Consider the following 115,343-nt stretch of genomic DNA (forward strand, 5'->3'; position numbering starts at 1 on the left):
CGTCGAGGCCGCCAGCGTCTTCGCCGAGCAGGCCAGGAAGGCCGGCCTCGTCGTCGAACCGAGGATCGGCGACAAGGACACCTACTGGAGGGACATCCTCGGCTCGGGCGTGCTGGCCTCGTACCGCTCCGGCGCCATGCCCATCGAGACGCACATCTCCCAGCGGCTGCTCACCCACTCCACCACCAACGCCACCAGGTGGGCCCGGCCCGACTTCGACGCCCACTACGCCAGGGCCGTCTCCAGCGCCGACGAGCAGACCAGACGGCAGGCGTACGGCGACATGCAGCGCATGCTGCACGCCGAGGGCGGCTTCCTGATCTGGGGCTTCGCCGACTTCCTCGTCGCCACCAGCCCACGCGTCGGCGGCGTCTCGGCCGACGCCCCCGCCAACACCCTCGACTGGGCCCGCTTCGACAAGGTCTGGCTCGGATGAGCCTGCCCCGCTACGCCGCCCGGCGGCTGCTGCTCGGCGTCGGGCAGGTCGTCGGCGTCGCCACCGTCGTCTTCGTGCTCACCGAGGCGCTGCCCGGTGACGCCGCCGTGGTGATCGCCGGTGACCAGCCCGATCCGGCCCGCATCGCCCTGATCCGCGCGCACCTGCACCTGGACCAGCCGGCCTGGCAGCGCTATCTCGACTGGCTGACCGGCCTCCTGCGGGGCGACCTCGGCGTCTCGCTGGTCTCCCAGCGGCCGGTCGCCGAGCGGCTCGCCGACAGCGCCGGCGCCACCGTGCTGCTGGCGGCCCTCACCCTGACGGTGCTGGTGCCGCTGGCCGTGGGCGTCGGCATGCTGGCCGCCCGGCGCGAAGGGGGCCGGCTCGACCGGGCGCTGTCCGCCGGGTCCGTCGCCCTGTACGCCATGCCGGAGTTCGCCCTGGCGATCCTCCTCGTCGCCGGGTTCGGCGTACAGCTCGGCTGGTTGCCGCCCACGGCGTTCGGCGCCGACCTGTCCGCGCGGCCGGCCGTCCTCGTCCTGCCCCTGCTCGTCCTGCTGGCCCGGCCCGTCTGCACGATCAGCCGGCTCACCCGGGCCGGCATGGTGGACGCGCTGCGCGCCGAGCATGTCGGGCACGCCCGGCGGCTCGGCATCACCGGCGGCCGACTCTGGCTGCGCCACGCGCTGCCCCACGCCCTGGCCCCGGTGGCCCAGCAGCTCGCCCGCACCACCGACTGGCTGCTCGGCGGAGTCATCGTCGTCGAGGCGGTGTTCGTCATACCCGGTCTCGGCACCGCCCTCGTCGACGCCGTCTCCACCCGGGACGTCCCCACGGTCCAGGCGCTGTGCGTACTCGTCGCCGTCACCGCCGTGGCCGTGAACCTGACCGCCGACCTGGTGGCGTTCCGGCTCGCGCCGCGTACCGGAGCCGTCCGGTGAGGCCCCCGCTGCGTACGCTCGTCGCGGGCCTGCTGCTCGCCGTGCCGCTCGGCCTCGCCGTGCTCGGCCCCGCCCTGGCCGGCGACGCCGCTCCCCGCGGTCTGCCGTTCGCCCCCGAGGGGCCCCTCGGCACCGACTTCGTCGGCCGGGACGTCCTGCACCAGGTGCTGCTCGGCGGCCGGTCCGTGGTCCTGGTGGCCGTCGCCGCCACCCTGCTGGCCTACCTCGTCGGGGTCCCCGTCGGCCTGCTCGCCGCGACGACCCGCCGCCGGTGGGTCGACGAGATCCTCATGCGCCCGCTGGACCTGGTCCTCGCCGTGCCGTCCCTGCTGCTGCTGATCCTGGTGGCCGCCGTCGCACGGCCCGGGCCGGCCACCCTCGTCGGCGTCGTGGCGCTCGTCGCCCTTCCCGAGGTCGCCCGGGTCACCCGGGCCGCCGCCCTGCCGCTCGCCCACGGGCCGGCGATGGAGGCGATGCGCCTGCACCGGGAGACGTGGTGGCGCCGGGCCGGCGGGTACGTGGGGCGCGGCGTCCGGCGGGTCCTGCTCGCCGACGCCGGGGTCCGGTTCGTCGGCGCGGTCTACCTGGTCGCCACGGCCAGCTTCCTCGGCGTCGGTGTCGCCCCCGACGCCGCGGACTGGGCCGTGATGGTCGACCGCAACCGCACCGGACTGTTCCTGCAACCGTGGGCCGTCGTCGTACCGGCCGCGCTGGTCGTCGCCCTGGCGGTGGGCGTCAACCTGGTCGCCGACCAGGTGCTGGCCGCCCGCGCCGATCCGGCCCCGCCGCCCGGGGACGCGGAGCCGCCCGCCCTGGGCGCCCGCCCGCCCCGCCGGGACCGCCGCTCCGGCCCGCAGGCTCCCGGAGCGGATCGGCGACTGCCGCCCGGCGGGCCGCTCCTGCGGGTACGGCGACTGACCGCCGCGGCCGGGCAGCGGCGGCTCGTCGACGGGGTGTCCTTCGACCTCGCCGCCGGGGAGATCCTCGCCGTCGTCGGCGCGTCGGGCAGCGGCAAGACCACCACCGGCCGGGCGCTGCTCGGCGAGACCACGCCGGGCGTCCGCCTCACCGGCGGGATCGCGCTGGCGGGCTCGGCCGTCGCCGCCGGCGCGCCGCCCCCGGCCGGCACCGTCGGGTACGTCCCCCAGCAGCCCGCCGTGGCGCTCCATCCCCTCCGCCGCGTCGGCGCCGTGCTCGGCGAGATCGCCCGGCGCCACCCGCCCGGCCGGACCCGCCGCGCCCGTCGACAGGCGGTGGCCGACGTGCTCGACCGGATGGCCCTGCCCACCGACCACCGGTTCCTGCGGCGCTTCCCCCACCAACTCTCCGGCGGGCAGCAACAGCGGCTGGTCATCGCCCACGCCCTGCTCTCGCGGGCGGTCCTCCTCGTCGCCGACGAACCCACCACCGGGCAGGACGCGCTCACCCGCCGCGACGTCGCGCGCGAACTGACGGCGCTCGCCCGCCACGGCATGGCGGTGGTCCTGCTGAGTCACGACCTGCCTCTCGTCCGCGCCGTCGCGGACCGCGTCCTGGTGCTGCGCCACGGAACCGCCGTCGCGCAGGGCCCGACGGCCGAGGTCCTGACGGCGCGGGACCACCACGACCGGCAGGAGGAGGCACCCGTCCCGCCGACCCGGGGCCCGGCCACCGGTCGGGAGGCCCCACCGCTGCTCGCCGTCACCGGCCTCGTGGCCACCCACCGCCACGGGGGTCTCCGGCGCACCGTCGTCCGCGGCGTCGGCGCGACGGCCGCCGCCGGGGAGTGCCTCGCCGTGGTCGGCCGGTCCGGCAGCGGCAAGACGACGCTGGCACGCTGCGTCGCCGGGCTGCACCCGCCGACCGGCGGCCGGGTCGCGCTCGCCGGCCGACGCCTCGACCCGCACCTCGACCGGCGGGACCGGCGCGACCTCGCGGCCGTCCAGTACGTGTTCCAGGACGCCCGGGCGAGCTTCGACGCGTACCGCCCGGTCCTCGACCAGGTCGCCCGCGCCGCCCGGCGCCTGCGGGACGCCACCGACGCCGAGGCCCGGCGCACCGCCCTGCGCCTGCTCGACCAGGTGGGCCTCGCCGAACACACCGTCGCCGGCACGCCCGACCGGCTCTCCGGCGGGGAGTTGCACCGCGCGGCACTGGCCCGCGCCCTCGCCGGCGAACCCCGCGTGCTGATCTGCGACGAGATCACCGCCGGCCTGGACGGCGACGCCCGGGAGCGCATCCTCGCGCTGCTGGACGACCTGCGCCGACGCCGCGACCTGGCGCTGGTCGTGATCAGTCACGACCGCGACGTCGTGGCCCGCCTCGCCGACCGGATCGTCGTGCTCGACGGCGGACGCGTCGTCGAGCAGGGACCCGCCGACGCCCTGCTCGGCGCGGCCCGACACCCGCTGACCCGCGCGCTGCTCCCCGCCGCCGCGGAGCGTCGGCAACAGGACGACGAGGAGTGGCGGGCGGATCCGGCGGCGACACGATGAGGGAAGAGACCATGCGGCAGTACCGACACGGCGTGGGCGCGTACGAGGTGCGGATGGCCGACGGCCGGCACCTCGACGGGGCCCGCAGCGTCATGCTCGACACGTTCTACCGGGAGTTCGGCCACGGCTACCGTCCCGACTGGCACCACGACGTCATCGACCTGGCCGGCACCTACCTGACGCCGCAACCGCACGCCCTGTTCGTCGCGACCCGGGGGGACGAGGTCGTCGGCACCACCGCCGTCCGCGCCGCGGCGCCGAAGAGCCCACCGCACCCGCGCTCCCTCGCGGAGCGCTTCCCCGAGGAGTCCACCGCGCAGCTCTTCCGGGTCTACGTCCGGCCCGAGCACCGCCGCCGGGGGCTCGCCCGCGCCCTCGTCGGTCTCGCCGTCGACTTCGTCGGCCGGCAACCCCGCTACCGGGAGCTGTACCTGCACACCGACACCCGGGTCGACGGTGCCGAACGGTTCTGGCGGGCGGTGGCCGAGCCGGTGCACGACGCGCGTGACGGCCGGGCCGACACCCACCAGACCGTCCACTTCCGGATCCCGCTGGCCGGCCGCCGACCGCGGGCGTAAGAATCCTTCCAGTCATCCATTGACTTCGATGATTTACGCCACAACAATCACCTCCTATATCGATGAACGTCGCTGTTGATCGGATCTGGAGGGGAGGTACCCGTGGTTGCTCTGAGAGGCGAGGTGTCGTGGTTCTGCTGCGGCAACGCCTGGGGTCCCTGCGGCTCGGCCGGTGGTGGTGCCTGCGGCACCTGTTCGTCCGGCAACTACCAGCACGCCTGGCCGAACACCTCGGACGCGTGCCTGGCCATCACCCGCCCGCACGTCTGCGGGATCAGCGGGATGAGCCGCCGCGGCTGCGGCTTCCGGCACTACACCACCAACCTCTGCAACGGTGCCCGGGTCGGCACCGCCATCGCCGACTGCGGCCCGCAGACCGACCTCTTCTGCGGCGAGCGCACCTGCTGCGGCTCGGCCTGCGGCAGCAACCGGATCATCGACCTGACGCCCGCGGCGTACAGCGCGATCGCCAGTCTCTCCACCGGGCTGCGGCCCTGCTCGGTCGACAGCGTCTGAACGGGAGGACCCCATGGACCAGACCCTGAGGCGCCGCCGGCTGCTCGCCACCGCCGCGCTCGGCGGCGTGGTCGGCGCCACCGGGCTCGGCTCGCTCGCCCCCGAGGCGGCGTTCGCCGCCGACGCCGCGACCGTCGAACCCGGCACGCCGGACCCGAACTTCGCCGAGGGCCGGATCAGCACGATCTCCGGCAACATGCTGCTGGTCACCGGCTCGGACACCGTGCTCCACTCGATCCGGATCACCGACGGCACGAGCATCTGGAAGCTGCACCCGACCACGTTCGACCGGGTCGCCGTCGGCGACGGGCTCTACGCCCGCGGCGTCCGCCTGCCCGACGGCACGCTCGCCGCGGACGCCGTATGGGTCAACATCGTCAACCTGCACGGGCACATCGCGGCGGTCGGCCGCAACGTGCTGCACCTCGACCACAAGGGCCGTCGGATCGTCGCGCACGTCGTGCCGGACCGCTCCGCCGCCGTCTACAACGGCACCCCGGCCGTCAGCGACATGTCACTGCTGCGGGTCGGCCGGCACGTTCAGGTGCTCGGCGCCTGGCACCCGGACACCAACGAGATCGACATCGCCACCGTCTACGCCGCCGCCTGACGGCGCGGCCTCCGGGCGCTACGCAGCCGCGGACCGCCCGGAGGCCGCCCGCCGGACCACCCGATGGAGACCACATGTTCGACATGATCGCGGCGCTGCAACCGCTGGTCGTCGGCGCGGTGCTGATCTGGTCCGCCCGCGTGAAGCTCTTCAGCCGGCACGCCGCCGCGGCGGCCGGCCGGTCGGCGCTCGTCCGCCTGCTCGGGCAGCACCGGGCGCTGCCCGCGTACCGGCTGCTCGGCGGTGTCGAGCTGGCCCTCGGCGCGCTGCTCGTGCTGCCGCCCGCGCTGCCCCTGGAGGCGGTCGGCGCGGCCGCCCTGACCGCCGGGTTCCTCGCCTACCTAACGTACGCCCGGCGCGCCGCCCCCACCTCCTCCTGCGGGTGCCTGAGCGCCCGGCCGACCCCGGTCTCCGGCCGTGGCCTGGCCCGGGCCGGGCTGCTGCTCGCGGCGGCCGGGCTGGCGGGGTTGGCCGACGGCGGCTGGGCGGGCGCACTCACCGGGCGGCCGGTGGCCGGCGGCGCCGTGCTGGTCGCCGAACTGGCCGCGGTGGTGGCGCTCTCGCCGGAGCTGGACGCGGCCTGGCTGCTGCCGCTGCGCCGGCTGCGCGCCCGGCTGACCCATCCGCTGCGCGGCGGCACCGGCGTGCCGCTGCTGGCCACCGTGCAGCAGCTCCAGCTCAGCGACGCCTACCGGCGGGTGGCCCCGCTGCTCCGCTCCGACGTGCGGGAACACTGGGACGACGGCGACTGGCGCTTCGTCGGGCACGCCGCGCGCTACCGGGGCCGCCCGGCGACCGCGGTGTTCGCCGTGCCGCTGGCCGACCGGGAGCCCGACGCCGTGCGGGTCGCCGTGGTCGACGACGCCACCGGGCACACCCTGCTCAGCCTGGCCGCCGCGCCGCCGCCCGCCGGCCCTCGGCTCTCCGTCGCGCCGGTCTGACGCCTCCCCACGTCACCCTCCGGCGACCGGCGTCAGGGCTGGAAGCGGTACCCGCCGGGGCTTCAGTCGGCGGTCAGCCAGGCGCGGATCTCGTCGCCGTGCTCGTCGAGGCAGGGCGGCGGCAGGTCGTACCGGGGCGGCGTGGCGGAGAAGCCGATCGGGTTGCGGACGCCCGGCACCCCGCCGACGGTGACCACCGGGTCGAGCCCGAGGTCCCGGGCCAGGGCGACGCCGCCGTCGACCGTGTTGATCGGGGCGCACGGTACGCCCGCCGCACGCAGGTCCCGGAACCACTCGTCGCGGGTGCGCCGGACCAGCCGCTCGACCAGCATCGGGCGCAGGACGTCCCGGTTCGCGGTCCGGTCGGGGTTGTGCCGGAACCGGGGGTCGTCGGGCAGCCCGGGCAGGCCGAGCACCTCGCACAGCTTCCGGAACTGGCCGTCGTTGCCGGCGATGACGACGAGGTCGCCGTCGGCGGCCGGCAACGGCTCGTACGGGAACAGGCTCGGGTGGGCGTTGCCCATCCGGAGCGGCGCGGCGCCGGCGGCGACGTGGCCGCTGGCGTGGTTGACCAGGCCGGACAGCGCCGAGGAGAGCAGGTTCACCTCGACGTGCTGGCCGACGCCGGTATGGGCGCGGTGGTGCAGGGCGGCGAGGATGCCGAGGGCCGCGTGCAGACCCGCCATCACGTCGAACACGGCGACACCGGCCTTGTACGGCGGGCCGTCCGGCTCGCCGGTGAGGCTCATCAGGCCCGACGCGGCCTGGACCACGAGGTCGTAGCCGGGCAGGTCCGCGCCCGCGCCGGTGCCGAAGCCACTGATCGAGGCGTAGACGATCCGTTCGTTGTCGGCGGCGACGCCGTCGTAGTCGAGGCCGAAGCGCTTCAGCCCGCCGGGGCGGAAGTTCTGGATCATGACGTCGGCCCGCCGGACGAGTCGCCGGGCGACGTCGAGGTCGTCGGGGTCGGCGAGGTCGAGGACCACCGAGCGCTTGTTGCGGTTGACGCCGAGGTAGTAGGTGGACGTCCCCTCCCGGACCGGCGGCATCCAGGCGCGGGTGTCGTCCCCGCCCGGGCCCTCCACCTTGACCACCTCGGCGCCGAGATCGGCGAGCAGCATGGTCGCGTACGGCCCGGCCAGGATCCGCGAGAAGTCCGCGACGAGGATGCCGCTCAACGGCCCGGCCTGCTGCTCCGCCATCGCCCCTCCCCTTACCCGCTGCCGCCGCGGGCGCGCGCCGTCGGGTGCGGGCGGTTCGCCGTCCGCACCCGACGGAACCCGATGGAAGGACAACGATGGCACAGCCGGCGCGCCGGGCATCGCCCGCCCCGAGGGACCCCACGCCGGACGGGCCGGCGCCGCCTCACCGGACGTGCTGGCACTCCGGCAGGCTGTCCAGGTTGTTCGGCGACGCGTCGTCGGCGACGGTACGCAGGTAGGGCCGGCCGCGCTTGGGCCGGACCACCCGGATGGCCGTACGTTCCGTGCCGGGCTCCTGCACGAAGAACGCGAACCGGCCGCTGCCCATCAGCTCGATCGCCTCCGGCACCGGGATGAGGAAGTGACTGCCGTCGCCGTTGTGCCCGCCAAGGGCGACGGTCGTGCCACCCGAGGTGCGCACGCAGCTCACCTGCACCGGCACGGCCGTGTCGTGGTACTCGGTGTCGGCGACCAGCGCCACCTGCAACCAGCCCTCGCTGGCCGTCGACGGCTCGTTCGGCAGCAACGCGTCCGGGGTGCTCGGCACCACCACGTCCGTCCGCCACGTGCCCGGCTCGGCGCGCCGGTGCCAGTGCCACGAGCCGCGTACGTCCTGCGGCAGCGGCAGGCGGGTCGTCTCCAGGTCGTGCAGGACCGGGCCGTGGCGCAGGGCGGGCGACAGCCGGGACAGTGCCGAGGACGTCCACTCCCGCAGCAGCCCCACCGACTTCTGCGGCACCAGCCCCGCGGTGACGTGCACGTCGGAGCCGGGCACCATCAGCAGGGTCAGCGGCACCGGCACCCCGGGGTTGACCGTGAACACCCCGGAGGTGTCCACGTACGGGGAGGTGATCGGGTCCGCGCCCGGCAGCGCTGCCGCCCCGCCGGCGTCGGGCAGCCCCGGCGCGAGCAGCGCCACCGCCGGGTCCACGATGTGCAGCCGGTCCATGTCGTCACCGACGCAGTACGCCAGCAGCCCGTCCTGCGCCCGTGACAGCGTGCCCAGCCGCACCGGGACGCCGGTGCGCGCGTTCTCCGGGGGCTGCCGCGGATCCTCCACCTCCACCTTCAGGTACGCCCGCACCACCGCGACCGGCCGGCCGAGCAGCAGCGCCAGGTGCTCGTCGCCGGCCCGGCCGGTCACGTCCACCGTCCACCGGGTGGTGTCCAGCACCCGCAGCAGCGACTCCAGCGCGCTCTGCGCGCCGCCGGCCGGATGGCCGCCCGCCCGGGCGGTGGCCAGCGCGTGGTCGGCGGCCAGCATGCGGTCGGCGAAGCGGGCCAGCAGCGGGTTCGGCAGGAACCGGCTCGGCGGCGCGCCCAGGGACGCCGGGCGGCCCGGGTCCTCCTCCCACGCGGTCACCGTCTCCGGGTCGGGGCGCAGCCGCCCGTAGCCGTTGCCCTTGTCGTCGAAGAACTCCAGCGTGCGGTCCACCGACGACGGCACCAGGTAGCCGCACACCGGGCTGACGCCCGCGTCCGCGTCGCGCGGCGCGCCGAGCGCGTCGGCGAAGCGCAGCAGGACCCGGGCCGGGGCGGTGAAGCGCGGCCGCAGGGCGGCCAGGTCCGGGTGGCCCGGCACGGCGAGCGTCACCCCGTGCGTCACCGGCGCGGGCGTCGCCACGTCCGGGCCGAGCACCTCCAGGAACCGGCCGTAGCCGTCGACCAGGCGGGCCCGGTCCAGCCGCAGGAACCCGGCCCGCAGGGCCACGAAGTCCGCGGCGCGCGGAGTCTGTGGCGGCTGCGCGGCGTCGGTGGCGTTCGGGGCGTCCACCACCAGGCCGGTGGCGTCGCGACGCAGCTGCTCGGCGATCCCGACGAGTTCGCCGGAGAGCAGGTCGCGTTCGGCGTCCCGCGGGTCGACCGTGCCGTCGAGCAGCGCCGCCGCCGACGCCGACAACATCACCCGCCCGCGCAGCGTACGGCCCGTCTCCGGCGCCGGCTCGGTCACGACGGCCGGCAGGTCGTGGTCGACCTCGCCCAGCGGCCAGTCGTGCGCGCCGCGCGGCGTCGGCAGGTAGGTGGCCGACCACTCCAGCAGCAACGGGTTCCACGGCCGGCTCGGCGGGGTCACCCCGACCGGGCTGGGCAACTGGCCGTCGACCACGGTGCCCGCCGGCGGTCGCGTCGGGTCCCCCACGCCCGGGTCGAACGTCGCCCACCACGCCGCCCGCGCGGCGGCCACCGGCGACGGCCGGGTGTCGGTGGCCAGCGCCAGGTCGGGGGCGGATCCCGGGTCGATGCTGGCCAGCTCGACGAGCAGGTCCGTGGCCACCGCCGGCACGCCGTACTGCGGCAGCAGCCCGGCCAGCGGGGTCGGCGGCAGCACCGCCGCGCCCGGACCGGCGTCGCCGCCGGCCACGCCGAAGCCGCGTACGGTCTGCCCGTCCACCCGGCACAGCAGGTTGCCCAGCTCGGAGTAGCGGCCGTCGGCGCCGTGCTTCGGGCTGCGTCCGCCACCGGCCACCACCAGCGCCGGCTCCAACGCGTGCCAGACCCGCGGCCGGGTCCGTTCCACCTGCACGAACGACCCGCCGCCGGCGGCACCGCCGGAGCCGGCCGCCGGCTGCCAGATGTACTCGTTGCCCGCCGCCGCCGGGGCCGAGCCGAACCGGCTCTGGTGCAGCGAGGCGTCCAGCCGGGCGGGACCGTCGGCGCCGGTCACGTCGGACAGCGCGCCCTGCAGCAGCGCCTCGACCATCCGGGCCGCGTCGGCGGGGTCGTCCGGTTCGGCGGCGAGCGCCGCGAGGGCCTCGGCGAGGGTCTCCCCCAGCGCCACCGCCACCGCGTCCGACGCGGGACGGTAGTCGGTCTCCCGACCGAGCAGCCCGCCGCCGCCGGGCCAGTTCGGCTGCGGCCAGCCGATGGACACCGCCGCCGCGTGGTAGACCGACCGGTCCGGCACCGGCTGGTCGTCGCGGCGCGGCGGGTAGACCTCCCAGCCGAGGTCCTCCATCCGCTCGGTGTACGCCGTCTCCCCGGCCACGTGCAGCGGGTCGCGAACGGGGTCGGTGTACCAGCCGAGCACCAGGTACGCCACCGGCCCGGTCACCCCGGTCAGCTCGTCGTGCAGGGCGAACCGGTGGGTCACGTTGTCGTAGTAGCCGGCCCAGCCGAGGTCGCCGTGGCCGAGCGCGGTCAGCGGGGACCTCGGCGCGGCGCCGGGGGCCGGCAGGGTCGGGCTGGTCAAGGCCCGGTCCACCCGGACGGGTTCGATCGCGCCCGCGTACGGCAGCAGCCACGCCTCCACCGCCCGGGGACCGGGCGTCGCCGGGCCAGAGATCCGCACGACCAGCCACCGGTCGGGCACCGGCGGAAACGTGGTCGCACCGGTGTCGTCGGCGACGCCGCGGGTCAGCCCGTCGGGCAGCCCCCAGTGCAGGTGCGCGCCGGGCGGCCGGGCGGTCTGCCGTGCGCTGAACGGTTCGGGCAGCACGTCCTGCTGCACCCGGCCGCTGGCCGGCGGAGTGGGCCGGGTCAGCGCCGTACGCGCCCAGTCGGAGGCGGCGCCGGGCTCCCGCACGACCAGGACGTCGAGCGCGACCGGGACGAGGACAGTTGTCACGACGAGGGGCTCCCTCTGTTCGGCGGGCCTGACTGCGGTCGGGCCCCGCGGTGGATCAGGCCGGCGGGGTGGAGGCGCCGAACCGCTGCCGCGACGGTGCCTGGAGCAGGGACAGCGCCACGGCGGCGCCGCCGCGCGGCCGGGGCAGGGGGCGGGCCTGGTCGAGGTTGCGGGCCAGGCCGGCGACGTCGACGACGCCGGGCACCGGGCCGGGGCGCATCGGCACCGGGACGCTGCCCAGGTCCGGTCCCGCGCCGTCGCGGATCGGCGCCCGCCAGCCCGCCCCGTCGGCTTCCAGGCCGAACTGCACGCTCTGCGGCGGTTCCTCCAGCCACACCAGGCGGGGGGCGCCGCGGAACAAGGCCACCAGCACCGACGGCGACAGCCGCTCCAGGCGCAGCAGCTCCACCACCAGGTCGGGTCGGGTGCGGGCCAGCTCGTCCGGGTCGACGCCCGGCCGCACCACGGCGGGGTCGTCGCTGGTCCAGGCGCGTACCTCCATGCCGGGCCAGCCGCTGACCAGGGACGAGCGGAGCAGGAACCCGGTGACCGGGACCGGCCCGGCCGCGGCGGTGAGCTCCCCCGCGGCCCGGGCCTCGGCGAGCAGGTCGGCGGCGACCGGAATCGACATGCGGGTGCGCTGCACCTCCCGCACCAGCGGCAGCTGCTCGGTCACCGCGGCGGTGACCCGCGGCAGCAGCGTTCGGGTGCCGGCGCGTTCCCGGCTGCCGTCGCCGCCGACGGCCAGCGCCCCCGCCCGCAGCCGCTCCAGCCAGCCGTCATCCAGGCGGAAGAACCGGATGGACTCGGGCGGCAGCAGGCGCGCGTCGGGCACGAGGTAGCGGAACGGCAGGTCGTGCAGCAGGCTCCAGCGGGCCAGCAGGTGCTCGACGTACGGGGGCAGCGGCGGCGCGTCGGCGGTCGCCGCCGCGACCGGCTCGGCGACGGCACGCGCGGCGGCGGCGGCCAGGGTGCGGGCCCGCGGCGCGGGCTGCCCGGTGGTGTCGGCGGGCGGGCCGACCAGCGCGCCGAGCCGTTCGGCGAGCAGCCGGCCGCCGGCGGACAGGTGGGTCGTCACGACGGTTCTCCTTCCGGGCGCAACTGGCGCGGGATGACGCTGGAGCCACCCGGGTGCGCCTGCCACAGGTCGGCGCGGGCGGTGCGGGACAGCAGCCGCTGCGCGAACGTCTCACCGAGGGCGGCGAGAGGGTCGGCGCCGTCGACGGCCACCGCGGCGGCACGCCGCAGGTCGGTGCCCTCGGCGGCCACCGTGGCGGTGCGGCGCACGGCGGTGCCGGAGGCGGCGTACGAGCGGGCGCTGTCCTCGCGGAGACCCGCCGCGCTGCCGGCTCGTGCCGCGTCGTCGGCGGCGCGGTGCCAGGCCACCACCTCGCGGATGAACCGGCCGTCGGCGGCGGCGAGGAGCCGGCCCAGCTCGAACGCGGCGTCGCCGGTCACGTCGCCCGGCCCCGCGGGCAGCGGGTCGGGTGCCGCACCGAGCAGCGGCGGGCGGTAGCCCATGGTGGCCGGCGTGCCGTCGCGGCGGGTGGCGGCCAGCGCGAGCGCCCCGTCGGCGTCCACCAGCGGGGGCTGCCCGGCCGGCGGGGCGCCGAACGCGCCGAGGTCGAGGTGCCCGGCGACGTGCTCGAAGGTGCCGCCGGCGGTGCTGGTCACGAACGGCCAGGACGCCAGCACGAGCAACGTGGGCACGCTGGTCAGGTTGGTCGCCCAGACGTCGTCGCGGGCCTCCAGCGACACCAGGCAGGCCGTGTACGGCGTGGGCGTAACCCCGCCCAGCGGCAGCCGGTTGGCGGTGACCACGGCGAACCAGCCGTCGTCGTCGCTGCCGGCCAGCGCGGTGTCCGCGACGTTGACCTGACGGACATGGGTGAGCAGCCTGACGTCGGTGCGGCTGGGCAGCAGCGACCGGAACGTGGTCAGGTCCTTGGCCCGCAGCCCGACGACGGCCCGGTTGCCGTCGACCGGCTCGATGCCGTTGAGGCGGGTGAACACCGCCTCGCCGACGACGGAGCGCAGCGTCCCGGTGGTCAGGGTCGCCTCGTCGGACCGGACGACCAGCAGCGCCAGCCAGGGCGTGCCGTCGCCGAGCCGTCGCTCCCACGGCAGGGCGCGTCGGCCCAGCACCACGTGCGGCAGACGGTCGCCGAACGCGCCCACCGCGTCGCGGGGCGGGTGCTGCCCGGCGACCTCGGTGGCGTCGAGGGCGAGCCGGGGCGCGCCGACCTGCACGTGGGTGGCGTGCTCGGGTGGCGAGGTCTTCGGGGTGCCCCGGTCCGTCACCTCCAGCCTGCTGGTGAACCGGTAGATGCCGGCGGTGAGCGACGGCGTCACCGTGTCGTGCAGCCGGATCGATCCCGGCGCGACGGGGGTCTCCGTCATCACGCCTCCGTTTCGTCGTCGTCGAAGGCGACGAACGCCGCCGCTGGTGCCGGGGCCGCCGGCTCGGTCGCCGGGGCCGCCCCGGCGACCGCGGTACGCGCCGCCGACCGGGCGGCGACACCCGGGCGGCCGGGCACCGTCGCGGGTCTGGTGACCCGGGCCAGTTCCCGCCGGGCGGCGGTGCAGTCGGTGTCGACGGCGTGGTCCGGGGTGCCGATCACGCCGGCGACCCGCCAGCCGTCCCCGGCCACGACCTGCACCGAGATCGCCTCGGCGCCGCGCTCCGCGTCGACCGTCAGGAGGATGCGGTGCGGCTGGTCGTCGTCGGGGGCGTCCTCCCGGCTGCTGACCCGCACCCCGTCGAGTTCGACGCGGACGTCGGCGAGGCTGGCGGTGGCGGACACCGGTTCCAGGGACACCACGACCGCGCGGGTCGTGGCGGGCAGGTTGGTGACCAGACCGTCGACGGCGGCGGAGAGCAGCGCCGCGGGCACCGGCACGTGCTCGCCGGCCTGGCGGTAGCGGGCCGGCGGATGCCACGGGTGCGGCAGCAGGACGGTGGCGCCCGGCGCGACGAGCACGCCGTCGGTGACCGGGACCAGCGGCGTGTCGGCGGCCCAGCCGGCGGCGGCGCCGGCCGCCGGGGTCACCACCGCGCGGGCGGCGTCGGCGGGCACCCGGGTGCCCGCCCGGGCCGGGCCGTCGCTGAGCGGCGCGCCGGTGCCGGTGAAGGTGACCAGCCGCAGCGGCGCGGACCCCTCGTCGAGGCGCAGCCGCAGCCCACCGGCGCCCGTGGTGTCCCAGACCTGGGTGCCGCCCACCGGCAGGGCCGCGCCGCTGTCCCCCTCCGCGCGGGCCCGGGCGACGGCGCGGAGCTCCGCCCGCCCCGCGCCCCGGTGCTGGTCGGTGGAGACGGTCGCGCGCAGCCTCGGCCCGGCCGGCGCCGCCACGGCCCGGCGGGCCGCGGTCACGGCGGTCTCGGACGAGTCGGCGGTACGTCGCAGGCGCAGCACCGACGGCGCCGGCGCGACGGCGTCGGGGACCGACAGCGGCAGGTGGCGCTGTGTCTCCTCCTCGATCATCGTGGCCAGGGCCACGTCCGGCAGCACGCCGGTCGCCTCGGAGACGGTGATCGGGGCGGCCAGGCCCACCGACGACAGGGCCCGGAGCATGGTGGGAGTGGCGCCACCCTTCGCCGTGCCCGCGAGGGCGCTGTCCCACAGGCCGGCCGGGAATCCGGCGGTGGCGGTGGAGGGCCGCAGCGTCTGGATCTGCGCGGCGGGCACCGCGACCCAGTTGGCGCCGACGCGCTGTTCGACCGCGACGACCATGGTCGCGCGGGTCCTGCCCATGTTCCATCCGGCGGGGACGACGTCGACCTCCCGCCCGTCGGTGCGGTCGTCGGCGCGGCCGCTGCCGGTCAGCCGCCATCCGTACAGCGGCATCAGCGACTCCACCCGGACCGCGAACTCGGGCGCCACGGACCACGGGCGCTCCAGGGTGCCATCGGGGCGGCTGCCGATCGCCGGCGGCAGGGTGCCGGCGGTGACGGTGCCGCTGGTCGCCGGGCGGGCCGCGTCGCCGCCGCCGAGGTACTTGACGGTCACCTGGTTCCAGTCGAGGTACGGCTGCTGCTGCGCCCTGCCGAACTTGACGGTGACCGAGGCGATGGCCAGGTCGACCGTGACGGTGCCGTGCAGCGGCGGGCCCTGGATGCGTACCCGGGCGCCGAGGGAGACGCTGACGTTGATCCGTGCGCAGGCGAAGAAGCACACCTTGATCGTGAAACGGGCGCCGACGCTGACGCTGGCGGTGATGTCGTAGGTCAGCGGGTCCCACCGCAGGTACACGTCGAGGGCGGCGACGAACCAGACCCGCACCGGTGAGCGGTCGTAGGAGGCCTCCAGGCGACCGCCGAGCATCACCGCCGACGGGGTGAGGGTGAAGTACGCCTCGCCCTTGACCACCACGCCGCCGCCGACGGACCAGTGGAACCCGACCCGGGGCACGTCCGGGTAGTGCGCCGGCTTGTTGAACCGGGGGTGGTAGCCGCCGATGGAGAGCAGCACCTCCGGCCGGTCGAACCACACCACGAAGGCGAACCCGCCGGTGACCTGGCAGTCGCGGCTGAGCAGCCACGAGTTGCGGGTCAGCGCCGCCCGGACGGAGAGCACCTTGTCCACCGTGCTGTACCGGGCGGCCAGGGCCAACTCCAGGTTGACCACCGCGGCCTGCGCGTCGGGCAGCGCCATCCGCATGAGGCCGAGCAGGCCGACCTCCAGTCCCCGGTCGGCGGAGACGTAGGCCAGGGCGGTGGTGTGCAGCAGTTGGAAGGTGGAGAACTTCACCCCGGCGGCGAGCCAGAACGCGCCCCGGGCCGGCGGGATGTCCCTGGACATCCGCGCCAGTGCGCCCATCGGGCCGCCGGAGCCCCCGAAGCCGCCCTCGTCGAGGGCCTTCACCAGGGGGAAGGCGGGCACGCCCTGCGGGTCGCGGGGCACCATCAGCCGGCGGTTGTAGCCGGCACCGCCGGCGAGGCCCAGGACGTACAGGTAGGGCGGGCCGCCGAGCGGGAACCCGACGGACAGGAACACAAACAGCGAGGTGTACTCGCCGAGGTCGTCGCGGGGTCGGGCGTACGAGCCGACCGCGGTCAGGCCGCGCCCGGCCAGGTCGACCGAGAGCATGCCGTCGTACTGCACGCCGTTGGCGCCGGTGACCTTGACCAGCCCGCCCGCGACCGACACCCCGGGCGAGCTGAACGACACCGACAGGCCGGCCAGGTCCACCTCCCAGGCGCTGAGGTCGGTGGGGTTGCGCAGCGGCACCAGCAGCGACAGGTCGTCGACGTCGAGGGTGAGCCCGGCGACGGCGACCCCGCCGTCGACGGACACCCCGACCTTGCCCGGCCCGGAGGTGGCCGCCTTGTACAGCAGCGCCAGCTCCGCGATGTGCAGCGGACCGTAGCTCCGGTTGATCTCGAACCGGGCCTCGGCCTTCCCGCCGAACAGCACCAGCCACCGGCCGCCGCCGCGGGCGACCAGCACGTCCAGGGGCGGATTCGCCGGGGCGGCGTCGCCGCCGCCGCCGGTCTGCAGCAGCGACGCCGCGACCGGGTTGGACCCGCCCCCGCCGGGGGCCATCGGGAACCCCAGCCCGTCGAGCATGACGGCCCCGTCGACCACGGTCGGCCGGTCCAGCGCCGCCGGGCCGGTCAGCGCCAGGTCGGCGCGGACGTGGGCGCCGACCGCGCCGAGGCGGAATCCGCCGGTCTCGACCAGTGCCCTGCCGGACGCGGCGGCGGCCACCCGGATGCCCAGCCCGCCCAGCCGCAGCACCGGCCGCAGCTGCGGCGCGGCGGGGGTGGTGAGGTCGAGCAGCAGCAGGCCGACGCCCCGGCCGGCCTGCCCCCATCCGGCGTCGACGGTGTCGGGCAGCCCGAAGCGCAGTTGCACGGCGGTGTCGCCGGCGGGCAGGGCCAGTTCGCCGCGCAGCACGAGGCCGTAGCGGGCGCCGTCGGTGACCACGGACAGGGTCAGCCCGCCCGGCACCGGCACGGGCACCCCGGTGACGGCGTCGAGGGCTCCGCGCAGCAGCCCGACCGGGGTGGGCAGGGCGGGAGCCATCCGCACCCCGTCCGGGGAGTCCACGGCCACGCCGGCGCTCGTGAGGATCTGCGCGGCGGTGCGGCCGCCGGACCACAGGGGCCGGCGCAGCCACGGCTCGGCCGCGCGCAGGGCGAGGGTTCCGGCCATCGGCACGACCAGCCGCTGGGCGAGCTGCGCCAGCTCGGCCGCCCCGGGCAGCTGCACCACCGGGGCGAGCTGGACGCCCAGCTCGCCGGTGCCGGCGTCGTCGCTGCCGAGCAGGCCGAGCCGCACGGCCAATCCCGCCGCCGTGGCCTGTGCCGACAGCCGGGCGCGCAGGGTCACCCCGAGCCCCGTGTCGACGTACGCGTGGGCGGCCAGCGACGCGGTCACGGCGGAGTCGGCGTAGCCGACGGCGATGTCGGCGGTGACCGCGCCGGCGGTGAGGCCCTGCACGGCCAGCCCGAGTTCCGGTCGCTCGGCAGCCAGGTCGGTACGCAGTTCGACGGTGCCGTCGAGCACCGCGACCCGGACCACCACCTCTCCCGGAGTGGCCGGCGGCGGCACCTGGGCGTCACCCAGGACGCGGCGCAGCAGGGCCACGACGGCGGGCGCGGCGACCGTGCCGGCGCTGGCGAGGGCCCCGGTGGAGAGGTCCCGCGCGAGGTCGGCGAGCGCGCCGGTGCGGGCGGCGAACCCGTGCGGCGCCGACTTCGGGTCGTAGACGCCGAGCGCCGTGGCGACGTCGAGCACGTCGTCGAGGGCGGCGGGGTGCGGGTCGCGGGCGCCGATGCCCTCGACGAGCCGGTCGAGGAGCTCCGGCAGCAGTCTCGCCCCGGCGGCCTCCACCAGCGTGTCCAGGCCGCTCACCGCCGGCAGCAGGGTGACCGTGGCGTCCAGCGCGGCCGGGGTGACGGCCACGGACAGGCCCGAGGCATCGGCGCCCAGCCGCAGGTCGAGCGCGCCCCAGTCGCCGGGCAGCGGCAGGTGCAGGGTCAGCTCGCCGCCCGGCCGCACCTGCCGGGCGGCGTCGACGTCCAGCCGCAGCGCGAGGTCCAGGGTGGCCGTGCCGGCGTCGTCGGTCCACAGCACGATCGGGTCGGTGGCGCCGACCAGCAGCCGCAGCGCCCGGTCCTCGGCGGTGCCGACGTCGAGCAGGTCGACGGTGACGCCGCCGGGCAGGGTGAGGGCGTGCGCGGGGTCGGCGGCCAGGCCCAGCGGGGCCGCGGCCAGGCGCAGCAGGCCGGCCAGCGGCGCGGCCTGCGGCGGCGCGCCGGGCGTACCGGCGAAGGTGCGCTGCAGCCAGGCGGCCGGCTCGGTCAGCAGCCCGTCGAGGGAGGCCACCCGCAGGTCCTCGCCGGTCAGCTGTTCGAGCAGGACGCCGAGCGCGCCGCCGACGAGCAGCCGGGGCAGCAGCGACGCGAGGCGGGCGGGCAGGTCCGGGCCGGCCGGCGACAGCCCGACCGGCCCGGGCAGCCACGGCGCGGCCAGCGACATCGCGCCGGCGGCCCGGGTGAGGGTGACGCCGCCGACCGCGAGCGCGGCCTGCACGCGCGGGGTGGGGTCGGCCAGCGCCACGGTCGAGGAGCCGGTGAGGGTGACGCCGTGGCCGAGCCGCAGCCCGGTGCCGGTGGTGCGGGCGGTGAGCCGCCACGGCCGGGCCTCCAGCACCAGCTCGACCGGCAGTCCGGCGAGGCGGCGCCGCCAGGAACCGCCGCCGGCGGCGGTGTCCCGGACCAGGCCGAGGAGCCCGGCGGCCCGGTCGACCAGCGCGGGCAGCCGGGGCGCCAGCCAACCGGTGGCGTCGGTGCGCAGCGCGGCGACCGCGTCGGCGAGCACGGCGGCCGGCCGGCCGGGCGCGGCGCGGTGGATGACGCCGAGGGCGGCGAGTTCGTTCAGCAGCCGGGCCAGCCGGCCGTTGGCGGCGGCCACCCGGTCGAGTTCCTGCACCAGGGCGTCGAGCAGCTCCGGCGACCGGGGGTCGGCCAGGTCGACGGCGGCGGCCGACTCGCCGCGCAGGGCGGCGTCGTGCAGCACCACGTGGATGTCGGTGACGGGGCCGGCGGTGCCGGCGCGCACGGTGGCGCGGACGGTGAGGGCGCGGACCCGGGCAGGCCTCGGGGCGCCGGTGCCGGGCCCGCCGAGCAGCCACCCGCCGGGGCGGGCGACGCGGACGCGCACCTGCGCCGACGAGAGGTCGGCCGGCGCCGCCGGGTCCAACGCCACCGAGCCGAGCCCGAGGCGTACGTCGACGTCGACGTCGGGGTCGCCGGCCGCCGGGGCGCCCAGGTCGAGGGCGAGCCGCAGGGCGGCGACCGCGTGGGTGGGCGGTGCGGCCGGTCCGGCCTCCTCGACGGTGTGCGTGGTCAGCGCGGCGACGAGCGCCGCCCGCAGGTCACCCGGTCCCCCACTGCCGTCGACGTCGCCGAGGCTGCCGTGCAGCGCGAGCGCGGGCACACCGCGCAGGTCGACGGGTGTGCCGAGCCAGCGGGCGAACGCGGCGGCGGGTAGCGGGCGGGGGCGGGCCTGCGCGCCGGGCTCCCCGGCGGCGTACCCGTCGAGCAGGCGGCGCTGGAGGCGCAGGGCGGCGTCGAGCAGTGGCGCGGCCGGCAGGCCGGTCGGGGCCAGCACGCCGGCCAGCCGCACCCCCTCGGCCACCGCCGGGGCGTCCAGCGGCAGCAGGGCGCCGTCGAACGCGGTGCCGACGGTGATCAGGCCGAGCACCTGCGCGGGGACGGCCGCGGCGAGTTGCCGGGCGACCAGGCCGAGGTAGGAGTGTCCGACCAGGATCGTGCGTACGCCGGGACGCACCGTCCGCACCGCGTCCTGCACGTGCCGCAGCGCGGCGAGCGCGGCGGCGGCGGGGAGGGTGCCGTCGTCGGCGAGGTCCACCACGTACCAGTGGGCGGCGGGCAGCGTGCCGAGGTCGACCAGGTCGGGTGGGGTGCCGGGGACCCGCAGGTCCACGGTGGCGACCTGGTCGGGCGCGACGTCGCCGAGCAGGTCGGCCCAGGGTCGTGACCCGGCCAGCGGCGGCGCGAGCAGCAGCACCGCCCAGTCGTCGCCAGCGGCGGCCGTGCGGGCGGCGATCTCGTCGCGGAGCTGGGCGACCGCCGCCGGCGCGGTGGTGAGGGTGTCGTGGGTGGCGGCGACCGGGGTGCCGGCCCGCCAGCCGGTCTCGGCCGGCAGGGCGGTGCCGGCGGGGACCAGCCCGTCGCCATCGGTAAGCACGCCGGCCAGCGCCCCGAGCGCCGCCGCGGCGTGGGTGGCGTCGACGCCGTCGAGCACGCCGGCGACCTCCGGCAGGTACGCCCCGGCGGCCTCGGCCGCCGCGAGCACGTCGGCGCCGGTGACCGGGATCGGGTCGGCCTCCTCCGAAGCGTCGTCGGTGTCGGCGCCGGCGAACCGGTCGACCAGCGGCGCGATCGCCCACTTCGCGGGCGGGCCCTGCGGCTCCAGCCAGGCGAGGACCTCCACCGCGTCGTCGCCGGCGCGGTGGACCGGCACCCGCCAGGGCGCCGCCTCGGTGCCGCCGCCGGAGACGGGCAGGTCGACCTGTGGCAGGTCCTGGCCGGGCAGGGCGGGCAGCCGGTCGGTCAGCGCGGCCTGCAGCAACCGCAGCAGCGCCACCAGGTACGGCGTCCCGTCGTCGGTGCGGGCGTCCTCGTCGCGGGCCAGGTCGGCGAGCCACCGGCGCAGCGCGGCGGCGGGGTCGGCCAGCAGCGACGACAGGTCGGTCGGGTCCGGGGGCAGCAGCGGCGGCATCCCCGCGAGCGGGCCGGTGGTGCCTGGCCCGGCGATGCCGACCAGCGCCAGCAGGTCGCGGGCGGTGGGGCCGGCCCACGACTCGGCGACCCGGGCGAGCAGGCCGCGGGCGGCGCCCCACAGTGCGGCGGGGTCGACGCCGAGGCCGAGGTCGGGCAGGGCGGGGTCGATCGGGCCGGCGGGCGGCAGGGTGAGGTCGCCCAGCAGGTGGGGCACGCCGTCGACGGTGACGGCGAGGTCGTCGACGGTCGCGGTGACCGCCACCGGCGACCCGAGCGACCAGGCGACGTCGAGGCGGACGCCGTCGGTGGAGACGCGTACCGGCGCGCCGATGGCCAGGGCCGGCGGGTCGAAGACGGCGGTGGCGGTGACCCCGCCGAGCCAGGCCGGACCGGTCGCCCCGTCGAGCGGGATCGAGGCCAGCGCCGCGCGGACGTCCACCCGCCAGGGCAGGGTCGCGTCGAGGTGGGCGCCGCCGCGCAGGGCGAGTCCGAGCTCGACGACGGGCGCGGCGGCGGTGCCGGAGTCCCACAGGACGAGGTCCAGCGCCACGGGGGCGCCCGGCGCGGCGGCGAGCGCGTCCACCGGGACCCGCCACGGGTCGGCCGGGGTGCCGGCGCCGGTCACCACCGGTGTGGCGGTGCCCGCGAGCCGGGCGACGTCGCGCAGCACGCCGGGCCAGCCGTCGGGTGCCTGGCGCAGCTGCCGGTAGTAGGCGGCCAGCGCGCGGGTCGGCGCGGTGGTGAGCAGTCCGAGGTCGACCCCGGGGGTGGTGCCCAGCCCGAGCAGGCGCCGCAGCGCGGCGACCGGGCCGGCGGCGGGGCCGAGCCCGGTCTCGATGGCCTCCTCCAGCAGCGACTGCGCGGCGGAGGTCAGCGACCGGGCGTCGGTCAGGTCGACCAGGTGGAGGTGGTGCGGGTCGTCGCCGATGGCGACGGTGACGTCGCGCAGTTCCAGCAGCGGGGTGATCGTGCCGCTGGCCGCCCGGTAGCGCAGGCCGGCGCGCAGCCCGCCGACCTGCACGGCACCGGCCGGCTCGCCGGCGGCCGGGAAGAGCCGACCGCCGTGGGCGGGCGCGGCGACGAGCACGTCGAGGCGTTCGAAGAGCGTGACCGGGGCCGAGCCGGTCAGCGGCACCACCAGCAGCACGGCGTCGCCGCGTACGACCGCGTCGAGCGTGCCGTCGCCGGTGTAGGTGACCCGGGCGCCGACCACGAGGGCGCCGGCGCCGGTGGCGGGGTCGGTGCGGACGGCCACGGTGAGGTCGACCGACGGCGGGCCGGCCAGCACCGGGATCAGCAGCGGGTCGGCGTCGGTGGGCAGGTCGGTGCGCTTGGACTCGTCGGCGCCGAGCAGGCCGGCGACCGAGTCGAGCCAGCCGACCAGGCCGGGCGCGCCGTCCGGGGTCCGCGCGGCGACCAGCGCGGCCAGCCAGGACCGGAACGCCGCCGGGTCGGTGGCGAGGTCGCCCAGGGGCAGCGGCACCAGGCCCGGGGCCAGGCCCAGCAGGCCGGGCAGGTTGGCCGCGACCAGTCGCACCGGTGCGGGCACGCCGTCGCCGACCTCGGCCAGGACGTAGCGCAGCAGCGCGGTGACGAGCAGGGCCAGCTGGGAGCTGCCGGCGGCCGGGTCCAGCACGAGCGGCTCGGTGGCGCCGGGCAGGCCCCGGACGGTGACGGTGACGCGGCTCAGCGCCTCGTCGGGTGGGGCGACCAGCAGGACGGCCGCCTCCACGCTGGCGCCGGTGTCGCCGAGGGGCGCCCGGGCGCGCAGCCGGATCGGGTGTTCCCTGCTGGCGGCGACGGCGGTGACGGTGCCGGCGGACGCCACGAGCAGGTCGAGCCGCGCGGTGACGGCGGGGCCGCCGGCGACCGGCCCGGCCTCGGCCTCGATCGCCAGGGTCAGCGGGGCGGACGCCGCCGGCCCGGCGCGCTCGACGACCAGGTAGACCTGACCTTTGCCGCCCTGCTCCAGCAGCGGCACGTGCCGGGCGACCCGGTCGGGCCGGCCGGCCGCCTCGGTCGCGAAGCGCGGCCGGGCCGAGGGCAGCAGCACCTCGATCGCGCGCACCAGCGCGGCGCGCTGGACGTCGCTGGCGACCAGCTTGCCTACCCGCGTCCACGGGTCGGCGAAGAACTCCTCGACCAGCCGGACGCCGCCACCGGAGGGGGCGAGCAGCCCGAGCGCGATGCCGAGGTCCTCGACCTCGGCGGGAATGCCGTCAACGTTGATCATGGGCCCACCCACCCCATCGTCCCCCCTCGGTTCCCGCCCTCCTCGGTGGATTCGGCGCGGGAGTTCCCGGAGGCTACGGAGGACCGACCCCGAAACTCTGTCGCCCTTCGGACGTTGCCGACCGTGCCGTCGCCGAGACGGTCCGAAGCGTCAGACCGCGTTCGCCCGTTGCGGCACGCGGCTCCCCCGCCCGGCCGACCGGGTCGACGACTCGGTCGGCCGGCGGCTGACCGATCGATCAGTCAAACGCGTCCCCGGCCACTGGAATGCCTGGCCGGAGTGGACACGTTCGACGACCGTCGACCGTCGTCCGGCGGCGGTGACCGACCGGTCGGTCAGTCGTGATGCCAATAGGCGACTCTCCCCTTGCCGGCCCGCCGCCGCGATCCCGAAGGTTGCCCACGAGAACGTCAGTCACCCGCCGTCGACCCGGGGCGGCGACGCCCGTGCCGCACACCGCGAGGCGCGACGCGGCCGGGCCGCCCTGATCCGGCCGGCAGGGTGACGATTCGGAAGAGGGGGGACCACTGGTGGACACCGCCAGCATCGACGCCGAGTACCTGGTGGCCACGTTCGAGGAGGACGACGACCCGGAGCAGCTGATCGGCGACGCCGTCGACTACGACCTGCTCGCGGCGCTGGCAGAGGAGGAGTGACGATGGGCGTGCACCTGGCCCCGACGCTGCGCGTGCTGCGTGAGGAGATCAACACCCGCTGGCCGCACCGGGACAAGGCCTCCGACGGCTGGATCGGCGACGCGGCCCACCAGGCCCGCAAGTCCGACCACAACCCGGACGCCGACGACCGCTCGGTCAACGCGGCGGACTTCGACATCGACGGGATCGACCCGTTGCTGGTCGTCCGGCACTGCATCGAGCACCCGTCCACCCAGTACGTGATCTACAACCGGCTGATCTGGAGCCGTACCCGCGACTTCCGGCCCGCGCGCTACACCGGATCCAACCCGCACACCAAGCACCTGCACGTCAGCGTCAGCCACGCCCGGGCCCTGGAGGACAGCCTGCGCCCGTGGGGCGTCGCCACGGCCCGGGCCGCCAAGCTCGGCGACCGGGTCCTGCGGGCGGGCTGCAAGGGCAGCGACGTGCGGGAGTTGCAGACCCTCGCCAACCGGTTGGGCGCCCGCCTCACCGCCGACGGCGTGTTCGGGCCGAAGACCACCGCCTGGGTCCGGACGTTCCAGAAGTCGAAGAAGCTGACGGTCGACGCCGTCGTCGGACCGAAGACCCTGACCGCTCTCCGCACCGCCACCAGGCCACCGGCGCCGCAGCCGGCAGGCCGGGCCCCGGGCTCGCGCACCGTCCGCGTCGGCAGCACCGGCGAGGACGTGGCGTACGTCAAGCGGTTCGTCGGCGCGCGGCGGTGCGGGCCGCCGGGCACCCGCTTCGACGCGAAGACCGAGGCGGGGGTCCGCTGGTACCAGCGGATGCGCGGGCTCACCGACGACGGCATCGTCGGCCGGCTCACCTGGGCCGAGATGGGCGTACGCGTCACCTACTGATTCACGGTGCGGAACCGGGTCGCCCCGGTCCCGCGCCCGTACCGAACCGCCCGGTCGTGCCGACGACCCGGGGCGCGCAATCGATGACCGGAGTGTCCATGGTGTGGCGTGGTCGCCACGCCGGCGGGGCGGGGGAGTTCATGACCCAGAGCTTGAGCGAAGAGGGCGTACGCGGGGCCGTCCTGGCGACCGTGGGCACGCGGCGGCCGGACCCGGTGGCCGTCACCCAGAGCCCGACCAGCCGCGTGCCGCACGACCTGTTGCTCGCGGAGCTGCTCGACGCCGTCGACGACCTCGTCCCGTACGCGCGGGAGCTGAAGCCGGCGCGCCGCCGGCTGTGGGCCATGCTGAACCCGGCGGCCGGCGCGCCGGTGCCCACCGCCCGGGCGATGGCGCGCCGGGTCCGGGGCGTGGAGATGGCCTGGGCGGTGACCGTGGCGCTCGGCCCGGCCCTGCGCCAACTGGCCGACCTCGCCCGGCCCGGCCAGTACCTCCCCCCGTTCGAGCCACGGCTGCGCGGCTACCTCCACAAGGCCCGCGAGGCGTACTGCGCCGCGATCACCGAGGCGCTCGACGCCGCGCCGCCGCACCGGATCGAGGCCCGGCAGAACGAGGGCGACCGGTTGGTCGGGGAGTTCTCGACGACGATGCCGCTGCTCTACCTGACCGACCGCATGGGTCTGGAGGCCGTGATCGGGCAGCTCGCCGACCAGGTCACCGACCTCGTCGCCCTGCGGGCGGAACGGGAGGACGACGCCCTTCCCGGACGGGCCGCGGACGCCGAGACCGGCGTCGCCATGACCGCCCCCGGGCAGGAGTGGTTCCTGCGCCGCCGCCTGCTGGCCGAGCTGTACGCGGTACGCGCCTACTCGTTCCGCGACTACCTGCAGCCGTATGTGCGGTTCAGCCAGAAGTTGCGCACCATCAGCCTGGCGGTGCAGATCCTGACCACCCGGGAACGGCTGTCGTGGCTCGCCGACCAACCGGTGCTGCCCAGCGCGGCGACGGAACGGGTGGACGGGTACGTCGTCGAACTCGCGTCGGCCCTCACCCATGTGGAGCAGAGCTTCCTGCTGCACAAGGACGGCGCGTACGTCGAGGCGGCGGAGCGGCACCGGCTCGCCGTCGCGGTGCTGGCCACCGTCACCGGCCGACCCGGGTTCAAGGCCGACCTCGACGACATCGCCGACACCATCGAACTGCAGAAGACCGTCAAGGCGATCGCGGCCGGAGTGGCGATCGGCGTCGCCACGGCGATCACCGCAGGGGCGGCCGGCGCCGCCGCCGGCGCGGTGCTGGAGACCGTCGTCGGCAGCGGCACGGTGCTCGGCTCGATCGCCGTCTCGGCGGGCGTGGTCGCCACCCGGCTGATGTGGGAGACGCTCGTCGCCCGTGGCGCGTCCGAGCTGCTGCTGGGGCCGGAGTCCATCACGGCGACGTCGTTCCAGGAGGACCTCGCGTGGCAGGCGCTGCAGGCCGCCGTCGTCCGTGTCGTGCTCTGCGGCTCCGGGGACATCTTCAAGGCGGTGGCCCGGTCCGGTGACCGGGCCGAGCAGGTCGCCCGGCTCGTGGTCGAGCAGATCACCACCTTCGGGTTCGGCGAGGCGCAGCACCTGATCCGCACCGGGGAGCTGCGCAGCCTGCGGGACAGCGTGGTGGCCGCGGTGCAGCAGGCCGCCACCACGGGCGCCGTCATGGTCGGCGGGCTGATGGCGAGGTCGTTCCTCGACCGGCTCGGCGCGGCCCGCGGGGCGCTCACCGTCGACGGCGAGCGGCGGCTGCAGGAGCTGGAGGCCGAGCGCGCGCAGGTCGCCCAGGACTTCGAGGCCGTCCGCAACGGCACGGCCGGCCCGGAACAGTTCCGGGCGTGGGCGGCCCGCGCGGCACAGGCCTGGAACGGGCTGGTCGCCCTCGTCGACGGGCTGCCGCCCGGGGCGGAACGCGACGCGGCGCTGCTCCGGCTCACCGCCGCCAAGGGCGAGATCGAGCTGCGCCTCGCCGAGGCCGGGATCAGCGCCTCGCTGACCTGGCCGGACGCCGTACCGACCTTCGAGGGCCTGCTGCCGGGCCTGGTGGTCTTCAGCGACGACGCCCGGCCGGTGCTCGACGCCGCCTACCCGCCCGGCACCCGGCGGCCCACCGACCTCCCCGACGCCGTGCTCGTGTCCGGCTCCGGCGGCCGGCGCCTGCTCCTGCTGCCCGAGGGCGACCTGCCGGCGCGGGCCGCGACGCCGGAGCGGCTGGTCCACGTGCCCGAGGCGAGCATGCGGCCCGGGCCAGCACCCGAGCCGGTGGTGCTGCCCGGCGCGGCGACCCTGGGCCTGGAGCGCCTCCAGGCCGCCTTCGGCCCCGACAAGGTGGCGAAGATCCTCGCGCAGGCGGCCAGGGGACGGGAGTCGTTCCTGCGTCTGCTCGCACACCCGGACCTGGCCGGCGTCGGCGCCGTCCAGTCCCGCTCGACCGCCCTGTACGGGCTCGCGTCGCATCCCGCGTCGATCGCGTTCGGGCGGCAGTGGGGTCCGCTGCTGGTGCTGCGGCTGCGCAAGCGGCTCGGCACGGCGCAGGTCGACGACGGGCTCGGCCGGGCGGGCACCCTGCTGGAGCAGGCCCCGGCGGGTGACCGCCCGGCGCTCGTCGCCCGGCTGATGTCGCTGACCAGCCAGCAGCTGCGCCGGGAACTGGCACTCGCTCCCCCGCTGCGCCCGCCGCGCCGCAAGATCACGCCGGAGAACCTGGGCGTCGACCGGGCCCACCCCAGTTGGCGGGTCCTGGCCGACGAGGTGGCCCGGGACTTCCCCGCGCTCACCCCGGACCAGCGCCGGGCGATGACCGACTGCCTGCAGGTCGTCGAGGTCGCCGAGGCCGGCGAGTTCGACGCGTACCGGCCGCAGACCAGGATCGCGCTCGTCGACTCGTTCGAGAAGATAATGGTCGACGGGCAGATCCGCGTGCCGGATCTGACCATCGTCGCCAACCGCATGCGCGGCCGGCTCGCCGAGCACGTCTTCCTCGGTCCGCTGCCCGTCCTGCAGCAGACGATGTGGTTCCTCGGCGCGCGGATCGGCACCTGGCTGACCGGCCGGTCCAACCTGGACGGGCACTGGATGGCCGGCGACGTGCCGTGCTTCCTCGAGCTGAAGTCCGACGCGATCCACCTCCAGACCGCCGCGGAGCAGCAGGCGACGGCCCGGCAGTACCTGCGCGACGCGCTCGGGGACTTCGAGAACATCCCGGCCGGATCGCAGTACCACCTCTGGTTCATCCGGGACCCGGGGCCGGACGGGCGGCAGCGGATGCTCGAGATCCTCCTGCCGCCGGGCGGCCCGATCGCGGGGGTGCACTTCGGGCCGGAGCCGCCGCCGGGCGTGCCGCAGCGGTGACCGCCGCGGCGCGACACCACGGCCGACAATCCGGCAGGAGCGTCGGCGACCGGGATCGACACGTGGACTCCCGGCCGCTACTCGACGAGTGGGACGCCGTCCTCGACCGATGACGAAAAAACAGGCGTGTCGGCACGGCAAGTCCTTCACATCCGCGTGGAATCAGCAGGAAACGCGGAAATTCTTTCATCTATACATTCGAATGCATCGCCGTCTAGCATCACCTCCGACCAGATCGACATTCCCGGATCTCCGCACCACCCCCCGCACGGGATCCGGCGTCAGGAGAGGGACGACCGATGACACTCCCCCGCCTGTCCAGGCGCCACTGGCGTCTGGGCGTCGCAACAGCCGCGGTCACCGCCGCGGTGGCGTTCGGCACCCCAGCGACCGCCGCTCCCGCCGAGGGGCAGATCCTCCAGGCCGGCGGCGCCACCGCGGTCTCCGGCTCGTACATCGTGGTGTTCAAGGACACCGCGGTGACCCGGGCCGAGGTCACGGGCAACGCCCGCGCCCTGGCCAGTCGGCACGACGGCACCGTCGCCCGGACCTTCCAGCACACGGTGCGCGGGTTCGAGGCCCGGATGTCCGCCGCGCAGGCCCGGCGGTTGGCCGCCGACCCGTCGGTGAAGTACGTCCAGCAGAACCACGTCGTGCGGATCTCCGGTACGCAGAGCCCCACCCCGTCGTGGGGCCTGGACCGCAGTGACCAGCGCGACCTGCCGTTGAACAACTCCTACACCTACCCGAACGGCGGCTCCGGCGTCCGGGCGTACATCATCGACACCGGCATCCGGTTCTCGCACAGCGACTTCGGTGGCCGCGCGGTCACCGGTTTCGACTCGGTCGACGGCGGCGCGGCCGACGACTGCAACGGCCACGGCACCCACGTCGCGGGCACTGTGGGCGGCACCGCGTACGGCATGGCCAAGAACGCCACCCTGGTCGGCGTCCGGGTCCTCGACTGTGGGGGCAGCGGCACGTACGCCGGGGTGATCGCGGGCATCGACTGGGTCACCGGCGACCACGACCCCGGCGAGCTGGCGGTGGCCAACATGAGCCTCGGCGGCGGGAAGGACCAGGCCGTCAACGACGCGGTGACGGCCTCCATCGCCGACGGCGTCAGCTACGCCATCGCGGCCGGCAACGACTACTCCGCCGACGCCTGCGGCGTCTCGCCGGCCAGCACCCCCAACGCGATCACCGTGGGGGCGACCACCAGCACCGACGCCCGGGCGGACTACTCCAACATCGGCACCTGCCTGGACATCTTCGCCCCGGGCTCGTCGATCACCTCGGCGTGGCACACCGGCGACAGCGCCACCAACACCATCAGCGGCACGTCGATGGCCACGCCGCACGTGGCCGGCGCGGCCGCGCTGGTCCTCGCCGCCAACCCGTCGTACACCCCGCAGCAGGTCCGCGACAAGCTCGTCAACGACGCGACCAACGGCAAGGTCACCAACCCGGGCACCGGCTCACCGAACAAGCTGCTCTACGTCGGCAACATCAGCACGCCGACGCAGGACTTCGCCATGTCGGTGTCGCCCACCTCCGGAACGGTCAACCCGGGCAGCTCGGTCACCGCGACCGTCGGCACCACCACCACGGTCGGCAGCGCGCAGAACGTGACGTTCTCCGCCAACGGCCTGCCCGCCGGGGCCACGGCGAGCTTCAGCCCGGCGTCGGTCACCTCCGGCAACTCCGCCACGATGACCATCTCCACCACCGGCACCACCGCGCCGGGCACCTACCCGGTGACCGTCACCGGCACCGGCACGGTCACCACCCAGACCGCGTCGTACACGTTGACGGTCAACGGGCCGCCCGGCTGCTCGCAGACCAACGGCACCGACGTCAGCATCGGCGACAACACCACGGTGGAAAGCTCGATCACCATCAGCGGGTGCTCCGGCAACGCCTCCGCCACCAGCACCGTCGCCGTGAACATCGTCCACACCTACATCGGTGACCTCGTCGTCAGCCTCGTCGCCCCCGACGGCACCGCCTACACCCTGCACAACCGCAGCGGCGGCTCGACCGACAACATCAACCAGACCTACACCGTCAACCTCTCCAGCGAGGCCGCCAACGGCACCTGGAAGCTGCGGGTGCAGGACGCCGCCTCCGGCGACACCGGCTACCTCAACACCTGGACGCTCAACCTGGTCGGCGGGACGCCCCCGGGCTGCACCGGCACGAACGGCACCGACGTCAGCATCGGCGACAACACCACGGTGGAAAGCTCGATCACCATCAGCGGCTGCTCCGGCAACGCCTCCACCGCAAGCACCGTCGCCGTGAACATCGTCCACACCTACATCGGTGACCTCGTCGTCACCCTCATCGCCCCCGACGGCACCGCCTACACCCTGCACAACCGCACCGGCGGCTCGACCGACAACATCAACCAGACCTACACCGTCAACCTCTCCTCCGAGGCCCGTAACGGCACCTGGAAGCTGCGGGTGCAGGACGCCGCCTCCGGCGACACCGGCTACCTCAACACCTGGACGCTGACGCTCTAGCGGCAACGGCGCCACCAGCGCACCCCCACACCGGGACCCCGGCTGAACCTCGGGATCTAGCGGTCCTCGCAACACCCAGACCTTCTGGGAGTTGCGAGGACCGTGTCCGTTTCTGCTGGACTCAAGGCGAAGTTCTTCGAAGACGCTGCGCGAGCAGACCGGGTTCGCCGACCACCTCGCCCGCCGCGCCACCGACCCCCGGCTACACCGTCCGGCAGCACCCGCGGCACGTGGGCGGCGCGATCGAGGAGTGACCGCCCGGAACCGAGCCCGCCGGTTCGGCCCCGGGTTCGGCGTGGGTTCGCCACCGGGCTCGGCGTCGGGGTCAGCCTCAATTCGCCGCCGGTCGCCGCCTGGGTCGGCAGCGTCTCCGCTCGCGCCGGGCGGCGCCACGTGAGGGTGGTCATAGCGGCTGGACGCGCCACCACGGGGGGCTGCTAGCCTCGTCGGCAGGTCATGAGCGCCAGCGTCAAGCCCCGGCTCGCTGGCCGGCAACCCTCGTCCGCGCAGGGGTGCCCCGGGTGAAGACCAGGCACCGGAGCAGCTCCGGTGCAAGCGTGGCCTGGTTCCCAGGTCAGCAACGACCGAGGAGAGCCATGTCCTTCCGCATCTGCGTACCGACGGTCCGCGCCGCGGCCCCGACGCCGCCCCTGACCCGGCGCCGCCACGTCGACATGATGCGGGTCTGCAGCGCCTCGTGTCGCCCCGGCGACCCGCGCTAGCCACGCACCAGACCCCCTTCCCAGGACCACCCCAGCGGTACGCCCACCGGGCGCACCGCCGGCGACGCACGCCCGTGCCCGCCGTCGGAGACCCCTTTCGGAGACACCTGTGCGATTCCTTCCCGCCCTCACCCGCGCCGCCGCCCTCGGCGTCGCCGCCGTCCTCGCCGCCACCGCCCTGACCGCCTGCGGCGACGACGCGTCCGAGGCGACCGACAACCCGTACAACCTGCTCCAGCCGGGTGTGCTGCGCACCGGCACGCTCACCGACGCCCCGCCGAACGTCTACCTCAAGGACGGCAAGTTCACCGGCTTCGACAACGACCTGCTCACCGCGGTCGCCGCGAAGGTCGGCCTGAAGGTCGAGTTCGTCGGGACGGACTTCTCCGCGCTACTCTCGCAGGTCAACAACCGCAAGTTCGACGTCGGCAGCTCCTCGATCACCATCACCGAGGCCCGCAAGAAGACCGTCGACTTCGGCAACGGCTACGATTTCGGCCACTTCGGGCTCGACGTGCCGGCCAATTCGTCGATCACCGGTTTCGACCAGCTCGCCGGCAAGCGGGTCGTGGTCGTGCAGGGCACCGTCCAGGACGACTACGCGACCGGCGAGGGCCTCGACCCGGTCCGGGTGCCCGACTACAACGGCGCGATCAACCAGCTCAAGGCCGGCACCGCCGACGCCTGGATCGCCCCCGCCGAGATCGGCGACAAGTCGGCCGCCGACAGCAACGGCAAGATCAAGGTGGCGGGGAAGCTGCTCAGCCCGGCCCCGACGGCGTACGCGTTCGCCAAGAGCAACGACAAGCTGCGCGAGGCGCTGAACAAGGGCCTCGACGAGGTGATCGCCGACGGCACGTGGAGCCGCCTGCAGGCCCAGTACTACCCGGGCCGCCCGATCCCCGCCGACTTCAAGCCGGGCAGCGGCACCGTCCCGGTGCCGTCGGCCTCGGCCGCCTCCTGACACGTACGGACGACGAGCGAGCGGGACGGTAGGAGAACACGATGGATCCGTTGAGCACCCTGTGGGAGACCTTCTTCGACTGGGACTCCATGCGCGAGGCGCTGCCCGAGATGCTGACGGTCGGGCTGCCCAACACGCTGATCCTCGCGATCTCCGCCGCCCTGCTCGGCTCGGTGCTGGGCATGGGGCTGGCCGTCGCCGGCATCTCGCGTACCCGATGGTTGCGCTGGCCGGCGCGGGTCTACACCGACGTGTTCCGCGGCCTGCCGGCCGCGGCGACCATCCTGCTCATCGGCGTCGGTCTGGCGCCGCTGGGCATGGAGGTGTGGGGCCCCAACCCGTATCCCCTGGGCATCCTGGCGCTGTCGCTGATCGCGGCGGCCTACATCGGCGAGATCTTCCGCTCCGGCATCCAGTCGGTGGAGGCCGCCCAGCTGGAGGGGGCCCGGGCGCTGGGCCTGTCCTGGGGCGAGGCGATGCGCCTGGTGATCGTGCCGCAGGGCATCCGCCGGGTGCTGCCGGCCTGGGTGAACCAGCTGATCGCGCTGATCAAGGACTCCAGCCTGGTCTACTTCCTCGGCCTGCTGGCCAGCCAGCGGGAGCTGTTCCGGATCGGGCAGGACTACGCGGCGAACACCGGCAACCAGTCGGCGCTGCTGCTGGCCGGCCTGTTCTACCTGGCGCTGACCGTGCCGCTGACCCACGTCGTGAACTGGATCGACCGGCGGCTGCGGCACGGCCGGCAGGCCGCCGCGCCCGCCGACGCCGACGACGACCTCGACCTGGCGCTGCCGGGGGCGGCGGGAGGAAACCAGCGATGAGCATCGACACGACGACCTCGGTGAGCCTGAGCGTCCGCGACGTGCACCTGGCCTTCGGGTCGCACCGGGTGCTGCGCGGCGTGGACCTGGACGTCGCGCGGGGCGCGACGGCCTGCGTGATCGGCCCGTCCGGCTCGGGCAAGTCCACGCTTCTGCGCGCCATCAACCGGCTCATCGAGCCCGATCGGGGCGACGTGCTGCTCGACGGGCGCAGCGTGCTGGGCGACGACCCGGACGCCCTGCGGCAGCGGGTCGGCATGGTCTTCCAGCAGTTCAACCTCTTCCCGCACATGAGCGTGCTGCGCAACATCACCCTCGCGCTGCGCCGGATCAGGAAGCTTGGTGAGGACGAGGCGGCGGCGGTCGCCCGCGACCACCTGGAGCTGGTGGGGCTCGCGGCCAAGGCCGACGCCCGGCCGGCGCACCTGTCGGGCGGGCAGCAGCAGCGGGTCGCGATCGCCCGCGCGCTGGCGTTGCGGCCGCAGGTGATGCTCTTCGACGAGGCGACCTCGGCTCTGGACCCGGAGCTGGTCAAGGGGGTGCTGGGGCTGATGGCCGAGCTGTCCGCCGGCGGCATGACGATGGTGGTGGTCACCCACGAGATGGGCTTCGCCCGCGAGGTCGCCGACACCGTCGCGTTCATGGATCGCGGCGTGGTGCTGGAGGCCGGCGAGCCGGCCGCGATCTTCGAGGGGGCGGAGCACCCCCGGCTGCGCCGTTTCCTCTCCCAGGTGCTCTGACCCGCCGCGACGTCCCCACCGAGGAGCACCACCGGCGCCGCCGGGAACTGGGACAACGGGCATGCGGCCGTCTGAGGCGCATCTTCCGTGAATGCACGCGGTCCGGTGCCGACCGAGTATCGCGGGCACGCCGCTGTGCGGTGGTCCCCCGCTCGGTGCGGCCCGATCACCCGATCGTCGGCGGACCGTCCCTCTCGGAGGATCGTCGGACGCCGGTTCGCGCCGCGGATCCGCCCGTACCGGTCTACGCTGCCTGGTGACGCCCCCTGACGGTCCGCGCTGTCGTCGGTCCGGGCAGCCGGCTCGTTCACCGGCCGAAGCCTCCGTTGTCGGAAACCCGACGACCCACGGCCACCTGCGCGTCGCTGCCCGTGATCCTCTACCTCGGCACGGGCGGTCACCTGGACGACCGGTCGACTCCTTATTGACCAGCGGCGGCGGCCTGGGCAATATCTTCCACAACACAGGCGGCCACTGGAGTTTCCTTTCACACACCCCCTTCCCACCCCCGACCCGGCCGCACAGGAGATGCCATGCACCTCGACCACTCCGAACTGGACCGCCGGACCCTGCTGCGGGCCGGCCTCGGCGCCGCCACGGTCGCGGTCGTCGGAAGCGAACTCGCCTTCCCCTCCGCCGCGCAGGCGGACCCCGGCGCCGACCTGGACTGGATCTACAGCTGCGACGAGTGGGGCGCGCGTCCGCCGGCGGACCCGCTGTCGGTCAGCGCCATCCCCACCAACAAGATCATCGTGCACCACATGGCGTTCCCGAACGTCACCGACTACTCCGAGGCGCAGGCGATCAAGCTGGCCCGCGACTGCCAGGACCTGCACATGGACGGCAACCGCTGGTCCGACACCGGCCAGCACTTCACCGTCAGCCGCGGCGGATACGTCATGGAGGGGCGCCGAGGCAGCCTGGAGCGGCTGCAGGCCGGCGACCGGCAGATGATCTCGGCGCACTGTCCGGGCGAGAACGGCCGGGCGATCGGCATCGAGAACGAGGGCACGTACGTCACCGAGACTCCGCCGGAGGCGTTGCTGGACTCGCTGGTCAAGCTCTGCACGACCATCTGCCGGCAGTACGGTCTGCACGCCCACGACATCTTCGGGCACTGGGACTTCCGCACCACCCAGTGCCCCGGCGCCGCCTTCTACCGGCAGTTCCCCGACCTGCGCCGCCGGGTGTTCGAGGCGCTCGACACCGACCTGGCGGACGTGCCGGCCCGCCGCTGGCCGGACCTGTGGCGGTTCGTCGGCTCGCCGTCGGTGCGGGTCGTGCAGTACCTGCTGGCCCACCGCGGCTACACCGTGCCGGTCAACAGCGTCTTCGACGCCGCCACCGTCGCGGCCGTGCAGGACTGGCAGTACCGCAACGGCATCCCGGTCGACGTCGACGCCACCCTCACCGCGCCGACCTGGGAGACGCTGGCGCCGGAGCTGGACAAGGACGCCACCGGCATCCCGGTCAGCGCCGCCCAGTTCATGCTCAACTTCAAGGGGTGGGCGGACGTCGCCGTCACCGGCGAGTACGACCACGCCACCAAGAAGGCCGTCCAGGACCTCCAGGCGCTGCACGGCCTGCCCCGCGACGGCAAGCTCACCACCAACACGTGGTGCGTCCTCGTCGGCGGCGTCGTGCGCCACTCCTTCCGGCACTGACCGCCCGCGGCCCGTGGGACGGCCTCCCGCTCCCACGGGCCGCGAAACGCGGGCGCGCCTCGTCCACACCCGGCCCCTGATCTGCGACGATGACGCCTTCACGACCGGAGGAGGGTGCTGTGGCGTCTCGGCTCAACCCGTACATCAGCTTCCCGGGCACCGCGCGGGAGGCAATGGAGTTCTACCAGCGGGTGTTCGGCGGCTCGCTGTCGATGAGCACCTTCGGCGAGTTCGGCACCGACGATCCCGCGCTGACCGACAAGATCATGCATGCGATGTTGGAGACCGACCGGGGCTACACCCTGATGGCCTCGGACACCGCGCCGGGGATGGAGCACGACCCGGGCAACAACGTCGCCGTCAGCCTCAGCGGTGACGACGCCGACGATCTGCGCGGCTACTGGGAGAAGCTGACCGACGGCGGCACGGTGACCATGCCGCTGGAGAAGCAGATGTGGGGCGACGAGTTCGGCATGTGCGTCGACCGCTTCGGCACCCGCTGGATGGTGGACATCGTCCAGCCCCAGGGCTGATCTCGGGAGCGCTTCCGCGACCCGGCGGCCCGGCCGGAGGTGTACCGGCGGCGCGACCGGGTACCGACCGCTGTCCGACGGGTCCGCGGCGCGCCGCACCGGCGCGCCCGGGCCCGCAGCCGCCGGTCAGGGGGTGCACCGATGCCGTCGACGCCGCCGAGCGCGTCTGCCGCCGGGACCCCCGCCGGCCGCGCGACGTCGCCGCACCCGCCGGCCGCCCGCCCCGCCGGGACCGCCTCCGGCCGCGGGAGGTCGCGCCGGCCGCGGCCGCCCCGGACGCCGATGCCACGCCGGCCGCCGGGCCGATGAGCGGCGTCCGGAACCTGCGGGTCCGACCGGATCTGCTCTACGTGGCGAGCGGCTGGAGCACGCTGGTCACCGACGTGCGCGGCCGGATCACCGGCGCCGACCCGCAGGGCTTCTTCGCGCGCAACACCCGGGTGCTCAGCACGGAGCGCCTCGCCGTGGACGGCCGGGAGCCGGTGCCGTTCAGCACGGCCAACGTGGCCGGCCACGCCCAGCTCTCGTACGCCGCACTCGGCGACGGTGAGACACTGCCCTCCCGCGCGGCCTACCTCCTGGTGGAGCGCTTCGTCGGCGAGGGGCTGCGCACCCGGCTGACCGTGGTCAGCTACGCCCCGGTGCCGCTGGAACTGGAACTGCGGATCGATCTCGCCGCCGACTTCGCCGACACCAGCGAGGCCGAGACCGGCCGCCGGATGCAGTCGGGCGCGGTGGACGCGAGCTGGCACCCCGACGACCGCGAGCTGCGCCTGACCTACCGGTGCGACGGCCTCGACCGGGCGGTGGCGATCGGCGTACGCGCGGATTCGCCCGTCCGGTACGTGGACGACGCCGTCCTGGTCGCGGTCACGGTGCCGCCCCGGGGGTCGGGCCGGGTGGAACTCGTGGTCGAGCCGGTCTTCGAGGGACGGCGTCTCGCCGCGCCGCCGCCGACCTTCGCCGAGCCGGGCGACGACGCGGCCCGCGCCCGTGCCCACCTCGCCCGGGAACTGACCCGGCTGAGCAGCAGCAACTTCGACGTCACGGCGGCCTGGCGGTGCGCGGTCGACGACCTGGCGGTGCTGCCGCTGGGTGAGCCGGCCGGGCCGACGGCGCCGATGGCCGGCCTGCCGATCTACCAGGAGATCTTCGGCCGCGACACGATGACCGCGTCGTGGCAGGCCCTGCTCGCCGGGCCGACGATGCTGGCGGACAGCCTGCGGCTCAACGCCGGCCACCTCGGGCGCCGCATCGACGACTGGCGCGACGAGGAGCCCGGCAAGCCGTTGCACGAGGCCCGTCAGGGACCGGTGTCCGCGCTCGGGCTCGACCCGTTCAGCGGCTACTACGGCGACTGGTCGACCGCGCCGGACTTCCTGATCTTCCTCGGGCAGTACTTCGCGTGGACGGGGGATCTCGACACGGTGCGGGATCTGCTGCCGGTCGCGCGCCGCGCCCTGGACTGGATCGACCGGTACGGCGACCCCGACCGGGACGGCTTCCTCGAATACCACTGCCGGTCCCGGGCCGGGCTGAAGAACCAGGGGTGGAAGGACTCGGACACCGCGATCGTCGACGAGCACGGCGAGGTGGTGCCCAACCCGATCGCGACCAGCGAGCTCCAGGCGTACTGGTACGCCGCGCTGCGGCACGCCGCCGTGGTGTTCGCCGCGGCCGGTCACCCCGCGCTCGGCGCCCGGCTGCTCCGCCGGGCCACGGTCCTTCGTCGCCGTTTCCACCGCGCCTACTGGATGCCCGAGCGGGGCTGTCACGCCATGGCGCTCGACCCGGACAAGCGTCAGGTGCGTTCGGTCAACTCCAACGACGGTCACCTGCTCGCCACCGGGATCGTGCCGGCCCGGCTCGCTCCCCTGGTCGCCGACCGGCTGCTCGCCGACGACATGTTCAGCGGCTGGGGGGTGCGCACCCTGTCGTCGGCACACCCGGCGTACAACCCGTTCAGCTACCACCGGGGCAGCGTCTGGCCCGTGGAGGCGGGCACGATCGGCCTCGGGCTGGCCCGGTACGGCTGCTGGGAGCACCTGCACCGCCTCGCCGAGGGGATGTTCGCCGCGGCGGCGCTCTTCACCGAGCACCGCCTGCCGGAGGTGCTCAGCGGCCTGCCGCGCGACGACGCGCACCCGCACCCCGGCGTCTACCCGAACTCGTGCTCCCCGCAGGCCTGGTCCGCCAGCGCGGTCGTCGCGCTCATCCAGGCGCTGCTGGCGCTGCGCCCGGCCGCGCCGCTGCGAACGATCTTCGTCGACCCGCACCTGCCCGAGTGGCTGCCGGACCTCGTCCTCGAGGGCGTGCAGGTCGGCGGGCGCACCGTCGACCTGACCGTCCGGCGTGGACGCGGCGGGCGTACGTCGCTGCGCGCCCGCGGCGACCGGATCGCGGTGGTGCGCCGGCCGACGCTCCAGGCGATGTCCGCCCGCCGGCACCGCCCCTGACCGGCCGCGAATCCGGGACCGCCGGCGCCGCTGCCGGTCTCGAAACACCCGAACGGGCCGGTTCGGGACGATCCTCGCGGTCGTCACCGTCCGGCCGGCGTCGCGCACCGTACGGGCTGCTGTCGGCGCAGGTCGGATAGCGGCGGAACCAGCCAGCGGGACTAGGATCCTGTCGTGGCCGACGCGGGGCTCATCCAGGACGACGAGCGGTTACGCCGTCTCGAGGCGGTGACCGACGCTGCCCTGTCCCGGCTCGACGCGGCCGATCTCTTCGACGAGCTGCTCGATCGCGTCCGGGATCTGCTCGGCGTCGACACCGCGGCCATCCTGCTGCTGGACGCGCACGCCCAGCAGCTCGTGGCCACCGCCGCCAAGGGTCTCGAGGAGGAGGTCCGGCAAGGTTTCCGCGTCTCGGTCGGCCGGGGTTTCGCCGGCCGGATCGCGCTGACCCGACAGCCGGTGGTCATCGAGGAGGTCACCCCCGACGCGGTGGTCAACCCCATCCTGCTGGCGATGGGCCTGACGTCGCTGCTGGGCGTGCCGATATTCGCCCGTGGTGAGCTCATCGGCGTGCTACACGTCGGCACGCTGCAGCACCGTCAGTTCACCGCCGACGACGTCCGCCTGCTGGAGTTGGTCGCCGACCGGGCCAGCCTGGCCCATTTCGCCCGGGCGAACAACCTGGCGCAGACCGCCGCCCTCGCCCTGCAGCGCAGCCTGCTGCCCAACCAGCTGCCCGAGGTGCCCGGCCTGGCCATGTCCGCCCGGTACGTGCCCGGTCACGTCGCCGGCGTCGGCGGGGACTGGTACGACGTGTTCAGCCTGCCGTCGGGCTGGCTGGGGCTGGTGATCGGCGACGTGTCGGGGCACGGCCTGCAGTCGGCCGTGGTGATGGGGCGCGTCCGCAGCGCGCTGCGCGCGTACGCGCTGGTCTGCGGCGATCCGGCGGAGGCGTTGGCGCTGCTGGACCGGAAGGTCTCCCACTTCGAGGCCGGCAGCCTGACCACGGCCCTCTACGTCATGGTCTCCCCTGATCGAAGCAGGATCCGGATCTCCAGCGCCGGGCACCTGCAACCCGTCCTCGCCGTGCCGGGCCGGCCGGGCGCCCTGGTCCCGGTCCCCGTCGACCCTCCGCTCGGCACGGGCCGCCGCCCGCCCGCCCGCCGGCAGACCGAGGTGGACCTTCCGCCGGGGGCCGTCCTGGCCTGCTTCACCGACGGGCTCGTCGAACGCCGCGACGAGGTCATCGACGTCGGCCTCCAGCAGCTCGTCCACGCGGTCCGGCCGGACCCTCCCGAGGAGGTCTGCCGCACCGTCATGGCGGCCCTCGGCGTCGAGCAACCGACCGACGACATCGCCCTGCTGGTGGTCCGTCGGCAGCCGACGCACGGCTGATCCGGCCGGGTCCGCCCCGCCGGCCCGTTTGGCGGAGGGCGATCGCGGAAAGAGTGGCGGGCATGAAGTGGGCAAGTCGAGCCGTACCCGCCGCCGTCGCCGCCGTCGCGGCCCTCGCCGCGCGCGACCTGATCCAGCGCGACCACGCGTTGCTGCGCAACTTCCCGGTCCTCGGCCGGGCCCGCTACCTGCTGGAGTCGATCGGGCCGGAGCTGCGCCAGTACATCGTCGCGGGCAACAACGAGGAGCGCCCGTTCACCCGCGACCAGCGCCGCTGGGTGTACGCGTCGGCGAAGCAGCAGAACAACTACTTCGGTTTCGGCACCGACAACGACATCGAGTTCACCCCCGGCTATCCGATCATCAAGCACCGCACCTTCGGCCGCGCCGTACCGCCGTCCACTCCGGGTGCCGGGCACGATGTGCGGCTGCCGTGCGCGAAGGTGCTCGGCGCCGCCCGGAGCCGGGCCCACGCCTTCCGGCCCGAGTCGGTGGTGAACATCTCCGGAATGAGCTTCGGCTCGCTCTCCGGCAACGCGGTGGAGGCCCTCAACCGGGGCGCGGCGCTGGCGGGCTGCCTGCAGAACACCGGCGAGGGTGGGCTGTCCCCGTACCACCGCAAGGGCGGTGACCTGGTCTTCCAGATCGGCACGGCGTACTTCGGCTGCCGGGACGAGCAGGGCCGGTTCAGCCTCGACCGGCTCAGGGACCTCGTCGCCGGGGCGCCCGTGCGGGCGCTGGAGGTCAAGCTCAGCCAGGGCGCCAAGCCCAGCCTCGGTGGCCTGCTGCCGGCCGCCAAGGTCTCCGCGGAGATCGCCGCGACCCGGGGCATCGCGCCGGGGCGGGACTGCGTGAGCCCGTCCCGGCACGCCGAGTTCTCCGACTGCGACAGCCTGCTCGACTGGGTGGAGCTGCTCGCCGCCGAGACCGGCCTGCCGGTGGGCATCAAGTCCGCGGTGGGCGACCTCGGCTTCTGGGAGGAGCTGGCCACCCTGATGCGCGACACCGGGCGCGGGGTCGACTTCGTCACCGTCGACGGCGGCGAGGGCGGCACGGGCGCCGCGCCGTTGATCTTCACCGACTCGGTGTCGCTGCCGTTCCAGCAGGGCTTCACCCGCGTCTACAAGGTCTTCGCCGAACGCGACCTGCACGAGCAGGTGGTCTTCGTCGGCGCCGGCAAGCTCGGCCTGCCCGACAACGCCGTGGTGGCGTTCGCGCTCGGCTGCGACATGGTGAACGTCGGCCGGGAGGCGATGCTGGCGATCGGCTGCATCCAGGCCCAGAAGTGCCACACCGACACGTGCCCCACCGGCGTCGCCACGCAGAACCCGTGGCTCGCCCGGGGCCTCGACCCGACCCGGAAGTCGGTCCGCGCGGCCAACTACGTCAGGACCCTGCGGCGGGACCTTTTCAAGGTCGCCGAGGCGTGCGGTGTCGAGCATCCGGGCCTGATCGACACCGACGCCATCGAGGTCCTCGACGGCCGCACCGCCTCCCACCCGCTGCACGAGGTGTACGGGTACCGCCCCGGCTGGGGCCTGCCGTCCGCCGCCGACCGGGCGGAGATCGTACGCCTGATGACGGCGGAGGCGCCGCGGGGCGGCAGCGCCCCGCCCTCGCCGACCGCGATGCCGTGATCGAGGTGTTCACCACCGTGTGCTTGGCGGGTGCTCAAGGGGCTGTGTCGGAGTAGACCTCGACGTCGTAGAGCAACTGCACGTTGCGGCGGCCGTTCGTGATGCCGACGAAGATCGGGTCACCGGCCGGGGTGGAGCCCTGGCGCCACACCTGTTCCCGAGCAGCTTCCCGCGACTCGTGATGGATCTTGCCCGCTTGGTGCAGTTGCAGGACGCGACGGGCGGTGGTCCGGTCGCTGTCGAGGTGGACTCGCAGCAGAGGCATGGCGTGAACTCCTTGCCGACCGTCAAGGCCATCCTTTCGTACGTTCGACTAGCTTACCGCTGTTAAATTGCCTGTCCACTGGACTAGAGTCGGCTCCATGACCACCGCAGAGCCCGGTGTGCCGACGACACCCTCGGCGGGGCGACGGGGCAGCCGCACCCCTCCGCCGGTGTGGCTACGGGCGGAGTCCTCGCGTGCACGGCGCAAACCGCCGCTGACCCTTGAGCGCATCGTGGACACAGCGGTGACCTTGCTGGACGAGCACGGCATCGAGGGCCTGACGATGCGCTGCCTTGCCCAGCAGCTCGACGTGACGGCGACTGCGTTGTACTGGCACGTGAGGACGAAGGATGACGTCCTGGACCTGGCCGTCGACCGGATCTTCGGCGACGTGCCAGTTCCGGACGTGAGCGACAACTGGCTGGAGGACATCCGCGTCCTCGTCCGAGGCTGGCGTGGCGCCATGCTGGGCCATCCCTGGGCACCAAGGCTGGTCGGACGTCCGATGCTCGGGCCCAACGTCCTGGCCCGTACCGAGTTCCTGCAATCGGCGCTGGTGCGCGGCGGCTGTTGCGGACTTCAGCTTGCGGTGGCCACGCGAATGCTGGCCAACTACGTCATCGGCGCCTCGCTCACGGAAGCCACGTGGCACCAGACCGCGGACCCTGACGCGAGAGCCGCAGCCCGCGACCATGTCGCCGCGAGCGCCAACGCCTATCCGACCCTCAGCGCCTCTGGCCATCTCGACGACACCCGATGGGACGACAACCTGCTGTTCGAGGAGGGCCTCAACGGGATTCTCCTGACAGCGGCACGGACAGGGATGCCGGAATGAGCATGTGCGCCACTCAGTTCTTTGGTTCCGGCTGGCGCGCGTCCGGCTGGACAGCGGGATCGTGGAGCGCCGCCGATCGCGACAGCCATTCCCGGGCCACCATCGCGAACACGAGCCGGTCGGCCCACTCGCCGCGGAACAGGTAGCTCTCGACATGCCGCGCCTCGCACCGCATCCCCAGCCGGGTCATCAGCCGGGCCGACGCCTCGTTGCCGGCGTGGCACCGGCCGTAAACGCGGTGCAGGCCGAACTCCTCGAAGCCCCATCCCAGCAGCGCCGCCACGGCCTCGGTGGCCAGCCCCCGGCCGGAGAACTCCGGGTTGAAGACGTACCCGATCTCGGCGGTGCGGTCGGCCCGGCTCCGCCAGACCAGCTCGACGGTGCCGGTCACCCGCCCGTCCAGCTCGGCGGCCAACGTCAGGATGTCACCCTCGGCACGCAGCCCGTCCTCGCGGGTCATCGTCGCCACCGACTCCCGCGACTGCTCGCGGCTGCGCGGCTCGTTGCCGAGCATCCAGCGGCACACGTCGGGCCGGCGCTGGTACGCGTACACGTCGTCAAGGTCGTCCATCGTGACCGGCCGGAGGGTGAGCCGGCGCGCGCGAATCGGGGTGAACACCGCCGGAGCGTACGGGATTCGGCCCGTTCGGTCCGGACCATTTCGACAGAGCCCGGGGCAGGCGGCCTGAGCCGACCTGGCGCATGCCGCGCTGGGCACCCACCCGTAGTCGGTCGGTCCGGGTATGGCCAGGGCCTGACCGACCACCGTCTCCGTACCTGTCAGGTCGGGGACGGCTCCTACCCGCGGCCTGCGACCTTGGCGGGCTCGGCGAGGCGACCGGTGCCGGGCAGGAACCGGCCCACCCGCGAGGCATAGGCGGCGTAGGCAGCGCCGTGCATACGGGCGAGGTATGGCTCCTCCACCGCGCGGACCTGCAACTGGATCGACACGACCAGGACCACGGTGGCGGCGAGGGAGATCGGGTTCGGCACCATCAGGGCCAGGGCCAGGCCCGTCACGATCATCGCGGTGAAGATCGGGTTGCGGGCCAGCGCGAACGCACCGTCGGTGACCAGGTCGGTACGTTCGTCAGGGTCGACCCCGACCCGCCACGAGGTGCCCATGCCCGTTTGCGCGGCGAGGGCGGCGATCACTCCGGCGACGGCGAGCACCAGTCCGATGATCCGCATCGTGGGCCGGTCGAGAGTGTCGATCGGGTTCATGCCGGCGAGCGCGGCGACCGGGCCCGCCGCGCCGAGCAGCAGCGCGGCGACGAACAGCAGCTTGGCCCACCAGCGCAGCGTGCCGGCCGGTACGGGGTCCAGCCGCAGTCCGGTGTCGCCGGTGCGGCGCCACTGCGCGAAACTGCGCCACCCGAACGCCAGTCCGAGGGCGAGCAGGTAGATCAGTAGGGCGACGGCGGCCATCGGCTCACTCCTTGCCGGCGCAGCAGTCGTCACCGCAGCCATCCACGGACGCGGACGGGGCGGTCATGGCGGACACCGCGGTGGCCGGCGGGCAGCAGGTGTCACCGCGCCACGCCTCGCGGCCTTCCTTCACCGCGACGGCGGCGATGACGAGGGCGGCGACCGGGTCGGCCCACCACCAGCCGAACAACGAGTTGGCCGCCAGCCCGACCAGCAGCACCGCGGACAGGTAGGTGCACAGCAGAGTCTGTTTGGAATCGGCCACCGCCGAGGCGGAGCCGAGTTCACGACCGGCGCGGCGCTGCACGGCCGACAGCACCGGCATCACGACCAAAGACAGCGCGGCCAGGACCAGGCCAACGGCGGAGTGCGCAGCCCGGTCGGCGCCGGCCAGGGCCCGCACCGACTCCACCGTCACGTAGGCCGCGAGGGCAAAGAACGACACTGCGATGATCCGCAGCGTGGTGCGTTCGCGGCGTTCGTGGTCGGCGGCGGAGAACTGCCACGCCACCGCGGCCGCCGAGACGACCTCGATGACCGAGTCCAGCCCGAAGCCGATCAGCGCCGTCGACGACGCGAGAGTCCCCGCGGTGATCGCCACCACCGCCTCGACGACGTTGTAGGTGATGGTCGCGGCGACCAGCAGCCTCACCCGGCGGGCAAGCACCGCCCGCCGGGTCCCATGGCCGAAACGCGCCAGCACCTGCCCGTGCGTCAACCTCTCCACACCCCCAACCATACAGCAGCCGCTGTATTCAGCAAAGACTGTACCGTGGTGAGAGGTGGATCAGGTGGCGAACAGGTAGTCGTTGGCCTTTCGCTGGAAGCGAGCCGATGGCTACCTTCTCGGCTCGTACCGCATCACCACCGCCCCCGAGGCGAACTCCAGCCGACTCACGAGCTTCAAGTCGACACACTTCGATAGACCTGCGAACGGTGTCGGCCCGTGACCCGCTATCCGGGGCTGCACCACGAACTCGTACTCATCGATCAATCCCAGCTCCGCCAACGCCAGCGGGAGCTGCACGCCTGACACGAAGAGCCCCTTACCCGACTCCTGCTTGAGCTGCTGAACGGCCTTGCCCAGATCCCCGCGCACGAACTCCGCGTTCCAATCGACCCGCTCCAGGGTGCTTGACACGACGTACTTCTTTGCCGCGTTGATCGTCTGGGCGAAGGGCTCCATCCAATCAGGTCTCGACCCCGTCGGCGCCGCCGGCCGCCACGCTGTCTCCATCATCTCGTACATCACCCGGCCGAAGAGAAGTGCGTCGGCCCGGGCGAGGTTCTCGGTGTGGTGACGATGCAAGTCCTCGTCGGCGGGAATTGCACGATGGTCGCAGCACCCGTCCAATGTGACGTTGATGGAATACCGAAGTGGTCGCATTCCGCTCGCCTCGTCGCGTGTGGTCATGGGCGTGGTCTCCTCATGGCTGGCGGGTCCGGTCCGATGAGGGACGAACACCACAACCGTTGCGTCGCCCCGGTCATGGCCAGCAGCATACGGGGCGCTGCCCCGGTTATGCGGGACGCGGATTTGGCCCGGACGTCATCGCCGCCACGATCGACGGTGCGGCCATTGTCAAGCAGTACCGAGCCCGCGGCGGCCCCGTCGGACTCGTCCCTCGCAAACCGCGCTACCCACTGATCCCGGCCGGGCCGGCGCCGATGACGGCGACCCGTGCGGGATTGCGCATGGTCGGTTCCTCACTTGCGTACGTGATCCTGCAAAAGCGTTCTTGCGGTTTGGAAGGTATCCGCGCGTGTGGCGCCGACGAGGCCGATGCAGCCGCGTTTGGCCCAGCCCGTGACGTAGAGTCCCGGCTCGCCGAGCACCGCCCCGGCGCGATGCGGAACAGTGCGGGTTTCGGGGTCGAAGGGCACACCTGCCAGGGGTGAGGCGGCGTAGCCGATGGCGCGGTAGACGGCCTGGACCTTGTGGTCCTCGTAGTCACCGGAACCGGTGATGTGCCCGTAGCCGTCGGGAACGGCACGTTCGGTGCGCAGCCCTTGCACCCGGTCGACGCCGAGAATGGCTGCGGGGATCCGGTAGAAGTGCAGGTGGACGCGCCGTGACGCGGTCCGTGCGGCAGCGGGGATCCGCGACCAGGCTCGCAGGATGTCGACGACCTTCCGGGTGGGCGCGAATTGCCGGGTCATGCGCTCCATGTGCAGATCGGGGGCCAGGTCGGCAGGGTCAACGATGACATCGACGTCATCCTGGTCACCGATCTCGCCCAGCTCCGTAGGGCTGAAGCGGGTGTCGGCCGGGCCGCGGCGCGCGAACAGATGGATGTCGCGGACGGGGCTGGCGGCGAACTCATTCGACACGTGCAACGGGATGCCGGTGCCGGCGAGGGCGTACGCGGGCTTGCTCAGCATCCGAATCACATCGAGGGCGACGTTGCCGGCGCCGATCACCGCAACGGACTCCGCTCGCAGCGCCCACGCCGGCGGCGCGTCGGGGTGGCCGCCGTACCAGGCGACGAAGTCCGCCGCCCCGAAGGAGCCGGGCAGACCGAGGCCGGGTAGCTCGACGGGGACGTCCCGCCGGGCGCCGGTGGCGATGACGACCGCGTCGTAGCGGTTGCGCAGGTCGCGCACCGTGACGTCGGTGCCGATCTCGACACCGCAGAAGAGCTGGGCGCCGCTGCCGGCGAGCACGGCACGAAGCTCGTCGGTGAGCTGCTTGACCCGGGCGGGATGGTCCGGGGCGATGCCGTGCCGGACCAGGCCATACGGGGCGGGCAGCCGCTCGAAGATGTCTATCCGCGTCCCGGGTGCGAGCTCGCTCAAGGCACCGGCGGCGTGGACACCGGCCGGGCCGGCGCCGACGATCGCCACGGACAACTCGATCGTCACTCCGTCTCCTGCGGTGGCAGCGCGGCCACGAGCGCATGGTCAGCCGGGATGGGCCCGACCCGCCCGGCCGCGCCCGGCGACCCCAGTTCGTCGAAGAACTCGGCGTTGACGGCCCGGTAGCCCTTCCACTCGACGGGCAGATCACGCTGGTACCAGATCGCTTCGACGGAGCAGACCGGTTCGCAGGCTCCGCGGTCGACGCACTCGTCCGGATGGACATACAGCATCCGATCGCCCTCGTAGACGCAGTCGGCGGGGCATTCGTCGACGCACGCCTTAACCTTCAGATCCACGCACGGCAACGCGATCACGTAAGTCACGGCGTGAACGCTAAGACCTCAACCGCACTTCACCTCAACCGCTTGAACTCAACCAGGGTTCAAGTTCTACGGTCTCCGGGTGCCACCAGAGCAGCCTGCGGGCCCGGATGATCTGCTCACCGTCGGCGAGGTCACTGCTCGTACCGGGCTGCCCGCCTCCGCACTACGGTTCTACGAGGACAAAGGGCTGATCGCCGCCGAGCGCAGCCCTGGCAATCAGCGCCTCTACCGGCGCCATATGCTGCGCCGCATCTCTCTCGTCCTCGCCGCCAAGCGGCTCGGCGTCTCGCTCGCCGACGTCGCCGCAATCCTCGCCACGCTGCCGGCCGGCCAACCGCCAAGCCAGCACGACTGGCACCGCGTGTCGCGTATGTGGAAAGGCGAGTTGGAAGCCCGGCGGCGCTACATCGGGAACCTCGAGCGCCAGCTCACCGGCTGCATCGGGTGCGGCTGCCTCTCCATGCGGTCATGTGGGATGCGCAATCCCGGGGATCGGCTTCGCCATCAGGGCCAGGGACCGGTACGCCTCGACGAGAAGTGTGAGCAGGACAGCCCCGGCTTGACCTGAAGTCGGGTTGAATGTCTAGCGTCCTTGTTGTGGATCAACGAATCGGCGTCGCGGAGCCGCAGTCCGCCCACCATCTGCTGGTAGCGCCGAGTTCCAGCATCCACCTGCGGTGGTCCAAGCAGGCTGACCTGACCCGCGACGCTCGTCGCGGCTTCTGTGCTCGAGGTTCTCCTCGGGCCGACGACGGTCCGCTCGTCTGTCACGCCAGGGGTTTCGTCACTACACCGTCGTTACCGGAAGGAATCTGATGAGGCTGTCATCTCTGCTGCGCCCGCGGACCACCGCGAGCGCCCACTGCGACCTGCCCTGCGGGGTCTACGACCCGGCCCAGGCCCGTATCGAGGCCGAGTCGATCCTCGCGATCAGCAAGAAGTACCAGGACAACACCGACCCGGAGTTCCGCACCCGTTCGCTGATCGTCAAGGAGCAGCGCGCCGAACTGGTCAAGCACCACCTCTGGGTGCTGTGGACCGACTACTTCAAGGCGTCACACTTCGAGAAGTACCCGCAGTTGCACGGCCTGTTCAACGAGGCCACCAAGCTGGCCGGTGCCAGCGGCACGAAGGGCTCCGCCGACCCGGCCGTCGCCGAGCAACTCCTCGCCAAGATCGAGGAGATCGCGAACATCTTCTGGGAGACCAAGCAGAGCTGACACGTGGGTGACCGGGTGGCGCCCTGCCACCCGGTCCCGCGCAACCCGTTAGGAGGGTGTATGCCGTCTCGCACCGATCTCGTCGAGAATATGATGAGCCGCTTCCCACAGGTACCGCACGAGGCGGTCATCAAGGAGGACCTGCTGCGCGGCGGGCTCGCCTTCGACGACTCGGCGCTGACGGACAACGAAAACGGCGACGTCAAACCAAAGTCCTACTTCATTTTCTCCTTCGACCACCGGACCCTGCCGGAGCTGGGCACGGCCGCGCTGCGCCGGCCGCCGGAGGAGATCGTGCTCACCGGCGGGCCGTACGGGCTGCGGCGGACGATCGTGTCGGTCCGCACCAATCCTGCCTCGCCGTACCGCGTCAAGACCGGCGACGACGGACGGATGCAACTGTTCCTGGACGGCAAGCCGATCGCCGACGTCGGGCTGCCGCCAATGCCGGCGTACTACCAGCAAACGCTGGCCAACGGGAAATCGGTGATGGAGGTAGCCCCGACGATCCAGTGGGGCTACCTCATCTACCTGACCGTCTTCCGGGTCTGCCAGTACTTTGGCGCCAAGGAGGAGTGCCAGTACTGCGACATCAACCACAACTGGCGGCAGCACAAGGCGGCCGGGCGCCCGTACACCGGGATCAAACCCGTCGACGAGATCCTCGAGGCCCTGGAGATCATCGACAAGTACGACACCGAGCGTGCGTCCCAGGCGTACACGCTTACCGGCGGTAGTATCACTTCAAAGGTCGACGGGCGCGCTGAGGCCGACTTCTACGGCCGGTACGCCCAGGCGATCGAGGAACGGTTCCCGGGGCGCTGGCTCGGCAAGGTGGTCGCGCAGGCCCTGCCCCGCACCGACGTGCAGCGGTTCAAAGACTATGGCATTCAGATCTACCACCCCAACTACGAGGTGTGGGACAAGCGCCTGTTCGAGCTCTACTGCCCCGGCAAGGAGCGCTACGTCGGCCGCGAGGAGTGGCACCGCCGCATCCTCGACTCGGCCGAGGTCTTCGGGCCGCGCAACGTGATCCCGAACTTCGTCGCCGGCGTCGAGATGGCCGCCCCGCACGGCTTCACGACCGTGGACGAGGCCATCGCGTCCACCGCCGAGGGCCTCCAGTACTTCATGTCGCGCGGCATCACCCCGCGCTTCACCACCTGGTGCCCCGAGCCGACCACGCCGCTCGGCCGCACCAACCCCGAGGGGGCGCCGCTGGAATACCACGTCCGGCTGCTGGAGGTCTACCGCGCGACCATGGAAGGCAACGGCCTCTCCAGCCCGCCCGGATACGGGCCGGCCGGACCCGGCCAGGCCGTGTTCTCCGTCAGCTCCTTCATGGACAGCCTCCCGACTGGGCGATCGTGATGACAGACTCCCCTGTCGCCTCGAGCAACCAGGAGCCGGCATTTCTGCAGCTACGCGAAGTCCGTTCGGCCACGCTCCCACACGACCAGTTCACCACCTATCTGCTGTTGCGTGTAACCGCAGCACCTGGCGTGGTGCCACGCCGGCGTAGACATGTCGGACAGGGGACGCCGGCCCGGGCGTCGCCCGGACTGGTGCGGCTCGGCTGAAGCAGCTTGCTTCTACCGGGCGTTCGAGGCGCGACGCGGCGTCTTCGAGGTGGAGAGCCAGAAACGTCACTCATATCCCATGGCCGGTATGACGTCGCCGAGTGCTTCTTCGATGAACTCGCGGGTTTCGTCGTCGAACTGGTCGTTGCGGTTCGCCAGCTTGTGAGACTGGAACGTTGACGGGGTGGCAAAGTCGTCGACGTCGAGTCGTTCGAACAGGGTGCGGCGCTGCCCGGGCCAGTCGGCTGCGAGGTCTTCGGCTTTCACCTCGATGTATCGCCTGCCCGTAAGGTCGACCGTGTTCTTCCAGGTGAGCCACCGGGTGTAGACCGGCTTGAGGTAGGCGAGCGCGCCGTCGACGGTGGGCGGTGCCCATGGCTGGGCCAGGTGGGATGCGAGCACTGAGACCGGGTGGCGCTTGATGTGAACGATGGTCGCTTCGGGGACGAGTTCCCAGAGGAAGTCCATGTGCAGCAGGTTGAACGGTGTCTTCTCGCACCAGGTCGGCTTGCCCGCGTCGGCGGCTGCGCCGCCGAACGTCGTGTCGATCAGGCCACGGAGGATCCCGAGCAGTTCGCGCCGATCGCCGAAAAACCTCGGGAGTACCCGCCTGCGGCTCGACGGCTCGAACGGTCCGGCAGGCCGGTCGGCGTTCCCGAAGCCTTCCGCAGGCGCAGGTTCGTCGAATGTGTACGCGACCAGCTGCGGCCAGAGCTGTTGCACCGCGTCTCGGTAGCGCCGCTCGCCGACCAGCTCGGGAACGGTTTTGCCGCGATCGTCGCGCCGGCCGGGCACTCGTACGGTGAGGAAGTCACTCAGCCGGTACAGGGCGTCCTCACCAACGATGGGGTCGTATCGATCGGTGAGCGCGTCGGCCAGGTCCCGCAGGCCGCCCGGGTCGATGAGGAACCTGGTCTCCATGGGAATCCGGTGGATCAGCGGATGTTCGCCGATGATGTCGGCGATCCGTGACGTTCCCGAACGACCGGTACCCGCGACGAAGATCGGTGAGGGGGATGGCATGGTGGGCAGTCAAGCTCTCGGACCGGCGCCTGTGCAAGCCACTTATCCCGTTCGCCCGGTGCTGCGGGCCGGACGCGCACCCGTCGCGCTGGGCGCGTGCCGGGACGGCCGTCTCCAACCCCGCGCGAGGTCGTTAGAGCCGGGCCGAGCGGGTCGGCTCGGCGAGGGGCCGACCGACCCGGAACAACGCGAGCGGCTGGCCACCCACCCGTCCCGCGAGCCGGGCGGCGGTCACCGGGCAGTCGATGAGCTGGCTGAGCGGATGGACCGCCAGGCCGTGCCTGGCGAGGGTCAGCCATGTGCGCAGGAGACGGCGTCCCGCAGCGATGTGATCGTCGCCGTCCGCCACCATGACCAGGATGCTGCCGTCGTACCGCAGCAGGCTCCGGCCGCTGACCGCCAGCAGCGCCGCGAGGCCCAACCGGCGGGTGACGGGGTACGCGCGCAGCGAGGCGGCCAGGAACCGTGCTTCGAACCGGGACAGGACGAGAGCCCGGTCGGTGAGTCCGTCGAGGTGGTAGCGCGGATGGCGTGGGTCGAGGCGCAGCCAGTCGCGTAGCTCGGCCGCGACGGCCGGGGTGCCGAACAGCCAGCGGTCGGCGACCACCAACTCGCGCGCGAGATCCTGGGCGGGAAGGTGGACGAGTCCGGGTTCCAGGTCGGCGAGAACGGCCGGGTCGACCGGCCCGTTCGCGTACCGGCCACGGGCGACCCGGCGGGACTCGATGTCCACGATCCTGAACGGGGTTGGGTACCTGTGCGGCGCGGCGACCAGGCGGGGGCCGGGCGCCGCGGTGACGTTGAGGCCGAGGTCGGCGGCGACGATGAGGCACGTCTCGACGAACGCGCCGATTCCGAGGCCGAGGTCGCGTCCGGTCGGGTCAGAGTCGGGCAAGGAGCGGGGCTGATCGACGTTGATGACGATCTCGTCGGCGTGGTACTCGGGCAGCCATGGCTGTGTGTTGTGTGCGCTCGGCGCCCTGCGGCAGGTCGCCTCGTGCGCCCGTAACTGCTCGACCCACGTCATGCCGACCGCTTCTCGTAGAATGTGTACCCGTGCAGCGGTCGCCCGCCAGCCCGCCGGTACTGGGCGGCCGAGGCGGCGTTCTCCCGCTCGACGAAGGTGCTGCGCAGTGTCCGGTACCCGCCGGCAGCAAGGTTGCGGTGCAACTCCCGAGACAGCAGCGTCAGGTACCCCTTGCCTTGTTCCTCGGGCACGGTGCCCTTGATGATGAGCACTGCGTCGCGCCGGTACCGGGCGCGGGTCGCCAGCAGGCGCAGCTGATTGAGTACGCCGAGCCGGCCACCGACCTTCATGAGGAACTCGGAGATGTCCGGCACGGTCACCACGAACGCGATTGGCCGGCCGGCCTTCTCCAACCAGAGCAGCAACCCCTCGTCGAGCAGGTGAGCGAGGCCGTCGGTCTGCTCGGCCAGTTGCTCGGTGGAGATCTCGGTGTAGTAGCCGAGCTGCGCGAAGCTGGCGTTGAGCAGCTGCCGCAGGATCGGCAGCTGCTCGCGGAAGTGCCGCCGCGAGCCGTGCCGGATGATGAGCTGCTCCGCGGGGATTCGGGTGTCGTCAAAGGTGAACCCGTAGTCACGGTCGGTGCCGGCTGGGGCGCGAGCGGGGGTCGAGTCGGCCCCGGAGTCCCGGCCAAGGTCGACCAGCCAGGTGTCGGCCTCGAAGCGGCGTTGGAAGCCGTGCCGCTCATACATCACCGGGTAGTAGGCGGGGTTCCAGGCTGAGTCCACGAAGCCACGCTCGGCGAAGCCGGAGGTGATCACCCCGCCGGTCTGGTTGGGCAGCAACGCGACCGGTCCGAACAGCGGCCGGCCGTCGGCCCTGGCCTCGACCGTGTCCATGATGGCGGCGAAGACGGCGTCGTCGTCGACGAACTCGGTGTGCCCGAACAGTTGCCGCGGACCGACCTTCGCGTCGAAGGCGCTGCTGCGGTGCACGCTGGTCCGCCCGACTACGGCGCCGCGTCCGTCGCGGATCAGGAACAGTTCGGCGGTACGGCGGTGTGCGGCGATCACCGACGACAGCAGGGGCACGTACCGGTTGGTCGGGTGCAGCCGAAGTGGGAAGTCGACAAACGCTCGCAGGTCGGCCCGCGACTTCACGGCGGATACTCTCATGCGCGGTGCACCGGCGGGCCGGCTGTCTCGGTGGACAGCGGAGTGAACGTCTGGATGTGCGCCATGCCGTCAGCCTCGGCACGCCAGACGCCGTTGGTGTAGCCCTCGGGCTCGGCGTTGTACAGCCGGATGTAGCCCCCGGTGGCGTTCTGCGTGCCGTGGTCGGTCACCCAGCACATGAGGTCGCGGTGGTGGCGGCTGCGCGCGAACCTCAGCAGCGCGTCGCGGTCGCTGAAGAACGCGATGGTGCCGAGCGTGAACGGGAACTGGTAGTACACGGTATGCCACCGGTATCCGTCCATCCGTTGCATCTGCTTGACCATCTTGAACCAGGTGCGGGTGAGGGTGAGGATCGAGCGGGGCCCCCGGTATCGGGTGGCGCCGACGAACATGGCGGTCGCTTGACCAACCGGCGGCGCGGCGGAAAAGTCGGAGGTCCTCACGTCGTCGCGCCCTTCACCAGGTACACATTCTTGATTTTGGATGTTGCGCCGGCGAACGGGCCGGTGCCGTAGTCATGAACTCTCACCCGCAGGTCGGCTGCGGACGGGTCCTCGACGAGGGATTCGGCGAAGTCCCGGCTGACCTCGGCGAGGTAGCGCAGCACCCCACCGCGGCAGGTTTCGGCGAGGGCCAGCCGCTCGTCGGGACCGAGCGCGAGATCCTCGCGCAGCTGCAGGTTGACGACCGGCCGGCTCTCCAGGTCCGCGTGCTCCTCCAGCTCCAGGCAGAAGCTGTGCAGCAGGTGAGCGAGGGGATTGTCGGCGTAGAGGCCGTACTCGACGTCCTGTGGGTAGATGTTGGCACCCATGTAGGAGATCGTGCTGTCCTTGCGGCCGAACAGGAACAGCAGCGGCAGTTGCATCCGGTCGGTCCGTCCGGCGCGTTCGGCGTCCGACTGCGCGGCCGGGTCCCCGATCGCGGCCAGCACATCCGGGTACGCGATCAGCCGGCCCTCGTCGCCGATGTTGTAGCGGACCTTCGGGTTGAGCACCGCCGTCGAGTTGATCGTGCAGAGCACCTCGAGGTCGGCGTTGGTCTCCAGGTACGTCTCAAGCGGGTTGTACTGGAAGATCATTGGCAGCCGGTGCTCGTCGGGGCCGAGCAGGGCGGTCCGCAGGGCGACGTCGGTGCGTAGCCGGCGGCGGACCCAGACGGTGAAGTCGGTCTCCCCGGCGATACCGATGGTGAGGTCGCTGGCGCCGTAGCCGGAGCGTACCTTGAGGAAGCGCTCCTCCAGATAGTCACGCAGCGCCTCGGTCATCCCCTCCCCGCCGACCAGACCGCTGATCCGGTACTCGCCCCACGGGAAGCCCTCGGCGTCGAGCTTGTCGCGCAGATGCTTGAGGAACGGCGGATACGCGGTGACGATGTACTCGAACCCGGGCCCGAAGTACCGCAGCGTGTCCGCGATCTTCTGCAGATCCGGGCCCGTGTTCTTCACCATCGCGATCTTGGACATGGCGATGCCGGTGTTGGTGCCCGTGGCCCAGGCACCCATGGAGTACGCGTTGATGACGAACCGCCGTTTCGACGGGAACACCATGGTCGCGTAGCCGGCCAGGTTCTTGTGGACCGAGCGCAGTTCGCGGCGGCTGCGAATCCAGTTGAACGGCTGACCGGACGATCCCGAGGACTCGTCGACGACGCTGCCGGCGATCTCGATCTCGCCGTGCCAGCAGCGCTGGGCCTCCGGGTACGCCTTCACGTACGACTGCTTGTCTGTCGGCGGGTACGACGACAGGTCGAACCAGCGGAACCGCCATTGGTTGCGGCGCAAGAAGTCGCCGTACGCGGGCACGTCGATCGCGGCGAACTGACAGGTCATCCACGCGTGCAGCCGAGCAAATCGACCCATGTACGGACGGTAGTTCCGCGCCATGAGTCGCCACACCGCCGGATGAATCTGGTGCAGCGTATAGAGCCACGTCAGTGAGAAGCTCGTGAGCCGCAGCGTCCCCTGGCGCAGGAAGGTCATCACCACGCGTCCACGATAGGAGTCCTCGCAAGTCCCTCACCTGGTCACGGATACTCAACCGCCCTGGGTACCCCGACTCAACGACCTCCCGCCTTCGGCCTCGGCATGCTCCGGGCCGTGGACGTGGTCGACCCGGCGGCGTGGGTCTACGTCGCCCGGTGAGTCCGTCAGGACCGCGCCCAGCACGGCGCCGCTGATCACCACGTCAAGAAGGAGTCGTGATCGGCCACCCGGCAGAGCGTGGCGGAACAGCGGGTTCAGCGCATCGGTTGGGTCCTGCAGCGCTGCCCTGGGTCGTTGGGAGTGGGATGATCAGCGCAGTGGTCGCCGGGCCCGCGAGCAGTGTCGCCTCAGCGGGTGGCGGTCACGGGCGGGTCGCGGCCACCACGGTGTCCAGGGCGTCGACCGTCTTGTCTCGCATCCGGACCGGGCGCCGCGCCGTCTCGGACCGGTGGATCCGCATGCCGGGGAGTTCAGCGACCACCATCTCCGGAGTCTGCAATACCGCGGCATCCTGCGGGCCGCCGGTGCCCGCGGTGAGGTTGGCCAGATCGTGGCCGACGAGGACGAACGACCCGCCGGGGCGCACGGCGCTGGCCGCGTGCCGCAGAACGGTGGCCAGGTCGGGTCGGGGCAGGTGCAGGTAGGCGATGAGGACCAGGTCGTAGGCGTCGGCTTCGGGCCGGTAGGCGGTGACGTCGGCGATCTGCCAGTCGATGTCGACGCCCCGTTCGCGGGCAAGGTCCTGGCCGCGGCGCACGGCCACGGCGGAGAAGTCGACGGCGGTGGCCCGCCATCCGCGTTCGGCCAGCCAGACCGCGTTGCGACCTTCGCCCGCGGCCAGGTCGAGCGCCCGGCCCGGTGGCAGGTCGGCGGTCTCCTCGACGACGAACCGGTTCGGCTCGGCAGTCCAGACAAGCTCGGGGGCGTCGGCGTAGCGGGCATCCCAGTCGGCGCTGTCCACGTTCGGCCTTCCTTCGGTTTGGCGGTGTCTTCCACCTCCCAGCATCAGCCGGCAGGCGAGGTGTGAGCGGGTCTTTCCCAGGCTCAGCCGCGGACGGAGGTGTGTGAGCGCGAGCAGGTGGCCCGGTGCACGGCGATTCCCGCGGCTGTCGCGGTCGTGACCAGGGGCCCGCACGTGACATGCGGGACCCATCGAACCCCTCGCACTGACTCTTCGAACCAACCGAACGCCCCACGCAGCACGTCCTCGGACACCCGGGGCCATTATGGGCATCTGGTTACGCCCCGCCACGCGCGACAGTTGTCAGCCTCGCTGGCGGTGGAGGCGTGGCGCGGATGACGCCTACGCGGCGCGCCGCGCACCCGTCACGGCGGAGGTGCCAAGGTCGCTCTTCGGCAGCGACCGCCCGGCGGCGACAGCGCCGGACCAGGTCGCGGTGTCGGCGACGGCGGCGAAGTTCGAGTTGAGCAGTGCCAGCAGAGTCGTGTGGACCGTCTTCGCGTCGGCGAAGCCGGCCTCGTTTGCGATGTTGATCGCGCCGGTGGCGTCGGAGAGGACTTCGGCGGCCAGGCCGTGGGTCTCGGCCTCCGCGGCGGAGGCCAGCACGCAGTTGTTGGTCATGTAGCCGACGAGGGTGACGGTGTCGATCTCGTGCTCGCGCAGCCAGGCGAGGAGGTCGGTGCCGGCGAACACGGTGCCGTACTGCTTGACGACGGACTTCCACTCGTCCGTGCGGCGGCTCTCGACCTCCGGGTGCAGCTGGAAGCCGGGCTGGGTGGGGTTGAACACGGGCGCGTCCTCGCCCATCGCGTGCTGCACCGCGACGACGGGAATGCCCGCGGCGGTGGCCGCGTCGATCGCGTGCGTGATCTGCGGCAGCGACTCGGCGTGGGGCGGGTACTGGATCTCCAGCGGGCCGTCGCCGAAGTAGTCCCGCTGCACGTCGATGAGGATGAGTGCGCGGCGAGGGGTGGTCATGGCCTGTGCTCCTTGGTCTCGTTGCCGCCGTCTTCGTGGGCGACGCACATCGAGTCTGCGGGCTGTGAACCGCGTCGGCCATTGGCACGCGTGCAGCGTTACGATGGATTCGTGCCAACGTCCGAGGATGCTCTGCGGATCGCCGTCTACGCCTTCGACGGCGTCACGATGTTCCACCTCTCTGTGCCGCAACTCGTCTTCGACGAGGTCGCTCGGCAAGGCCTGGGCAACTGGGAGACGATGCTCTTCTCGGACCGCGCGGGGTCGATTCGTACCGCCGAGGGCTACACACTCGGCGAGGTGCGCGGGCCCGCGGCGGCTGAGGAGGCCGATGTCGTCGTCGTCCCTTCCTGGTTCGAGGACGGTCGCACTGCCGGGCCGGCGCTTCAGCGAGCGTTGACGAGGGCCCACGGCCGCGGCGCGACGGTCGCCGGGCTGTGCCTCGGGGCCTTCGCCGTCGCCGACGCAGGCCTGCTGTCCCGACGCGCGGCCGTGACGCACTGGCAGGCCGTCGACCTGCTCGCCGCCCGGCACCCCGATGTCGACACGGATGCCTCCGTGCTGTACATCGATCACGGTGACGTGTTGACCTCGGCCGGGACGGCGTCGGCGATCGATGCATGTCTGCACCTCGTCCGCAGCAGGCTCGGCGCGGCGGCGGCCAACCGGGTGGCTCGCAGTCTCGTGGTGGCCCCGCACCGCGAGGGCGGGCAGGCGCAGTACATCGAACGGCCCCTACCCCCGCACTCCTCCGACGACCCGATCACCGAAGCGATGGAGTGGGCTCTGCGGCACCTGGCAGAACCCCTCACGGTCGAGCGGCTGGCTGGCGTCGCGCACATGAGCCGGCGCACCTTCATCCGAGCGTTCCAGGCATCTACCGGCGTCACCCCGGCCGCCTGGGTCAAGCGTCAGCGCCTCGACGAGGCCCGTCGGCTGCTGGAGTCGACGGAGCTGTCGGTCGACCAGGTCGCTGCCGCATGCGGTATCGGCAGCAGTGTCACGCTGCGGCAGAGCTTCGCCGCGGCCTTCGACACCTCGCCGTCGGAGTACCGCCGACGGTTCGACACCCGTACCGCAGACCGTCGGACGAGCAGTCACCGAGCAGTCCCACGTCCACAAGGGATAGGCAAAGCAAGAGCCTGACCTGCGTTTCCGCAGGTCAGGCTCTTTTGATCTTGCACGCCCGAAGGGAGCCGAGCCCCTGACCCTCCGATCCCCAGCCGGATGGGGTGGACGTGCCTGAATCAATGACCGCGGGCGATCCACTCGTCCAAGTGCGGAGCTTCGGCGGCAATCGTGGTGCCGTCACCGTGACCGGTGTGGACCCGGGTGTCGCCGGGCATGGTGAGCAGCCTTTCCCGGATCGAGGAAATGATCGTCGGGAAGTCCGAGAACGAGCGGCCGGTGGCGCCGGGGCCGCCGGAGAACAGGGTGTCGCCGGTGAACAGGACCCCCGCTTCGGGCAGGTGCAGGCAGACCGACCCGGGCGAGTGCCCCGGGGTGTGGATCACCCGCAGTTCCGTGCCCGCCACGGCGATCCGCTGCTCGTCGGTAGCCGGCCAGAACTTCTCGTCCGGGTGGCTCTGCCGCCACAGCTCCTCGTCGCCGGGGTGCAACAGGACCGGCGCGTAGCACTCCTTGGCGAGCCGCGGCGCGGCGGTGACGTGGTCGTTGTGCCCGTGTGTGCACACGACGGCGACGACGGCACGCGAGCCCACGGCCTCGATGATCGGCTCGGCATCGTGAGCGGCATCGACGATGACGACCTCGTCGTCGTCGCCGACGAGCCAGACGTTGTTGTCCACCTCCCACGTGCCGCCGTCGAGCTGGAACACCCCGGAGGTGACCACGCGGTCGATCCGCAGCGCGCCACTCATAGCACCACGACCGAGCGCAGCACCTCGCCGGCGTGCATGGTGTGGAACGCCTTCTCGACGTCGTCGATCGCGATACGTTCGGTGACGAACCTGTCCAGCGGCAGCCTGCCCTGCAGGTACAGGTCGATCAGCATGGGGAAGTCCCGCTCAGGCAGACAGTCGCCGTACCAGGAGGACCTCAGCGCGCCGCCGCGGGAGAAGATGTCGAGCAGCGGCATCTCCAGGCGCATGTCCGGGGTGGGCACGCCGACGAGCACGACGGTGCCCGCGAGGTCGCGGGCGTAGAACGCCTGCTTCCAGGTCTCCGGCCGCCCGACCGCGTCGATCACGACGTCGGCACCGAACCCGCCGGTCAGCTCCGCGATCGCGGCGACGGCGTCGGTGGCTGAGGCGTCGACGGTGTGGGTGGCTCCGAGGTCCCGGGCCCACTCGAGCTTGCGTGCGTCACGGTCCACGGCGATGATCGTCGAGGCGCCGGCCAGACGGGCGCCGGCGACGGCGGCGTCGCCCACTCCCCCACAGCCGATGACGGCCACGGAATCCCCGCGCCCCACCGCACCGGTGTTGATCGCCGCGCCGACGCCGGCCATGACCCCGCAGCCGAGCAGGCCCGCGACGGCCGGGTCGACGGACGGGTCGACTTTCGTGCACTGGCCGGCGTGCACGAGCGTCTTGTCCGCGAATGCGCCGATACCCAAGGCGGGGGTGAGCTGCGTGCCGTCGGTCAGGGTCATCTTCTGGGTCGCGTTGAACGTGCTGAAGCAGTACTGCGGGCGGCCCCGCTTGCAGGCCCGACACTGACCGCAGACCGCTCGCCAGTTCAGGATGACGAAGTCGCCGGGTCGCACCGACTCGACGCCTTCGCCGACGCTCTCGACGGTGCCCGCGGCCTCGTGGCCCAGCAGGAACGGGAACTCGTCGTTGATCCCGCCGTCGCGGTAGGTCAGATCCGTGTGACATACCCCGCAGGCGGCCACCGCGACCACGACCTCACCGGGACCGGGGTCGGGGATGACTATGTCCGTCAGCTCGACCGGCGCACCCTTGGAACGGGCAATGACACCGCGCACCTGCTGTGGCATGGAGATGCTTCCTCTTTCGATCGGCGGTAGATGCGACAGCGACACTAGCTGCGCTTTCCCGGTACGCGACCTGGCCGGCGGACGAGAGAAACCTGGTCTTTCGGCTAGGGTGTTCGAATGGGAACGGAACTTGCCGGGCTGCGTGAGGTGATCGAGGGGCCACTGCACGAGATCGCCGGACGGTTCTCCCGGTTCCTGGCAGACCGCTGGCCGCATACCGCACTGATCATCTTCACCCGCGAGTGCACCGGCCGCCCCCGCAAGGTGGCCGGGGCGATCGAGACGATCAACAGGGTCACTCTCGCGGAACTGGAGGACCTCAAGGCGCGCATCGAACCCGGTCGTCCGCTCTGCACCACGGCGACGATAGCCGGGGAGGCCCGCGCGGTGTGGGTGGTGCGGGATCGGGTGGATACGCTGCTCGTCCTCGTCGCTCGCAGCGCGGCCAGGCGCTTTCCTCAGTCCGAGGTCCTGGCGGAAGTCTTCGGTATCGTCGCGACGTCGATCCGGCAGCAGGTTGCCCAGGCCAGTCCGGACTACCTCGCTGAATCGCGCGCGGCGTCGACCGAGCGGGCACGCACGATCGCGGAGATGGCCGCGGCCCACGAGACCGCGCTCGTCACCATTCTCACGACGCTGCGTTCCACCGGCCTCGACGATCGCCGCGCCCGTCTCGCCGCCACCGACTCGGCGTCCGCCGCGCTCGTGGCGTTGCGCACCGCTCAGGAGTCCGACCTGGCCTCGTCCGAGGAACCAGCGCCGGCCGTGTTCGCCAAGCTGCGCAAGGAGATCCGCCAGGTGCTGCGCCACCACGACGCGCAGCTGGATTTCGTGCCACCGCCCAAGGACGTACGCCCGGTGCCCGGCGAGATCGCCCGCGCGGCGCACGCCATGACCCGTACGGTCGTGCTGGCCTTCACCGCCCAGCCGGGGCTCGCACGGCTGCGTATCGCCTGGGACTGCGACGGCACGTCGCTGCGGGTCGATGTGCGCGACCAGGGCGCCGGCCGCCTTGACACCCACGCCTTGCGCCGCGAGCTCGACGGCCGTGCCCGTGCGCTCGGCGCCACCGTCGAGTTCGACGCCGTACCCGACTGGGGCAGCCGCGCCACCATCAGCCTTCCGCTCGCTCCAGCTCCCGATCGTTCCGGCGGAAGCAGGCTGAGCAGCCTGAACCGGCGGGAACTCGAGGTACTTCGCCTTGTCACCCAAGGAAAGCGCAACAAGGCCATCGGCATCGAGCTCGGCATCAGCGAAAGCACTGTGAAGTTCCACGTCGCCGGTCTGCTGAAAAAGTTGGAAGTCAGCTCCCGCGGCGAGGCGACGGCGCTGGCGCTCGACGCGGGCATCTAGTGCTCCAGCCGGGGACCGTGATCATGGCTTGATGAGGTCTTGTCGGGTGTAGTGGCTGGTCTTGGCTCGGGCTCGGTGGCGGCGTCGGCGGATGGACCAGAGCGGCAAGGGCCAGGTCGGCCTGGACCACAACCAGGTGCGCGGTTGGACCGGCTGACACCGGTTCATCACCCTGGCCATGCTCGCCCTGGCCGTCCTGACCATCCTCGCCGCCCAACAGCCCGACACCGACCGACCAGACCATGCCGCACATCCGCCGCGACCTGCCGGGGCCCTGCCCAGTTGAGCGCCGTCCCGAGGAGCTTCGTGCACCCCCTACTCGGCTGGAGGCTGGGCGACTCGGCGTTTGGCGTTCCGCCACATGAGGCGGCCGAGGACCATGAGCCAGAGGGATTCCAGCGGTAGGACCATCACGAAGAGAAACAGGTCGGTGCCACCGGCCGGCGCCAACCCGACCCCGGCGAAGGCCAGCAGGCCATTGGTGAGCACCAGCGCGCCGGCGATCGCCCCGGCAACCGCGAACCAACGGGGATAGCGGGCATCGAGGGCGACCGCCAGCCCGGCCAAGAGCATGGTCAACCCGTAGAACACGACTATTTCGCTGTGGAAGGTGCCGTTGAGGAACCAGATTCCGGTTTCGGCCATGCGTTGCAGCGCCTCTTGTTCCGGGCCGGTAGCGGTTGCCCACTCGTCGGCCAGGACCTTGAGCGCGTAGCCGTCCACCCCGTAGTCGAAGACGACGAAGAGACTCCCAACAATCGCGCTGGGTATCAGGAACCGGCCGACCGCGCGGGCGGCGCCCGGCATCAGGGTGTTCGCGAGTGCGACGAAAGCACCGAGCCAGATAAGCCCAGCCACGATCGTGCCCAGATGGATGAGCAGCCAGGTCTGGTGGTCGGCGATGAACCGCAGGGCCACGGCCTCGCCCACGAGACTCTCCTCGCGCGTGGGGAGATCACCGTGCGGGGCGAACGACGCGCCGAGCACAAGTGGCCCAGCGATCGCGCACACCGCGCCGATTCGGAGCAGAATCCGTTGCTCGGAGTCCACCGGCTCCGCCGTCGAGCGCGTCATACCTGTCTCCTATCGGTGGGTGCGTCGGTCTTTGTCGCCTGGGGCATGCGCGGTGGCGTGCCGGCCGTCGCGCAGCCGCCGTACGAGCACCGCCAGCCCGCCCGCGATGAGGCCCCACAGCATGTTGGTGACGAACAGCGGGATGACCGCGAACGGCATGGCGAGCGGGCCCTGAAGCTCTCCGGTGAGAATCGGCGAGAGCACTGCGCTGAGCAGGATCGCCGCGGCCGCGTAGGTGAGCCCGGCGGCCACGAGGGTCAGCAGCGGCTCGCGTACCCGGCTCAGGCCCACGATCAGGACCCAGGCCGAGGTGATGGCGATGGTGAGGATGAGCGGTGTTGCCGGCTTCCCCAACACATCGCTCAGGCCGACGATGGAGAAGAGCGGCCGGACGAGCGCCAGCGCGGCAAGGCCGAACACCAACGGCCAGTTGAGGCGTCGAACAACTGAGGCAGGTTCCATGTCTTCACGCTAGGGTCGCCTGCTCGGCCGGCCTGTCAGTCAAGTCTCGTCACTTTTCGGCGGGCGCTACACCGTGGGGCGACATGGGACGTCGCCCCTCGACGTACACGTCGCCCGGCGAACGGATGCGATCATGTCGTCCATGACCCATGGCGCGGGCGACAATGAGGTAGCCCCGTGGGTCCTCGCGGCTCTGGTCGCCGCCGGCCAGGCCATCACGGTCGCGCTCATCATCGCGATCGGCTCGCACGACGGTGGGCGACACGACGTCGGGGCGTACGTGTTCGCGGCCGGCTTCGGTGCGCTGCTGCTGCTCCGCAGCCGGCTGCCGGTCGCCGTGCTGATCACCGCGGTCCTGCTCGTGTTCGCCTACTACGCCGCCGGATACCCGCCGATCGGCATGGCGCTGCCGCTGGTCGGGGCCTTCTACGGCGCCGCCGAGCGCGGGCGCGCAGCCGTGGCCTCCGTTGTCGGAGCGGTCCTGCTTGCGGTCTCGTTGTACTTCCGCACCACCGACGGCGAGTCCAGCGCCGTCCTGGCCTACGACCTGATCACGAACGTGGCCCTCATCGGCTGCGCGATCGCCCTCGCCCTCGCGGTCCGCAGCACGCGCGCCCTGCGCAACCAGCAACGCCGAGTGGTCGCCCTGGAACGTCACCATCAGCAGGAACGGGCCGCCCGCCACCTTGAGGCCGAACGCCTGCGCATCGCACGGGACGTCCATGATTCCGTCGGCCACGCGCTGTCCCTGGTCTCCGTCCAGGCACGCGTCGCGCAGCAGTCGCTCGGCACCAACGACGCGGCCGTCGGGCGGGCCCTCGACAACGTCGTCGACGCCGCCCGGTCATCCCTGGCGGATTTGCGCCGCACCCTGGCGATCCTCCAGTCCGATCGCGAGGACGCGGGCCGGGCCCTGCTCACCCTGACCGGCATCGAACGCACGGCGCAGGCGGCCCGCGACGCCGGACTCGACGTGACCGTCTCGATCGACGTCGACGAGGCCGCCATTCCCGCGCCGGCGGCAAGCACCGCCTTCCGGATCGTGCAGGAGTCGGTTACCAACGTGCTCCGTCACGCGAGTGCCAACCGGGCCACGATCACCATCTGGAGCAGCAAAGACGAGCTGCGCGTACGCGTCGCCGACGACGGTCACGGCGCGCGGACGGAACCCGTCTTCCGGTCCACCCGGGGCGACGGGGGGCGGGGAATCGACGGTATGCGGGAGCGGGCGGCACTGCTCGGCGGCACCCTGACAGCCGGATCCACCCCCACGGGATTCAGTGTCGAGGCGGTACTGCCGATCGGAGGAGCACGGTGATCAGGGTGGTCATTGCCGAAGACGAGGTACTGCTGCGCGGCGGCCTGAAGGCCCTGGCCGAACATGACGGTGACATCCAGATCGTCGCCGAGGTGGATCAGGGCGGGGCCGCCGTCGCCCGGGTACGCGAGCTGCGACCCGATGTGGTCCTCATGGACATCCGGATGCCCGGCCTCGACGGCATCGCAGCGACCCAGATCATCACCGAGTCCCCCGCTCTCGCTGATGTCGCCGTGCTGGTCCTGACCACCTTCGCTGAGGAGCAGACCGTGCTGGAGGCGCTGCGGGCGGGCGCGGCCGGCTACGTACTCAAGGACATCGCCCCGGAGGAGTTGCGCGAGGCGATCCGGGCGGTCGCTGCGGGCCGGCCGATCCTGTCCCCCGATGTCACCACGACCGTCATGCGGGCCGCCGTCAGGTCCCGTTCCGGACCCGACCCGGACCTCATCGACCGGCTCGCACCACGGGAACTCGAGGTCCTCGCCGAGATCGGCCTCGGACTGAACAACGCCGAGATCGCCGAGCGGCTCTTCATCAGCCCGGCGACCGCTCGGACCTATGTGAGTCGGCTGCTCCACAAGCTGGACGCCCGTGACCGTGCCCAGCTGGTCGTGATCGCGCACCGCGCCGGCCTCGTCGACACCCCTCGGTGAGGCCGGACCGGCGACGGGCCGTCGATCCACCGCCTGTCGGCGAACGTGACTGCGCCGGCCAGCACCGCGCACACCGCCACCGCAGGGGGTAACCTGGGCGCGGGACCCGTCCGAAGGCGATCGGGTCGACCCCGTCAGGTTTCGCTGCCAGGTCCGGTCTGACTTCAGGGCCCGGCATCGGTCGGGCTCGACATCGACTGAGGAGACAGACATGGCGGTAGGAGTGTTTGCGGGCATCCCGGTGCGCGACTATGACAGCGCCCTGGAGTGGTACAAGCGGCTGCTCGGTGCTGAACCGGCCTTCTATCCCAACGAGATCGAGGCGGTCTGGCAGTTGGCCGAGGATCGGTACGTGTACATCATCCAGGATCCCGACCGGGCCGGCGGAGCTGTCAGCATGATCTGGGTCGACGACCCGGTCGCCGAGGTTGCGAGGATCTCCGGACAGGGCCTGGAGCCGGTCGACGTTGAGAAGCACGACTCGGTCTGGAAGTACGTCTTCCACGACAGCGACGGCAACGAGACCGGAATCGGCGGAGAGGTCTCGACGACCGGATGATCACTGGTCCCGCGCTGCAGGCGTGGTGACCTCGGACCACTCCCAGCAAACCTTGTCGAGTTCCGCTCGGCGGGCCAACGTGCCCGCCGTCTTGTCGATGAAGATCTGCTCACAGTGGGTGGCGTCCTGGAGACGCCACCCACCCGGGCGGCGGCAGTGGCAGCTCGACGGCGTCAGCCGCACCGATCCGTCACCGACCGCCGGGTGCCCGCCCCAGAGCTCGCGCCGCGTTGTCGGTGGCCACCTGCCGGGCGTAGTCAGCGCCCCGGTGTGCCACCGTGGCGGACGGAGCGTCGGTGCCCATCGGGAACGGCCAGTCGCTGCCGAGCACCAGCCGGTCCGCGCCGAAGACCGACACCGCCAGGTCGACCACCTCCGGGTCGTGGGCCAGATTGTCGACGTAGAGGGCGCGCACCGCCTCGGCCGGGGTGGGCGACAGCACCGGTACGCCCGGTCTGCTGGTGGTGTGACCGCGCTCCCAGCGCCCGACCACCGCCGGCACGCAACCGCCACAGTGCACCAGCACGAACCGGATCCCCGGGTGCCCGCCAAGCACCCCGCCGAAGACGAGCTGGGCCACTGCCACGGTCGTCTCGACCGGGTTGCCCAGCAGGTTGGCCAGGTAGTAGGGCTCCAGGCGGGGGTCCGCGGAGTGCGCGGGGTGCAGTTGCACGGTGCGCCGGTCCGCATCGAGACGCTGCCACAGGGGGTGCAGCGGCGGACCGTCGAGCGGTCCGGTGTCTCCACCGGCGGCGCCCACCACGCCGGCCCAGCGGTCGTCGGCGGCGATCCGGTCGTACTCGGCGAGGGCCACTTCGGGATGTTCGAACGGCAGGTACGCCAGCGGGGTGAGCCGGGGCCGGTCGGCGACCACGGCGAGCAGGCCGTCGTTGACCGCACGGACCCACGCCGCCGCCTCCGGTCCGGACATCCGCTGACGGTAGAAGGGCGGCGGGACGCTGACGATCGCCTCGTCCAGCCCTGCCTGGTCCAGGTGGTTCTTGAGCCGGTCCGGGTGGTACAGGTCGGGCGGGCCGACCCGTTTGCCGCCGAGAACGGCGGCGCCGTCACCGTCGACCGCGACCCCTGGCAGATTGGCCGGGCGCAGGTCGGGGGCGAGGTGGGCGTGCATGTCGATGCCAGGCAACGGGGCTTCCTAACGGTTGGCCCGACCGGCGGTCACGACGGGACGCGCCGACGGTACGGGATGGTGGCTGGCGTGGCCGCTCACCCGGCGGCGGACAGTCCGTCGGGGCGGGGGTGCCCCGACGGTTGTTGGGCGGCGCCACTACCGGCTGACGCGGTGGCGCCGGCGGTCAGCTCCCGGGACGCGCGCGTCCCGGTGCCCGGGCGGCAGGCACTGCCGCGGCGTCGGTGTTCATCTTGCCGATCACCCGGTCTGCCGCATGCTGGATGTGGACCTGCACGGCGGCCACCGCCGCCGCCACGTCCCCCGCCACGCACGCGTCGAGGATGGCCCGGTGCTCGCGGACCCGCTCCTCGTTCTGCCCCGTCGGGGTGACCGTCGCGAACCGGTACCGCTCGCTGTTCTCCCAGACCGGTTCCAGGCCGCGCAGCAGCCAGCGCGATCCGGCCGCCCGGTAGATGGTGAAGTGGAAATCGGTGTGTGCCCTGCGGGCAGCCGTGGTGTCGCCGCGCGCGGACGCGGCGATGTGCTCGTCGAGTGCCGCCTCGGCCCGCCGGGCGTCCTGGGCGGTGAACCGGCTCGCCGCCCGCTCGATCAGTGCCGTCTCCATGGCGATCCGGGTCTCATGGGTGTCGACCGCGTCCTCGACGGTCAGCGGCATGACCCAGGCGCCCTTGTGCTGGACCACCTCGACCAGGCCGAGCGCGGCCAACCGCCGGATCGACTCGCGGACCGGGCTCATGCTCATGCCGAGCAGGTCGGCCATCTCGTTGAGCCGCAACGGGGTGCCGGCCGGCAGCCGACCGGTGAGGATCGCCTCGTGCAGGACCGCGGTCGCCGAGTCGGCAAGGGTGCGGTGCTGTCCGTCGGCTCCACCGGCACCGGCCCGGCCGTCGTCGTCGTTGGCGTCGCTCAGGACGGATCGACGATGCGTTGTTACCACGGTTTGCCTCCGGATAGAGCCGCTGGTGGATGCCGTGCTCGTCCCGTTCTCGCAGGACATGATCCATGTTCATGGGTGCTCGGGTGATCCCACAAACGCATCAGGGCCCTGGAAATGGTACCAATTTCGTCGCTGTGGAATGGTGCGGGTCGGCGCCGCGCTGCGCCGCCCCGCACCCGTCGCGGGGTCAGTGCAGCTTCGTCAGTCGCACCTGGTTGCGCAGCTCACCGAGCGCTTCCACCCGGGTCACCACCAGGTCCCCGTCGTTCAGGAACACCTGTGGGTCACGGGCGTTCCCGATGCCGCTCGGCGTACCGGTGAGCACCACGTCGCCGGCCCGCAGGGTCATCCCCCAACTCAGTTCCGCGATGATGCGGGCGAATGGGAAGGCCATCTGCCCGGTCGACGCGTCCTGGAGCAGCACGCCGTTCACCTCGCACTGGATGCGCAGGTTCGCCGGGTCCGGCACCTCGTCCACGGTGGTCAGCCACGGCCCGAGCGGCATGGTGGCGTCGATGCTCTTGCCCTTGAGCCACTGGCCGCCGTGCGCGCGTTGCAGGTCGCGCTGCGACACGTCGTTGGCCACGCAGAACGCCGCCACGTACGACAGCGCGTCCGCCTCGCTCACCGAACGGCAGTCCGCGCCGATGACCAGCGCCACCTCCGCCTCGTAGTCCCACTTTGCGGAGAGTTGCGGGTCGTAGGCGATGTCGTCGTACGGGCCGACGACCGTGTCCGGGCCCTTGGTGAAGAAGGTCGGGTGCTTGGGCCGTTCCGCGGGGTCCTGCCCTTCCCGCTTGCCACGCGACTCCTCGAAGTGGTCCCAGTAGTTCCAACCGGTGCAGAGGATGTCCCGGTTGAACCGGCGCAGCGGCGCGTCGAGCCGGACCTCGGCCAACGGCACCGCCGCGACCTGCCGCGCGGCGGTGCGGACGGCCGCCAACGCGTCCGCGCCACCACGAATCGCCTCGTCGAGGTCGCCCAGCTCGGCGGGGAGCACGGCGACGGTGTCGCCGTCCACCACCCCGATCCGCCGGCCGGCCTCGGTGAGAACGCTGGCGAGCTTCATCAGGCGTCCTGCTCGTCGTCGATCACGCCGATCGCGTTGATCTCGATCAGGTAGTCCTTGTTCACGAACTTGGAGACCTCCACCATCGTCGAGGCCGGCGGCTCACCGGTGAAGTACTGCCGGCGCACCTCGTGGATGGCGTGGAAGTCCTCCATGTTGCGGACGTAGACATCCACCCGCACGATGTCCTCCAGCGACCCGCCGGCAGCCGTCATCGCGGCGCGCAGGTTCTGGCAGACCTGGTGCGTCTGGGCGGCGATGTCGCCGACGCCGGTGACCCCGCCCTCGCGGTTGCGGGCGGTCATGCCGGACACGAACACCATCCGGCCCCGCGCCCTGATCTGGGTGGCCTGGGCGAAGTGACCGTTCGGGGCGGCCAGCTCGGGGGAAACAATCTGCTGCTTGGGCATGGTCATCTTCTCTTCTTCGAGGTGGAGCTAGCGGGCGTCCGCCGGGTCGGTGTACCACTCGGGCTGGGTCGGGTAGTGCGGCCCGTCGTAGATCTCCAGCAGGACGCTCTCTTCTTCGGCGAGCGTGGGCCCGTGCAGGCTGCCCTTCGGGTTCCAGTAGAACGAGCCCGGGGTGAGGGTGAGCCCGGTGGGCACGTAGGTGTACCGGCCGCTGAGGCAGAACATGAACTGGTTGGACGCGTGTGAGTGGCGCAGCGGGATGCCGGCGCCCTTGCGGAACCGGATCAGCGAGATGGACGCCTCGGTCTCCTCGTTGCGCCACAGCGCCTTGTGGGAGAGGCCGGCCAGCGTCTTGTCCGCCCAGTCCAGCTCGTCGGTCTGGAGCAGGATCTCGCGGAAGCGGGCCAGCACCAGGCCGTCCGGGCCGGGCACCAGGTCCTCCCGCGACCGGTCGGCGGCCTCGCCGCCGTAGTTCGACGGCTCGGAGAGGTTGTTGGCCCACTCCTGCGGGTCGACGCCGGCCGGCACCGGCGGGGTCGGCACGAGCGGCAGGTCGCTCATCGCTCGCCCTGACCGGACACGAGGTTCTCCCCCAGGCACTTCAGCTCGACGAGCCGGCTGCGGTACCGGGTGGTGCCGTTGTTGGTGAGCATGTGGATCTCCCCCGGCTCGCGGTAGACCACCCCGCCGATGTCCTCGTGCACCAGGCGGGGGTCGCCACCGGCGAGCGCGTCGATCCGGTTGTCGGCGGCTTCCAGCGCGATCACCAGGTACGGGTTGAGGTGGTGGTGCCAGGGCTGCTGCTCGCCGGGCGCCAGACTGATCTCCCAGACCCGCACCTGGTCGTTCTCGAAGACCACCTGCTGGCCGACGGCACCGAGCTCGACCTGGGTTCCGTCCGGGGCGGTCGCGTGACCGTAGTTACTCATTGTCATCCCTTTCGCAGACGAGGGTGTTGTCGGACCGGGTCACGGGCGGCGGGCAGCCGGTGACCCGGGCGTAGAGCTGAGCGGCCGTGTCGATGCCGGAGACGGGGTCGAACGGGACGATCGCCGCCACGTGCCCGTCCGGGCGAACCAGCACCAGTGTGTCGTTGTCGACCCCGAAGCGGCGCCGCACCCGGTCTCCCGGGTCGAACAGCGCCCGGTCCCGCAGCCCGGAGTCGTGCGGCGCGTCCCACCGGCTCACCACGTAGTGCCGCAGGGCGGGCGACTCCTGTGGCGGCAGTGCCGGGACCCGGCGCGGGTCGGTGAAGTAGAGCGCCACGAAGGCGTCGGCAGCCAGGTCGTGCAGGTGCACCGTGCCGGACTGACCGAACAGCGGCAGGTCGGGGCTGCGCGCCCCGGCCAGCACCGGCAGCGGTTCGTCGCCGGCGGCGACCATCGACCAGTCGCCCGTGCCGCCCACGTCGAGGCGTACGCCGAGCATGGCGCGGGTGAACGCGTTGCCCCAGTTGCCGGCGGTCATCACCCCCGGGTCGTCCGCGCGCCGGGCCATGTAGGCCCGCGCCGCCGCGGCCATCGCCGCGGAGCCCTTGGTGGCGACCGGTTCCTGCTCGACCTGGTAACCGTCGAGCAGGCTCGGCTCGGCCCAGCCGCGCAGCACCCAGGCCATCCGCCAGGGCAGGTTCGAGGCGTCCAGGACCCCGGTGTTCAGGCCCAGCGCCCACATCGGGGTGATCAGGTGCGCGGCGTCGCCGAGCAGGAAGACCCGCCCGTCCTGCCACCGGTCGGCCACCCGCTGGTGCACGTTGTAGATGTTGGTGCCGACGATCTCCAGGGTCTTGGTGTCCCCGATGAACCGGCGTGCCTTGTCGGCCAGTTCCTCCCGGTCCGGCTCGGCCTGCCCGGCCGGCAGCGGGTAGAGGAAACGCCAGCAGTGCGGCTGGCGGACCAGGATCATCCACTCCTGGGGATCACCGAAGTAGGCCAGGTACGGGTAGTCGCGCGGGTTCTCCACGTCCAGGTCGACCTTCAGGTCGACCAGCATGTAACGCTCCTGGTACGTCTCGCCCTCGACCCGCGCGCCGATCTGGTCCCGGACGGCGGACCGACCGCCGTCGCAGCCCAGCAGGTACCGCACCGGAACCGTCCGCTCCCCCTCGGCGGTACGCAGCCGCAGGTCCACCCGGTCCGGGTGCTGGACGAAGTCGAGCAGCCGGTGTCCCATGTGCAGCGCGCCGGGGGCGGTGGCGTCGAGCCGCTGCCGCAGGATCGGCTCCAGCTCGTGCTGCGGGATGTTGATGACGAACGGGAAGCGGGTGTCCTCGGTCAGTTCGCCGGTCCGGACGCTGAGGGTCTGGGTGTTCGTGGCCCGGTCCAGCTCGCCGATCTCGTCGATGCGCAGCGACCCGGCCAGCACGTCGTTCAGGGCGCCGTACCGGTGCAGCACCTCCAGGGTGCGGGTGAGGACGGTGCCGGCCTTGGTGTCCAGCGACAGCCGCTCGTCCTCCTCGAAGATGACCACCGGCACGCCGTAGTGGGCCAGGCCCAGCGCGGTGACCAGGCCGACCGGCCCGGCGCCCACGATGCCCACCGGCAACTGCTCGGTCGTGCTGCTCATTGTGCTTCGCTCCTCGGGTACGCCCGGTCACGGGTCAGGGTGGATCCGGTCATGGTCGCGGCCGGCGAGAGCAGGAACATCAGCGGACCGACCACGTCGGCCGGCGTGCCGATGCCGGTGGCCCTCGCCCAGTGCTCCCGTTCGCCGCCGCTCGGGTTGGCCTGCTGGAACTGCGGGGTGTCCACCACTCCGGGGAAGACGGTGTTCACCCGGATCCGGTGCTCGGCGACCTCGGCGGCGAGCGACTTGGCGAAGGCGATCAACGCCCCCTTGCTCGCCGCGTAGGCCGACGCCTGCGCCCGGCCGGCGGTGGCCAGGCCCGACGCGAAGACCAGGATCGCGCCCGAGCGGCGGGCGATCATGTCCGGCAGGACCGCCTGCGCGCACCAGACCACCCCGTCGAGGTTCACCGCCAGCGTGCGGCGCCACTGCTCGGGGTCCATGTCGACCACGTCGCACCGCGGCTGCACCGCCGCTCCGGCCACCAGGGCGTCGATCCGCCCGTGCTCGGCGAGCACCCGGGCGACCGCGGCGTGCACCGCGTCGCGGTCGGACACGTCCACCCGGTGCTCGTGCACCCGCCCGCTGGGGTGCGGCTGACCCGATGTCACGTCGAACACCACGGCCGTACCCCCCGCGTCCGCGTACGCGTGGGCGAGGGCGGCGCCGATGCCGTTGGCGCCCCCGGTGACCACGAGCACCTCGCCGGTGGCGTCGAAACTGGCCCGCATGACGTCCTTTCCTCCTTCTCGACCGGGGTCAGCCGGCGCTGGGCGGCGACGGGAGCGGCACGCCCAGCCCGGCGGCGACCTCCACCAGTCCGGCGAAGACCGACGGCTGGAGCGCGACACCGTCGCGCGACGCCCGGTCGTACCGGCCGGCTTCGATGTCACCGGGCAGGTGGACCCGCTCCGTGCCGGGCGCCAGCGCGGAGCCGAGCACCTGGTCGGCCAGGTCGTCGACCCGGCGGGCGAGCTCCTCCGCGTCCTCGGCGAACGCCTCGGCGTCCAGGGCGAGGAAGAAGTGCGCGCAGTCGTTGGGCACCGACACGTCGGCGTAGAGGCCCTGCACGCCCCGGCCGTACGCCCCGCCGGACAGCACCCCGGTCAGTACGTCGATCATGAACGCGAGACCGTATCCCTTGTGGGCGCCGGACGGCAACAGCAGTCCCCTGAGCGCGGCGGCCGGATCGGTGGTGGGCCGTCCCTGCGCGTCGGTCGCCCAGCTCGCGGGGATCTCGCGGCCCTCACCGGCGGCCAGCCGGATCTTGCCGAGCGCGGCCTCGGAGAGCGCCACGTCGAGGATCACCGGCTTGCCGCCCGCACGGGGTACGCCCACCGCGAGCGGGTTGTTGCCGACCACCGCCGAGGCGCCACCGGGGGCGGGCATCAGCGGGCGGGTATTGGCCGCCGCGATGCCGACGCAGCCGTTGTTCGCGGCGAGGTCCACGTAGCGGAACGCCCCGCCGAAGTGGAACGCCCGGCGAACGGTGACCACGCCGACGCCGTACGTCCGCGCCTTCGCCACCGCCAGCCGCATCGCCTGGTCACCGGTGAGCTGCCCGAGCGCGTGGCCGGCGTCGAGCACCGCGATGGCGCCCTTGTCGCGGACCACCTCGGCCCGCTCGGCCCGGCTGACCGAGCCGGCCCTGATCCGGTCCACGTACATCGGCAGCAGCATCACCCCGTGCGAGGGGATTCCCCGCATGTCGGCGTCCACCAGGGAGCCGGCGACCAGGCCGGCCGCCTGCTCGGAGAAGCCCAGTGCGCCGAAGACCGAGGCGACGGCGTCGGTGAGCCACCGGACCGGGACGGTCGGCGGGAAGTCCGGCGCGCTCATGACCGGTCCGCCCACGGCACGAAGAACCGCTCGACTGCGGCGAGCAGGTAGAACAGCACGACGCTCAGCACCCCGAGCAGGATCATCGCGGCGAAGGCCAACGCGGTGTCGGCGCTGGCGCCGGAGGCGACGATCGCGTAGCCCAGCCCCTCGGTGGCCCCGACGAACTCGGCGATCACCGCGCCGATGACGGCGAGGGTGATGGCGAGCTTGAGACCGACGAAGAGCTGCGGGATGGCGGCCGGCATCCGGATCATGCGGAACGTCTGCCACCAGTTGGTCTTCAACGACCGACCCAGCTCCACCAGGTCGGCCGGGGTGGAGCTGAGCCCGGCGGCGGTGGAGATGACGATCGGGAAGAAGCAGACCAGGAAGACCAGGAAGACCTTGGGGAACTGGCCGAAGCCCATCCACACCACCAGCAGCGGCGCGACGGCCACCTTCGGTACGGCGTTGAGCATCAGCAGCAGCGGGTAGACGGTCCGTTCCAGCATCCGCGAGGCGGTGACGATCAGCGCCAGCGGCACCCCGATAGCGATGGCCATCAGGAAGCCCAGCAGCGTCTCCCAGAGGGTGACCAGGGTGTTGTCCCACAGGTAGCCGGACTCCTCGACCATGGTCTGCGCCACCTGCCCAGGGGACGGCAGGATGAAGCTCTCCACGTCGAAGACGACCGTGGTCGCCCACCACAGGGCGGTGGCGCCCACGACGCCGAGCACCGGCGGGAGTTGCTGGGCCCAGTGGCCCGCGGCGCGTGGCTTGTCGCGGCCGGTACGGCGGGATTCAGTGACCGTCACCGTGCCACCTCCTCGGGGGTCATGAGCAGGTCGTGCAGTTGGGCGCGCAGCACGCCGAGTTCGGCCGAGTGGCCGTCGCGTCCCAGCGAACGCGGGCGGGCGATGTCGATCCCCACGATCTGCCGCAGCCGGCCCGGTCGCGGGCTGAGTACGACGACCCGGTCGGCGAGCAGCACGGCCTCGTCGACCGAGTGCGTCACGAAGAGCACCGTCGAGGCGTGCTTCATCTGGAGGCGCTGGAGTTCGACCGTGAGGTCGGCGCGGGTGAGCGCGTCGAGCGCGGAGAACGGCTCGTCCATCAGCAGCACGCGCGGCTGCTGGATGAGGGCCCGGCACAGCGAGACCCGCTGCTGCATCCCGCCGGAGAGTTCGTGCGGCAGGCGCTTCTCGAAGCCGTTCAGCCCGACCAGGTCGAGCAGTTCGTGCGCGCGTGCCCGGGCGTCCCGTCGGTTCTGCTTGAACACCTCGGTCGGCAGCAGCACGTTGTCGATGACCGACCGCCACGGCAGCAGAGCCGGGCGCTGGAACATGAAGCCGATGTCCCGTCGTGGCCCCCGGATCGGGGTGCCGGCGACGGTTATCTCGCCCGAGGTGGCCGCCTGGAGGCCCGCCACCAGCCGCAGCAGGCTGGACTTACCGCACCCGGACCGCCCGACGATCGCCACGAACTCGCCGTCGGCGACCTCCAGCGACACGTCACGCAGGGCCTCCACGTCGCCGGCCCGGGTGCGGTAGATCTGCGAAACGTTACGAATTCCGATCATGGTTCGCCCCTCGCGGTGCGCGCCGCAACCAGCCGCGCGCACCGCCGTCGAAGAGGAAGTTATGGCTTTGCGATGTCGTAGACGCCGATGTCTTCGGCGTTCGGCGTCGACTTGAGGGTGCCGGTGCCGGCGAGGAGCTTGATCATCGCCTCCACCCGCGCCCGGTCCAGCTTTCCGGCCGGCCCGCCGTCGCCCAGGACGTACGGCCGCATCTCGGTGAGTTCGGCGGCGGCGACCTTCTCGTCGGCCGTCCGGTCGTGCTTCTTGAGCAGCTGGGCGGCTTCCTCGGGGTGCTCCACCGCGTAGAGCAGGCCCTTGACCAGCGCTGCCGTGAACTTCTCGACCTCTGCGCGGTTGCTTTCCAGCTTCGCGGCGGAGACCAGCAGGCCGTTGCCGTACAGGTCGGGAAGCTTGTCCGCGTACGGCAGCATGGTGACGGTCTTGCCACCGGCCGCCTTCTCCAGCAGCGGCTTGCCGGCGGCGAACTGGCCGATCGCGTCCACCGAACCGGCGGCGAGCAACTGCGGGAGCGACTGCGGCGAGGACGGGACGAACTTCACCGACTTCGGGTCGATGCCGGCCGCCTTGGCGTACGCCGGGAAAATGATCATGTTGGTGGAGCCGGAGCTGTCCGCGATGCTGGCGCCGGGCAGCTTCTCCGGCGAGTCGATCGCCTTGTCCAGCGAGGCGATGCCGGCCATCGACCGCTGGTGGATGGCGGCCACCACGCGCACCGGCATCTTCTCGTTCGCCAGTGTGGTGATGACCCCGGAGAGGTCGCCGGGGCCGTAGTCGGCCTGCCCCGACCCGATCAGCTTCATGACATCGACGGTGCCGGTGCCGGGCTTGATGGTGACGTTGAGGCCGGCCTCCTTGAAGTAGCCCTTCTCCAGTGCGACGTATGCGTACGCGTCCCGACCGAACGTCCCGAAGGAGGTCAGGTAGGTGACGGAGGCGGCATCGGGGGAACCGGTCTTCTCCGAATCACCACAGCCGGCGACGGTGAGTGTGAGAGCCGCTGCGGCGACGGCCGCGACGAGACGGGTGCGAGCTGACATGAGACCTCCTGCATCGGCGGGATTTATCAAATGTCAAACTTCCCGGCCCGTCAAGACCTCGTTTTGGCAACACCGCCCCGCTCCGGCGGTCCCGGCCCGGCGACCGCACCCCCGCCAGGCCCACTGACCTGGCAGTACGCCCCGCCACCAGTGGCGACCACAGTCGACACCGCAGGATCGCGTTACGCGCCGACAGCGAGCACGTCGCCGCTCGGCTCGACTCCGCCCGGCGGTTCGTTCTGTGGAGGGTCAGGTCGAACCGCCTCGTCACCGCTCTGGGTGGCCACGATGTCTCCGGCGAAACACGGCCTAGCATCGCCGGAGTGTCGATCACTCCTCGGCGGTGCCGGATCCTGATGCTCGCGGCGGCGGCCGTGTTCCTCGCGGTCGCCCTCGTCATCCGCGCGACGGCTGGCGGCGGCCTCGAACAGCACTCCGGCACCGCCCTGTACGGGTCCATGGTCTGGGCCGGGGTGCTGTTCCTCCGGCCGCGCACGGCGCCGCTGTCGGCGGGCGCGCTGGCGGTCGCCTTCTGCTGGGCGGTCGAGGTGTCGCAGCTGACCGGCATCCCGGCGGCGCTGTCGGCGCGCAGCCTCGTGGCCCGGCTCGTGCTCGGCGTCCAGTTCGACCCGGTCGACCTCGCCTGGTACCCCGTCGGGGTGCTGCCGCTGGTGGCGCTGGCGCAGTTCGTGCGCCGCACCCGCCGGCGGCGCGCGGACTGAACGGTCGGCGCCGATAATCGGGAGCGCTGGGAGGCCCGCCCCGCCTATCGTGGCGCGGTGCTGATCAGACGCGAGACCCCCGCCGACATCGACGCCGTCCGGGCGGTGCACCTCGCCGCCTTCGCCGATCCCGACAAGCCGGACGCCGTACCGGTGGAGGCCGGGCTGGTGGACGCGCTGCGGGCGGACGCCGGGTGGCTGCCCGCCTTCTCCCTCGTCGCGACCGCCGACGACGGGCAGGTCGTGGGGCACGTGGTGTGCACCCGGGGCCGGGTGGCCGGCGAGCCGGTCGCGCTGGGGCTGGGGCCGCTCGGCGTGCTGCCGGCCTGGCAGCGGCGGGGGGTCGGCTCCGCGCTGATGCACGCGGTGCTCGGCGCGGCCGACGCGCTCGACGAGCCGCTGGTGGTGCTCCTCGGCCACCCCGACTACTACCCCCGCTTCGGGTTCGGCCCGGCCGTCGACCTCGGCGTCACCCCGCCGCAGCCGTGGGGGCCGCGGTACTTCATGGCGCGTCCGATGAGCGCCTGGCGGCCGTCGATCCGGGGCGAGTTCACCTACGCCCGCCCCTTCGACGACCTGTAGGCGAGCCCGACGGCCTTGGCCGCCTGTCGATCGTCGGGCATGATTGGCGGATGGGAGAGGTGTTACCGATGCCGAGCTTCGGTGACCTGTTCACCGACCTGCGCGGCAGCGACCGGACGATGCGGGTGAGCTGGCATCCCGAGCGGGGCGCCGTGGTGCTGTCCCTGTGGTCGGGCACGGTGTGCCGGGGGTCCTTCCGGCTGGCCGCCGCCGACCTGCCGAGGCTGCTGTCGCTGCTCACCGACATCACCGCCCCCGCCCCGGACGGGCCCACGCAGGGCGCCGCACCGGCCCGCCCCCGTGCCGCCTCGGCCGTGGAGCAGACCGGCGAGATCGACCGGCCCGCCCCCCGCGGCCTGCTCCCGATCGTCGCTGCCCCGCGCGTCGCCTGACAGCTCCGCACACCCTCCACGTCACTCGCCCTGTCGGCTGCCGTGGTCTTCGCCGGTAGTGGGATCGGCGGGCACACGACCGGACAGCCCGGTCGGCGTCGCCCCGGGAGGCAAGCTCCAACGCTTGCAGAGTGAGGAGTCGCAAGGCGCACGGCGGCGGGCGCGTGCCGCTCGGCATCCCCGTCGCGGCGGTGGCCGCCCGGCGCTGTCCGGGCAGGTCAGCGCCGATGTCGACCCGTCCCGTGCGAACATGTGTTCGTGTCGCGCGAGGCCCGCATCCTGCACGCCGACCTGGACGCGTTCTACGCGTCGGTCGAGCAGCGCGACGACCCGCGCCTGCGGGGCCGGCCGGTGATCGTGGGCGGCGGCGTGGTCCTGGCGTGCAGCTACGAGGCGAAGGCCCGGGGCGTACGCAGCGCGATGGGCGGCCGGCAGGCCCGCCGGCTCTGCCCGGAGGCCGTCGTCGTGCCGCCGAGGATGGCGGCCTACACGGCGGCCAGCCGCGCCGTGTTCGAGATCTTCCGGCAGACCACCCCGGTCGTCGAGGGCATCTCCATCGACGAGGCGTTCCTCGACGTCGGCGGCCTGCGGCGGCTGGTCGGGCCGCCCGCCGACATCGCCGCCCGGCTGCGCCGGGAGGTGCGCGCGGGGGTCGGCCTGCCGATCACCGTGGGCGTGGCCCGGACGAAGTTCCTCGCCAAGGTGGCCAGCGGCGTCGCGAAGCCCGACGGTCTGCTGGTCGTGCCGCCGGACGAGGAACTGGCCTTCCTGCACCCGCTGCCGGTGGCACGGCTGTGGGGTGTCGGGCCGGTGACCGCGGGGAAGCTGCGCGAGCGGGGCATCCGTACCGTCGGGCAGGTCGCCCGTCTCGGTGAGGCGACGCTGGTCTCGCTGCTCGGCGCGGGGGCCGGCCGGCACCTGCACGCCCTGGCACACAACCGCGACCCCCGGCCGGTGCAGGTCGGCCGCCGACGTGGGTCGATGGGCGCGCAGCACGCCCTGGGTCCCGTCCCGCACTCCCCCGCCGAGTTGGAGGCGATTCTCGCCGGCCTGGTCGACCGGGTGACCCGACGGATGCGGGCGGCGGCGCGGGCGGGGCGGACGGTGACGCTGCGGCTGCGGTTCGGCGACTACACCCGCGCGACCCGCTCGCACACGGTGGCCAAGGCGACCGCCGACACGACGCCGCTGCTCGGCGCCGCGCGGGCGCTGCTGCGGGGGGCGCTGCCGGAGATCGAGCGGCGCGGCGTGACGCTGATCGGCGTGTCGGTGGGCAACCTGGACGACTCCCCCGTGCAGCCGCCGCTGCCGTTCGACCGCGACCCGGGGGCGGACCTGGACGCGGCGGTGGACGCGGTGCGCGACCGGTTCGGGTCGGCGGCGCTCACCCGGGCGGTGCTGCTGGGCCGCGAGCCGGGCCTGGAGATGCCGCTGCTGCCGGACTGATCGAAGGCGGCGGAGCAAGCAGCGGCCGTGACGGTGGCCCCCGATGCCGCCGGTGACCGCCGTCGTCGTCTCGCATCTGGCCGAGGCGAGGCAGCGGCACCCGGCAACCGGTCGCCCGTTCATCGCCGTGACATGCGCTCCCGCCGCGGCGATCCCACCGCTCATCGCATACGCATTGCGGTCGGTGAATATTGATAGATAGGCATGACCCACGCCGATCCGGCGGACCCGACCTACCCGACCTGCTGGAGGTCCGAGTCATGCCCCGTCCACCCCGTTCCCGGCGGACACGCGACACGCGCCGTGCCGCCATCGCCGCAGTAGGCCTCCTCCTGTCCACCGTCGCAGTGGTGTTCGGGCAGCCGCCTGCCGCCGGCGCCGCACCCGACCCTGTCAGCTCCAGGCCGATCGACGGCACCTCGTGCGCCGCCAACGTCGACGGCATGGCCGACTTCACTCCCGTCCTCGCGCTGGACCTGCCCGAACGGGCCAGCTGGTTGAACCAGACGCCGCCGTACGCCTTCGACCACACCGCCGAGGTGGCCGCCGGCTTCGACCGGGTCGGATACTGCCTGGAGCTGGCCACTCCGGCGGGCCCGCAGTGGGTGTGGACGGCGATGGCGCCGTTCACCACCGACGCCGGCCGGCTCGGCCTGCCGACCCGCACCGGGGAGATCATCCGACAGCGGGTCAGCGACCTGGAGGTCGCGTCGAACGTCCCGGGCGTCACCACCGGCACCGACCTGGCCGGTCACGTGGAGATGTGGCCCCACACCTACAGCAGCGGAGGGTCCCGCCAGATCGCCGGTGCCTCGCCGAGCGTCTACGATGCCGACGACACCGTCAACCCGTCCGGCGGGTACGGGTCGTTCCAGGTGCACCAGGTCGGTGCCACCCGCCCGTCGTCCGTGGCGCCCCGCACGGTGCTCGCGGTCAACACCTTCACCTCCTCCGGGGCGCCGCTCTCGCTCGGCATCGGCCCCGCACCCAGCGGGCACCCGGACTGGACCTTCGCGGGGAACGCGGGCACCTTCACGCAGCGCCGGCTCACCGTGTACGCCCGGCCGTCCGTGCTCGCCCTCGACCAGCACCCGCAGGACCGCCAGTTGTACCCACGGGACGCCTCGAACGCGGCAACGGTGCCCGTGTCCGGGACGGTCACCGATCCGCGGGTCAAGGCGGTACAGCTGACGGTGACGAGCGGCGAGGACGAGTGGACCTACACCGCAGCGGTCACCGACCGGCGCGACTTCTCCTTCAGCCCCCGCATCGACGCCGCGCTACGCGAGTACCGGTTCGAGCTACGCGCGCTCGGCGCCGGCGTCACCCGCCGGGCCGGCCTGTGGGAGGGCGTCCTGGCTGGGGACGCCTACGTCATCCAGGGCCAGTCCAACGCCGTCTCCGCCGTGTACCGGGGTTCGTCCGCCGGCGAGGAGTCGCCGTTCATCCGCAGCTACGGCTCGCCCACCGCGGACCCGGTGCTGTCCGCGGCGGAACGCAGCTGGAACTACGCCGCCAGCGAGGTCACCAACCAGCCCGGTTCCGTCGGCCAGTGGGGCATTCGCATGGCCCGCCGGATCGTCGACACCTACGGCGTCCCGGTCGCCCTCGTCAACGGCGGCCACGGCGGCCGGCCCATCTCGTTCTTCCAGCGCGACGACGCCGACCCCGACGCCATCAGCACCAACTACGGGCGGCTGCGGCAACGACTGGTCGCCGCCGGAGTCCAGGCCGACGTGCGCGGTCTCCTCTGGTATCAGGGCGAGTCCGACAACGACAACGCCGCCGTCCACGTCTCCGGGTTCACCGCACTCCTCGCCGACTGGCGTAGCGAGATCGGCACCCGCGCCGGCGACGGCGCCCGGTACTTCGTCTACCAGGTCCGCACCTCCCCCTGCGGCAACAGCACCACCGGAGCGCTGCGGGAGGCGCAGCGGCAGATGGGTGACACGCTCGGCGTCACCCTGCTGTCCACGAACGGCCTGTCCGGTCACGACGGGTGCCACTACGCCTGGGAACAGGGCTACCGGGAGATGGGTGACCACACGTTCGCCGTGGTGGCCCGCGACCTTTATCACGGCCCCAGCGCCGGGGTGGCACCACCCAACCCGCGCAGCGCGACCTTCTCCAACGTCGAGCGCACCGAGGTGACGCTGCAGCTGCGCAACGACGACCCGCTGGTCGTCGATCCTGGTGTCGCGGCCGACTTCCGGATCAACGGCAGCACGGCGGCGGTCACCGACGTCGAATACCGGGCGGGCGGTCGACTGGTACTGACGCTCTCCGCGCCGGCCGACGGGGCGACCGGGGTGAGTTACCTGAGCCACCTGCGCGCCGGCCCGTGGATCGTCAACGCGACGGGCAGCGGGCTGCTCACCTTCCACAACCTGCCGATCGCCTGACCGGCGGCCGGCAGGACGGGAACGGCGCGGGCCACCCGAGGTGGTCCGCGCCGTTCCCGGCTCCGCGGCAGGGGCCCGCCGGGCCATCGGTACCGGCCGGAGGACCTCAGCCAGCAGGAAGGACGGCGGTGCCCTGGCGGTAGTTCGTGCCGTTGCCGTCGGGGCGGTAGTTGTTCTCGACGTTGCCCGCCGAGTCCACCGAGAACCAGTGGACCGTCGTGCCCGCCGGGACGGTCAGCGTCTCCCCGCCCTCGCGGACGCCGGCGGAGCCGTAGAGGATCGACGCGTACGTCGGGGCGGCCCGGTCGAGGGTGTAGAAGACGGCCGCCGGCTCGCTCGTGGAGAACGTCACGGTCACCATGCCCGGCGTCGAACTCGGCGCGACCGTCAGCGTGCTGCGCGGCCGGCTGTTGTCCTTGGCGAAGTCACGGGCCACCCGCATCAGCTCGACGAGGCCGTTGGCGAACTCCATGGTCTCGTCGTGCGCCTCGTCCCACTCCGGCTGGAACGAGGTGCCGACCTCGAAGTTCCAGGCGTAGATGCCGTACTTGTACCAGAGCATGTCCCCCGAGTTGCCGGCCGCCGAGTAGAGCACGTCGGAGATCGGGCCGGTGCGCGCCGGGGTGACCGCCATGTTGCGGTGCCGCTTGATGGCGGCCAGGATCCGCGACGACGCGCCCCAGAACGCCGACTCCTCGGCCAGCGTCGGCCGCGGCGCGGAGACCCGGTCGGGCAGCGCGTACGCCCCCGGCGACCACATGAAGTAGTTGCCCGACGAGTGCAGGTTCATCGAGAACCTGATGTTCGGGCGGGCGGCCAGCCAGTCGACGTTGCGGTTCTCCGGCTCGGACAGCTCGCTCGGGCCGGCGTAGGTGCCGCTGGTGCAGCTCGACGACGCGCCGGAGTAGCCGTCGAAGAGGCTGTACTCGGTGTAGTTGCGGTTGTTGTCCACGCCCCACGAGTTGCGGGCCAGGAAGTCGGCGGCCCCGGTCGACGGGCAGTGGTTGGTCATGTTCTTGCGCTGGGAGTTGAAGTCGTAGAACGAGTAGTGCCCGCCGTCGGGGTTGACCGACGGGGCGATCCAGATGTCGAGGCTGTCCAGCAGCTGCTTGGTCTGGCCGTCGTGGGCGTAGTTGCGCAGCAGCCGTTCGGCGGTCTCGATGGTGACCAGCGGCGGCACCCACTCGCGGGCGTGCTCCTGGGCGTAGGCGAGCACGCCGAGCTTCGAGCCGTCGCGGTGTTTGCCGATCCGGATCGCGTACACGGGGTGCGGGTCGCGGGAGACGCTGGCGGGCGCGCTGAGGCCGTCGCTGAGCGCGGTCCGCGGCGCCGGCGCGACCACGCCGGTGCCCGGGCTGCCCCGATAGGTGTACGCCCGCAGCAGCGCCCCGGCGCCGGTGTTGAGCGCCGCGACGACCTGGGCGGCGGTGCTGGTCACCGCGCCCGCGCCGTCGGTGCCCAGGGTGACCCGTACCGCGGAGCCGGTGACGGTCACCGACAGCGGCGTGTTCGCCGCGCCCGGGTCGGCGAGCTCCACGGAGATGGCGTTGCCGCCCTCGTGGCCCCAGGCGAGGGAGTCCACCGCGACGCGGCTGGCGGTGGCGGTGCCGAGCACCGCCTGCGCGTGCCGCCGGTAGCCGTTGGTCTTGTAGGGCAGCTCCACGACCTCGGCGAGCCGCGGGAACTCGGCGGCCAGCTGGTGGATCCGGGCGTACAGCTCGGTGGGCGTCAGGTAGCTGGTGACGAAGTCCTTCTGGTAGCCCGGTCCCTCGGGGCCGGTGCCCGGGGTCGGCAGCCACTCCCGCACCTGCGCGACGGCCACGTCGCCGGTCGGGCTGGTGATCCGGATGCGGTCGGGGCGGCTGGTCACCGTGGCGGCGCCCCGGTGGTACAGGTAGACGCCGGCGTCGACGAACCGGGAGATGGTCTGCGTCCCGCCGGAGCCGAACTCCGTGCCAGGGCCGCTGTCCCGCTCGACGGTGAGGGGGGTCGCGGCCGTCTGGCCCTGCGTCCACTTCGCCTCGACGGAGAGGATCTGGCTGGTCCCGGAGGTGTACCAGTCCGCCCGGATGATCTTGACGTCGGAGGCGTCCGGGGCGCTCGGGTCGGCCGCGGCGGCGGCGAACTGCCGGTTCTCGGCCACGTGGCCGGCGATGGTCGCCTCGCGTTCCGCCACCCGCTCCCGCGCGTCGGCGGGCCGGTGCAGCACCTTGCCGAGCGTGAAGCCGGCCTCGGTCAGCGCCGCCGCCTCGCCGGCCGTGACGACCGCGTGCGCGACGACGCCGTTCTCGGTGTGGGCGACGTGGTGGTCGAGGTCGACGCCGGTGGCGACGAGGGCATCCAGCTGTGCGGTGCCGGCGAGCAGCACCTCGACGACGTTCGCCTCCTCGTCGCCGACCCGGACCAGGTCGACGGCGGGGGCGACGGACGGCGCGGTGGCCGAGGCCGGGCTGACCAGCAGCACCACGGCCACGGCCCCGGCCAGCACGGCGGGGAGGGGAAGGCGGCGTCGCCACCGGGGACCTAGGGGATCACGCATCTGTCGACCCTTCGTTTCGTCGGCACGGGTGACCGAACGAGATGGCCGAGGGGCCCGCCCGGGGTACGCGGCTCCGCCCCGTCGGTCGCGCGCCACGCCTGCGGCGCCACGACACGGTGGAAGGAAGGTGGTGGTGCTGTCCGGTTGCGGCGGACCGACGCTGGCCGCATCGCCGAGCTGCGGAAACGTCGTCAGGCTGATGGACGGGAGGCTGCTCCGGTGACGGTCGGTGGACTGCGCCAATCCTCAGTGCGCCCAAAGTGATCTGTCAATACCTCCGGTAAGCCCCCCGGGGGGTTCGCCTCGGCGGCCCGGGGCACCACTGATCCCCGGCACCCGAGGGGGCGGGAACACGCCGCCGTGGCCGCCGGTCAACCTTTTCCGGCGTCCCAGGGTCATCTTCTCGTCGATGATGCCCAAGATAGGGCTGGAGGGTGCACTTGACGGAAGACGGCTTCCGCGAGTTCGTCGAGATCCGATATGCGGATCTGCTGCGGACCGCGTACCTGCTGACCGGATCACGGCACGCGGCCGAAGACCTGGTGCAGAACGCGCTGATGCGGGCGATGCGACGGTGGCGGCACGTGGACGAACCGATGGCATACGTCCGCCGGATTATGGTCAACGAGCGGGTCAGCCTGTGGCACCGGTTCGGTTCCCGGGAGTTTCTGGCCGGCGTGACCGGCGCCTGGCGGCTGCACGCCGACCGGGGCAGCCGCGACGTGGCGGACGACGTCGTGGTACGCGAAGAGGTGCGCGCCGCCTTGCACGGTCTGCCACCCCGGATGCGGGCGGTGTTGGTGCTGCGCTACTGGGAGGACCTCACCGAGGCGCAGACCGCCCAGACGCTCGGTTGCTCGGTCGGCACGGTGAAGAGCCTCGCGTCCCGCGGGATCGCCCGGCTGCGGGCGGTGCTGCCGACGCCGTCGGCAGGGTCGTCACGGCCGGGCGCTCAAGAGCCGCTGCCAACCGACCCGCCACCGACCGTCGTGTTGCCCGCCGCCACTAGCTGGAGAGGTGCGAACGATGCCCGATGAGATCAAGGAGACGTTGGCCCGGCTCGCCGAGCCAGTCCTGCCGCGCCCCGACCCGTATCACCGGTTGCTGGTCCGCGTCCGGCGGCGCCGGCAGCGGCGGATGGCGGCAGGCGTGGTCGGTCTGGCGGCGGTGGCGGTGGCGCTGCCGATGTTCGGCGTGGCCGGCCCCCCGGCAGGCACCGACGCGGGGTCGTCGCCGCCACCCGCGATGGGGACGTACCAGCCGGCGAGTCGGGTCGACAAGCCGATGGTGCGACGGTTGTTGGACTCGCCGACCCGGGGCAACCTCGCCGGCGACCGGGCGCTGATCGCGGACATCGAGCAGCAGTACCGGTCGGCTCGCGCCCACCTGCTGGTCGACCCGGCGCTGGACGAGGTGAAGGTGCTGCTCGCACACGACGCACCGGGTGCCCGGACGGTGGTGGTGGCCTTCCTGAACGACTCGCACGCGTTGCTGCGCCATGGGCTCGGTGATGCCGGTGCGTCCGTGCCGGAACTGCTGGACAAGACCGGCACCCCGGACGAACCGCAGCCCTTGGAGCCGATCGTCTTCCTCGGCCGGCTGTCTCCGGTGGACGGCCGCCGTCTCGCCGACCTCACCGTCGGGCTGGCACCGGCCGGGTGCCGCGTCGAGACCTCCGCCGACGGCCGGATCCAGCCGGACGGATCGGTCGCCCGAAGCTGGCAGACGGTCAACACCGATGGTTTCGTGGTCCGGGGGGCGGGCCAGGTGGCCGAACGGTGGCGGTTCACCTGCGACGGCGTCGTGCGATACGCCGGTCCGGGCGGTGGTGGACCGGGCATGGCCAGCCCGACGGAGAACGCGCCGCCGGGTTCCACCACCGGCGCACGCGGCTCAGCGGAAACCACGCTCGCCACGACCGCCGTACGCGCCCTGCAAGACGTGCTCGATGGCCACGGGCTCACCGGGCCGGCGCCCCAGGTGATCTGGAGCGGACGGTTACCCGACTGGGTTCCTGGCGCGCCAGTAGCCGCGGTGGTGAGTTCCTGCTCGCCTGACGGCGGCTGCGCCGCCCTGCTGATGACCGATACCGACCAGCCGCAGCATGCGGAGTCAGGGGCACCGGTCACCTACCGGACCGCCACCGGGCTTCCTGACCTGGTGGCCGTCCAGGTGCCCGGCGAGACAGGCGGCGTGCTGGTCGTCGGGCCGGAATCGGCGGTCCGCGCCGAGTTGCTCGACGGCAGGGGACGCACGATCGCTAGCGGTCGGCTGGAAGCCGGTGCGGGCACGATACGCGTCGATCCCCGCCAGGTGGCCACAGTGAACATCCTCGACACGAGTGGCCGGGTCCTGCGGACGGCGGCCACCCCGGCCCTCGGCGCCGACATCGGCCAGCTCGGTGAACCGACCGTCTGGGCGAGGTGACGACCGACCGGACCACCGACACGGGGCGGTCGGTCCGGTCCCACCGCCGGATGGTCTCCGGCGGTGGGACCGGTTCTCGCTGGCCTGCCGAGCGGCCCCTGGCATACGAGTTACGCGCCCGGGCCGGTCAGTGCCCACCGATGGATCCGGGCTGAGGGCAGCTCAGCCGCAATTGCCCCAGCTGTACCGGCCAGCGCCCTGCCAGCTGGTGCCGTACAGGACCTCGCCGCTGTACATCACGCACTTGTCACGGGCAGAACGTTGGATCGCGGCGTAGTACTTGAAGTTTCCGGAGTCGTAGACCCAGGAACCACCCTCCACCCGGATCCCGGCGGAAACCCCGGTCGTCGAGCCGACAGCCACCCGCTTGAGGGTGGCGACACAGTTGTACGCGGTGGCGCTGTTGTACATCAGGTAGACGTCGCCCACCCTGGTGCCGTCCGGCGCGTAGATCGACCGGTGGCCGTCACCGGCGTACGCCCACGAGCCACCGAAGTCGTTGTTGCACGCCTGCGCCGCGGTGAACGGATTCGTCGCGGCCTGAGCGGGCGAAGCGAGCCCCACCGCCGCAACAGTGGCGGAGATGATCGAGATGGTCAGTCGTCGCGCTGGTCCACGCACACAGTCCCCCAAATGCTTCGGCGCCAAGATCGCGCATGAGCCGCCATGGTCCCACAGTGGATCATCACCACGATCCGGGGCAGCGCGGGCAGCCGGGATCGCTGGTGCAGGCGCCGGAGAAGGTGGAGCAGAGTGCTGACGGCCGCGCGCCCCGGCAGCACCCGACACCGCGCCAGCTCCGCCGGCAGCGCGAGGTTATATCCGTTTTGCACTGGTGAGACCATGCGGGCGTGAACAAGATCCCCACGCTGTTCCGCCGCGACCCGGACGACCGCAAACGCGTCCTGCCCGAGGCAGACCCTGCCTGCCAGTGGGTCCTCGACGGCGAGGGAACGCCGACGCGCAAGTACGACGGCACCTGCGTGATGCTCGACGAGGACGGCATCTGGTGGGCACGGCGCGAGGTGCGGCCCGGCCGCGCGCGACCGCCCGGCTACCGGCCCGTGATGACGGACGAGGTCACGGGCAAGACCGTGGGGTGGGAGCCGATCGAGCAGTCGCCGTACGCGCGGTACCACGCCGAGGCCCTCGCCGGCTCGCCCGAGCGACGCCGCGCCGGCACCTACGAGCTGATCGGCCCGAAGATCAACGGGAACCCCGAGGGCGTGCGGGGCCACGAGCTCGTACCGCACGGCGACGCGGAGATGCTGGACGTGCCGCGCGACCTTGCCGGCCTGCGTGACTGGCTGCTGGCGCACCCTCAGTACGAGGGCATCGTCTGGCACCATCCGGACGGCCGGCGGGCGAAGTTGAAGCACCGCGACTTCGCCTGAGCCGGCGGTTGTACGTCTTCACGCGCTGCTGCCCGCAAGGCGGCGGCGCCGTGGGGAACACATGCCAGAACGGCCCCTGGTGCCCTGCCCCCTCAGTCCTCGAGGTCGGGTGACTCCGGCGGCGGCAGCGGCAGTTCGACGGCGGCGACCGCTCCCACCCGCACGGCGGAGTGCGCCGGCGGCAGCTTGTCCGCTCGCGGCGAGCGGCTGTGCACCCGGCCCCGGCCAGTCGGGTCCGGTCGCCGGCCCACCTCGCAGGTCACCATCCGGATCGGCGGAGGCGGGGCCGTGAACCGGCCGGCACCCCAGCGCACCCACACCGGGATCCGCCCCGCGTCGGCTTCGGCGAGCAGCTTCTCCCAGGTGCGGCGGCGCGTACCGTGATCGACCTCGACGACGACCGGCGGGCCGTCCGGGCGGGCACAGGCCACGTCGAGCACCGACTGCTGTGCGGACATCGGCGGTGGCAGCGGCAGCACGCTGGACGCCCGCCGGTAGACCCGCCAGCCCCGCTGCTCCGCCCAGTCGACCACCGCGTCGATCAGCCGGGCGGTGACCTGATCCGTGGTCAGGTCGGTGAAAGTGACCGCGTCGAGCCGGTCAGCCAGCGACGCCGCCAACCGCTCCTCGTCCTCGCCGAGCACCACCGCCGCAGGGTAACCGCGCAACCGGCCGTCCGCGCCGGCGGGGCAGCACGAGTGGGCGAGTCGGTGCGCCACTGCGACTCGTACCAGAGCCTGGACGCGTGGATGATGGCTGGCTGTGAGCCACGTGCACTCCATACCGGTGCGGGTCCCTCCCGAGCCGTGCGAGACGATCGCCAGCCTCCCGCATCCGCGACTGCGGCCGTATGTCGTCGGTTACGCGGGCTTCCGCTCAGGTTCGGGAGCAGCCTTACGGCACCGGGTCCTGCCGATGAACCTGGCCACGATGATCGTCGACTTCGCCGGGCCGAGCAGGGTGGTCACCGGGCCCCGAGGTGACCCCGCCGTCTACGAGCAGACTGCTTGGGGGGACGGCGTCTCGATCGGCTTGACGCCGGCCGGAGTGACCGCGCTGTTCGGCGTGCCGATGCGGGAGGTGGCCGGCGGCACCTTCCGGCTGGCGGACGTCTTCGGCCGCTTGGAGGTGGAGTTGGCCGAGCGGCTCGGGGAGGCACCGGACCGGCCGACGTGGTTCGCGGTGCTGGACGACTTTCTGACCGCTCGGCTCGCCGCGGACACGGGGCCGGACGGGCTGACGATGCGTGCCTGGTGGCGACTCCAGCAATCGGCGGATCGGCTCCGGATCAGCACGTTGGCCGACGATCTCGGCGTCAGCCGGCGCACCCTTGAACTCCGGTTCCAGCGACAGATCGGTCTGTCGCCCGGAACTGTCACCAGGATCGCTCGGTTTCAGCGCGCCCTGCGCATGCTCACCCGGTCCGCCGGCCTGCCGCAGACGGCGGTCGACTGCGGTTACGCCGACCAGCCGCACTTCAACCGTGAGGTCCGCGCCCTGTCCGGCCTGACGCCGACCGAGCTGTGCGCATTCTTTCAATACCGGGAACTCGTCCCCGGCTAGCGTCCCCGGCATGAGGCTCACCGGTAAGACCGCACTCGTGACCGGCGGTTCGCGGGGAATCGGCCGGGCGATCGTGCATCGACTCGCCGGCGAAGGCGCAACGGTCGTGTTCACGTACAAGGAGAACCAGGCGGCGGCCGACGACCTCGTCAGCCAACTCGCCGGCACGATCGCCGTCCGCGCCGACCAGGAGGACCTCACCAGCATCTCGGCGATGTTCCAGCCGGTTCGCGACGGCCTGGACATTCTCGTCAACAACGCCGCCGTCAACCCCCGGGCGCTGATAGCGGACATCACCGAGGACGAGTTCGACCGAGTGTTGACGGTCAACACCAAGTTCCCCGTGCTGGCCATGCGCGAGGCGGCGCCGGTGCTGCGCGACAAGGGCCGCATCATCAACATCTCCACCCTCAACACGGTGGTGCCGGCGCCCGGCCACTCCCTGTACTGCGCCAGCAAGGCCGCGCTCGAACAGTTCACAGCGGTCGCCGCCCGAGAGTTCGGCGGCCGTGGCATCACTGTCAACACGATCTCGCCCGGCGCGACCGACACCGACCTGCTGCGCGCCGTCAACCCCCCGGAGGCCCTGGCCCAGACCGCCGCCGTCACCGCGTTGCAACGGATCGGCCAGCCCGACGACATCGCGGCCGTGGTCGCCTTCCTCGCCGGGTCCGACGCGCAGTGGATCACTGGTCAGAACATCCGGGCAACGGGCGGGCTGCTCGTTTGAGCACGACGCCGACGCGGAGCCCTGCCAGGGCGGTTGTCGGTGCCCACCGGAAACCCGGTGAACTTCAGTGGACACCGCACTACCCTCGTCCGGGTGATCGCCGATCTGCCCTCGTTCGAATTCGCCTTCCCTGGCCCACTGCGCGACAAGTTGGTCGCTGCCGTGCTCGACGGGACCAAGACCACCACCACCGGCCTGCTCCAGGACTACGAGATCGACGGCGAGCCGCTGCCGGTGGTGGGCACCCGAGCGGCGGTGGTCGACTCCGCCGGCCGCCGGGTCGCAGTGATCGAAGTGACCGACGTACGTGTCAGCCGACTGGGTGACGTCGATTTCGACCACGCTCGCGACGAAGGCGAAGGGGACGACTCGGTTGCGGCCTGGCGAGCCGGGCACGAGGACTACTGGCACGGAACGGACTACCGGGGCTGGCTGGGCAAACCGGACTTCACCGTGAACGACGACACCCCGGTCGTGCTGGAGCGGTTCCGCCTCGTTACGAAGCTCTGACCTCCACGGCTGAAGGACGGTCGCGCTCGCTGCCCGGTCGCACCACCACGATATGTCCGGGAGGCGACGCGACGCTCCTATGCCGCGTCAAGTGGCTGGGGTGAGTTTTCGAGGCGTCGGTAGAGGTCTCGGGCGACGTAACGCTTGAGGCAGCGTTTGATCTCCCGGTCGGTTTTGCCTTGGGCGCGGCGGCGGTCGGCGTAGGCGCGGGTGCGTTCGTCGCGTTGGAGGCGGGTCAGGACGATGGTGTGCAGGGCGCGGTTGAGTTGGCGGTCTCCTGAGCGGTTGAGGCGGTAGCGGACGGTCTTGCCGGAGGACGCGGGGATGGGGGCGGTGCCGGCGAGCATGGCGAACGCGGCGTCGTTGCGGCAGCGGCCGGGGTGTGACCAGGCGGTGAGCACGGTCGCCGCGACGATCGGTCCGACGCCGGTCAGGTCGAGTAGATCCGGTCGCCAGGAGCGCACGATCGCGCGGATCGCCTTCTCGTGTTCGGTGGCTTCGGCTTCGAGGAAGCGGACGCGGCGGGCGAGGTCGCGCAGCACGGCCAGGCAGGTGAACACCTCGACGTCGGCGTTGGTGGTGGGGCGCAGTCGGGTGGCGGTGGTGAGCATGGCCCGGGTGCTCTGGCCGCGGAATCGGGCCCGCACCGCCTCGGGGGCGGTGATCACCAGGGCGTGCAGCTGCCGCTGAGCGGTGGCGCTGGCCTCCACGGCGGCCCGACGGGCGGTCAGCCGTGCCTGCAGTGCGGCCCTGTCGGGGCCGGTCTTGGGTTGCGCCAGGCGGGTGCGGGCCAGGGCGTCGCGGGCGGCGCGTTCGGCGTCGATCGGGTCGGACTTCGCCCCGCCGCGGCGGGCCGGGCGCAGCGGACGGTCCAGCTCGACGACCAGCTCACCCGCATCGGCCAGGTGCCGGGCCAGGCCCGCGCCGTAGCCGCCGGAGCCCTCAAGCGCCCACGCCCGCAGCCCCGAGTGCCGGTCGGCCAGGGCCACCAACTCGGCGTAGCCGTCCGGGTCGGTGCGCACCGTGGCCCTGCCCAGGACCCCACCGGTGCGGGTGTCGAGCACCGCGGCGGTGTGCGTGTCTTTGTGCGTGTCGACGCCGATGACGACCTCGACCAGATCTGCCAGCATGGACATGCGTTCTCTCCTCACTGTGGGGACGCAAGGGTCCGGTCCGGTGCGGAGATGGCAGGACTGTGATGAGACACGCCAGCCGCTAACTGGCGGTCAAGCTCCTGATCAGGCCAAACGTCTCCCGCCGGGCCGGCGCCGGCAGCAGCAGACGGACAAGTCGCCTCAAAGGCACACAAGCCAGTCAGGGCATGGGTCACGTCCACTGCTGCCAGCCATCAACCCATCACGTACGGGCCGACCCGGCCAGCCTCACAGTCAGGTCAGGGTCGGTGTGGCGGCGGACGCGGTCAACGTCGCCCGCCGCCGCTCGACCTCGGCGGCGAGCGAATCCGGGTCGCAGCCGGCGAGGTGGTCGCGGATCAGCAGATGGATGAAGCGGTATTCCCCGTCGACCTTGGTCAGCAGGCTCCGGTCGACCGCGAGACGAAGGTACCTGCGCCGCCACGGGTCCGGCTCCCCCGCGACCGCCATGCACACCCGGGCGTACACGCCGTCGACCAGCAGCGCTCCGGCTGTCGCCGGCCAGAGGGCGAAGAGCCCGCCCACGAACCAGCCGGCGAGCGGAGACCAGAATGGCGCTGTCCACCCCGGCGCCACCAGCAGGGCCGCGGGGACGACCGCCGCCACGTGCGCTGCCAGGCAGGAGGCTGCCAGCCAGGTCAACCAATGCCCGCGGGGCTCGATCGACTCGGTCACGGGGGTGCCGGCGGCGGGCTCCAGCTCGGTGCACCATGCGAGGGCGGCCACCACGGTCAGCCAGGCGGGCACCCCGACGGCCCAACCGAACAGGGCGGCCTCGGAGAGCCCGAAGACAGCGATCGGCGGTACGGTCAGTGCCGGACCACCCAGAGTCCACAGGATCGTGCGTCTCCGCTTTCCCTTGAGGAGCACGCGCAGGTACGACCAGAACTGCTCGACACTGCTCAACACCGCGAGTACGGCGGTTTGGCCGACTCCGATGGCGACCACCGTGACGCCGAGCGTGAGCCGGGACTGGTCGGCGACGAGCCGCGCGAGCCACCACAGCAGCAGGAAGGCAGTAAGGTTGCCCGCCGCCACCGCCACCCACCAGGTCGCCAGCGGCAGCCATCGAGGCGCCAACGGGCCCGACCAGGCCCGCCTGGTGTAAGCGGTGATCAACCAGACGACGCCACCGATGGTCATGGCGCTGAGCAGTCCGGCGAGCAGGCTCGTCTGGGAGGTCAGCGCGACGAGGGTCGCCACCGCGCAGGAACCACCCGTGGCCGGCCCCACCCAATCCCGGCTGGCGGCACGAACGACCGGGGTGACGACGTACGGAACGGTCGCCGGGCTGAGAGCTGGCACCGTCACCCCGGAGTTCATCTCGGTGGCGGCGACGGCAAGGGTGCGCACACCACGCAGGGCACGGCCAGGATCTACCGTGCCGGATCCCCGGCGGGCGAGTACCTCCACCAGGTAGGCGTCGAACAGCAGACTTCGTCGCATGACCGGATCCTGTTCACCGGTCGCCATCTCGACCGGCCGGTCACCGTAGGCGAGGGCCATGATGTTGAGCATGAGCGGCGAGGTCAGCAGCTCCCACAGTTCGGGGTCTTCGCGTAGGGCGTCGAGCACACCGTTGAGCCAGGGGCTGACCGTGGTGAAGAAATCCACCACCTGTTCCTCGTTGAGCGGCCGGATCAGCACCGCCCCCTGCAGGTACAGGCGGGCCGACAGGGTCTCGTAGTCGGCGATGCGGCTGCAGACGGCCAGCCGGGTGACGCCCCACTGCTCCTGAAGCGCGTTGATCTCCGCCACGCACCGTGCCCGGTCGCCGTCGCGGACCTCGTCGAGCCCGTCCAGCAACAGGATCAGCCGATCGGTCTCCAGCCACACCCGGCCCACCTTGTCCGGAATTCGGTACCGCTGCCGAAGACTGTCCAGCAGCCACTCGACGAAATCCCGTGGGCCGCTGTCCCGGGTACCCACGAACGGCAGCAGACGCGGCCGGGACCGCGACCAGTCGGCGAGATCGACCACGACGGGGATCGGGGCCCTGAACTCCGCCGGGGACGATCGAGCCTGCTCGACCAGCGCCCTGGCCAGAACGAGCACCTGGGTCGTCTTGCCCGCACCGGGCGCTCCGAGGATGAGCATCGACTCACCCATCTCGTCGAACACGCCCAGTATGTCGTCGTCAGCCCGAAGGTGGTGTTCGCTTCCGCTGACCCGCTGGACCAGATTCGTGGGCGGCAACACGGCGGTCGGCTGCTCGTCCAGCGCCAGGGCCACCCGCACCTGCTCGGCCAGCGACCCGCGCATCCGCAGCTCGACATAGCGCTGCACCTGGTCGAGGGCACGGGTGTCGTTGCGGGGATCGTCGGGATGGCGCGCCGAGATCCGGCTGGCCGGGGGCCTGCGGCTCCACGCTTCGACGGCGACGACGCTGACGATGCCAGCGATCGCGGCAGGCCACAGCCAACCACCGAACGGCTTCAGCCACGCCGGGAGACTGCCCCCGGTCTCGACGTTCACCGCCGTCGGGACGATGACCGCGAGGACGATCGTGGTGACGGCGACCTGGAGTACCCGCACCAACCCACCCGTCCCATCTCAGCAGCGCACGGCCGGACAGGGCGATTCTGTCACCGGCTGTCTACTGTGAGCGATCCGCCGTCCGGGCCCCGATGCGTGGTCGACAGCACCGCGAGCAGGCCGACGGCGGCTCCGACCACCGCCACGGTGGTGCGGGGGTCGCTGTGGCGTTCCCGGACAGGTGTCGAGCGCGGGCCGCCGCCACCTGGACCGCACGCCCGCCGGTCGGATGTTCTCCCGGCCAGTGCCGGGAGGTTAGGCTTCGGCGCATGTCGAGGTGGCGATGGCAGGGCCGTCCAGCGAACATCGCCCTGGTGCTCGTGGTCGGCCTGGTGGCCCTCGTCGGCCTGGTGGTGCAGTCGCGTGGCATCGACACCGCCGCTGAACGGGCGGCGCTGCTGGCCGTGCTGGCCTCTTCCGGCGCGCTGTACGTCCGCCGCCGCCATCCGGTCGCGGTGGGCGTGGTGGCGCTGGCCGCCGTCGGCGCGTACGGAGTGTTGCTGCACCGGCCCGGGCCGATCATGCTGGTGTTCGTCGTGGCGCTCTACACCGTCGTCGACGAAGGGCACCTCGCGGTCGCCATCGGGCTCGGTCTCGCCTCGGTGGTCGCCTTCGCCGTCGCGGACAGCTACAACAGGACGGCGAACAGCGCGAACGGGGCGACGCTGCTGCACGCCGGCTGGCTCATCGCGGTCATCGTGGGCGTGACCCGCAACCGCCGGGCCTACCTCGCCGAGGGACAGGCTCGGGCGCTCGCCGCCGAGCAGCGGATGGAGGAGGAGGCCCGGCGCCGGGCCACCGAGGAGCGGCTGCGCATCGCCCGCGAGCTGCACGACGTGCTCGGGCACCACCTCTCGCTGATCAACGTGCAGGCCAGCGCCGCGCTGCACCGGCCGGACCCCACCCGGTCCACGCAGGCCCTCACCGCGATCAAACAGACGAGCAAGGAGACGCTGCGCGAGTTGCGTACGACTCTCGGCATACTGCGGCGGGAGGGCGAGGCGCCGACCGCGCCCGCACCCGGCCTGAACCGCCTGTACGAGCTGGTCACGGCGGCCGGCCGGTCCGGATTGGAGATCCGCACCGAGCTGACCGAAACCCGGCCGCTACCGCCGGAGGTCGACCTGGCGGCGTACCGGATCGTCCAGGAGGCGCTCACGAACGTGACCCGGCACGCGGGCGCGGCCGCCGCGGTGATCCGAGTCCGGCCCGACCACGACGACGTGCTGGTGGAGGTCGAGGACGACGGTACCGGCGCACCGGGCCCGCCCGGCAACGGGATCCTCGGCATGGGCGAGCGGGCCCAGACGTTGGGCGGTTCGCTGAGCACGGGCCCCGGGCCGGACGGCGGCTTCCGGGTGCGCGCCCGCCTCCCGCTGCGGCCCGAGCCGGTGCCGGCGGGAGCGCCGGCGCTGCGATCGGAACCGGGGGGCGCGGCGTGATCCGGGTGCTGCTCGCCGACGACCAGACCCTGGTTCGCGCGGGGTTCCGGTCCATCCTGGACGGCGAGGACGGCATCGAGGTGGTCGGCGAGGCCGCCGACGGTGCCGAGGCGGTGCGCCTGGCCCGGCAGCTGCGGCCGGACGTCGTCCTCATGGACATCCGGATGCCCGTGCTGGACGGCCTGGCCGCCACCCGGGAGATCGCCGCGAGCTCCGATGTCCGCGTGGTCATCCTGACCACCTTCGACCTGGACGACTACGTCTACGGCGCGCTGCGGGCCGGCGCGAGCGGCTTCCTGGTCAAGGACACCGAGCCGGCGGAGCTGATCCACGGAGTGCGGGTGGTGGCGCGCGGTGACGCACTCATCGCGCCGTCGATCACCCGCCGGCTGATCTCCGAGTTCACCGCCCGGGCCACGCATCCGGACCCGGGGCCACGGCTGAGCGCGCTCACCGAGCGGGAGCGTGAGGTGATGGCGCTGGTCGCCGCCGGCCTGTCCAACGACGAGATCGCGGCGCGGCTGGTGCTGAGCCCGGCCACCGCGAAGACGCACGTCAGCCGGATCATGACCAAGGCCCAGGTCCGGGACCGGGCCCAGTTGGTGATCCTCGCGTACGAGTCCGGCCTGACCGTCCCCGGCTGGCTCGCCCGCTCCTGACAACAACCTGCGAGAGCACGCCGGCTGCCTGGCGGTGGGCTCGTCGGGCCTGCCGGCGGGGGCGAGTGTGCGGTTGCGCCGGTACGGGGAGACAACCGCAGCGGTACGACGCCCCGAGCGCGTACGACCCGGGTGGTAGGCCCATCGGCAACTCCGGCATGACGACCCGGAGACACGCTGGTACATACGCTGCCGCCTGTACCCGTCACGCGACCGAAGGGATCCTCGATGTCCATCCGCCACATGCTCGCCGCCGCCGCAGCCGCCCTGCTCGGGGCGTTCGGACTTGCCGCACCGGCGGCCGCGCACGTCTCGGCCCAGCCGGCCGCCGCCAGTGTCTACACCATGAGCGCCGGGCGACTCGGGGCCAGCGTGGCCGCCGTGCTGGGGCTGGCCGGCGTGATCATCGGCGGGCTCGCTCTGGCCCGCCCCACCAGTCGCATCGGCACCGGCAACGGGCGCGGCGGAGCGACCATGGCCCTGGTGGCGGGGCTGATCGGCATCGCCCTCGGTGGACTGGTCGTGGCAACCTCCGACAGTGGCATCGGCACCGGCAACGGGCGCGGCGGAGCCTACGTGGCACTGGTGGTGGGGCTGATCAGCATCGTCCTCGGTGGGCTGGCTCTGGCCCGCACCCGCCGCACCGGCTGACCCGGCCCTCGAGCCGCCGCCGACCGGGTGCGCCCGCCCGGTTCGGGCAGCCGGCTTCCGGCGGCGGCGTACGGTGGCGAAACGGGATGCTACCCGCCTCTGAGCAGCGCAAACATGGAGCGGCAGGTGGGAGTGGGTGCCGTTTTCAGGCGGCGCCGTCGGTGCTGTCGGTCAAGCGCAGCCCGCCGCTCCCCACCTGCTCCTCGCCGTCACCGCGACGTGCATTTCTCCAATCGCACCGTACCCGCCTCTGCGCCGATTACCGTACGTTAACGTGACTGACTTTCGGGTTACCGCCTTGACGCTCAGCGCGCTCCTGGTTCTGCCCGCTGGCGCGCTCGTCGTGACACCAACGCCGGCGGTAGCCACGCCGTACGTGCCGTGCCCCGCCGTGAAGCCGTCGGTTCCTCCGCCCACCACGCCGTCTCCCCCACCGGTTGACCCCGCTCAGCAGGCAGTCGGGGGGCAGGCGCTGGCGACGCCAGGACTGGCCATCCCTGCGGGTGCGCCGAAAGCTCCGGCAGTGACCGCCACCGCGTGGCTCGTGGCGGACCTCAACAGCGGTGAGGTCCTGGGTGGGTGCGGCCCCCACGAGCACCGAACGCCAGCCAGCGTGCAGAAGCTGCTGCTCGCGGCGTCCCTGATGTCCCGCCTCGATCCAGCCGACGTCGTTCAGGTGACCCGGGCGGATCTGCACGATCTCGATCCGGCGAGTTCGCTGATGGGGGTGGTCGAGGGCGGCCGGTACTCGATCGAGAGCCTGTGGCTGGGGCTGCTCCTCAAATCGGGGAACGACGCGGCCAACGTGCTGGCTCGCGTCGGCGGCGGCGCCGCCGGCCGGCAGGGCGGAGTCGACGCGATGAACGACGAGGCGCAGCGGCTGCGCGCGAACCAGACCCACGCCGCAACGCCCTCCGGCCTGGACGGCCCCGGCCAGTACACCAGCGCGTACGACCTCGCGCTGATCGCGCGAACCGTCTTCGCCCGCGAGGACTTTCGGCGCTACATCGCCACCGAGGTGGCACAGATACCGGCACGGCCGGGAAACCCGGCAATCGAGATCACCCATGACCAGACGCTGCTGGGCCACTACCCCGGGACGCTCGGAGGGAAGACGGGCTTCACCGACCTGGCTCGGCAGACGTACGTCGGCGTAGCCGAACGCAACGGGCGACGGCTCGCCGTGACCCTGCTCGGGGCGGAGACCGCGCCGCTGGGGAGTTTGGGTGAGTCGGCAGCGCTGCTCGACTGGGGCTTCGCGCTTCCTGCCGGCGCGTCCGTCGGCCACCTGGTCGCACCCGAGGAAAAGAAGCACGACCGGCCCGTAGTCCCCGTCAAGGGCGAGCAACACGGCGGGGCCAGGGAATCGTCGTCCCTGTCCGTGCCCGCCGGGATCGGCCTCGGCGCCGCCCTCGTGCTGGCCGTCCTGATCCTGGCGGCCCCACGGCGGCGCACTGACGCGCGGGATGAAGGCAGCCAACCGTAGGGAGTCCAAGCCCGGCGCAGCCGCACGGGCTGGGCTGACGGGCCGCCGTCGCGCGCCCCCGAACGCTGATCGGCGACTTCAGCCAGACGGCCTCCGTCGATCGCTCGCCCTCCCGGCGTATCCCCGGCCGGACGCCTTGCCCGGACCAGGCATGATCTCACCCATGACGATCAACAGCGCCGGCCACTCCGGAAGCCAGGGGCCCTGCCGCTGCCGTAAGCCGGCCCACTGCCACGCCGTGGGCCACTGCCACAGCGAGGTCGGCTCCCGTCGTCAGGGACCCGGATGCAAGGGCCGCAAGGGGGCCCTGGACTCCTGTGGCGACGACCCTTGCAGCAGCCCGGGCTGCTGCGACCTCGGCCTCTTCTCCACCCTGCTCACCCTGGGCGCCGCCATGGCGGGCGCCGCCGGTGGCCTGGCGCCCGCCCGGCAGGGCCGATCGGCCCGCAATCGGCCGGGAACCCTGGACCGGGCCGGTCTCGCCGCGATCCGCGGCTACCGCCGCTGGCTGTCGCACCGCTGGCCCGGGCAGTGCCGGTACACCCCGACCTGCAGCGCGTACGGACTCGCCGCCGTCGACCGCTACGGGCTGGCCGTCGGCGGGCGGCTCGCGGCGGCCCGGCTGCGCCGTTGCCGGCCCGAGGTGCCGCTCGGAACCGTCGACCCGCTGCGCTGATCCGGGGCCGCCGGTTGTGGTGACCCGCAGGCACCACCCGGCCAGACGGGCCGCTCCGGGCGGCCAGCGGGCGCCCACTCGCCGGGTGGCGACCCCGGGTGCCGCGTGAGCCGGTGATGCCGCACTCCACGGCGTGGCCCGCCGCGTAGTCCTCGGCATCGGACGATGGCGGTCGGCCGACGGCCTGGCCCCGCCTCTTGCGGGGCTCCACCCGGCCTGCGGCGCCGGGCTACTGCCGAAGGACGCCGACGCACCGGCGATGCTCCCTCTTTCGGGGCCTGTTGTTAGCGCCGGTGGCGTGTTCTCATACCGAGACGACGATGTCTGTGAGCTGGTCGGGCCGCCCCTCGCTCGTCCGCTCTGTGACCCCATCCCCCATGCGTGAAAGGTGCAACGATGCACAGGAGACTGACGTTCCGACTGGCAGTCCTGACCGCCACCGCCGCGACGTTCCTGGCGGCCGGCGGAGCCTCCGCGGCGGTGGGCACAGCCGCGTCCGTGACCGCCTCCCCGGGCGTCGCGGAATGCGAGCCGGGTGCCGAGGGGCACAGCGCGGCGCGGGTGAGCGAGGGCGCCACGGCGCAGGAGCCGGAGCTGTATTCCAAGAACGAGGCAAACGCCTACGGCGTGATCAAGGATTCGCCGCGCCTGCCCAACGGCAGCGTCACCGTGCCCACGGTCTTCCACATGATCTCCGACCACCCCCTGAGCGCGGCCGAGACGAACAGGTGGAACACCCTGATCGCGGCGCAGATGACGGTGCTCAACGATTCGTTCGCGGGCCGCACCGCGGCGAACGCCTCCGACACGCCGTTCCGGTTCTCGCTCGTCGACACGACGTGGACGGTGAACAGCGACTGGTACACGGTCGTGCCGGGCAAGAACGAGCGGGACATGAAGAGTGCGTTGTACACCGGCGACTCCCGAACCCTGAACGTGTACGCGGCGAACATCGGCGGCGGGCTCCTCGGCTGGGCGTACTTCCCGAAGGGTTACAACAACGGCCGGGACTACATCGACGGCGTGGTGATGCTCGACGAGTCGATGCCGGGCGGAACGGCGGGCAAGTACGCCCTGGGTGACACGCTCACGCACGAAGTCGGGCACTGGCTGATGCTGGAGCACACCTTCGCGCACGGGTGCTCCGCTTCCGGCGACTACGTCGCGGACACTCCGCGGGAGGCGGCGCCGCAGTTCAACTGCCCGGTGGGCGCGGACACCTGCACGGCACCGGGGCTTGACCCGATCCACAACTTCATGGACTACACGCAGGACGCCTGCATGAACATGTTCACCCCGGGGCAGGCGGACCGGATGAGCGACGCCTGGGTGGCATTCCGGGCCGGTGGCGGCAAGTAACCACGCACTGTCGGGGTTGGCGGGCCGCGGTCGGCGGCTCGTCAACCCCCTTTGTGTACGCGGACCGAAGCGCTACCGAGAGGCCCCAACCGCACCCCCGCCAACGGCAGCTCCCGCTGGGTGGCAGGTGGGCGTCGCGGAACAGGAATCGACGTTCCTTGACGCCTGTCCGGCGGCTGTCTAGCGTCGGTTGCCATGACCCGGCCCAAGTTCCTGCCACTGCTCACCGCCCTGATCATCACCGTGGCCGCGGCGGCCCTGCCCGGCAGAGCCGCGTCCGCCGATCTCGCGGGATCGGCGAGCGGACCGGGGGCGGTCATGCTGATCGGCGGCGCTCTCGCCGACGACAACAGCGCCGTCTACGGGGCGTTCGTCCGGCAGGCCGGTGGCTCCGGAGCGCGGATCGGCGTGTTGAGCGCGTCGTCGGCGTCGCCGCACTGGGCTGCCAACCAGGTGGGCAAGGTCCTCGAGCGGTACGGGGCGGCGGAGGCCACCTGGATCCCGGTGAGCGTCAAGAAGAACGGCAGCGGCGACGACGCGGCGAACGCCGCGCTGGCCGCGTCGATGACCGGGTTCTTCTTCGCCGGTGGCGACCAGTTCCGCTACGTGCAGTCGATGATCCACGCCGACGGCTCCGACGGTGCGGTGCTCGCCGCGATCCGGCAACGCTTCCAGGCCGGCGCGCCGGTCGCGGGCACCAGCGCCGGCATGCAGATCTTCGCCGGCCCCGACATGATCACCGGCGGGTCGAGCTACTACGGGGTCCGCGACGGGGCACACACCGGCTACTACGACACCGACGAGATCCTCGGCTACTGGCCCGCCGGTGGCTTCAACCTCTTCACCTCCGGCCTCGTCGACACCCACTTCGACGCGCGCGGCCGCAACGGGCGGTCGCTCCGGCTCGCCGCCGACACCGGGCACGACCGGGTGTACGGGGTGGGTGAGAACACCGCCCTGGTGGTCACCGGGGCGGGCACGGCGAGCGAGACCGCGCGGGTCGTCGGCACGAACGGGGTGTCGGTCCTCGACCTGCGCTCGGCCCAGGTCGGCACGGTCGGCGGGCACTGGTCGATCAGCGGTGTCCGGTGGAGCTACCTCACCGACGGCGACAGCTATGATCCCGGCCGGTGGCAGGTCACGAAGGGCGCGACGAGCACGCCCGCCGTCCCGCACGACCGCGCGGCGGCACCGCCGTCGACCGATGTGTTCGGCCCGTACGCGCTGCGCGACGCCGCCCTCGACCTCGCCGACGCCGGGCGGTCCACCGCGACGACCGGCACGACCGCGGAGACCGGTCCGCGTTTCGCGGTCGGACTGGCCAAGGGCGCCTCGTTCCTCGCGTACACCGCCGGCGGGGCCGGTCCCGCGTCCTTCACCGACCTGACGGTGTCAATCCAGGCGGGCTGAGCCACCGGGTTCCAAATGGCTGGAGGTTACGGTCCCGATCGACCTGTCAGCCCGCCGGCTGACCACCGATCGTGACCGCAGGGGCCACCGACCCCGGTTCGCCATCCGAACTCGCACGCTCCCGCGAGAACGGCTCGGTCATCTTGGCCGCGCCGCCGTGCGAGACACCCCGCCGCTGGACGTGCCGCCCCACTACCCGCCCACCGTGTGCCTCCACCGCAGTCGCCAGCAGGTCGAGCTTTGGACCGGGCCGACGGAGGTAGGCCGAGTAGGCGGAACGCGTCAGCGAGGTCCGCCGCGCTGCCCGGACGACAGCCTCGGCTGTGCCGCGCCGGCATGGCACGATACTCAATGTCCTCCGCCGCCGGGTGGTCGGGACACGACGTTGATGGAGTCGGGATGACAGGACTGGCCGGCGCACAGGTGCCGGGGCTGACCCCACTGTGGACGCACGACCCGGTCACCGCCGGCCCCTACCGGCTGGTCGGTCGTCTGGGCGCGGGCGGGCAGGGAGTGGTCTACCTCGGCGAGGACGACCAGGGCCACCGCGTCGCGGTCAAGATGATCAACATCGACCTGCGCGACCCCCGGGCCCGGTCGCAGTTCACGAAGGAGATCGCCGCGGCACGCCGGGTCGCGCCGTTCTGCACGGCGCAGGTGCTCTTCGCCGAGGTGGACGGCGAACCGCCCTACGTGGTCAGCGAGTTCATCGAGGGACCGACCCTTCACCGGCACGTCCGCGAACACGGGACGGTCAGTGGCAACGCGCTGCACCGGCTCGCCGTCGGCACTGCCACCGCGCTCGCCGCGATCCACCGTTCCGACGTCGTGCACTGCGACCTGAAGCCGGACAACGTGGTGCTCGGCCGGGACGGCCCCCGGGTGATCGACTTTGGCATCGCCCGCGCACTCGGGGTCACCGAGACGGTGACCAGCCGGGTGATGGGGACGACCGCGTACATGGCCCCGGAGCGATTCCGCAACGACCCGGTCGCCCCGCCCTGCGACGTCTTCGCCTGGGCCGCCACGATCGCCTTTGCCGCGTGTGGCCGGCCGCCGTTCGGCAACGACTCGCTCTTCGCGGTCATGCACCGGGTCCTGAACGACCCGCCCGAGCTGCCGCCGCTCCCCTCGGGCCTGGAGGAACTGATCCGGGAGTGCCTGGCCAAGGAGCCAGCGGACCGGCCGGCGGCCGAGCAGGTGCTGATCCGGCTGCTCGGGCAGGACGTCCGGGTCAGCGGTCGGGTCCGCCAGGAGAACCTGCTCCAGATGGGTAACGACACCGCCGGCGCGCCGACGACGAACGAGCCGCTGCCCACGTCGGCGACGCCGCAACCCCAGCCGACACGTGTGGCGCCGAGGCAAACCCGACCGACACCGCCGGACCAGCGTCCGGCATCGACGTCGGATACACCCGCCGCGTCGTCCCGCCCAGGAGAGGGTTGGGGGCAGCGGCTGCGCCGTGAGTCCGTCGACGCCTGGGGTGTGTCGACTGCGATCGTCCTCGGCTCGGGGGGCGCGGCCGCCGGCTACGTCGCGTCGAGCACGGTGGGCGTGGCCGCAGCGGTCGGGACGGCCACCTTCGCCGTGGTCTACCTGGTCCGGCTGCTGGTCGCGACGGCCCTCGGCGGCGGCCCCGCCGACCGCTCCTGAGGACCGGGTCCGGAGCCGTCCCGGTGGCGCTGGACCGATAGGTTGACTGCTATCCGTCAACCCGTCGAGGAGGACATTTCCGATGGCCCCAGCCCCGCCCCACACACGACCGTGGTTGCCGTACACCGCTGCCATCACCATCGGGATGCTGGTCATCGTCGGGGCGTTCGTGCTGGTCCGGCAGCGGGACGCAGGCACCGACCGGCCCCGCGCCGAGTGCACCACCAAGCTCGAGGTCAACTCCTCGACGGAGAAGGCGGCGCTGCTGGTCGAGTTGGCCGAGCGGTACAACGGCAGTGACCGGTCGCTCGACGGCGGCGGCTGCGCCCAGGTGCACGTGAGTGCCCTGAACTCGGGCAAGGCCGCCGAGGCGCTGGGCGCCGGCTGGAGCGGCGTCCACCTGCCCGAGCCGCAGGTCTGGTTGCCGACGTCGAGCCTGTGGACCGGTCAGCTCCGGTTGTTCGACCAGGCCGCCGGGCGAGCGCCGCAGACCCCGGACCGATACCCGTCGATCGCCAACAGTCCCCTCGTGATCGCGATGCGACAGCCGAAGGGCGAACTGGTACGCCAGCGCGGGGCGCTGGGCTGGGGGGACATCCTCGGCCTCTCCGGGCGGGAGGGGTGGGCCAGCTTCGGTAAGCCGGAGTGGGGCCGCTTCACCTTCGGCAAGGACAGCCCGAACCTCTCCACGTCGGGGCTGGCGGCGACCATCGCCACCTACTACGCCGCCGCACAGCGGTCCAGCGACCTGACCCGGTCGGACCTGGTGGACCCGAAGGTGACCCAGTTCGTCCGGCGGATCGAGGCCAACGTGTCGCACTACAGCGACGACGTGGTGGACCTGCTGCGGGACCTCGCCGAGGCCGACCTGGCCGGCGGGGGCGGGAGCACGGACGACATGAGCGCGATCGTCATGCAGGAGGAACTGGTCCACCTCTACAACGAGGGGAAACTGAGCCCGACGCACGACGGCCAGGAGCGGGGCCAGCGGCCGAACGTCCCGCTGGTCGCCGTCCACCCGAAGGAGGGCACCTTCAACCTGGACCACCCGTTCGTGGTGCTCCCCTCCGCCGACGAACGGCAACGCGTGGCGGCAGCCGACTTCCTGGCCTTCCTGACCGAGGACGCCCAGCAGAGGAGCTTCGCCCGGCTCGGCTTCCGGGACCACGAACGCCGGGCCCCGGCGGAACTGCTCGCCAGCGTCGGCGCCGAGCCCACCGGCGGGCTGACCTACTTCGAGCCGCCGGATCCGGCCGTGGTCAACGCGATGTTGGACGGCTGGAGCACGCTGCGCAAGAAGGCCAACATCCTGATCGCGCTGGACACCTCCGGGTCGATGCAGGCGGCAGTCGGCGACCGTACCCGTTTCCAGGTCGCCTCGGCGGCGGCGGCCAAGGGGCTCGCGCTGCTCAACGCGGAGGACCGGGTCGGGCTCTGGTCGTTCTCCTCGGAGACGTCGAAGCGGCCCGACGGCCCGTACCGGGAGGAGGTCCGGCTCGGTGACTTCGACCAGCAGCGGATCACTCGCCGAATCGCTGGCCTGCACGTCGAGGGGGGCACCGCGCTGTACGCGACGGTCCGGGCCGCCCACGGGCACCTGCTCGACCGGTACGACCCGGAACGGATCAACGCGGTCGTGGTGCTGACCGACGGCAAGAACGAGTACGGTCGGGACAACGACCTGGCCCGGTTGCTCGCCGATGTCGCCCTGGATCCGCGGCGCCCGGTCAAGGTCTTCTGCATCGCCTTCGACCGGGAATCGGACTTCGGCACGCTGGACCGGATCGCCAAGGCGTCGTCGGGCAAGGCGTTCGACGCCACCGACCCTGCCAAGATCGACGAGGCATTCGTGAAGCTGGTCAGCAGCTTCTGACCGCCGGTACGACGCTGGAGCGTCTCAACCCCGACGCGCCGCCCGACCTGAGGTCGGGCGGCGCGTCGGCTGTTCGTCGATCAGCGTCAGCGGGCACAGCCGGGCACCTGCGCACCTACGACAAGTACGTCACCGAGCTGCTCGACGCCCACCCGGACGTCGTCATCGGTCAGGAGACCGGCCTGATGCGTCCCCAGTGCCACCAGGGTACGGAGAACCCGATCTGGTCGGCCCAGCCGAAGAACTTCTCGCTACGCGGGTAGTAGGTGCCGTACCAGAACAGCGGCACCCACTCGGTGTCCCTGGCCCACACCGCCTGCAGGTGCCGGTAGTGCTCGCGGCGCTCGTTCCTCGTCGCGGCGGTCCGCGCGGCGACGTAGGCGTCGTCCACGTCGGCATTCCGGTGCAGGCCCATGTTGTTCCGCCCGCCGGAGGAGTACTTGGTCGCCGTGATCTCCGGATCCGGCGCCATCGACCCGCCGACGATGATCAAGTCGAAGTCGTGTTGCTTGCGTACCTGGCGGGACCAGTCCACCGACGACAGGCCGGCGAAGGTCACCTCGAACCCGACCTCGCCCAGTTGGCGCGCAACCAGCTCGGCCAGTGGCCTGTGGCCGTGGAACATGTCCATGTAGAACATCGACAGCCTGGCCCGCACTCCCGACCGGTCCGCGGTGACACCGGCATCGTCGAGCAGGGCGCGTGCCCGTTGCGGGTCATGACCGGGCGCCTTGGCGTCCGGGTTGAAGGCCCACGAGGATCCAAGCAGGTAGTGGTCCCATGCCTGGGAGACCCCCGGATCGCCCAGGTCGGCGATCTCCTCCCGGTTCACCGCGTACGCGATCGCCTCGCGCACCCGCCGGTCCTGCCACAACTCGCGGCCGTGGTTGAAGTCCAGCAGCGCCATGCCCGGACCCTCGCGCTTGAGGATCTCGACCCCCGGCACCCCTTCCACCAGGCCCAACCGGTCGCGGGTGAGGGTGTCCTGGGGAACGATGTGGGCCTCACCGCGGGCGACCATCCGGACGCACTCGTCCCGGTCCGGCACGATCTTCAGGATCAGCCGGTCGATCTGCGGTCGCGGGCCCCAGTGGTTCTTCACCGCCTCCATGATGATGTGCTCGCCGGGGACCCATTCCGCGAGGCGGAACGGGCCGGAGCCGACCGGCTTCAGGTTGTGCAGGTTCGTCGCCCAGTCCGTTCCCTCGTACAGGTGCCGGGGCAGGATGTGCGCGAAGATGAAATTGCCGAGCAGGACGAGGAACCCGGCGTTCGGGGTGTGCAAATGGTAGTCGACGGTGTGGTCGTTGACCGCGACGATGGTCTCCACATCCGTCAGGAACATCGCGCCCTGATAGCCCATCTCCTTGGCGTGCAGATGGGTGTAGACGACGTCGTGCGCGGTCAGCGGCGTGCCGTCCTGCCAACGGGCCGCCTGGTTGAGGTGGAAGCGCCACCGGCGCGACCCGTCCAACTGTTCCCAGTGCGTGGCCAGGTCGGGAAACGGGTTGGTCTCGTACCATTCGTTCAGCACGACCCGGTTGTAGATGTTGTTGCAGGCCAGATAGCCGGCGCTACCCGTCACGTTCCGGTACACATCGTTGAACTCCACCGCGTCATGCGGCGTCGCCACGACGAAATCGACAGACATAGGCGCGTCTCTCCGTTTCTGTGCAGTTCGACAAGTAGCTGGCCATTCGGCGGTCGCTAATGAAGGTCGCCGTGCGGGCAGGGCGGCAGCCCGTCGGATTCCGTCGGCCACCGGCGCTGCAGCATTCGGGGCTTGGCTCGTTCGATCCGCGGGTCGGGCACCGGCACGGCCGCGAGGAGTTCCCGGGTGTACGGGTGCCTCGGCTCGCCGATCACCTGCTCGGTCGCGCCCAACTCGACCATCTGCCCGCCATACATCACGCCGACCCGCTGGGCGATCTCCGCGACGACGGCAAGGTCGTGCGCCACGAAGAGGTAGGAGACCTGCCGCTCCCGCTGCAACTCCTTCAGCAGGCCCAGGATCGCCGCCTGGACCGAAACGTCGAGTGCGGACACCGGCTCGTCCAGCACGATCAGCTTCGGGTTCAGGGCCAGCGCGCGGGCGATCGCGATGCGTTGGCGCTGACCACCGGAGAACTCGTGCGGAAACTTCCGCAGGCTGGCCGCCGGCAGCCGCACCTGGTCAAGGAGGGCCAGCGCCTGCCGGCTGGTCGCCGGCAGGCCATGGATCTGCGCCGGCTCGGCGAGGATGTCCGCCACCGTCATCCGCGGATCCAACGACGTGTACGGGTCCTGGAACACGACCGACAGCTCACGCTGCGACGCGCGGGCGCTCGCGCCCTTGAGCTGGGAGACATCCTCGCCGAGGAACAGCACCCGACCCGCGGTCGGCCGCTGTAGTCCGAGGATGGTTCGTAGCAGTGTGGTCTTACCCGAACCTGACTCGCCGACGATGCCGAGGGTCTCCGCCGGGCCGACCGAGAATGACACCGAGCAGAGGGCGTGCACGGTGGACTGTCCACTGCGACGGGCGGCGCGCGGCGCTCGGAAGTGCTTCACCAGCTCCATGACCCGCAACAGCTCGGCGGCCTCGCCGGGGCGTGTCTCCGCACTCATTTCCCCTCCACCGCCTTGCCTGTGAGCCGTGGGGCCAACGACAGCAACTTCCGCGTGTAGTCCGATCGAGGGTCGTCGAATATGTCGAAGACGTCCCGTTCTTCGACGATCTCGCCCTGGTACATGACGGCGACGCGATCGGCGATACCGGCGACGAGGGCCAGATCGTGGGTGATGAAGAGCATGGCCGCACCGGTACGCTCCCGAGCCACCGCGAGGGTGGCCATCACCTGGGCCTGCACCGTGACGTCCAGGGCGGTGGTTGGTTCGTCGGCGATGATGAGATCCGGGTCGTGGACCATCGCCAGGGCGATGGCGATCCGCTGGCGCATGCCGCCGGAGAGCTGATGGGGATGCTGGTCGAGGCGGGCCTCCGCATCCTTGATGGCCACGCTCTCCATGAGTTCGACCGCCCGCCGCCGGGCTTCGTCGCGGCTGACGGCGCCGGCCAGCTTCATCGAGTCCTCGAACTGGGCGCCGATGGTGAGCACCGGGTTGAGGGTGGTGGACGGATCTTGCAGGATCATCGCTATCCTCCGCCCCCGGTACGTCCGCCACTGCTCGAAGCTCAGGCCGGTGAGTTCGTCGCCGTCGAAGACGACCGACCCGGTGCCCGTCGCGTTGCTGGGCAGCAGCCCCACCAGCGACAGTCCGGTCAAGGACTTTCCTGACCCCGACTCGCCGACGAGGGCGACCACCTCGCCCGGCTGGATCTCCAGGCTGATCGAGTCCACCGCCACCTGCGCACCGAACCGCACGGACAGGTCGGACACCTTCAGCAGTGCCTCCCCCGCCACCTCCCGCACGGGCAACTCCCGGCGGCGGCGACGGCTGACGGTTGAGCGAGGTGTCGCCAGTGGGTTGGTGGGCGAGGACTTCGGGTTGAAGGCGTCCCGAAGCCCCTCCCCGACGTAGTTGACCGCCAGCACGATGGTGATGATCAGGAAACCCGGGAAGTAGAACAGCCACGGCCGGGTCAGCACCGCCGATTGCGCGTTTGCCACCAGCAGGCCCAGCGAGGTGTCCGGTGGCTGCACCCCGAACCCGAGGAAGGACAGGCTGCTCTCGGCGAGAATCGCCACGCCGAACATCAGCGTGCCGGCTACCACGATGTGGTCCGAAACGTTAGGCACGAGGTGCCGGAACATGATCCGGGCCGGGCTCGCCCCCATCACCCGCGCCGCGTCCACGAATGCCTGCTCGCGCAGACTCAGCACCACGCCGCGGACCAGGCGGGCGACCGAGGTCCACATGAGCGCCCCGAGGACCAGCGCGAGGCCGAGCCAGGAGACTCCCCGGCCGGCGACCAGCGATCCCAGGAACGCGGCCAGGGCGAGGGTGGGCAGCGTGAGCACGAGATCGACGGCGCGCATCACGGTGGCGTCGACGAGGCTGCCGAAGTACCCGGCCGTCACGCCCAGGACCACGCCGATGATGCAGGCGACGATGGTGACCGAGAAGGCGATCAGGAGCGACTGCTGCATGCCGCGGAGCACCAGCGCGAACAGGTCACGGCCCAGGGTGTCCGTACCCATCGGGTGTTGTGGTGACGGTGCCTGCGACAGCTCGGACGTGATGTCGGTGTAGTTGTACGGCCAGAGCGGCGGGACGATGACGGCCGCGAGGATGACGACGACGAGCACGCCCAGGGCGACCATGCCCACCCGGTGCCGGAGAAACCGGCGGGCGGTGACGGCCAGCCTCGACGTCCCGGGTTCACGCTCCGGCGTGCCGGGTTCGATCGCCAGATCTTTTGTCAGCTCAGGATTTGGCATAACGCACCCGCGGATCCACGAGGCCGTACAGGATGTCGGCGAAAAGGTTGAAGACGACCACGGCGGTCGCGGCGATGAGCAACCACGCGAGTACGGCGTTCGTGTCGCGCAGCGCGATCGACTCGAGCAGGAACCCGCCCATGCCGCGCCACTGGAAGACCGTCTCGGTGATCACCGCGCCGGAGAAGACGACCGGAAGGTCCAGCGCGACGATGGTCACGATCGGGATGAGCGCGGGGCGGACCACGTACGACCTGACGATGCGCCGGCGGGACAGCCCCTTGAGCACGGCGAACCGGACGTGGTCCCCGGCCAGTCCCTCGGCCACCGCCGCGCGTTGGTAGCGGCTCCAGGTCGCGAAGTGCACCAGGGCCAGCACGATCGTCGGCAGGACCAGGTGCCCGGCGATATCCCCGGCCAGGGGCAGTATGCCCTCTGGTCGGGGCACCGACGCCTCCCCCACCGTGTAGAAGATCTGGTAGCCGGTCAGGTCGTTCAGCCCGATCCCCCACTGCTTCAACAGCACTGCCAGCCAGAACGACGGCAGCGCGAGGAGCACGAACGCGGCCGGGGTCATCAACAGGTCCGGCCAGCGACGCTGGTGAAGCGCGGACACCGTGCCGGCGATCAGGGAAAGCACGAGCGCCAGCACGATGGCCAACACGACCAGGCGCAGGGTGACCCCGACCCGGGTGCCCAGCTCGGCCCCGATGTCGCGGGTGGCGATCGTCGACGGACCGAAGTCGCCGGTGAGCACCCCGCCGAGCCAGGTCAGATAGCGCAGCGGTAGCGGCCGGTTCAGTCCCAACCGCGCTTCCTCGGCGGCGATCACCGACTCCGGGACCGGCGGTTGCCGGTCCCGGAGCTCGGCCAGCGGATCTCCCGAGACCGAGATCACTGTGAAGATCACGATGGAAGCGAGCAGCAAGACCAGGACGGCGCTTGCCAGCCGTCGAAGGATCAACCGAATCATGTCTCCGCGCCTCCTTTCCTCGGGGAGATCTGCCTGTGGTTACCGCGGGTTCAGACCGCGCGGATGCGGCCCCAGTGCCACCAGGGCACGGAGTAGCCGAGTTGGTCGGACCAGCCGTAGAACTTGCTGCTGCGGGCGAAGTACGTGCCGTACCAGAACAGCGGCACCCACTCGGTGTCCCTGGCCCAGATCTCCTGCAGGCGCCGGTAGTGCGCGCCGCGTTCGGCCAGGCTGCCCGCCGTGCGTGCGGCGAGGTAGGCGGCATCGACGTCAGGGTTGTGGTGCTGGGCCATGTTGCCCTGGCCGCCGCTGGTGTACTTCGGTGCGGTGATCTCCGGGTCGGGCGCCATCGATCCGCCGACGATGATCAGGTCGAAGTCGTGGGCGCCGGTGACCCGGCGCGCCCAGTCCACGGACGAGAGTCCCTCGAAGGTGACGTCGAGGCCGATCGCGCCCAGCTGACGCGTGATCATCTCCGCCAGTGGTTTGTGCCCGTGGAAGCTGTCCATGTAGAACATGGAGAGCCGGGCCCGTACGCCCGAGGCGTCGGCCGTCACGCCGGCCTCGTCGAGCAACGCACGCGCCCGTTCCACGTCATGGCCCGGCGCCTTGGCATCCGGGTTGAACGCCCACTCCACCGAACCCAGCAGGTAGTGGTCCCACGCCTGCGAAACTCCCGGGTCGCCGAGTTCGGCGATCTCCTTCCGGTCCACGGCGAGGGCGACCGCCTCCCGGACCCGCTGGTCCCGCCAGAACTCCCGGCCGTGGTTGAAGTCCAGCAGCGCCATTCCCGGCCCCGGATCACGCAGCAGCTCGATGTCCGCCGTGGCGCCGTCGAGCAGGTGCAGCCGGTCCTTGGTCAGGGTGTCCTGGGGGAAGAAGTGAGCCTCACCGCGGGCCACCATCCGGACACACTCGTCCCGGTCCGGGACGATCTTCAGGATCAGTCGGTCGATCTCCGGCTGCGGCCCCCAGTGATTCTTCACCGCCTCCATGACGACGTGCTCGCCCGGTATCCATTCCGCCAGCCGGAACGGGCCGGAGCCGACCGGCTTCAGGTTGTGCGGGTTCGTCGCCCAGTCCGTTCCCTCGTACAGGTGCCGGGGCAGGATGTGGGTGAAGATGAAGTTCCCCAGCAGGACGAGGAATCCGGCGTTGGGCGTGTGCAGGTGGTAGTCGACGGTGTGGTCGTCCACCGCGACGATCGTCTCCACGTCCTTCAGGAACCGACCGCCGGTGTATCCCATCTTCATCGCGTGCAGGTGGGTGTAGACGACGTCGTGCGCGGTCAGCGGCGTGCCGTCCTGCCAGCGGGCCGCCTGGTTGAGGTGGAAGCGCCACCGGCGCGACCCGTCCAACTGCTCCCAGTGCGTGGCCAGGTCCGGGAACGGGTTGATCTCGAACCACTCGTTGAGAACCACCCGGTTGTAGATGTTGTTGCAGGCGATGTATCCGGCACTCGCGGTGGTGTTGCGGTAGACGTCGTTGAATTCCACCGCGTCATGCGGGGTGGCCACCACAAAGTCGATGGTCATCTGAATCCTTTCTCGAATGTCTGCGCGACTACTTGCGCAGACCCCACTGCTCGACATTCATGGTGGTTCCGTACTTGCTGGGGTTGATGAAGATGTTGGCGAACTTGTTCGGGTGGACGGCCATCTGCGGGCTGGCGAACAGCGGCAGCACCACACCGTCGGACATCAGGGTCCGGTCGAGTTCGTTCATCAGCTCGACCTGCTTGCGCGGATCGAGTTCGGTGGCGGCCGCCGCCAGGATCCGGTCCGCCTCGGCGGACGAGTAGCCGAACGAGCGGGCCGCGCCGGTGCCGTACCACTGCTGCAGGGACAGCGCACCCAGGTCGAGCGCCGTTCCGGTGGCCATGAGGTCGAAGCTGCCCGTACGCAGCGCCGGCGAGTAGCGCGAGCCGTCGGCCGCGTCGATGGCCACGGTGATGCCCAGTTGCTTGAGTTGGGACTGGGTGATCTGCGCGAGTTCCATGCGGAGCACGTCGGTGGACAGGGTCAACATCTTCAGATCGCGCAGGGGCTTCCCGTCGGGGAGGATCAGCCTGCCGTCGGTCACGCGATATCCCGCCTTCTCCAGGATGTCGAGCGCGGCCTTGCTGTCGCCCTTGCCGATGTTGAGTTCGTCGATGTTCTCGCGGTAGGCGTCGATGCCACCCACCTTCTGCCCGGGGACGTACGTGCTGCTCTTCATCGTCACCAGGTCCGGCGCGTACTGGCCGACCGTGCGCTTACGCATGTCGTCGAGGTCGAGCGCGGTGGCGATCGCCTTGCGCAGGGCCGCGTCGCTCATCACGTCGCCGGTGGTCTTCATGCCGAGATGGAAGTAGGTGAGCGTCGAACCGACCTGAACGGTCATGCCGTTCATGGCCTTCACCTGGTTGACGGTGTCGAGAGTCGGGTTCTGGTAGACCAGATCGATCTCACCGTTCTGCAGCGCCGTGATCTGCGCGCCCTGGCCCGAGATGTAGCGCGTCGTGATGGTGTCCAGGTTCGCCGGATCCCCGTACCACTTGGGGTTCTTGACCATGGTCATCGAGACGCCGTCCTGGTAGTCCTTGATCAGGTACGGCCCGCCCGAGAACTTCGGCACGTTCTTGCCGAAGCCTTCGTTGAAGGAGGTCGCCAGGTCCCCGTAGGTCTCGGCCACGTGCGCCGGCAGGATGTAGTTGAACAGGGCCTGCCACATCGCGAACGGTTTCGCGTACGCCATCGTCACCGTCTTGCCGTCGCTGCTGGTCTCGACAGAGGTGATGAGCGAGTAGCCTTCGGTGAACGCGGCCTTGCACCCGGCGCACTTCTTCGGGTCCTGCACCGCCTGGGTGTACTCGAAGTCCTTGCCGGTGATCGGGGTCCCGTCCGACCAGACGGCCTTCTGCTGGATCTTGTATTCGACCTTCATCGGGCTGGCGCCAACCACCTCGGCGGACTCCAGGAGCGCCTTGTTGAGCACCACGCTGGTGTCGGGGTTGGTCAGGAACGGATGTGGATAGAAGGGCCACTGCTGCTGGCGCTGGCCGGTGGTGTCGCCCGCGGCGGACAGGGGGTTCCAGTCCACCGGAGCGCTGGTAGCGGCCAAGGTCAACGTCCCGCCGGCCGTAACCTCGCTCGCGGCGGTCGGCGTCTGGGACTTGTCATCGTCGATCTTCGTGCAACCTGCGGGCCCGACCAGCGCGGCGAGCGCGACAGCGACCACGAGGCGTCGAGAGGCTTTCACGGGCACACGTCCTCTGGTTCAAGTGATGGGGGTACGCGACGTCGTGTGGCTGGTGTTCGACTCCGGGGGGCGGTTGCCAGGGTGGCTGGACTCCGCGGCCAGGACCCTCAAAGTTCGAGGTCAACGCCGTTGAAGCTAAGTTCGGCTTATGTTCTGGTCAACATCCCAATGTCCATGGACATATCCTGGCCGCCTCCTCGAGGGTCGGCCCCGCACCCACGGGCCGGCGCCCCCCGCGGCCCACGCCCGACGGCTACAGTCACCACCCGGCACGCCTACCCCGCCGACCGCGGCGCTTGATGGTCGACGGCGTCGACCCTCGGGCGCGTATCGCTATTCGGAGGACACCAACCGTGACACCACCAGCGCCGCTGGATGGCCAGGAATGCATGCGACTCATCCAGTCGCGGCTCACGTTGCGCACGACCAACGCGCTGGCCCGGGCGATCCTCGACCTGATCGCGTCCGGCGACCTGCCGGCCCAGTCGCAGCTGCCCACCGTGCGGGATCTGGCGGCCAAACTGGGAATGAGCCGGTCGTCGGTGGCGCAGGCCTGGAAGATGCTCAGCTCCCGGTACGTCATCGAGACCCGGCGCCGCGGCGGCACCTTCGTCCTCGGGCCGCCGCAGCCGCCACGGGCCAGGCGATTCGACAGCATGGTGCGCACCTCGTCGACGATGCCCATCGATCTGGGAAATCTACGAAGGGATGACCTGCCCCCTCCGGACCTGGCGCCCGCTCTCGCCTACGCGCTGAGCAACCGGGCATTGCACAACACCTTCGCCGACCCGGTCGCCCCCGAGTTGGCGGAGGCGGTCCAGCCATTCTGGCCGTTCGAGACCAACCATTTTCTCGCCACCCACGGGATCATCGACGCCATCGAACTGGCGCTTGCCGCCGTGGTCCGCCCGGGCGATCGGGTCATCATCGAGTCACCCACCCAAGCACGAGTGCTCGACATCCTGGATTCCA

At 72.2% G+C, this 115,343-nt stretch carries 95 protein-coding genes and 1 riboswitch (2 of these 96 only partly in view); of the genes, 49 read left to right on the top strand and 46 right to left on the bottom strand.

Annotated elements, in window-relative coordinates:
• The 7 genes from ACZ6Q9_RS01330 to ACZ6Q9_RS01360 form a co-directional block, all read left to right on the top strand.
• On the top strand, positions 1 to 436 hold the end of the coding sequence (locus ACZ6Q9_RS01330; protein ID WP_393454202.1) for an ABC transporter substrate-binding protein. 1,142 nt of this gene lie to the left of the window's left edge; only the last 436 of its 1,578 coding nucleotides appear in the window; its start codon lies beyond the left edge, outside the window; its stop codon occupies positions 434 to 436.
• Positions 433 to 1,377 carry an ABC transporter permease gene (locus ACZ6Q9_RS01335; protein WP_393454199.1) on the top strand — a complete coding sequence of 315 codons (945 nt, stop codon included), beginning with the start codon at positions 433 to 435 and terminating at the stop codon, positions 1,375 to 1,377. Before ACZ6Q9_RS01330 ends, ACZ6Q9_RS01335 begins: the two co-directional genes overlap by 4 nt.
• On the top strand, positions 1,374 to 3,851 hold the full coding sequence (locus tag ACZ6Q9_RS01340; protein WP_396826887.1) for an ABC transporter ATP-binding protein/permease: 2,478 nt from the start codon (positions 1,374 to 1,376) through the stop codon (positions 3,849 to 3,851). Before ACZ6Q9_RS01335 ends, ACZ6Q9_RS01340 begins: the two co-directional genes overlap by 4 nt.
• An 11-nt stretch (positions 3,852 to 3,862) precedes the next feature.
• Positions 3,863 to 4,429, top strand: a complete 567-nt coding sequence (locus ACZ6Q9_RS01345) for a GNAT family N-acetyltransferase (protein WP_393454193.1) — start codon at positions 3,863 to 3,865, stop codon at positions 4,427 to 4,429.
• Positions 4,430 to 4,531: 102 nt separating this feature from the next.
• Positions 4,532 to 4,945, top strand: coding sequence for an RlpA-like double-psi beta-barrel domain-containing protein (locus ACZ6Q9_RS01350; RefSeq protein WP_350708163.1), 414 nt, complete (start codon positions 4,532 to 4,534; stop codon positions 4,943 to 4,945).
• A 13-nt stretch (positions 4,946 to 4,958) separates the two neighbouring features.
• Complete coding sequence (locus tag ACZ6Q9_RS01355; RefSeq protein ID WP_350685971.1) at positions 4,959 to 5,555, top strand: cell wall protein; 597 nt, start codon at positions 4,959 to 4,961, stop codon at positions 5,553 to 5,555.
• 74 nt (positions 5,556 to 5,629) lie between these two features.
• On the top strand, positions 5,630 to 6,496 hold the full coding sequence (locus ACZ6Q9_RS01360; protein ID WP_393264046.1) for a MauE/DoxX family redox-associated membrane protein: 867 nt from the start codon (positions 5,630 to 5,632) through the stop codon (positions 6,494 to 6,496).
• A 62-nt stretch (positions 6,497 to 6,558) separates the two neighbouring features.
• On the opposite strand, the gene ACZ6Q9_RS01365 is transcribed toward ACZ6Q9_RS01360, so the two are convergent.
• From ACZ6Q9_RS01365 to ACZ6Q9_RS01385, 5 genes are all read right to left on the bottom strand, one after another.
• Positions 6,559 to 7,698, bottom strand: coding sequence for a CaiB/BaiF CoA transferase family protein (locus tag ACZ6Q9_RS01365; protein ID WP_396826884.1), 1,140 nt, complete (start codon positions 7,696 to 7,698; stop codon positions 6,559 to 6,561).
• A gap of 163 nt (positions 7,699 to 7,861) precedes the next feature.
• Positions 7,862 to 11,263: a DUF3892 domain-containing protein gene (locus tag ACZ6Q9_RS01370; protein ID WP_396826882.1), complete on the bottom strand. Its 3,402-nt coding sequence runs from the start codon at positions 11,261 to 11,263 to the stop codon at positions 7,862 to 7,864.
• 55 nt (positions 11,264 to 11,318) lie between these two features.
• The gene (locus tag ACZ6Q9_RS01375) at positions 11,319 to 12,341 is read right to left on the bottom strand and encodes a hypothetical protein (protein ID WP_393264052.1); all 1,023 of its coding nucleotides are present in this window, start codon (positions 12,339 to 12,341) and stop codon (positions 11,319 to 11,321) included.
• Positions 12,338 to 13,663, bottom strand: coding sequence for a hypothetical protein (locus ACZ6Q9_RS01380; protein ID WP_393264053.1), 1,326 nt, complete (start codon positions 13,661 to 13,663; stop codon positions 12,338 to 12,340). Before ACZ6Q9_RS01380 ends, ACZ6Q9_RS01375 begins: the two co-directional genes overlap by 4 nt.
• Positions 13,663 to 23,250, bottom strand: a complete 9,588-nt coding sequence (locus ACZ6Q9_RS01385; RefSeq protein WP_396826879.1) for a DUF6603 domain-containing protein — start codon at positions 23,248 to 23,250, stop codon at positions 13,663 to 13,665. The genes ACZ6Q9_RS01380 and ACZ6Q9_RS01385 overlap by 1 nt, the downstream gene beginning before the upstream one ends.
• Before the next feature lie 530 nt (positions 23,251 to 23,780).
• Between ACZ6Q9_RS01385 and ACZ6Q9_RS01390 the strand changes: the two genes are divergently transcribed.
• From ACZ6Q9_RS01390 to ACZ6Q9_RS01445, 12 genes are all read left to right on the top strand, one after another.
• The gene (locus ACZ6Q9_RS01390; RefSeq protein ID WP_350679578.1) at positions 23,781 to 23,906 is read left to right on the top strand and encodes a hypothetical protein; all 126 of its coding nucleotides are present in this window, start codon (positions 23,781 to 23,783) and stop codon (positions 23,904 to 23,906) included.
• Between the two features lie 2 nt (positions 23,907 to 23,908).
• Positions 23,909 to 24,769, top strand: coding sequence for a peptidoglycan-binding domain-containing protein (locus tag ACZ6Q9_RS01395; protein ID WP_393454175.1), 861 nt, complete (start codon positions 23,909 to 23,911; stop codon positions 24,767 to 24,769).
• A 140-nt stretch (positions 24,770 to 24,909) separates the two neighbouring features.
• Entirely contained in the window at positions 24,910 to 28,149 is a 3,240-nt protein-coding gene (locus ACZ6Q9_RS01400) for a hypothetical protein (protein ID WP_396826877.1), read from the top strand.
• A 299-nt stretch (positions 28,150 to 28,448) separates the two neighbouring features.
• Positions 28,449 to 30,677 (top strand): proprotein convertase P-domain-containing protein, encoded by a 2,229-nt coding sequence (locus ACZ6Q9_RS01405; protein ID WP_393454169.1) that lies wholly within the window; start codon positions 28,449 to 28,451, stop codon positions 30,675 to 30,677.
• Between the two features lie 452 nt (positions 30,678 to 31,129).
• Positions 31,130 to 31,241: riboswitch (SAM riboswitch) on the top strand.
• Positions 31,242 to 31,508: 267 nt separating this feature from the next.
• Positions 31,509 to 32,363, top strand: coding sequence for an ABC transporter substrate-binding protein (locus ACZ6Q9_RS01410; RefSeq protein ID WP_396826874.1), 855 nt, complete (start codon positions 31,509 to 31,511; stop codon positions 32,361 to 32,363).
• Between the two features lie 41 nt (positions 32,364 to 32,404).
• On the top strand, positions 32,405 to 33,184 hold the full coding sequence (locus ACZ6Q9_RS01415) for an amino acid ABC transporter permease (RefSeq protein WP_350708139.1): 780 nt from the start codon (positions 32,405 to 32,407) through the stop codon (positions 33,182 to 33,184).
• Positions 33,185 to 33,186: 2 nt separating this feature from the next.
• Positions 33,187 to 33,924: an amino acid ABC transporter ATP-binding protein gene (locus tag ACZ6Q9_RS01420; RefSeq protein ID WP_357454770.1), complete on the top strand. Its 738-nt coding sequence runs from the start codon at positions 33,187 to 33,189 to the stop codon at positions 33,922 to 33,924.
• Between the two features lie 533 nt (positions 33,925 to 34,457).
• Positions 34,458 to 35,588 carry a peptidoglycan recognition protein family protein gene (locus tag ACZ6Q9_RS01425; RefSeq protein WP_396826871.1) on the top strand — a complete coding sequence of 377 codons (1,131 nt, stop codon included), beginning with the start codon at positions 34,458 to 34,460 and terminating at the stop codon, positions 35,586 to 35,588.
• Positions 35,589 to 35,707: 119 nt separating this feature from the next.
• Positions 35,708 to 36,121 carry a VOC family protein gene (locus ACZ6Q9_RS01430; protein WP_393264076.1) on the top strand — a complete coding sequence of 138 codons (414 nt, stop codon included), beginning with the start codon at positions 35,708 to 35,710 and terminating at the stop codon, positions 36,119 to 36,121.
• Between the two features lie 305 nt (positions 36,122 to 36,426).
• Positions 36,427 to 38,577, top strand: a complete 2,151-nt coding sequence (locus ACZ6Q9_RS01435; RefSeq protein ID WP_393264079.1) for an amylo-alpha-1,6-glucosidase — start codon at positions 36,427 to 36,429, stop codon at positions 38,575 to 38,577.
• Positions 38,578 to 38,751: 174 nt separating this feature from the next.
• On the top strand, positions 38,752 to 39,972 hold the full coding sequence (locus tag ACZ6Q9_RS01440; RefSeq protein WP_393264082.1) for a PP2C family protein-serine/threonine phosphatase: 1,221 nt from the start codon (positions 38,752 to 38,754) through the stop codon (positions 39,970 to 39,972).
• A gap of 62 nt (positions 39,973 to 40,034) precedes the next feature.
• Positions 40,035 to 41,609 (top strand): FMN-binding glutamate synthase family protein, encoded by a 1,575-nt coding sequence (locus tag ACZ6Q9_RS01445; RefSeq protein ID WP_393264084.1) that lies wholly within the window; start codon positions 40,035 to 40,037, stop codon positions 41,607 to 41,609.
• Positions 41,610 to 41,643: 34 nt separating this feature from the next.
• On the opposite strand, the gene ACZ6Q9_RS01450 is transcribed toward ACZ6Q9_RS01445, so the two are convergent.
• A complete protein-coding gene (locus ACZ6Q9_RS01450; RefSeq protein ID WP_393264087.1) occupies positions 41,644 to 41,874 on the bottom strand; it encodes a hypothetical protein in 231 nt (76 codons plus the stop codon).
• Between the two features lie 97 nt (positions 41,875 to 41,971).
• On the opposite strand from ACZ6Q9_RS01450, the gene ACZ6Q9_RS01455 reads away from it, so the two are divergent.
• Complete coding sequence (locus ACZ6Q9_RS01455) at positions 41,972 to 42,709, top strand: TetR/AcrR family transcriptional regulator (RefSeq protein ID WP_393264090.1); 738 nt, start codon at positions 41,972 to 41,974, stop codon at positions 42,707 to 42,709.
• Positions 42,710 to 42,722: 13 nt separating this feature from the next.
• Here ACZ6Q9_RS01455 and ACZ6Q9_RS01460 read toward each other — a convergent pair whose 3' ends face one another.
• The 6 genes from ACZ6Q9_RS01460 to fdxA all read right to left on the bottom strand — a co-directional run bounded on the left by ACZ6Q9_RS01460 (position 42,723) and on the right by fdxA (position 47,319).
• Entirely contained in the window at positions 42,723 to 43,328 is a 606-nt protein-coding gene (locus tag ACZ6Q9_RS01460; protein ID WP_393454157.1) for a GNAT family N-acetyltransferase, read from the bottom strand.
• Between the two features lie 179 nt (positions 43,329 to 43,507).
• Positions 43,508 to 44,137, bottom strand: coding sequence for a methyltransferase family protein (locus ACZ6Q9_RS01465; protein WP_393454154.1), 630 nt, complete (start codon positions 44,135 to 44,137; stop codon positions 43,508 to 43,510).
• A 4-nt stretch (positions 44,138 to 44,141) separates the two neighbouring features.
• Positions 44,142 to 44,855, bottom strand: a complete 714-nt coding sequence (locus ACZ6Q9_RS01470; RefSeq protein ID WP_393264442.1) for a cation efflux transmembrane domain-containing protein — start codon at positions 44,853 to 44,855, stop codon at positions 44,142 to 44,144.
• Between the two features lie 120 nt (positions 44,856 to 44,975).
• On the bottom strand, positions 44,976 to 45,551 hold the full coding sequence (locus ACZ6Q9_RS01475; RefSeq protein ID WP_393454151.1) for a dihydrofolate reductase family protein: 576 nt from the start codon (positions 45,549 to 45,551) through the stop codon (positions 44,976 to 44,978).
• 293 nt (positions 45,552 to 45,844) lie between these two features.
• Positions 45,845 to 46,999, bottom strand: a complete 1,155-nt coding sequence (locus ACZ6Q9_RS01480) for an FAD-dependent oxidoreductase (protein ID WP_393454148.1) — start codon at positions 46,997 to 46,999, stop codon at positions 45,845 to 45,847.
• The gene (gene fdxA / locus ACZ6Q9_RS01485; protein WP_393264103.1) at positions 46,996 to 47,319 is read right to left on the bottom strand and encodes a ferredoxin; all 324 of its coding nucleotides are present in this window, start codon (positions 47,317 to 47,319) and stop codon (positions 46,996 to 46,998) included. The genes ACZ6Q9_RS01480 and fdxA overlap by 4 nt, the downstream gene beginning before the upstream one ends.
• 79 nt (positions 47,320 to 47,398) lie before the next feature.
• Between fdxA and soxR the strand changes: the two genes are divergently transcribed.
• From soxR to ACZ6Q9_RS01500, 3 genes are all read left to right on the top strand, one after another.
• Positions 47,399 to 47,887: a redox-sensitive transcriptional activator SoxR gene (gene soxR, locus ACZ6Q9_RS01490; protein WP_393454145.1), complete on the top strand. Its 489-nt coding sequence runs from the start codon at positions 47,399 to 47,401 to the stop codon at positions 47,885 to 47,887.
• Between the two features lie 247 nt (positions 47,888 to 48,134).
• Positions 48,135 to 48,539 (top strand): superoxide dismutase, Ni, encoded by a 405-nt coding sequence (gene sodN / locus ACZ6Q9_RS01495; RefSeq protein ID WP_393264105.1) that lies wholly within the window; start codon positions 48,135 to 48,137, stop codon positions 48,537 to 48,539.
• 60 nt (positions 48,540 to 48,599) lie between these two features.
• Positions 48,600 to 49,910 carry a radical SAM protein gene (locus ACZ6Q9_RS01500; RefSeq protein ID WP_393454142.1) on the top strand — a complete coding sequence of 437 codons (1,311 nt, stop codon included), beginning with the start codon at positions 48,600 to 48,602 and terminating at the stop codon, positions 49,908 to 49,910.
• Positions 49,911 to 50,185: 275 nt separating this feature from the next.
• On the opposite strand, the gene ACZ6Q9_RS01505 is transcribed toward ACZ6Q9_RS01500, so the two are convergent.
• From ACZ6Q9_RS01505 to ACZ6Q9_RS01535, 7 genes are all read right to left on the bottom strand, one after another.
• On the bottom strand, positions 50,186 to 51,142 hold the full coding sequence (locus ACZ6Q9_RS01505; RefSeq protein ID WP_393454139.1) for a sulfotransferase family protein: 957 nt from the start codon (positions 51,140 to 51,142) through the stop codon (positions 50,186 to 50,188).
• A 133-nt stretch (positions 51,143 to 51,275) separates the two neighbouring features.
• A complete protein-coding gene (locus ACZ6Q9_RS01510; protein WP_393454136.1) occupies positions 51,276 to 52,169 on the bottom strand; it encodes a nitroreductase family protein in 894 nt (297 codons plus the stop codon).
• Positions 52,166 to 53,281 carry a hypothetical protein gene (locus ACZ6Q9_RS01515; RefSeq protein ID WP_393454133.1) on the bottom strand — a complete coding sequence of 372 codons (1,116 nt, stop codon included), beginning with the start codon at positions 53,279 to 53,281 and terminating at the stop codon, positions 52,166 to 52,168. Before ACZ6Q9_RS01515 ends, ACZ6Q9_RS01510 begins: the two co-directional genes overlap by 4 nt.
• On the bottom strand, positions 53,278 to 53,724 hold the full coding sequence (locus tag ACZ6Q9_RS01520; RefSeq protein WP_393454130.1) for a DUF4188 domain-containing protein: 447 nt from the start codon (positions 53,722 to 53,724) through the stop codon (positions 53,278 to 53,280). Before ACZ6Q9_RS01520 ends, ACZ6Q9_RS01515 begins: the two co-directional genes overlap by 4 nt.
• Positions 53,721 to 55,139 (bottom strand): phenylacetate--CoA ligase family protein, encoded by a 1,419-nt coding sequence (locus ACZ6Q9_RS01525; RefSeq protein WP_393454127.1) that lies wholly within the window; start codon positions 55,137 to 55,139, stop codon positions 53,721 to 53,723. Before ACZ6Q9_RS01525 ends, ACZ6Q9_RS01520 begins: the two co-directional genes overlap by 4 nt.
• A gap of 484 nt (positions 55,140 to 55,623) precedes the next feature.
• On the bottom strand, positions 55,624 to 56,223 hold the full coding sequence (locus ACZ6Q9_RS01530; protein WP_393454124.1) for a methyltransferase domain-containing protein: 600 nt from the start codon (positions 56,221 to 56,223) through the stop codon (positions 55,624 to 55,626).
• Between the two features lie 342 nt (positions 56,224 to 56,565).
• A complete protein-coding gene (locus tag ACZ6Q9_RS01535) occupies positions 56,566 to 57,201 on the bottom strand; it encodes an isochorismatase family protein (protein ID WP_393264120.1) in 636 nt (211 codons plus the stop codon).
• Between the two features lie 90 nt (positions 57,202 to 57,291).
• Here ACZ6Q9_RS01535 and ACZ6Q9_RS01540 point away from each other — a divergent pair, with 90 nt between their 5' ends.
• Positions 57,292 to 58,347 (top strand): GlxA family transcriptional regulator, encoded by a 1,056-nt coding sequence (locus ACZ6Q9_RS01540; protein ID WP_393454121.1) that lies wholly within the window; start codon positions 57,292 to 57,294, stop codon positions 58,345 to 58,347.
• A gap of 101 nt (positions 58,348 to 58,448) precedes the next feature.
• Here the strand turns inward: ACZ6Q9_RS01540 and ACZ6Q9_RS01545 are convergent, their stop codons facing one another.
• Together ACZ6Q9_RS01545 and ACZ6Q9_RS01550 are read right to left on the bottom strand one after the other, a co-directional pair.
• On the bottom strand, positions 58,449 to 59,081 hold the full coding sequence (locus ACZ6Q9_RS01545; protein WP_393264122.1) for an MBL fold metallo-hydrolase: 633 nt from the start codon (positions 59,079 to 59,081) through the stop codon (positions 58,449 to 58,451).
• Positions 59,078 to 60,163: an S-(hydroxymethyl)mycothiol dehydrogenase gene (locus tag ACZ6Q9_RS01550; RefSeq protein WP_393264453.1), complete on the bottom strand. Its 1,086-nt coding sequence runs from the start codon at positions 60,161 to 60,163 to the stop codon at positions 59,078 to 59,080. Before ACZ6Q9_RS01550 ends, ACZ6Q9_RS01545 begins: the two co-directional genes overlap by 4 nt.
• 117 nt (positions 60,164 to 60,280) lie before the next feature.
• Between ACZ6Q9_RS01550 and ACZ6Q9_RS01555 the strand changes: the two genes are divergently transcribed.
• Positions 60,281 to 61,516 (top strand): helix-turn-helix transcriptional regulator, encoded by a 1,236-nt coding sequence (locus ACZ6Q9_RS01555; RefSeq protein WP_396826862.1) that lies wholly within the window; start codon positions 60,281 to 60,283, stop codon positions 61,514 to 61,516.
• Positions 61,517 to 61,831: 315 nt separating this feature from the next.
• Here ACZ6Q9_RS01555 and ACZ6Q9_RS01560 read toward each other — a convergent pair whose 3' ends face one another.
• Together ACZ6Q9_RS01560 and ACZ6Q9_RS01565 are read right to left on the bottom strand one after the other, a co-directional pair.
• On the bottom strand, positions 61,832 to 62,590 hold the full coding sequence (locus ACZ6Q9_RS01560; protein ID WP_393454115.1) for a hypothetical protein: 759 nt from the start codon (positions 62,588 to 62,590) through the stop codon (positions 61,832 to 61,834).
• 9 nt (positions 62,591 to 62,599) lie between these two features.
• Positions 62,600 to 63,010 (bottom strand): hypothetical protein, encoded by a 411-nt coding sequence (locus ACZ6Q9_RS01565; RefSeq protein WP_393454112.1) that lies wholly within the window; start codon positions 63,008 to 63,010, stop codon positions 62,600 to 62,602.
• Between the two features lie 184 nt (positions 63,011 to 63,194).
• On the opposite strand from ACZ6Q9_RS01565, the gene ACZ6Q9_RS01570 reads away from it, so the two are divergent.
• The 3 genes from ACZ6Q9_RS01570 (at position 63,195) to ACZ6Q9_RS01580 (ending at position 65,582) form a co-directional block, all read left to right on the top strand.
• Positions 63,195 to 64,370: a sensor histidine kinase gene (locus tag ACZ6Q9_RS01570; RefSeq protein ID WP_393264133.1), complete on the top strand. Its 1,176-nt coding sequence runs from the start codon at positions 63,195 to 63,197 to the stop codon at positions 64,368 to 64,370.
• A 5-nt stretch (positions 64,371 to 64,375) separates the two neighbouring features.
• On the top strand, positions 64,376 to 65,023 hold the full coding sequence (locus ACZ6Q9_RS01575) for a response regulator (protein ID WP_393264136.1): 648 nt from the start codon (positions 64,376 to 64,378) through the stop codon (positions 65,021 to 65,023).
• 211 nt (positions 65,024 to 65,234) lie between these two features.
• Positions 65,235 to 65,582, top strand: a complete 348-nt coding sequence (locus tag ACZ6Q9_RS01580) for a VOC family protein (RefSeq protein ID WP_393264138.1) — start codon at positions 65,235 to 65,237, stop codon at positions 65,580 to 65,582.
• A 190-nt stretch (positions 65,583 to 65,772) separates the two neighbouring features.
• Here ACZ6Q9_RS01580 and ACZ6Q9_RS01585 read toward each other — a convergent pair whose 3' ends face one another.
• From ACZ6Q9_RS01585 to ACZ6Q9_RS01640, 12 genes are all read right to left on the bottom strand, one after another.
• On the bottom strand, positions 65,773 to 66,729 hold the full coding sequence (locus ACZ6Q9_RS01585) for an amidohydrolase family protein (RefSeq protein WP_396826859.1): 957 nt from the start codon (positions 66,727 to 66,729) through the stop codon (positions 65,773 to 65,775).
• 169 nt (positions 66,730 to 66,898) lie between these two features.
• The gene (locus ACZ6Q9_RS01590; RefSeq protein ID WP_396826857.1) at positions 66,899 to 67,672 is read right to left on the bottom strand and encodes a GntR family transcriptional regulator; all 774 of its coding nucleotides are present in this window, start codon (positions 67,670 to 67,672) and stop codon (positions 66,899 to 66,901) included.
• Positions 67,673 to 67,859: 187 nt separating this feature from the next.
• Positions 67,860 to 68,741, bottom strand: coding sequence for a fumarylacetoacetate hydrolase family protein (locus ACZ6Q9_RS01595; RefSeq protein ID WP_393454102.1), 882 nt, complete (start codon positions 68,739 to 68,741; stop codon positions 67,860 to 67,862).
• Positions 68,741 to 69,157 carry a RidA family protein gene (locus ACZ6Q9_RS01600; RefSeq protein ID WP_357454537.1) on the bottom strand — a complete coding sequence of 139 codons (417 nt, stop codon included), beginning with the start codon at positions 69,155 to 69,157 and terminating at the stop codon, positions 68,741 to 68,743. Before ACZ6Q9_RS01600 ends, ACZ6Q9_RS01595 begins: the two co-directional genes overlap by 1 nt.
• A 21-nt stretch (positions 69,158 to 69,178) precedes the next feature.
• Positions 69,179 to 69,712, bottom strand: coding sequence for a cupin domain-containing protein (locus ACZ6Q9_RS01605; protein WP_396826854.1), 534 nt, complete (start codon positions 69,710 to 69,712; stop codon positions 69,179 to 69,181).
• Positions 69,709 to 70,080: a cupin domain-containing protein gene (locus tag ACZ6Q9_RS01610; protein ID WP_350712639.1), complete on the bottom strand. Its 372-nt coding sequence runs from the start codon at positions 70,078 to 70,080 to the stop codon at positions 69,709 to 69,711. Before ACZ6Q9_RS01610 ends, ACZ6Q9_RS01605 begins: the two co-directional genes overlap by 4 nt.
• Complete coding sequence (locus ACZ6Q9_RS01615) at positions 70,073 to 71,713, bottom strand: FAD-dependent monooxygenase (protein ID WP_393454096.1); 1,641 nt, start codon at positions 71,711 to 71,713, stop codon at positions 70,073 to 70,075. Before ACZ6Q9_RS01615 ends, ACZ6Q9_RS01610 begins: the two co-directional genes overlap by 8 nt.
• Positions 71,710 to 72,444: an SDR family NAD(P)-dependent oxidoreductase gene (locus ACZ6Q9_RS01620; protein WP_393454093.1), complete on the bottom strand. Its 735-nt coding sequence runs from the start codon at positions 72,442 to 72,444 to the stop codon at positions 71,710 to 71,712. Before ACZ6Q9_RS01620 ends, ACZ6Q9_RS01615 begins: the two co-directional genes overlap by 4 nt.
• A gap of 28 nt (positions 72,445 to 72,472) precedes the next feature.
• Entirely contained in the window at positions 72,473 to 73,552 is a 1,080-nt protein-coding gene (locus ACZ6Q9_RS01625) for an Ldh family oxidoreductase (protein WP_393454090.1), read from the bottom strand.
• The gene (locus tag ACZ6Q9_RS01630) at positions 73,549 to 74,349 is read right to left on the bottom strand and encodes an ABC transporter permease (protein WP_393454087.1); all 801 of its coding nucleotides are present in this window, start codon (positions 74,347 to 74,349) and stop codon (positions 73,549 to 73,551) included. Before ACZ6Q9_RS01630 ends, ACZ6Q9_RS01625 begins: the two co-directional genes overlap by 4 nt.
• A complete protein-coding gene (locus ACZ6Q9_RS01635; protein WP_393454084.1) occupies positions 74,346 to 75,113 on the bottom strand; it encodes an ABC transporter ATP-binding protein in 768 nt (255 codons plus the stop codon). Before ACZ6Q9_RS01635 ends, ACZ6Q9_RS01630 begins: the two co-directional genes overlap by 4 nt.
• A 59-nt stretch (positions 75,114 to 75,172) precedes the next feature.
• The gene (locus ACZ6Q9_RS01640) at positions 75,173 to 76,171 is read right to left on the bottom strand and encodes an ABC transporter substrate-binding protein (protein ID WP_393454081.1); all 999 of its coding nucleotides are present in this window, start codon (positions 76,169 to 76,171) and stop codon (positions 75,173 to 75,175) included.
• Positions 76,172 to 76,494: 323 nt separating this feature from the next.
• Here ACZ6Q9_RS01640 and ACZ6Q9_RS01645 point away from each other — a divergent pair, with 323 nt between their 5' ends.
• From ACZ6Q9_RS01645 to ACZ6Q9_RS01665, 5 genes are all read left to right on the top strand, one after another.
• Positions 76,495 to 76,893, top strand: a complete 399-nt coding sequence (locus tag ACZ6Q9_RS01645; RefSeq protein WP_393454078.1) for a ribosomal maturation YjgA family protein — start codon at positions 76,495 to 76,497, stop codon at positions 76,891 to 76,893.
• A gap of 57 nt (positions 76,894 to 76,950) precedes the next feature.
• Entirely contained in the window at positions 76,951 to 77,475 is a 525-nt protein-coding gene (locus ACZ6Q9_RS01650; RefSeq protein ID WP_393264165.1) for a GNAT family N-acetyltransferase, read from the top strand.
• Positions 77,476 to 77,543: 68 nt separating this feature from the next.
• A complete protein-coding gene (locus ACZ6Q9_RS01655) occupies positions 77,544 to 77,867 on the top strand; it encodes a hypothetical protein (protein ID WP_393454075.1) in 324 nt (107 codons plus the stop codon).
• A gap of 258 nt (positions 77,868 to 78,125) precedes the next feature.
• Entirely contained in the window at positions 78,126 to 79,313 is a 1,188-nt protein-coding gene (gene dinB / locus ACZ6Q9_RS01660) for a DNA polymerase IV (protein ID WP_393454073.1), read from the top strand.
• Positions 79,314 to 79,663: 350 nt separating this feature from the next.
• The gene (locus ACZ6Q9_RS01665) at positions 79,664 to 81,715 is read left to right on the top strand and encodes a sialate O-acetylesterase (protein ID WP_396826848.1); all 2,052 of its coding nucleotides are present in this window, start codon (positions 79,664 to 79,666) and stop codon (positions 81,713 to 81,715) included.
• A 106-nt stretch (positions 81,716 to 81,821) separates the two neighbouring features.
• Here the strand turns inward: ACZ6Q9_RS01665 and ACZ6Q9_RS01670 are convergent, their stop codons facing one another.
• The gene (locus ACZ6Q9_RS01670; protein ID WP_396826846.1) at positions 81,822 to 84,254 is read right to left on the bottom strand and encodes a M14 family metallopeptidase; all 2,433 of its coding nucleotides are present in this window, start codon (positions 84,252 to 84,254) and stop codon (positions 81,822 to 81,824) included.
• Between the two features lie 434 nt (positions 84,255 to 84,688).
• On the opposite strand from ACZ6Q9_RS01670, the gene ACZ6Q9_RS01675 reads away from it, so the two are divergent.
• Both ACZ6Q9_RS01675 and ACZ6Q9_RS01680 read left to right on the top strand, forming a co-directional pair.
• A complete protein-coding gene (locus ACZ6Q9_RS01675) occupies positions 84,689 to 85,291 on the top strand; it encodes a SigE family RNA polymerase sigma factor (RefSeq protein WP_393264173.1) in 603 nt (200 codons plus the stop codon).
• Positions 85,281 to 86,681 carry a hypothetical protein gene (locus ACZ6Q9_RS01680; protein ID WP_393264176.1) on the top strand — a complete coding sequence of 467 codons (1,401 nt, stop codon included), beginning with the start codon at positions 85,281 to 85,283 and terminating at the stop codon, positions 86,679 to 86,681. The genes ACZ6Q9_RS01675 and ACZ6Q9_RS01680 overlap by 11 nt, the downstream gene beginning before the upstream one ends.
• Before the next feature lie 162 nt (positions 86,682 to 86,843).
• Here the strand turns inward: ACZ6Q9_RS01680 and ACZ6Q9_RS01685 are convergent, their stop codons facing one another.
• Positions 86,844 to 87,302 (bottom strand): hypothetical protein, encoded by a 459-nt coding sequence (locus ACZ6Q9_RS01685; RefSeq protein ID WP_393264178.1) that lies wholly within the window; start codon positions 87,300 to 87,302, stop codon positions 86,844 to 86,846.
• A 230-nt stretch (positions 87,303 to 87,532) separates the two neighbouring features.
• Between ACZ6Q9_RS01685 and ACZ6Q9_RS01690 the strand changes: the two genes are divergently transcribed.
• Positions 87,533 to 88,075 carry an RNA ligase 1 family protein gene (locus tag ACZ6Q9_RS01690; RefSeq protein WP_393454065.1) on the top strand — a complete coding sequence of 181 codons (543 nt, stop codon included), beginning with the start codon at positions 87,533 to 87,535 and terminating at the stop codon, positions 88,073 to 88,075.
• Between the two features lie 92 nt (positions 88,076 to 88,167).
• Here the strand turns inward: ACZ6Q9_RS01690 and ACZ6Q9_RS01695 are convergent, their stop codons facing one another.
• Positions 88,168 to 88,722, bottom strand: a complete 555-nt coding sequence (locus ACZ6Q9_RS01695) for a hypothetical protein (RefSeq protein ID WP_393454062.1) — start codon at positions 88,720 to 88,722, stop codon at positions 88,168 to 88,170.
• Positions 88,723 to 88,990: 268 nt separating this feature from the next.
• Between ACZ6Q9_RS01695 and ACZ6Q9_RS01700 the strand changes: the two genes are divergently transcribed.
• The 3 genes from ACZ6Q9_RS01700 (at position 88,991) to ACZ6Q9_RS01710 (ending at position 90,878) form a co-directional block, all read left to right on the top strand.
• A complete protein-coding gene (locus tag ACZ6Q9_RS01700) occupies positions 88,991 to 89,638 on the top strand; it encodes a helix-turn-helix domain-containing protein (RefSeq protein WP_396826842.1) in 648 nt (215 codons plus the stop codon).
• 10 nt (positions 89,639 to 89,648) lie between these two features.
• The gene (locus ACZ6Q9_RS01705) at positions 89,649 to 90,368 is read left to right on the top strand and encodes an SDR family oxidoreductase (RefSeq protein WP_393264189.1); all 720 of its coding nucleotides are present in this window, start codon (positions 89,649 to 89,651) and stop codon (positions 90,366 to 90,368) included.
• A gap of 93 nt (positions 90,369 to 90,461) precedes the next feature.
• Positions 90,462 to 90,878 carry an ASCH domain-containing protein gene (locus ACZ6Q9_RS01710; protein ID WP_396826840.1) on the top strand — a complete coding sequence of 139 codons (417 nt, stop codon included), beginning with the start codon at positions 90,462 to 90,464 and terminating at the stop codon, positions 90,876 to 90,878.
• 77 nt (positions 90,879 to 90,955) lie between these two features.
• On the opposite strand, the gene ACZ6Q9_RS01715 is transcribed toward ACZ6Q9_RS01710, so the two are convergent.
• Together ACZ6Q9_RS01715 and ACZ6Q9_RS01720 are read right to left on the bottom strand one after the other, a co-directional pair.
• Positions 90,956 to 92,014: an IS110 family RNA-guided transposase gene (locus ACZ6Q9_RS01715; RefSeq protein WP_396826838.1), complete on the bottom strand. Its 1,059-nt coding sequence runs from the start codon at positions 92,012 to 92,014 to the stop codon at positions 90,956 to 90,958.
• A 252-nt stretch (positions 92,015 to 92,266) separates the two neighbouring features.
• Positions 92,267 to 94,567 (bottom strand): hypothetical protein, encoded by a 2,301-nt coding sequence (locus tag ACZ6Q9_RS01720; RefSeq protein ID WP_396826837.1) that lies wholly within the window; start codon positions 94,565 to 94,567, stop codon positions 92,267 to 92,269.
• A 269-nt stretch (positions 94,568 to 94,836) separates the two neighbouring features.
• Here ACZ6Q9_RS01720 and ACZ6Q9_RS01725 point away from each other — a divergent pair, with 269 nt between their 5' ends.
• From ACZ6Q9_RS01725 to ACZ6Q9_RS01765, 9 genes are all read left to right on the top strand, one after another.
• Positions 94,837 to 96,009, top strand: a complete 1,173-nt coding sequence (locus tag ACZ6Q9_RS01725) for a sensor histidine kinase (protein WP_393454053.1) — start codon at positions 94,837 to 94,839, stop codon at positions 96,007 to 96,009.
• Complete coding sequence (locus ACZ6Q9_RS01730; protein ID WP_357703381.1) at positions 96,006 to 96,668, top strand: response regulator transcription factor; 663 nt, start codon at positions 96,006 to 96,008, stop codon at positions 96,666 to 96,668. Before ACZ6Q9_RS01725 ends, ACZ6Q9_RS01730 begins: the two co-directional genes overlap by 4 nt.
• A gap of 228 nt (positions 96,669 to 96,896) precedes the next feature.
• Positions 96,897 to 97,319 (top strand): DUF6223 family protein, encoded by a 423-nt coding sequence (locus ACZ6Q9_RS01735; protein WP_393264195.1) that lies wholly within the window; start codon positions 96,897 to 96,899, stop codon positions 97,317 to 97,319.
• Positions 97,320 to 97,593: 274 nt separating this feature from the next.
• Complete coding sequence (locus ACZ6Q9_RS01740) at positions 97,594 to 98,805, top strand: D-alanyl-D-alanine carboxypeptidase family protein (protein WP_393454050.1); 1,212 nt, start codon at positions 97,594 to 97,596, stop codon at positions 98,803 to 98,805.
• A gap of 163 nt (positions 98,806 to 98,968) precedes the next feature.
• On the top strand, positions 98,969 to 99,481 hold the full coding sequence (gene yidD / locus ACZ6Q9_RS01745) for a membrane protein insertion efficiency factor YidD (protein WP_393264199.1): 513 nt from the start codon (positions 98,969 to 98,971) through the stop codon (positions 99,479 to 99,481).
• A gap of 396 nt (positions 99,482 to 99,877) precedes the next feature.
• The gene (locus ACZ6Q9_RS01750) at positions 99,878 to 100,840 is read left to right on the top strand and encodes a zinc metalloprotease (RefSeq protein WP_393264201.1); all 963 of its coding nucleotides are present in this window, start codon (positions 99,878 to 99,880) and stop codon (positions 100,838 to 100,840) included.
• A gap of 195 nt (positions 100,841 to 101,035) precedes the next feature.
• The gene (locus ACZ6Q9_RS01755) at positions 101,036 to 102,250 is read left to right on the top strand and encodes a cyanophycinase (protein WP_393454047.1); all 1,215 of its coding nucleotides are present in this window, start codon (positions 101,036 to 101,038) and stop codon (positions 102,248 to 102,250) included.
• A gap of 399 nt (positions 102,251 to 102,649) precedes the next feature.
• Positions 102,650 to 103,903, top strand: a complete 1,254-nt coding sequence (locus tag ACZ6Q9_RS01760; RefSeq protein WP_393454044.1) for a protein kinase domain-containing protein — start codon at positions 102,650 to 102,652, stop codon at positions 103,901 to 103,903.
• Positions 103,904 to 104,018: 115 nt separating this feature from the next.
• Positions 104,019 to 105,776, top strand: a complete 1,758-nt coding sequence (locus ACZ6Q9_RS01765) for a vWA domain-containing protein (protein WP_396826832.1) — start codon at positions 104,019 to 104,021, stop codon at positions 105,774 to 105,776.
• Positions 105,777 to 105,945: 169 nt separating this feature from the next.
• Here the strand turns inward: ACZ6Q9_RS01765 and ACZ6Q9_RS01770 are convergent, their stop codons facing one another.
• Genes ACZ6Q9_RS01770 through ACZ6Q9_RS01795 form a run of 6 tightly spaced genes read right to left on the bottom strand, consistent with a single transcriptional unit; the run spans position 105,946 to position 114,212 of the window.
• Positions 105,946 to 107,427: an ABC transporter substrate-binding protein gene (locus tag ACZ6Q9_RS01770; protein WP_393454038.1), complete on the bottom strand. Its 1,482-nt coding sequence runs from the start codon at positions 107,425 to 107,427 to the stop codon at positions 105,946 to 105,948.
• Positions 107,428 to 107,483: 56 nt separating this feature from the next.
• Positions 107,484 to 108,383: an ATP-binding cassette domain-containing protein gene (locus tag ACZ6Q9_RS01775; RefSeq protein ID WP_393454035.1), complete on the bottom strand. Its 900-nt coding sequence runs from the start codon at positions 108,381 to 108,383 to the stop codon at positions 107,484 to 107,486.
• A complete protein-coding gene (locus tag ACZ6Q9_RS01780) occupies positions 108,380 to 110,158 on the bottom strand; it encodes a dipeptide/oligopeptide/nickel ABC transporter permease/ATP-binding protein (protein WP_396826830.1) in 1,779 nt (592 codons plus the stop codon). The genes ACZ6Q9_RS01775 and ACZ6Q9_RS01780 overlap by 4 nt, the downstream gene beginning before the upstream one ends.
• Positions 110,145 to 111,131, bottom strand: a complete 987-nt coding sequence (locus ACZ6Q9_RS01785; RefSeq protein ID WP_396826828.1) for an ABC transporter permease — start codon at positions 111,129 to 111,131, stop codon at positions 110,145 to 110,147. Before ACZ6Q9_RS01785 ends, ACZ6Q9_RS01780 begins: the two co-directional genes overlap by 14 nt.
• Positions 111,132 to 111,181: 50 nt before the next feature.
• On the bottom strand, positions 111,182 to 112,666 hold the full coding sequence (locus ACZ6Q9_RS01790) for an ABC transporter substrate-binding protein (RefSeq protein ID WP_363706738.1): 1,485 nt from the start codon (positions 112,664 to 112,666) through the stop codon (positions 111,182 to 111,184).
• Between the two features lie 28 nt (positions 112,667 to 112,694).
• Positions 112,695 to 114,212, bottom strand: coding sequence for an ABC transporter family substrate-binding protein (locus ACZ6Q9_RS01795; protein ID WP_466021377.1), 1,518 nt, complete (start codon positions 114,210 to 114,212; stop codon positions 112,695 to 112,697).
• A gap of 512 nt (positions 114,213 to 114,724) precedes the next feature.
• Here ACZ6Q9_RS01795 and ACZ6Q9_RS01800 point away from each other — a divergent pair.
• On the top strand, positions 114,725 to 115,343 hold the 5' portion of the coding sequence (locus tag ACZ6Q9_RS01800; RefSeq protein ID WP_396826824.1) for an aminotransferase class I/II-fold pyridoxal phosphate-dependent enzyme. The gene runs 827 nt beyond the window's last position; only the first 619 of its 1,446 coding nucleotides appear in the window; the start codon lies at positions 114,725 to 114,727; the stop codon falls past the right edge of the window.

This window comes from Micromonospora sp. NPDC049139 (genome assembly GCF_055586845.1).

Bases quoted from the DNA above. Each gene is read 5' to 3' on its own strand.
- ACZ6Q9_RS01335 (WP_393454199.1), top strand. From the start codon at position 433: ATGAGCCTGCCCCGCTACGCCGCCCGGCGGCTGCTGCTCGGCGTCGGG.
- ACZ6Q9_RS01345 (WP_393454193.1), top strand. From the start codon at position 3,863: ATGCGGCAGTACCGACACGGCGTGGGCGCGTACGAGGTGCGGATGGCC.
- ACZ6Q9_RS01355 (WP_350685971.1), top strand. From the start codon at position 4,959: ATGGACCAGACCCTGAGGCGCCGCCGGCTGCTCGCCACCGCCGCGCTC.
- ACZ6Q9_RS01360 (WP_393264046.1), top strand. From the start codon at position 5,630: ATGTTCGACATGATCGCGGCGCTGCAACCGCTGGTCGTCGGCGCGGTG.
- ACZ6Q9_RS01365 (WP_396826884.1), bottom strand. From the start codon at position 7,698: ATGGCGGAGCAGCAGGCCGGGCCGTTGAGCGGCATCCTCGTCGCGGAC.
- ACZ6Q9_RS01380 (WP_393264053.1), bottom strand. From the start codon at position 13,663: ATGACGGAGACCCCCGTCGCGCCGGGATCGATCCGGCTGCACGACACG.
- ACZ6Q9_RS01385 (WP_396826879.1), bottom strand. From the start codon at position 23,250: ATGATCAACGTTGACGGCATTCCCGCCGAGGTCGAGGACCTCGGCATC.
- ACZ6Q9_RS01395 (WP_393454175.1), top strand. From the start codon at position 23,909: ATGGGCGTGCACCTGGCCCCGACGCTGCGCGTGCTGCGTGAGGAGATC.
- ACZ6Q9_RS01400 (WP_396826877.1), top strand. From the start codon at position 24,910: ATGACCCAGAGCTTGAGCGAAGAGGGCGTACGCGGGGCCGTCCTGGCG.
- ACZ6Q9_RS01405 (WP_393454169.1), top strand. From the start codon at position 28,449: ATGACACTCCCCCGCCTGTCCAGGCGCCACTGGCGTCTGGGCGTCGCA.
- ACZ6Q9_RS01415 (WP_350708139.1), top strand. From the start codon at position 32,405: ATGGATCCGTTGAGCACCCTGTGGGAGACCTTCTTCGACTGGGACTCC.
- ACZ6Q9_RS01425 (WP_396826871.1), top strand. From the start codon at position 34,458: ATGCACCTCGACCACTCCGAACTGGACCGCCGGACCCTGCTGCGGGCC.
- ACZ6Q9_RS01435 (WP_393264079.1), top strand. From the start codon at position 36,427: ATGAGCGGCGTCCGGAACCTGCGGGTCCGACCGGATCTGCTCTACGTG.
- ACZ6Q9_RS01445 (WP_393264084.1), top strand. From the start codon at position 40,035: ATGAAGTGGGCAAGTCGAGCCGTACCCGCCGCCGTCGCCGCCGTCGCG.
- ACZ6Q9_RS01450 (WP_393264087.1), bottom strand. From the start codon at position 41,874: ATGCCTCTGCTGCGAGTCCACCTCGACAGCGACCGGACCACCGCCCGT.
- ACZ6Q9_RS01455 (WP_393264090.1), top strand. From the start codon at position 41,972: ATGACCACCGCAGAGCCCGGTGTGCCGACGACACCCTCGGCGGGGCGA.
- ACZ6Q9_RS01465 (WP_393454154.1), bottom strand. From the start codon at position 44,137: ATGGCCGCCGTCGCCCTACTGATCTACCTGCTCGCCCTCGGACTGGCG.
- ACZ6Q9_RS01475 (WP_393454151.1), bottom strand. From the start codon at position 45,551: ATGACCACACGCGACGAGGCGAGCGGAATGCGACCACTTCGGTATTCC.
- sodN (WP_393264105.1), top strand. From the start codon at position 48,135: ATGAGGCTGTCATCTCTGCTGCGCCCGCGGACCACCGCGAGCGCCCAC.
- ACZ6Q9_RS01500 (WP_393454142.1), top strand. From the start codon at position 48,600: ATGCCGTCTCGCACCGATCTCGTCGAGAATATGATGAGCCGCTTCCCA.
- ACZ6Q9_RS01505 (WP_393454139.1), bottom strand. From the start codon at position 51,142: ATGCCATCCCCCTCACCGATCTTCGTCGCGGGTACCGGTCGTTCGGGA.
- ACZ6Q9_RS01510 (WP_393454136.1), bottom strand. From the start codon at position 52,169: ATGACGTGGGTCGAGCAGTTACGGGCGCACGAGGCGACCTGCCGCAGG.
- ACZ6Q9_RS01515 (WP_393454133.1), bottom strand. From the start codon at position 53,281: ATGAGAGTATCCGCCGTGAAGTCGCGGGCCGACCTGCGAGCGTTTGTC.
- ACZ6Q9_RS01525 (WP_393454127.1), bottom strand. From the start codon at position 55,139: ATGGGTCGATTTGCTCGGCTGCACGCGTGGATGACCTGTCAGTTCGCC.
- ACZ6Q9_RS01535 (WP_393264120.1), bottom strand. From the start codon at position 57,201: ATGACCACCCCTCGCCGCGCACTCATCCTCATCGACGTGCAGCGGGAC.
- ACZ6Q9_RS01545 (WP_393264122.1), bottom strand. From the start codon at position 59,081: ATGAGTGGCGCGCTGCGGATCGACCGCGTGGTCACCTCCGGGGTGTTC.
- ACZ6Q9_RS01550 (WP_393264453.1), bottom strand. From the start codon at position 60,163: ATGCCACAGCAGGTGCGCGGTGTCATTGCCCGTTCCAAGGGTGCGCCG.
- ACZ6Q9_RS01555 (WP_396826862.1), top strand. From the start codon at position 60,281: ATGGGAACGGAACTTGCCGGGCTGCGTGAGGTGATCGAGGGGCCACTG.
- ACZ6Q9_RS01560 (WP_393454115.1), bottom strand. From the start codon at position 62,590: ATGACGCGCTCGACGGCGGAGCCGGTGGACTCCGAGCAACGGATTCTG.
- ACZ6Q9_RS01570 (WP_393264133.1), top strand. From the start codon at position 63,195: ATGACCCATGGCGCGGGCGACAATGAGGTAGCCCCGTGGGTCCTCGCG.
- ACZ6Q9_RS01580 (WP_393264138.1), top strand. From the start codon at position 65,235: ATGGCGGTAGGAGTGTTTGCGGGCATCCCGGTGCGCGACTATGACAGC.
- ACZ6Q9_RS01595 (WP_393454102.1), bottom strand. From the start codon at position 68,741: ATGAAGCTCGCCAGCGTTCTCACCGAGGCCGGCCGGCGGATCGGGGTG.
- ACZ6Q9_RS01600 (WP_357454537.1), bottom strand. From the start codon at position 69,157: ATGACCATGCCCAAGCAGCAGATTGTTTCCCCCGAGCTGGCCGCCCCG.
- ACZ6Q9_RS01605 (WP_396826854.1), bottom strand. From the start codon at position 69,712: ATGAGCGACCTGCCGCTCGTGCCGACCCCGCCGGTGCCGGCCGGCGTC.
- ACZ6Q9_RS01610 (WP_350712639.1), bottom strand. From the start codon at position 70,080: ATGAGTAACTACGGTCACGCGACCGCCCCGGACGGAACCCAGGTCGAG.
- ACZ6Q9_RS01615 (WP_393454096.1), bottom strand. From the start codon at position 71,713: ATGAGCAGCACGACCGAGCAGTTGCCGGTGGGCATCGTGGGCGCCGGG.
- ACZ6Q9_RS01620 (WP_393454093.1), bottom strand. From the start codon at position 72,444: ATGCGGGCCAGTTTCGACGCCACCGGCGAGGTGCTCGTGGTCACCGGG.
- ACZ6Q9_RS01625 (WP_393454090.1), bottom strand. From the start codon at position 73,552: ATGAGCGCGCCGGACTTCCCGCCGACCGTCCCGGTCCGGTGGCTCACC.
- ACZ6Q9_RS01635 (WP_393454084.1), bottom strand. From the start codon at position 75,113: ATGATCGGAATTCGTAACGTTTCGCAGATCTACCGCACCCGGGCCGGC.
- ACZ6Q9_RS01640 (WP_393454081.1), bottom strand. From the start codon at position 76,171: ATGTCAGCTCGCACCCGTCTCGTCGCGGCCGTCGCCGCAGCGGCTCTC.
- ACZ6Q9_RS01655 (WP_393454075.1), top strand. From the start codon at position 77,544: ATGCCGAGCTTCGGTGACCTGTTCACCGACCTGCGCGGCAGCGACCGG.
- ACZ6Q9_RS01670 (WP_396826846.1), bottom strand. From the start codon at position 84,254: ATGCGTGATCCCCTAGGTCCCCGGTGGCGACGCCGCCTTCCCCTCCCC.
- ACZ6Q9_RS01680 (WP_393264176.1), top strand. From the start codon at position 85,281: ATGCCCGATGAGATCAAGGAGACGTTGGCCCGGCTCGCCGAGCCAGTC.
- ACZ6Q9_RS01700 (WP_396826842.1), top strand. From the start codon at position 88,991: ATGAACCTGGCCACGATGATCGTCGACTTCGCCGGGCCGAGCAGGGTG.
- ACZ6Q9_RS01705 (WP_393264189.1), top strand. From the start codon at position 89,649: ATGAGGCTCACCGGTAAGACCGCACTCGTGACCGGCGGTTCGCGGGGA.
- ACZ6Q9_RS01715 (WP_396826838.1), bottom strand. From the start codon at position 92,014: ATGTCCATGCTGGCAGATCTGGTCGAGGTCGTCATCGGCGTCGACACG.
- ACZ6Q9_RS01725 (WP_393454053.1), top strand. From the start codon at position 94,837: ATGTCGAGGTGGCGATGGCAGGGCCGTCCAGCGAACATCGCCCTGGTG.
- ACZ6Q9_RS01735 (WP_393264195.1), top strand. From the start codon at position 96,897: ATGTCCATCCGCCACATGCTCGCCGCCGCCGCAGCCGCCCTGCTCGGG.
- yidD (WP_393264199.1), top strand. From the start codon at position 98,969: ATGACGATCAACAGCGCCGGCCACTCCGGAAGCCAGGGGCCCTGCCGC.
- ACZ6Q9_RS01750 (WP_393264201.1), top strand. From the start codon at position 99,878: ATGCACAGGAGACTGACGTTCCGACTGGCAGTCCTGACCGCCACCGCC.
- ACZ6Q9_RS01755 (WP_393454047.1), top strand. From the start codon at position 101,036: ATGACCCGGCCCAAGTTCCTGCCACTGCTCACCGCCCTGATCATCACC.
- ACZ6Q9_RS01760 (WP_393454044.1), top strand. From the start codon at position 102,650: ATGACAGGACTGGCCGGCGCACAGGTGCCGGGGCTGACCCCACTGTGG.
- ACZ6Q9_RS01770 (WP_393454038.1), bottom strand. From the start codon at position 107,427: ATGTCTGTCGATTTCGTCGTGGCGACGCCGCATGACGCGGTGGAGTTC.
- ACZ6Q9_RS01775 (WP_393454035.1), bottom strand. From the start codon at position 108,383: ATGAGTGCGGAGACACGCCCCGGCGAGGCCGCCGAGCTGTTGCGGGTC.
- ACZ6Q9_RS01780 (WP_396826830.1), bottom strand. From the start codon at position 110,158: ATGCCAAATCCTGAGCTGACAAAAGATCTGGCGATCGAACCCGGCACG.
- ACZ6Q9_RS01785 (WP_396826828.1), bottom strand. From the start codon at position 111,131: ATGATTCGGTTGATCCTTCGACGGCTGGCAAGCGCCGTCCTGGTCTTG.
- ACZ6Q9_RS01790 (WP_363706738.1), bottom strand. From the start codon at position 112,666: ATGACCATCGACTTTGTGGTGGCCACCCCGCATGACGCGGTGGAATTC.